The sequence below is a fragment of the Streptomyces venezuelae genome, from assembly GCF_008642335.1.
Lineage (GTDB): Bacteria > Actinomycetota > Actinomycetes > Streptomycetales > Streptomycetaceae > Streptomyces > Streptomyces venezuelae_F.
The window spans coordinates 7,907,281-8,020,953 of sequence record NZ_CP029191.1; the positions used below are offsets into that span (position 1 = coordinate 7,907,281).

The window sequence follows — 113,673 nt, forward strand, 5'->3', positions numbered from 1 at the left end:
GATCCGTACCGTCCTTGCCGCGCTCGGCGTCGCGGGCGCCCTGACGGCCGCGCCCGCCGCGAGCGCCACGGCCTCCGCCGCTCCCGCGCCCCCGGCGGCCACCGCCGGCGCGGCGCACGAGCCGTGCACCGGCACGTTCCACGACGACGCCCGCCTCGGCCCCGCCTGGCTGCCCAAGAAGTGGGAGCGCCCCGTCGGCCCGCTCCTGAAGAACTGGAAGCGGACCGGCAAGCTGTCGCCGAAGGCCTTCCTGAAGAAGTACTGGGAGGGTCCTGCGGACACCGGCAGCTGGAAGTACCCGCCCAACGACGGCTTCGACACCGTCAACGGCCGGGTCGACAAGCACCGTGAGCTCCTGGAGGAGGGTGAGGAGCTGGACCGCTTCGGCTCGGAGTTCGGCGGGTACCTCGCGCCCGCGGGCGACCCGTACGCGAAGCGCGCCCTGCCCCCGCAGAACCTCAACACCCGTGACGCCGCCGTCGCCTGCGACTACCGCGTCTACGAGGTGAGCAAGCCGTTCCACGTGTGGCAGGGCAGCATCGCCCCCTGGTTCGAGCAGCCCGGCCGGGGCCAGCAGATCAAGCTGGACCCGGCCTTCCTGGACCCGGGCGAGGGGCAGCGGCTCAACGTGAAGTGGCTGCTGGACCACGGGTACCTCGAGCCCGCGAACGACTAGCGGCGACGGGGGCACGGCTCGTGGATGTCCGTGAGGCCGAGGCGGCTCTGCGCGCCGCCGGGGTCGCCGACGGCTACTACTGGATCGACGGCGTCCACGAGCCGTCCCCCACGCCCCCCGACTTCGTCTACCTGCGCAGGGTCGGGAGCGGGGAGAGGAAAGGCGGGGAGTGGGAGGTGGGGACGTACGAGAGGGGCGCGCACCAGCCTCTGGCCCGGTACGGGGACGAGGCGCCGGCCTGCGCGGATCTGCTGCGCCGGCTGACCTGACCCCGGCACCGGGTGTGCCCTCAGCCCTCCGGGCGGATCAAGCCCCGCTCGTACGCCTTGACCAGCCGCTGCGGCACCATGTGCGCCACGCCGTCGACGGTCACGGGCACGAGCTGCGCCGTGGCCGCCTTCCACTGGGCGCGGCGGTGCCGGGTGTTGCTGCGGGACATCTTCCTTTTGGGTACGGCCACGGGGTTCTCCAGCTGGGGTTGTCAGGTGCCTTGTGCGAACTCCCGCACGCTATATGAAAATGGATCCCATTAGCAATTGAGGGGGTCGTCGTTCAGGTCGCGGGCTTCGCCGCCGCCACCATCGGGCTTGGAGGTGCGGTGAACCCTGCGACTCTCACCCTCAGGTTTAGCGTGAGGGTTGGCCTCGGCCTCAGGTCGAGCCGGAGATCCCGTGCGACGAAGTCGTCCGCGATGCGCCGGTGCATGGCGACCGCGCCCTGCGGCCCCGCGCCCGTGTTCTCTAGCCCGAGCGGCCGACTGGCGAGGCGGGCTCCGGGGGCGTCATGGAAGAGTTTCGGGCATGACTGAAGGCTTCCTGTACATGGCGAATCCCCGGATCACGGTCCTCGGGGTCCAGCCCGGCCACCCCCCGTTCCGGATCGTGGAGATCGACGGTGAGGTGGTGGGCAAGGCGAAGACCGTCACGGACGTCCTCGACGCCGCCGCCATGGCGGGCATCACCGTGCACGACCTCGACGACCCGGACGCCGTGCGCTGGGTGGGCGGCGACAAGTTCACCTGGAAGCCCGACAAGGAGCCGACGACCCGGCCGTGACGGAGGCCTCCCCGGGGACCGCCTCGGGGACCGCCGTGCGACCGGGTCTCAGGGGCGGCCCGTCGCCGGCACCTCCTCCCCGGAGGGCACGGGCCCCGGTGGCGTACCGTCCCCGAAGGGGCGGCCGCCCAGCTCCTCCCGGTGATGCGGCGTCAGCCACCCCGCGAGGTCGGGACCGAGCGGCACGATGCCGGTCGGGTTGATGCCGGTGTGCACTTGGTAGTAGTGCCGCTTGATGTGGTCGAAGTCGATCGTGTCGCCGAAGCCGGGGGTCTGGAAGAGATCCCGCGCGTACGCCCAGAGGACCCGGTCCTCGGACAGCTTCCGTACGTTGCACTTGAAGTGACCGTGGTAGACGGCGTCGAACCGCACCAGCGTGCAGAAGAAGCGGATGTCGGCCTCGGTGATCGTGTCCCCGACGAGGTAGCGGCGGCCCGCCAGGCGTTCCGATGCCAGGTCGAGGCGGTGGAAGACGTCATGGCACGCGGACTCGTACGTCTCCTGGTCCGGGGCGAATCCGGAGCGGTACACCCCGTTGTTGACGTCGCGGTAGATGCCGTCCATCACCGTGTCGATCTCGTCGCGCAGCGGCTCCGGATACAGGTCCGGCGCGCCTTCGCGGTGGAGCGCCGTCCACTCCGTGGCGAAGTCCAGCGTGATCTGCTGGAAGTCGTTCGTGACCAGCTTGCCGCTCGGCACGTCGACGATCGCGGGCACGCTGACCCCACCCGGATAGCCGGTCTCCCGCGCTTCGTACGCCTCGCTCAGATAGCGGATGCCCAGCACCGGGTCGCGGCCGTCCGGGTCCAGCGTGAAGCGCCAGCTCCGGTCGTCCTGGATCGGATCGGTGACGGCCAGGGAGACGGCGCCCTCCAGGCCCAGGAGCCGCCGCGCGATGAGGGAACGGCCCGCCCAGGGGCAGGCCCTGCTCACCACGAGTCGGTACCGCCCGGCCTCCACGGGCCAGCCGTCCCTGCCGTCCGCCGTGACGCGGTCCGCGAAGTGGCTCTTGGAGCGCTTGAACTCCTTGTGCCCGTACGAGGCGTTGCCCTGGTCCCCGCTCATGACTGGCTGCCCTCGCGCGCGCAGGAGTGGGACAACCGCGACCGTCCCTCGGGCGGCGGGCCCGGATCGGCGGAGCGCGGGGGAGGCGGCGCGAGGTCGTAGATCCGGTCGATGAGCGCCGCTTCGTTGCCCGCCAGGCCCGCGCGGCGCAGCGCCTCGTCGGCCTCCGCGATGGGCCCCGCGAGCAGCGTCGCCGCGGCCACGGGAGAGACCGACGCGGAGTCGGAGAGCGCGGCGCGCGCCGTGTGCAGCAGGCGCAAGCAGGCCTGGGCGGCGAGCAGTTCCTCGGACGTCGTGCCGGTCATGTCGAGCGACTCCTCTGCGCTGGATGGCATGGTGACATCGGGGGATGCCACCTCCACTCTTGCGCACGGGTCTGACAATGGCGCTCTACGCGGCCCGGGCGCGGCGCGACAGACGCAGCGTCAGGCCGTCCGGCATCAGGGTGAGACGCTCGGCGATGCGCAGCCGGTAGCCCGGGTCCGCGTGCAGGTCGTAGCGGCGCAGCAGCAGTCCGAGCACCAAGGTCGCCTCGTGCAGCGCGAACTGACGTCCGATACAGGCGCGGGCGCCGGTGCCGAACGGCTTGAAGACGTGGGCGGGACGCGCGCGTACGGCCGAAGGAGCGAACCGGTCGGGGTCGAACTCCTCGGGGTGCTCGCCCCACGCGGCCGGGTCGCGGTGCAGCATCGTCGCGAGGACCAGCGCCCACGCGCCGCGCCGCATCGGATGTTCGCCCCCGAGGACGGTGTCCGTGCGGGCCTCGCGGGCGAATCCCGGGGCGGTGGGCCAGAGCCGGAGCGACTCGTCGAGCACCCGGCGCAGATAACGCAACTTCGCCACCTGCTCGTACGCGGGCTCCTCCTCCGCGCCCCAGACCTCGTCGACCTCGGCCCGCGCTCGGGCGAGTACGTCCGGGGAGCGCGACAAGTAGTGCAGCGCGAACGACAGCGCGCCGGACGTCGTCTCGTGCCCGGCGACCAGGAAGGTGATGACCTGACGGCGGATGTTCTCCGGAGTCAGCCGCTCCCCGGTCTCCGGGTGAGCCACTTGCAGCATGCGGTCCAGCAGGTCACCACTGCCGCCCGCCTCCGCACCGCCCTCCGCGCGGCGGGCCGCGATCACCGCGTCGACCGTGCGGTTGAGGTACGCCATGTCCGCGTCGTTGCGCCGGTCGGCGCCGCGCAGCACGAGCGGGGTCAGCAACGGCGGCACGACGTTGCGCCGCTGGGCGAAGGAGAGCGTGCCGACCATCGCCGACACGAACGGATGCGGCGCGGACCGTTCGAAGGAGCCGAAGTCGTGCCCGAAACCGGTACGGGCGATGGTCTCCAGCGTCAGCTTCGTCATGTCGCCCGGCACGTCCACCGCCCGGCCCGCCGCCTCCCGCTCGTCCCAGCGCGCCGTCAGCTGCCGTGCGACGTCCAGCATCAGCGGGTGGTAGCCCGCCATCGCGTCGCGGCTGAAACCGGGGGCGAGGATGTCGTGCGCCAGCTGCCAATTGGGCTCGTGGTTGTACGCCGTGAAGAGCCCGTCGCCCGCGACCGGCCGCAGATTGGCCACACCCAGGCCCACGTGCTTGGCGAACCGTGCCTCGTCGGCCATGTCCGCGGCGAGCTCGGCGCCCCACACGAAGACGAACTCCTTGCCGAACGCCTTGCGCCGGAAGATGGGACCGAGCTGCCGCGCCAGCTTCATCGAGTCCTGCAGCGGCGTGCGGACGTTGGCCCCCAGGATGTCGCCGACCAGCGGGATCCTGCGCGGCGGATGAGGTATCCGGTGCAGCTCGGGCCAGCCGAGCTCGGCGCTGCGGAAACCCTTCGGGGGAGGGGCCGGGGCACGCTGCCCGTCAGGTCCGTTCGCCGCCGCGGACCGCGTCGTCTGCGCCATGTGCCCATCTCCCTTGTCCGACGGGCCCGTTGGGCCTGTTGTACGTGGATTCAACAGGAGATCCCAGTCTGCTGCCCCTATTGAATTCGCGTCAAGTAAGGTGCCTGCATGGCCGCGAATCCCCAGGAGCGCACGCGCCGCAGACTGAGTACCGAGGAGCGGCGTGAGCAGCTGCTCTCGGTCGGGGCGCGGCTCTTCGCGCAGAAGCCGTACGACGACGTGTGGATCGAGCGGGTCGCGGAGATCGCCGGTGTCTCGCGGGGGCTCCTGTACCACTACTTCCCGACGAAGCGGGACTTCTTCGCGGCCGTGGTGCACCGGGAGAGCGAGCGCATGCTGCGCCTGACGGCGGCGGAGCCGGGGCTGCCGGTGCACGAACAGATCAGCACCGGGCTCGACGCGTTCCTCGGCTACGTGGAGAGCCACGCGCAGGGCTTCCGCGCCTTCCACCGGGCCGAGGCGGCGGGCGACCCGCTGGTCCGGGAGGTCTACCGCAACGGGCTCGCCGCGCAGGAGCGGCAGATCCTCGCGGCCCTCGCCGCGGACCCGGCGGCCTCGGACATCACGCAGGACCTGCCCGCGCTGCGCCTCGCGGTGCGCGGGTGGCTCGCGTTCATGGTGGCGGTCTGCCTGGAGTGGCTGGAGGAGGCCGACCTGACGCGCGAGCAGGTCAGGGACCTGTGCGCCAAGGCGTTGCTGGGCGCGATCACCCGCTGAGGATCACGCGCCGAGGCGGAGGGACTCACGCAGCCGGGCGGGGGTCGTGAAGTGATGGCCGCGCACCCCGACGGCCTCGGCCGCGCGGATGTTCTCCTCGCGGTCGTCCACGAAGAGGACGCGTCCGGGCTCGGCACCGAGCGCGTCCAGGCACCAGCGGTAGGCGCCCGGTTCGGGCTTGGCGTGGCCTATGCGGCAGGAGAAGGCACACACCTGGAAGTGCTTGAGCCAGGAATGGCGCTCTTCGTAGTGGGCGGCCAGTTCCTCGGGGATGTTCGAGAGCAGCGCCACGGGCCGCCCCGCGGCCGCCAGCTCCTCGACGAGGGCGACCATCGTGTCGTCGACGGCACTCCAACTCGCGAGATCGGCCTCGACGAGCCGGGCGACACGGGTGTCGTCGAACGTGGTGCCGAGAGAGTCGGCCACCTGCCGCCAGTACGCGACGCCGTTCACGTCCCCGCGGTCGTACGGCTGACGCAGCCCCCAGTAGGCGTCCCAGAACGCCGGCTCGGGCCCGCCCGCGAGGGCCGCCAGACGCTCCTTGCCGGACTCGGACTGGTGGCGCGCGATGACGCCGAACATGTCGAAGAGCACGACGCCGGGGAGGGCTTCCGGGGTGCGGTGGGGGTAGTTCATGGGGGTCATACCCTTCTTACGGTCACGCCCGCCGCGGCGAGCAGGTCGGTCTCCGCGTCCGGTGCCGCGTCGTCCGTGACGACGGCGTGCAGGGCGTCCGCGGCGGCGACGAAGGCCAGCGCGGTACGGGAGAGCTTCGCGGCGTCGGCAACGGCGATGACGCGGCGGGCGGAGTCGATCGCGGCACGCTTCACGGCGGCATCGTCCAGGTCGTAGGCGGTCAGGCCGTCCGCCGCGGTCAGTCCGCAGCAGCCGATCACCGCGGTGTCGAAACGCAGCGCGGCCAGGGACGCGGTGGTCAGCGGCCCGGTCAGGGCCAGCTCGCCGGGGCGCGGCCGCCCGCCCGGCACGAGCAGCGTCACCTGCGGCGCGGCCGACAGGGCGTTCACCGCGTGCAGGGACAGCGGCATCACCGTCACGCGGCGGTGCTCCAGGGCGCGGGCGACCTCCAGGCAGGTCGTGCCGCTGTCGACGACGACGGACTCCCCGTCCGCGACAAGACCGGCCACCGCGGCGGCGATGCGCCGCTTGGCCGCCAACCCCTCCTGCTCCCGCAGGGCGAACGGTGGTTCCTCGCCGCGCAGCAGCAGGCTCCGCGCGCCCCCGCGATAGCGCTCCAGGACGCCCTGTTCCGCCAGGGCCTCCAGGTCACGGCGGATGGTCATCTCGGAGGCGCCGGTCAGCTCGGCGAGCTCCGCGACACCGAGCCGTCCCGCCTCGCGTACGGCATCGGTGATCTGCCTCAGTCGTTCGGTACTGGCCACGCACACATCAAACAATAAATCTGTTCGTAAATCAATCTTCCGAACATCAATCCTGTTCGTTATGTTCGAAGTCATGGAGAGAACACTGCGAGCCGGCCGACTGGCCACCTTCGCCTACTTCGCGCTGAACGGTTTCCTCATGGGCATGTGGATCGTCCACATCCCCGCCGTCGAGGACCGGGCCGGGATCAGTCACGCCGTGCTCGGGTGGCTCCTGCTGCTGCTCGGCGCGGGAGCCTTCGTGGGCATGCAGATCGTCGGCCCGCTGACCGACCGGCTCGGCGCCCGCACCGTCGTGCCCGTCAGCGCCGCCCTGTGCGCCGCGGCCGTGGTGCTGCCGGGGCTCGCCACGAACGTATGGACGCTGGGGGCCGCGCTGCTGGCCCTCGGCCTCGGCAACGGCTGCCTGGACGTCAGCATGAACGCCCACGCCGTGCAGGTCGAGCGCGGCTACCGACGCCCCGTCATGTCCGCCTTCCACGCCACGTTCTCCATCGGCGGTGTCCTCGCCGCGCTGGTCGGCGCCCGCACGCTCAGCTGGGGCTGGAGCCCCGCGGCGACGCTCGGCGCGGTGGCCGTGCTCGGGGTCGTGGCGGCGGCGGTGTCCGCTCCCGCGCTGCTGCGACCCGAACCCGGATCCGTACCGTCGCCCGAGTCCCCGACTCCGTCACGGCGCGGAACCCCGCGCCGGATCTGGGCCCTCGCCGCCCTCGCCCTGATGCTCATGCTCTGCGAGGGCGTCGCGAACGACTGGAGCGTCCTGCACCTGCGCGACGTGCTCGACGCGCCCGCCGCGACCGCCGCCCTCGCCTACGGCGCCTTCGCCACGGCCATGACCGTCGGCCGCCTGCTCGCCGACCGGGTGGCCGCGCGGTACGGCCCGGTGGCCGTCCTCCGGTACGGCGCGGCCGTGGCCGCTGCGGGCCTGACCATGGCGGCACTGTCCCCCTGGACCCCGCTCGCCCTGATCGGCTGGACCGTGTTCGGCGCGGGCCTTTCCGGGTGCATCCCCCAGCTGTTCAGCGCCGCGGGCCACACGGACCCCGATGCGGCGGGGGTCAACGTCTCCCGTGTCGCGGGCCTCGGTTACCTCGGCATGCTCGCCGGGCCCGCGGTCATCGGCCCGCTGACCCACTTCATGCCGCTCAACCTGACGTTCTTCCTGCCGGCGGCGTTCTGCGCGGTCGCGGCCTGCGCGGCGGGCATCCTGCGGGAGACCCCTCAGATGGCGGGGAAGCCCGCCCGGAAGTGCTCCAGCAGCGTCTGACGCGACGCGGCGGTGGCGAGCCGGTCCGCCACCCAGAGGCAGCAGTCGTCGGCGAGCTCGTCCAGCCAGTCGTACGCCGGGTCGAACGGCCCGGAATCCGCTGCCGAGTAGGGGAGTTCGAACTCCGGGGCGCCGCCGGAGCCGGTGACGGTGAAGTGCCGCGTCCTGTCCGGCGACGACGTCTGCCGGACCGAGACCGACGCGCAGTCCCACCGCCGCGCCCCTGCCGAGGAACGTACGAGCGGGGACGAACCGGGCGTTACGGCGACAGGGAGAGGGCACGCGCAGGTGTCACGGGAGGTGTCAGAGGCCCGTGCGAAGATCACGTGCATGCATTCCGAAGCCATACGCGCCAAGCGAGACACACGCGCCGAGCCGCACATGAGGGGCTGCTGACGTGGCGACCCTCGCGCGCTCCTCGCTCCTCATGGCCTTCGGGACCGTCGTCTCCCGCGCCACCGGCCTGATCCGGCAGGTCCTCCAGGGTGCCGCCCTCGGCACCGGCCTCCTCGCCGGCACGTACAACACCGCCAACACCGTCCCCACCAGCCTCTACACCCTGCTCATCGGCGGCGCCCTGAACGCCGTGCTGGTGCCCCAGCTGGTGCGTGCCCGCGCGACCGACCCCGACGGCGGCACGGCGTTCGAGCAGCGCCTGATCACCCTCGTCGTCTGCGTGCTCGGCGCGGGCACGGCCCTCGCGGTGTGGGCCGCCCCGCAGATCGTGAGCCTCTACATGCGGGACACCGCCGAGAACCACGAGGCGTTCGAGCTCACCGTCGTCTTCGCCCGGTTCCTGCTGCCCCAGATCTTCTTCTACGGGCTCTTCGCGATCCTCGGACAGGTCCTGAACGCCCGCGAAAAGTTCGGCGCGATGATGTGGACCCCCGTCCTCAACAACGTCGTGCTCGTCACCATGTTCGGCGCCTACCTGGGCCTGATGACCGTCCCGGACGACGTCGGGGACATCACCGCCGAACAGGTCGGACTCCTCGGCATCGGCACCACTCTTGGCATAGCCCTGCAGGCCCTCGCGCTCGTGCCGTTCGTGCGCGCCGCGGGCCTGCGCTTCAGGCCGCGCTTCGACTGGCGCGGCACCGGCCTCGGCAAGAGCGCACGCGCCGCCCGCTGGACGCTGCTCCTCGTCCTCGCCAACCAGGTCGCCCTGACCGTCGTCACGAACTACGCCAACGCCGCCGACCGCACCCTGCCGAAGGACGGCGTCGGCTACACCGCGTACTCCTACGCGCAGACCATCTGGCTCCTGCCGCAGTCCATCGTCACCGTCTCCCTGGTGACCGCGCTGCTGCCCCGGATGAGCAAGGCCGCCGCCGAGGGCAGGACCGCCGACCTGCGTGGCGAACTCTCCCGCGCCCTGCGCGTCACCGGCACGGTGATCGTGCCCGCCGGGTTCTTCTTCCTCGCCTTCGGCCCGCAGACCGCGCAACTGCTCTTCGCGCACGGCGCGTCCGACGCCGCGGCCACCGAGCCCCTCGGCCACATGCTCCAGGCGTTCGGCCTCGGCCTCATCCCGTTCTCGGCGCAGTACCTGCTGCTCCGCGGTTTCTACGCCTACGAGGACACCCGCACCCCGTTCTGGATGGCGGTCTGGGTGGCGGGCGTGAACATCGGCCTCGCCACCGCCTGCCATCTGCTGCTGCCCGCGCGCTGGGCGGTCACCGGGATGGCCGCCGCGTACACGCTGTCGTACGCCGTGGGGCTGCTGCTCACCGCGCGGCTGATGCGGCGCCGCCTCGGCGGCTACCTGGACGGCCGCCGCCTCGCCCGTACGTACGGCAAGCTGATCCTCGCGTCCGCCCTGGCCGGGTCCCTCGGCTGGGCCGCCGCCCGCGCCGGAACCGAGATCACCTCGTCCGGTACGGCCGCGACGGCCCTGGCGCTGACGGCGGGCGCCCTGACGATGGCGGTGGGCTTCCTCCTCCTCGCGCGCCTGCTGCGCATAGCGGAGGTACGGATGCTGCCCGGCCTGCGCCGCTGACCCAGGTTCTGGGCTCAGGCGGCCCGTGCCGCGCGGTGGCGGTGGGTCCGGACCAGGTCCGCGTAGCGGCGGCCGCTGCCCTTGACCGTGCGGCGCTGCGTCGCGTAGTCGACGTGGACCAGGCCGAAGCGCTTGTCGTAGCCGTACGCCCACTCGAAGTTGTCCAGGAGCGACCACGCGTAGTACCCGGCAAGCGGGGCGCCCCTGCGGGCCGCGCGGGCGCAGGCCGCCAAGTGCTCGCCCAGATAGCGGGCGCGCTCCACGTCGTCGATCGTGCCGTCCGCGCGGACGACGTCGGGGTACGCCGAGCCGTTCTCGGTGACGTAAAGACGCCGCGCCCCGTACTCCTCCGTCAGCCGCATCAGCAGACTCTCGATGCCGTTCGCGTCGATCTCCCAGTCCATGCCGGTGTGCGGCACCTCCGGCCGGTACAGCTGGCGTGCGAACGGCGCGGGGCCCCCGGGGTCGTCGGCGACGACGGCGGGGAAGTAGTAGTTGAGGCCCAGCCAGTCCAGCGGCTGCGCGATGGTCGCGAGGTCGCCCGCACGCTCCGGCAGGTCGACGCCGTACACCTCCCGCATGTCGGCGGGGAAGCCGAGCCCGTGCAGCGGGTCGAGCCACCAGCGGTTGGTGTGCCCGTCGACCCGCCGCGCCGCGGCGATGTCCTCCGGCCGGTCGGACGCGGCCTCCACCGGCGAGAGGTTGTTGACGATGCCGACCTCCGCGCGGGGCGCCGCCGCACGGATCGCCTGCGCGGCGAGACCGTGCCCGAGCAGCAGGTGGTACGAGGCGCGCACGGCGGCCGTCAGATCGGTGAGGCCAGGCGCCATGCGCCCCTCCAGGTGACCGATCCAGGCGGAGCACAACGGCTCGTTGAGCGTCGCCCAGAGCGGCACCCGATCGCCGAGCCGCTCGGCCGCCACCGAGGCGTACGCCGCGAAGTGCTCGGCGGTGGCACGCTCGGGCCAGCCGCCGCGGTCCTGCAGCGCCTGCGGCAGGTCCCAGTGGTAGAGGGTCGCGTTGGGGGTGATGCCCGCTTCCAGGAGGGCGTCGACAAGGCGGTCGTAGAAGTCGAGGCCGGCCGCGTTGACCGGCCCGTCGCCGCGGGGCACGATGCGCGGCCAGGCGAGCGAGAAACGGTAGGAGTCGACGCCGAGCTCCCGCATCAGCGCGATGTCCTCGGGCCAGCGGTGGTAGTGGTCGCAGGCCACGTCGCCGGTGTCGCCCCCGTCGGTCTTTCCCGGGGTGTGGGCGAACGTGTCCCAGATCGAGGGCGCGCGGCCGTCCTCGTCGACGGCCCCCTCGATCTGGTACGCCGATGTGGCCACGCCCCACGCGAAGTCCCGGGGGAGAGCGGAGAGGTCGGGGGAGGGGGCGGTCGGGGAGGAGGGGTCGGTCACGGAGTTCCTTTCAGGAAGGGGCGGGAGGGTCACTTGACGGCTCCGGCGGTCAGTCCGGCGACGAGATAGCGCTGCAGGAGCAGGAAGCCGGCGACGACGGGGATGCTCACGACGAGGGAGGCGGCCATGACCTGGTTCCAGTACACGTCGTTCTGCGTGGCGTACCCCTGGAGGCCCACGGCGAGGGTGCGCGTGGTGTCGTTGGTCATGACCGACGCGAAGAGCACTTCACCCCACGCGGTCATGAACGCGTACACGGCGACGGCGACGATGCCGGGGATCGCGGCGGGCACCACGACTCTGAACAGCGCCCGCAGCGGCCCGCAGCCGTCGACCAGCGCCGCCTCGTCCAGCTCGCGCGGCACCGAGTCGAAGTACCCGATCAGCATCCAGATGGAGAACGGCAGCGAGAACGTGAGGTAGGTCAGGATGAGCCCGGCGCGCGAGCCGAACAGCGCGATGCCCGTGGCGTTGCCGACGTTGACGTAGATGAGGAAGAGCGGCAGCAGGAACAGGATGCCCGGGAACATCTGCGTCGACAGGACGGTCACGGTGAACACCCGCTTGCCGCGGAAGCGGTATCGGCTGACCGCGTACGCGGCGAACACCGCGATGACCACCGAGCACACCGTCGCCGCGCCCGCCACGACCAGCGAGTTCATGAAGTAGTCGGCCAGCGGCACCGTCTTCCAGATGTCGAAGTACGGCCGCACGGTGAACCCGCTCGGCAGCCAGCGGAACGAGCCGGACACGTCCTGCAGCGGCTTGAGGGAACTGCTCACCATCACGTACACGGGAAGCAGCACGAAACCGGCGAGGAGCGTCAGGAAGATCCGTCGCGACCACAGGAACGAACGCGGCGCGGCCATCGGTGAGCGGCCCGCCCCCGGCGAACGGCTAGACATCGGCGGACTTCCTTCCCCGCGAGGTCACCAGGAGATAGCCGGCCGTCACCAGGAGCAGGAAGAGCAGCAGCAGGACCGACATGGCGGATCCTGTGCCGAAGTTCCAGGTGACGAACGACGACTGGTAGATGTGGATGGAGATGAGATCGGCGGCCTCGGGCGCCGACTTGCCGAACAGCACGTACGGCGTGTTGAAGTCGTTGAACGTCCACAGGAAGAGCACCAGGACGAGGACTTGATTGACGGGCCGCAGCGACGGCAGCGTGATGCGCCGCACCTGCTGCCACATCCCCGCCCCGTCGATCGCGGCGGCCTCGTACTGCTCCTTGGGGATGTTCTGCAGCCCCGCCATGACGATGAGGAAGGCGAACGGCCAGCCCTTCCACACCGACACGGTCAGCAGCGCGACGAAGCTGTTGTCGCCGATGAGCCAGAACGGACGGCTGTCGGTGAGCCCCAGCTGGTCGTGGAGCACGTGGTTGATGAGACCGGTGTCGCGCTGGAACATGAACGACCAGGTGATGACGGCCGCGTACACCGGCAGCGCGTACGGAATGAGGAAGACGGCCCGCAGCAGACCGCGGCCGCGGAAGTGCTCCTGCATGAAGACCGCGGCGGCCGTGCCGATCAGCCAGCACAGGCCCACGGACAGCACGGTGAACGCGACGGTCACGAAGAACGAGTGCAGCAGCGCCTCGCCGACCGGGGCGTCGAAGTCCACCGACAGCTCGTAGTTGTCCAGGCCCGTCCAGGGCGCGGCGCCCCAGTCGCGGATGAAGAACTGCGTGAGCTCCTTGAAGCTCATCACGATGCCGACGCCCATCGGTATGAGGTGGACGACGAGTTCGAGGAGCAGGGCGGGGAGCAGCAGGAGGTAGGGGAGCGAGACGCGGCGCAGGCGGGCGGGCAGGCGCAGCCGCGCGGGGCGCTTGCCGTCGGGTGGCGCGGCCCGCTCCTTGGAGGGGGGCGGCGGTGTGGTGAGGGTGGTCACGGGTCGGCTCTCGGCTCTCGTCGGCTCTCAGCTCTTCGGCATCTGCTGCTGTGCCTTGGACAGCTCGGACTTCACGGACTCCGTGGTGACCGGCCTGCCCGCCGCCGCGTCGGCGAACAGCTTCTTGATGGCCGTGCCCACGGAGGTCTCGAACTGCGACTCGTTGGGCACCTGCGGCAGCGGCGCGGCGCTCTTACGGAGCGTGTCGCGCAGCACGGCGGTGTCGGCCCGGTCGAAGGCGGCGTCCTTCTGCGCGGCGGTGACGGGCGGGATCGACCCGTACGCCTTGTTGAGGTGGGCCTGTTCGGCGTCGCTCGTCATGAACTTCACGAACTTGCGGGCGCCGTCGAGGTTGTCGGTGTTCTTGAAGACGGCGAGGTTGATGCCCGCGACCATCGAGTTGACCTGCCGCTCCGCGCCGGGCTTCCCGGACACCACGGGCACGGGGGCCACGCCCCAGTCGTCGGGCTTCATGCCCTGCGCCTCGAACGTGGTCGCCGCGGCCTGCCACAGCACCATCGCCGTCTTGCCCTGCGCGAAGTCCCGCAGCGACTGGTTCTGCGCGTACTCGGCGTTGCCCGGCGCGATGATCTTGTCCTTGGCCATGAAGTCGACGTACTGCTTCACGGCGGACACCGCGCCGTCCGAGGTGAAGGTCGGCCTGCCCTGCGCGTCGAAGAAGTCCGCGCCGTGCTGCTTGCCGAGGGCGAAGGCCTGGTGGATGTTGTTCACCAGGTTCGAACCCTCGGCCCCCAGGGCCCACTTGCCGTCCTTGGAAAGCTTCTTGCCGACGGTCACGAGGTCGTCCCAGGTGGCCGGCGGCTTGCTGATGCCCGCCTCCTTGAACATCGCCTTGTTGTAGTAGAGGGCGTACGACAGCGAGTACAGCGGAACCGCCGCCGGGTCCTTGCCCTCGGTGCCCGTCGAGCCGAGCGCCGCGTCGACGAACCGGTCCTTCCCGCCGATCGCCTTGAAGTTCTTCGCGTCCCAGGGCAGCAGCGCGCCGGTGGCCTGGAGCGAGGACGACCAGGTGTTGCCGATGTTGAGGACGTCGGGGCCCTGTCCCGAGGTGGTCGCCGCGAGGATCCGGTTGAGCAGGTCGGACCAGGGGATGACCTCCAGCTTGACCTCGATCCCCGTCTGCTGCTCGAACTTCTTCAGCTCGGGCGTGAGGATCTTCTTGTCCGCCGCGATGTTCGGCCCCTGATTGGAGGCCCAGTACGTGAGCGTCTTGGGCGAGGCGTTGCTGCCCTCGCCGCCGGTGCTCGTGCCGCCGCCGCAGGCCGTGAGGGTGGCGCCGGAGAGAGCGGTCACGGTGGCGAGTGCTGCCAAGGCTCGGAGTCTGCGCATGGCGGAACCGTCCCTTTCGTGGTGGATGAACGGGGATGGACGGGAGGCGCCGAGTTCGACGCCTGAATGGTTTCACGGCTTAATTTAGGACGTGAGTTAAAACCTGAGAGAAAGTCGCGTCAAGGGGTCGCGCACGGGTATGTTGCGGATCGGAGAGGAGCCACATGGCCGAGCGGAGCAGTCGAACGGTGCGCGACCTGCGGGTGGGCAACCGGGCGTCGGTGTTGCAACGGTTGTATTTCGGCGGGCCGATGAGCCGGCAGGCGCTCGGTCCCGCGACCGGACTCAGTTCGGGTTCCGTGAGCAACGTCGTCGCCGAACTCACCGCGGACGGCCTCCTGGAGGAGGCGGGCAGCGTCGAGTCCGACGGCGGCCGCCCGCGCACGCTGCTGCGCGTCGCCCCGTCGAGCGGCCGCCTCATCGGCGTCGACGTGGGGGAGACGCGGGTCCGCGTGGAGGCGTTCGACCTGGCCCTGACGGAACTGGCCCGCACGGAGCGCCCGTTGACGGACTCGGGACACGACGTGGAGACGGTCGTCCGACACATCGCGGAGGGCGTGGCGGAGGTGGCGGCGCGGGCGGGCATCGCGTGCGGGGCGGAGGGTCTGGCCGGGGCTGAGGTGCCGCACGGGGGCTTGATCGGGGTGGGGGTGGGGGTGCCGGGCATCGTGGATGGTGGCAGTGACAGTGATGGGGCTGGGGGTGCGGGTGGTCTGGGCGGTGCGGGTGGTGTGAGCGGCGGGGGCGGTGGGCGTGGCCGGGGCGGTGTGGGTGGCCGCGGTGGTGCCGGTGGCTTGGGTGGCGCGGGTGACCGGGCCGGCGCAGGGGGCGCTGGTGGCCCGGGTGGTGGCACGGGGCCGGGTGGCACGGTGGTGCACGGGCAGACCATCGGCTGGGACGCGGTCCCGCTGGAACGCATGCTGCGCGACGCCATCCAACTCCCGCCGGACACGGCCTACTTCGTGGACAACGGGGCCCGCGCCCTCGGCCAGGCCGAGATGTGGTTCGGCGGCGGCCGGGGCGCACGCGACGCGGCGATCGTGCTGATCGGCTCCGGGGTGGGCGCGTGCGTGGTCACCGGCGGCGTCATCCACGGCGGGGCGCGCGGCGGGCCCGCCGAGTGGGGTCACTTGACGGTGAACGTCCGCGGACGCCGGTGCCGGTGCGGGGCTCGGGGCTGCCTGGAGGCGTACGCGGGGGCCGAAGCATTGCTCGCGCGCTGGCAGGAGGCAGGCGGTGTGCTGCCGCCCGGTGCGGACGAGGAGACGGGGGTGAGCGCGCTGTTGGCGGCGGCGTATCCGGCGGAGGGCGGTGTGCCCGATCCGGTCGCACTGGCGGTGCTGGACGAGACCGCCGAGTACCTCGGCGCGGGCATCTCGGACCTCGTCAATCTCTTCGGCCCCGAACGCGTCCTCGTCGGCGGCTGGGCCGGCCTCCAGCTCGGCCCGCGCCTCCTGCCGGCCATCCGCCGGTACACCGAGTCGTACGCGCTTCGTCACCCGGCGGCCCGTGCCACGGTCGACCTCGGCCAACTCGGCCCCGACGCGGTCACGGTGGGCGCGGCGACGCTGCCCCTCGCCGACTTCTTCGCCCGGGGCGGCCGCCGTGCGACCCCGTCACGCACGGAGGCGGCCACGCGGGGAGCGCCGGACTGGCAGGCGGTGTTGGAGGGGCGGGGGGCGCGGTGAGGAGGGCGGCGGTTGTGGGTCGGGGACGGCTTCGGTTCTCAGAGCGTGCCGGGCGCGGGTGGGTCGGTACGGCGCGTCGAGGCGCCGTCGGATTCGCCTTACTGGCTGCCTGTGACCGGTGGGCCTGACTCGATGTCATCGATCAGCTGATGGATGAGCGCGGCGCCGGGCGGCCCCGTCATGGCGGCCACGGTTCGCTCGGACGCCGCACCGCCCTCGCTCGGGGCGCCCCCGCCAGAACCCGTCGGCCCGCACGGCGCGGCCGCTCCCGCCACCCCCACCGCCCCGGCCAGCGCCTTGTGCGCCTTGCGCCACGCGCGGCTGCGCCGGCCACGTAAATGGTCGACGAAAGCCTGCGCGTACAGCGTCATCGACCGGGTCCACACGTCGTGACGCGCCTGCGGCCCCGCCGAGGCACGCCGGACGCTGCGCCACGCCTCCGCGGGCCTGACCCCGGCCTGCGCCACGGCCAGCAGCGCCCAACTGACGGCGACCGGCGGCCCGTGCTCGGCGTGCACGGGAATCGTGTCGGCCGCGACCCGCAGATGGGCGATGGCCCGCTCGGTCCGCCCGTCCGCGAGGGCCAGCGCGCCCAGCACGTGCGAGACCCGCCCCACGGTGGCGTCGTCCCCGGCGAACATGGCCACGCGCCATGCCTGGCCGAGCAGTTCGGCCGCCTCCGCGGCGGGGGATCCGGCGCACACGGCGAGCCAGCCCGCCAGCCACAACGCCTGCCCGCACACCCGTGTGTCGGACCGGACGAGCGGCAGCAGACGGCGCAGGAGCGCGCGGCCCTCCTCGGCGTGACCGCACACCGCCCACCAGAACCACAGGTCCACGGCGACCGCCAGCGTCGTGGACGCGGGGTCCGTGGCGCTCGGCTCCCTGGCCAGCGCCGCGCGCAGGTCGGCCTCCTCGTCGCGGACCAGCGCGGCGGCCTGCTCGTGCAGTCCGCTGCTCCACAAGTGGTGGGCGGTGGAGGCGACATGGCTGTACCAGTACAGGTGCCGGCTGACCGCCGCGGCCGTCTCCCCGGCGGACTGCAGCCGCTCGGCGCCGAAACCGCGGACGGCGGCGGACATCCGGTAGCGCGGAGCGAGGACGCCGCCGGGGTCGCGGACCGGTTCGAGGACGGAGGCGAGCACGAGGCGAGCCAGCGACGCCGGTACGTCCTGCGCGTCGAGACCGCCGCCCGCGCACACGTACGCGGCCGCGTCCTCGTCGAAGCTCCCGGCGAACACGCTGAGCCGGGCCCACACGGTCCGTTCCGCCGAGCCGCACAGCGCGTACCCCGCTCCTACGGCGGCGCGCAACGACCTGTGCCTGCGCAGCGGCGCGTCCGCCACGCCGAGCCAGCCCTGCGCTCGCTCCAGCATCCCGGCGAGCTGGGGCAGCGAGTACCGCGCTGCCTGCGCCGCCGCCAGCTCGATGGCCAGCGGTATCCCTTCGAGCCGCCGACAGATGTCGTCCACGATCCGCAACTCCTCCACGCCCTCGCCGCTCACGGGGTGGTCGCGGGGAGGCGCGTCGTGCCCCGCCCGGCGTCTGGCGTCCCGCACCCGCGCCAGAAAGAGCGCGGCGGCGGGCCCGGCGGTGACCGCGCGGTCAGTGCGCCCCGTCGCCCCGGAACGTTCCGAGTGCTCGGTACGTCCCATACCAGCGGCTCGGTCAAGGTGCGCAGCACGGTCGGCGTTCTCGGCACCCTCAGCATGCCCGGCGTCCCCCAAGCCCACGGGACCCGCTCCGCCCGCCCCACCCCCCAGCGGCCCGAGCCGCAGTACCGCCTCCTCGCCCAGGCCCAGCGGATGACGCCCTGCGGCCAGGACCCGCACCTCCGGGGCCCCGTCGAGGAGCGCCCGTACGACACGCACGCACTCACCTCGTACCGGATCGAAGTCGTCCAGCAACACGAGCATCCGCCGCGACCGCAACCGATCAATGAGAGCCGCAACCCCGACGGCCCCAGCCCCGGGCCCGGACCCAGCCCCCGCCCGACCCACCCCCACCCCCTCCCTCCCCCCGTCCAACGCGTCCAAGACCGTCTCCGCGACCGACCGGCGTCGCGCCGGGACGCCGTCCCACCACCGCACCCGCACCACACCGTCCGGCATCGCGCTCCCGACCGCGATCGCCGCGTGCTCGGCGAGGAGGCTCTTGCCGATGCCCGCGCCGCCCACCACGGTCACGAGCCGGCCCTGAGCGAGCATCCTGCGGAGCACGCCCAGCTCCTCGGCCCGTCCGACCAGCACGCCGACGCCGTCCCCATGACCGCCGCCCCGCGCCCGCCCCCGCGCCCACCCCTGCCCGCGCCCTTGCGCTCGCTCTCGCCCTCGCACGCCAGACCCCTGCTCCCGCTCGCGTCGTCTCCAGCACCGCACGTCCCTGTGCAGAATCGTCTCTGCACCGCACGCGGCTGATCGACTAACTCCCCTCCGGCGCCCCGGGTAGTGACGTGCGGCCCGAATCATGCGGGACGGCGACTCCTCGCATCCGTGTTCGGTGACACCTGCACGTCAGTCAGGTGGATCAGTCCTCGCTGCGTCCTGTCCGACGTGACCGACGCAGCTCCCACCCCCAGATCCACGTCCCCCGACAAGCCGGAGCGACTGCCCGCGAAGGAGACGTGGCGCGCCCTGTACCGCCACTTCCGCCCCCACCGGGGCGCCGTCGCGCTCGGCGCCTTCCTGACACTCATCGGCTCGGCCACCGGACTCGCGCAGCCCCTCGCGGCCAAGTCGCTCGTGGACCGGCTCGGCGGCGACGACTCCATCGCAGGGATCCTGATCCTCCTCACCGCGCTGGTGGTCCTCGGCACGGCGATCGAGTCCGTCGGAGCGTACGTACTGGAGCGCACCGCCGAGTCCGTGGTCCTCGCGGCCCGACGCACGCTCATCGGGCGGCTGCTGCGGCTGCGCCTCGGCGAGGTGGAGCGGACCCAGCCGGGCGACCTGATGTCACGCGTCACCTCGGACACGACGTTGCTGCGGGCCGTGACGACCCAGTCCGTGGTGTCCGCGGCCTCCGGAGGCCTCACCTTCGTCGCGACGATCGTGCTGATGGGGCTGATGGACCCGGTCCTGCTCGGCGTCACACTCGGCGTGATCGTGCTGATCGGCGGCGCGGTCTCCCTCGTCATGCCGAGGATCGCGCGGGCGACACAGCGCGCGCAGGAGGCCGTGGGGACGATCTCCACGGCACTGGAGCGGGCGTTCGGCGCCTTCCGTACGCTGAAGGCCTCCGGCGCCGAGCAGCGCGAATCCGCCGCGGTGGAGGCGGCCGCGCAGGAGGCGTGGCGGCACGGCGTGCGGTCGGCGAAGTGGCAGTCCGTGGCGTGGAGTTCGGTCGGCCTCGCCGTGCAGGTGTCGTTCCTCGCGGTGCTCGGGATCGGCGGCGCGCGGGTCGCGTCGGGCGCGATCTCCGTCTCCACGCTGGTGGCGTTCCTGCTCTTCCTCTTCTATCTCATCGACCCGGTGTCGCGCCTGGTCGAGGCGGCATCGCAGTACCAGGTGGGGTCGGCGGCGATCGCCCGTATCGTCCAGGCGGAACGACTGGAGACGGAACCGACGGAGACGGAGCGGACGGAGAGCGGGGCGAGGGAAGGGGCCCGGGGGGCCGCGCCGACGCCGCCCGCCGTCGCCGCGTCCGTCGCCTTCGACGACGTGACCTTCCGCTACCGCGACGACCTCCCGTACGTCCATCACGGCGTGACCTTCGACGTGCCGGGCCCGGGCATGACCGCGTTCGTCGGGCCTTCGGGCGCGGGCAAGACGACCGTGTTCGGTCTGATCGAGCGGTTCTACGAGGTGACGGGCGGCCGGGTCCTGGTCGACGGCAAGGACGTACGCGAGTGGCCGCTCGCCGAACTGCGGGCCACGATCGGGTACGTGGAGCAGGACGCGCCCGTGCTCGCGGGCACCCTGCGCGAGAACCTCCTCTTCGCGGCGCCGCACGCCACGGACTCCGAGATACGGGAGGTCCTGGTGCGCGCCCGACTCGACGCGGTCGTCGAGCGGCTGCCCGAGGGGCTGGACACGGTCGTCGGTCACCGGGGCTCCAAGCTGTCGGGCGGTGAGCGCCAGCGGGTGGCGATCGCGCGGGCGCTGCTGCGGAAGCCGCGCCTGCTGCTGCTCGACGAGGCGACCTCGCAGCTGGACGCGGTCAACGAACTGGCGCTGCGGGACGTGGTGGCGGAGGTCTCCCGTGAGGTCACGGTCCTGGTGGTGGCCCACCGCCTGTCGACGGTGACGCTGGCGGACCGGATCGTGGTGATGGACGCGGGAAGGGTACGCGCGGTGGGCACGCACGCCGAACTCGTGACGGCGGACCCGCTGTACGGGGAACTGGCGGCGACACAGTTCCTGGCGACGTCGCCAGGCCCGAAGCCCCCGGAGGCTCCGTCGACGACAGAGAATCCGTCGACGAAAGCGAGTCCGTCACCGACAGCGAGCCCGGCGCCGCCGGGTGGCGCGGCGCTGCCGGACAGTTCACCGACTTCACCAGCCGCACCGACTTCACCGGCCTCACCGACCTCGGCCAACTCCGCATGACCGACGACGCGGCGCCCTCCCCGCAGCCGAAGTCGCCACCTCCGCCCTCATCTCCACCCGCACTCCAGGCCCCCACCCCCTCGCCCGTCCTCACGAGCCCCTGGTTCGTGCCCAGTACGCTGCGGTCCGTGGTCTACCGTGACGCCATGACGAGTCCGAGCCTTCACGCGGTCCTCGACCGCTACGCCGACCGAATCACCGACCAGACCGCCCAGTTGACCTCTACCATCGCGGGTGCCGACGCCACCGCGCCCGTGCCCGGCTGTCCCGGCTGGACCCTCGCCCACCTCCTGCGCCACGTGGGCGGCGCGCACCGTTGGGCCGAGACGGTGGTCCGGACCCGCGCCACCGGACCCGTACCGGACGAGCAGGTCAACCTCGTCACACCCGAAGCGGACGACGACGTCCCGGCGCTCTCCGCCTGGCTCGTCGAAGGGGCCGCGCAGTTCGCGGACACGTTGCGCGAGGCGGGGCCCGAGGTGCGGGTGTGGACCGTCGCGCCGGGCGGCACGCCCCTCTTCTGGGCGCGCCGCATGACGTATGAGACGGTCGTCCACCGTTTCGACGCGACCGCCGCGGTCGGCGGAACGTACACCCTCGCCGCGGACGTCGCCCTCGACGGCCTCGAAGAGTGGCTGGAGTTCAGCACGCTGCCCCAGGCCTACGCATCGGAGGCCGAGATGCAGGCGCTGCTGGGTCCCGGCCGCACGGTGCACTTCCACGCGACCGATGCCCCCGAAGGGGAGGGGGAGTGGCTGATCGACCTCACCGGGGCCCCGATCACCGTCTCGCACGGACACAAGAAGTCGACCGCGGCCGTACGCGGCCCGCTCACCGACCTCCTGCTCCTCCTCTACCTGCGCCGCACCCCGACCCCCGCCGACGGCATCGAAGTCCTGGGCGACGAGACCCTGTTCAGTGACTGGGTGCGGGGCGCGGGAGCCTGGCTGCGGAGGTGAGGCACAGCGGTGGGCTCAGGCCGCGTACGGGCGCACCGTCTTGGCGTCGCGCAACGTGCGGCCCCACCACGTGAGCTGGTCCAGCATCGTCTTGGCCGCGGTCTCCGGGCCGGCCGGATCGAGCGGTTCGCCGGACGCGTCGAAGCAGCTCCGCGCGCCGTGGAAGCTCACCGTGTCGCGCACCGTCACCGCGTGGAGTTCCGCGTAGACCTGCCGCAGGTGTTCGACGGCGCGCAGGCCGCCCGACAGGCCGCCGTAGCTGACGAAGCCCACCGGCTTGGCGCGCCACTCCGCGTAGTGCCAGTCGATCGCGGTCTTCAGCGACGCGGGGTAGCTGTGGTTGTACTCGGGTGTGATGACGACGTACGCGTCCGCCGCGTCGATGCGCGCCGCGACGCCGGCGACCTCCGGTCCTGGCCGCCCGGACAGCCCGTCCGGGAGCCGCGCCTCGGCCAGGTCGATCACGTCGACGTCCAGATCCCGGCGGTGCGCGGTCTGGCGCAGGAACCAGGCCGCGACGGTCGGTGCGAAGCGGCCCTCCCGCGTGCTCGCGACGATGACGGCCAGCTTGAGGGGGCCTTCGGCCTCGAGAAGACCGTCCCTCACGGTTCCATGCGTGTCGTGCGTGTTCATGATGTGCCTCCCCGGCTCGGTGCGCGTTCGCGCCTGACACCGACGAAACTACGAACCCGCGCCCCGCCCCCACATCTGTCGTACGACGGGGATCGGTACCTGCGCGAGCCCTAGGCCCACCGGCGGAGCGAGACGCCCGACCCGTGTACGCCGGGGTGCGCCCGGGCAGGTAGCAGCGGGACGGCCACGGCACGGCAGGCCGCGGCACGGGACGGCAGGAGGAGTCGGAGATCATGGCGCAACACACGGGCGGCGACTGGGAGTTCACCGACGACAGGGACCACCTGGTGAGGACCGCACGCCGCCCGTCCCGGCTCGTCGTCTATATGCCGACCGGCGCGGCCCTGCACGACCACGGCATACGGCCCGTCGGCATCTTCGGCTCCGCGCACGACGACCCGGCCCTGCCCGACCCCGCCAAGACGGGCAGCCTCCCCCTCGCGGACCTCCCCTACTTCGGCGCGGGCCCCGCACTCGACCTCGACGCCCTCCTCGCCGCGCGGCCCGACCTGGTCGTGGCGCTCACCTACGGCGGCGGGCAGGTCTACGGCATCGACCCGGAGGCCGCCAAACACCTGGAGGAGCAGATCCCGCTCGTCGTCCTCGACGTCGGAGGCGGCCGCAGCCTCACCGGCATCAGGGACCGCCTCACCGCCCTCGGGCGCAGCCTGGGCGCCGCCCCGGACCCGGCGGCGGACGCCGAACTCGCCGCCGCGGAACGGCGGTTGACCGCCGCCGCCGCGGGTCCCGTACGTGCGCGCGTCCTCGCCCTCTCCCCGGCGGGCCCCGACTCCGTCCACCTCGCGCGGCCGTACGCCTGGCCCGACCTCGCCGCCCTCGCCGGGTTCGGCGTCGGCCTCGTGGACCCCGCGCCGGGGCAGGGCGCGAACTGGTCGACGACGACCTGGGCGGAGGCGGCCGCACTCGAACCCGACCTCGTCCTCACCGACGTACGGGGCAACGCGGCGGCCCTCGGCGACGCCCTCGGTCCGCACATTCCCACGCTCTCCTGGAACCCTGAACTGCCCCCGAGCGCCCGGGAACACGCCCGCTTCCACACCGCCGTCGCCGACGCCCTGGAAGCCGTTCGGCCCTGAGAGTCTGTGTCATGACCCCGACGGATTCGTCGTTCCGCGTACCGTTGATCCATGACACGACTGCTGCACATCACCGAGCGCGCCTTGTGGGACGCCGCGAGGGAAGCCGGGACGTACGAGATGTCGACCCGCGGCAAGACACTGGGCGACGTGGGCTTCATCCACTGCTCGCTGCCCGAACAGCTGCCGGGGGTCGCCGCGTTCCTCTACGGGGGATACGACGGGCCCGACGAGCTGGTGGTCCTCGACATCGACAGCGCACGTGTCACCGCGCCGGTGCGGTTCGAGGCGGCGCGTCCGGGCGCGGAGGAATTCCCGCACATCTACGGGCCGTTGCCCGTGGACGCGGTGGTCGAGGTGTCCCCGTGGGGGGCGTCGTGACCACCGTTCAGGCGGCCGTCGCGGGGGCGCCCGGCGAGATCGTGCTGATGTCGGACCCGCGGGTCGCCGCCGTTCCCGTGCGGGAGTGCGGGGAGCCGCTCGTCGACGTACGGACGGCGAAGGGCGGGGGGACCGGCCGCGGGCTGCTCGTCGACTTTCGGGAACAGGCAGGGTCCGACACCTCGTTCGCGCTGCTGCGCGAGGGCGTCCTGCGACGGCTCCTGCACGCCGAGGAGCTGCTCCCGCCGGGACTGCGGCTGCTGTTCGTCGAGGGCTACCGGCCGCCGGCTCTGCAGCGCCACTACTTCGAGGAGTACGTGGAACAACTGCGCGCCCTCCACCCCGACCGGCCCGCCGCCGAGATACACGCCGCCGCCAGCCGCTACGTCTCCCCGCCCGACATCGCCCCGCACAGCGCGGGCGCCGCCGTCGACCTGACGCTCGCCGACGCCGAAGGACGCGAGCTCGACCTCGGCACCCGCATGAACGCCGACCCGGAGGAGAGCGCGGGCGCCTGCTACACCCACGCGCCGAACATCGGCGCCGAGGCACGCGCCCACCGTGCCGTCCTCGGCGCCGCCCTGACCGGCGCGGGCCTCGTCAACTACCCCACGGAGTGGTGGCACTGGTCGTACGGCGATCGCTACTGGGCACTGGCCTCGGGCGCCCCGTCCGCGCTGTACGGTCCGCGCGACGCGGACTCCTCGGCGCCCGTGAGCTAGCGGCGCGGCCCGTCCGGGACGGGGGGCGGACCGGCATCAGCTCTCCTCGGAGCGGCGCGCACGCAGCGTCCGCACTTTGTGGCGGTTGCCGCAGTGCTCCATCGAGCACCAGCGGCGACGGCCGGGGCGCGAGGTGTCGACGTAGACCAGGGCGCAGTCCCCGGCCGAGCAGGTGCGGATGCGGTGTGCGAACGGTCCTGTCAGCAGGTCCACCGCGTCGCGCGCCACGGTGGCGAGCAGCCGGGTGCCGTCCGCGGGCCCGGCCCAGGCGCGCTCGCCGTCCGGACCGACGGCGGGGACCAGCGGCGGGTGGGCCGCCGCCGCGTTGACGGCGGCGATGTCGGCCGGGTCCGCGGGCTCGTCGTGGGCCCGCGCGGTCGTCACGCGGAACAGCGCGTCGCGCAGTCGCCGCGCGTCCGCCACCTCGGCATCGGAGACGTCGAGAAGCGGGGTCGGTGTCAGGCGTGACCGCTCCGCCCAGTCGGCCAGGTCGGCGGGCCCGTGCAGCACCTCGTACCGCCGGTACTCACCCGGACCACCGGTGGGCAGGAGTTCCAGGCAGAGCGCGCCCGGGTCGAACCGGTAGGTGGACCCGCTGTAAGAGCGCAGCACTAGGCCGGGGGAGCCGGGGGACTGTTCCATGTAACCAATATAAGGAGTTACGTGGTTCGCGTGCGGCGCGCCCTAGACTCTCGGCATGCCCGACACCTCGCTGGCACAGCTCAGCGCCGGAAAGTACCTGCTGGTCAGCACCTACCGGAAAGACGGCACCCTGGTGCCGACCCCCGTCTGGGTCGTCGAGGACGGCGACGCCCTCGGCATCTGGACGCCCGGTGAGTCCTGGAAGGTGAAGCGGATCCGCGGGCGCGCGGACGTCATGGTCGGCCCGTGCGACCGGCGGGGCAGACCGACCGGCGAGCAGGTGCCCGCCACCGCCGAGATCTGCCCGCCCGACGTCACCGCCCGCTACCGCACCCTCATCCTGCACAAGTACGGGGTGCCCGGCTTCCTCACGCTCTTCGGCAGCCGGATCCGCCGAGGGCTCAAGGGCACGGTCGGAGTGCGCATCACGCTGACACCCTGACGGCGGGGGTCAGCTCCGCGCGGAACGCGATCACCATGTCGCGGGCGTGCCGCAGCCCCATCCGGTCGAAGTCCGCCTCCAGGACCGCCAGTTCGGCGAGCGTCGCCTCCCGGGCGCGCCCGAGCCGCGCCCGGCACTTGACCAGGCCGAGCCGGGACAGCGCGGTGCCGCGCGGTTCCCGCATCGCGGTGAACTCGTCGAGGGCGACGGCGTACGTCTCCCGCGCCGCCTCGTGGCGTCCGGCGCGGTACAGGACGTTGCCGCGCATCTTGTGGTTGTAGGCGAGCGCGCTCGCCAGGTCCATGGCCCGGCACACGCCCTCCGCCTCGGAGAGCAGCTCCAGGGCGCGGTCCGTATCGCCCCGCAGGGACAGTACGTCGGCCACGCCCCGCAGCGACCAGGCACGCCCCCGCGCGTCGTCCGCGTCGGTCGCGATCCGCACCGACTCCTCGAACAGTTCCAGGGCCTTCGCGTGCTCGCCGCGGTTGCGGTGCATCTGCGCTATCCCGGTCATCGCCCACACCATGTGCCGCGCCTCGCCGTGCGCCCGCCCCTGTTCGAGCAGCTCTTCGTGGAGCGCGGCGACGGCCGCGTAGTCCCCCTGGATGCGCCCCGTCTCGGCGAGACCCGCGAGCGCGTAGCCGTGCGCGAGCCGGTCACCGCCGCCCGAGGCCAGCTCCACGGAGTGGGTGAGCAGCCGCCGCGCGAGCCGCAGCGCCCCGCACTGCCGCGCGAGGGTGCCACCGCTCCACAGCGCCCACGCCATGGCCCCCGCGTCCCCCGCCGCGCGGGCGCTGCGGTAGCTCTGCCGCCAGGCGGCGCCCGCGTCGTCGACCCGGCCGAGCCGTCTGCTCGCCTCCGCCAGGGCCAGTGCCGCCTGCGCCCGCTCGGCCGAGCCGCCCGCCCGGGACAGCGCACGGCCCGCCGACGCGCGCACGTCCTCGTACGAGGAGTTCACGCTCAGCTCCGAGCCCAGCTCGCCCTGGTACTCCGGGGCGAATGCCTTGACGTACATGGATGCGCAGCCTTTCGATCGTCCGGCACAACGGCATGATCAAAAAGCTACGAGCCGGGCCCTGGGCGGCGAATCCCTCCCGGTAGGGGTCCTCGCGTACGACTCGAGTGCTACGCGCGGGCGTCCTGATCAGCCTCGGGACGTACGGGCATCGCCGTCTGAAGAGCCGAGATGCACGCGCCGATGGCCTGCTGGAGGTCTTCGAGGCGCTTCACCATGTCGTCCTCGTAGATGTCGTCGATGTCATCGACGTCGTCGAACGTCAGCTCCTCGAACACCTTCGTGGCCTTCTGCAGGCTGCTGTAGAACTTCGCCCGCCGCTCCTGCACCCGCAGCTCCGGGTCGCTCTGGACGGTCTGCGCCACCAGGTCACGCACGGTGTCGTACGCCTCGCGCGCCCACTCCCCGGACTCCTCGCCCTCGTCCAGCTCGTCGATGAGGGACAGGTGGCGCTCGGCCTCCTCGCGCAGCTCCGCCGGGGCGTCGATCATCTGCCCGGCCGGCGTCTTGACCTGGCCCTTCTCCACGATCTGCCGGACGTAGTCGACGCGGTCACCGGCCTTGGACTCGGCCGCCACGGCCTTCTTGAGGTCGTCGGTGCGGACGATGTCGCGGACCAGCTCGGTGCGGAGCGCCGGGTCCTCGTCCAAGCGGTCCATCAGAGCCTTGCGGGCCGCCTCGGCCGTGCCGGGGTCGGCCAGGATCGCGGCACGCAGCGCGGTCGGGTTCTCCGCGACCTCCAGGGCCTTGGTGGGGCGGATGCCCTCGGCCTCGGCAGCCTGCGTGATCGCCTCGCCGCGCTGGGTGAGGGCGCTGGAGCGGGCGGTGTAGTACGACAACCAGACGTCGGCGTCCGGGAGTTCCACGTCCATGCCGGGGGAGAGCGCCTCGAAGTGCGGCACCATCCCGTCGTCGGCGGCCTTGTCCCACGCCTTGTAGTACCGCATGACGCGGTCGGCCGAGCACCCCGCGAGCTCCGCGAACTCCTTCGCGGAGACCTTCGGCGTCTCGCCCGCGCTCTGCCCGCCGGGCCGCACGCTGCGGGCGACCTTGAGACCGAAGGCCCAGCCGCCGGTGCGCGCGTAGACCCCGAAGTCACGGGCGTCCTCGGCGATCAGCGCGGCCGAGTCGGCGGTGGCGTCGGCGGAAGCGGCGTCTTCGTGGGACGCGGCGTCTTCCTGGGACGGGACGATGGCTACGGTCACAGAGGTGCTCCTGGATGTCACAGTCGTACGAAGGTTGACGCGATACTTTATCGCTCCTATTGAGATGTTTTGCGCGCGAGTTGGCGTGCCGCCGGGCCGTCCGGGAGCGGCTCGCTGTTCGCTCCTCGCCGAACGGCCCCCGCGGCCCGTCGTGCCGGGGCGACCCCTCGCATAGGCTGCCTGGATGAGCATTCTGGATGACGCCCGCCCGGGCATGAACCCCGAGATCCGGCCGCAGGACGATCTCTTCGGCCACGTCAACGGCGTCTGGCTGGACACCGCGAAGATTCCCGACGACCGCTCCAGCTGGGGCCCCTTCGTGGAGCTGGCCGACACCGCGGAGCAACAGGTCAAGACGATCATCCAGGAGCTGGCCGACGAGGTCGCGGCCGGCCACGGCGAGATCTCCGAGGACGCCCGGAAGATCGCCGCGCTGTACGCCTCCTTCATGGACGAGGAGACCATCGCCGCCCGCGGCCTCGCCCCGGCCAAGCCCTTGATCGACGAGGCCCTTGCCGTGTCGGACACCCGGGAGCTCGCGGCCTTCATCGGCCGCTTCGAGCGGATCGGCGGCTCCGGTCTCTTCGGCGCGTACGTCGACACGGACGACCGCGACTCCGACCGCTACCTCTTCAACATCCTCCAGGGCGGACTCGGCCTCCCCGACGAGTCGTACTACCGCGAGGACAAGTTCGCCGAGATCCGCGAGAAGTACGTCGCGTACCTCACCGAGCTCCTCACCCTCGGCAAGCACGCCGACCCGGCCGCGGCCGCGCGGACCGTCCTCGAACTGGAGACGAGGCTCGCCGCGGGCCACTGGGAGCGCGCCGAGACCCGCGACGTCCTCAAGACGTACAACCTCACCACCGTCGACGAGCTCACCGCGCTGGCGCCGGAGTTCGACTGGCGCGGCTACGCCGCCGCGCTCGGCGGCTCGGACGCCACCATCGCGGAGACCTGCGTCCGCCAGCCGTCCTACCTCACCCACCTCTCCGGGCTCCTCGCCGAGGTGCCGATCGAGCAGTGGCGTGACTGGCTGCTCACCCGCGTGCTGCGCGCCTGCTCGCCGTACCTCACGGACGAGTTCGTGCGGAACAACTTCGAGTTCTACGGCCGCACCCTCAACGGCACCCCGGAGATGCGGGCCCGCTGGAAGCGCGCCGTCGCGTTCGTGGAGGGCTCCATCGGCGAGGCCGTCGGCAAGCAGTACGTCGCGCGGCACTTCCCGCCGGCCTCCAAGGCCAAGATGGACGACCTCGTCGCCAACCTCCTGGAGGCCTACCGCCAGTCGATCGCCCGCCTGGACTGGATGACCGACGAGACGAAGGAGCGCGCGTACGAGAAGCTCGCGACCTTCCGTCCCAAGATCGGCTACCCCGACACCTTCCGCGACTACTCCGCGCTCCAGGTCTCGCCCGACGACCTGCTCGGCAACGCGCAGGCCGCGGCCGCGTTCGAGTCCGACCGGGAGCTCGCCAAGATCGGTTCGCCGGTCGACCGCGACGAGTGGTTCATGCTGCCGCAGACGGTCAACGCGTACTACAACCCGGGCACCAACGAGATCTGCTTCCCCGCGGGCATCCTGCAGAAGCCGTTCTTCTCGCCCGACGCCGACCCGGCGGAGAACTACGGCGGCATCGGCGCGGTCATCGGCCACGAGATCGGCCACGGCTTCGACGACCAGGGCGCGCAGTACGACGGCGCGGGCAACCTCAACGACTGGTGGACCGCCGACGACAAGACGGCGTTCGAGGCGAAGTCGAAGGCGCTCGTCAAGCAGTACGACGCCTTCTCGCCCCGCAATCTCCCCGGCGAGTTCGTCAACGGCTCGCTCACCGTCGGCGAGAACATCGGCGACCTCGGCGGCCTGACCATCGGGCACACCGCCTACCTGATCTCCCTCGACGGGGCGCCGGTGCCCGAGAGCGACGGCATGACCGGCTCGCAGCGGCTCTTCAAGAACTGGGCGTACTGCTGGCGGACCAAGCGCCGCAAGGAGCAGGAGCAGCAGTACCTCACGATCGACCCGCACTCGCCGCCGGAGTTCCGCGCCAACATCGTCCGCAACCTCGACGAGTTCCACGAGGCGTTCGGCACGGTCGAGGGCGACGGACTGTGGCTGGACCCGTCGGAGCGCGTCCGGATCTGGTGAAACCGGGACCGAAGTCCCTCAGCCGATGAACGGCCCGGCCGCCGCCACGAACGCGGCCGGGTCGTCCAGCCACGGGAAGTGCGCGGCGCCGGGCTGCACCACCAGCTCGGCGCCCGGGAACAGCTTCGCGAGCTCGGCCATCGCGGGCGGCGGCGAGTTCAGGTCGGCCTCCCCGGCGAGCATGAGCACCGGGCACTCCAGCCGGGCGAGCGCGGCCCGCGTGCCCTCCGGGTCGTAGGCGCCCTCGGCACCGAACGCCGCGGCCGCCTCGTCGTTGCGCTGCCCGTCCTCGGCGGCCCGATGGGCCTGCGCCGCCTCGTCCCAGCGGCCGTAGGCGAACGGCGCGATCGCCTCGAAGGCCTCGGCCGTCGCCCGGCCGCCCACGATCTCCTCCAGCGCGGCGAACGCCGCCGGGAACCACGGCTCGTCCCGGCGCAGCAGCGCCGTCGCGCGCCGCACGGAGCCGTCGACCGCGATTCCGACGGCCAGCACGCTCGGCGTGATCAGCGCGAGCCTGCCGACGCGCTCCGGGTGCCGGGCCGCGTAGAGCACGGCGAGATTCGTGCCCCCGGAGTGCGCGAGCAGATCCAGCGCCTCCATACCGAGGTGCACGCGCAACGCCTCCACGTCGGCCACGAGACGGTCGCAGCGGTACGAGGAGCGGTCCTCCGGCACGGCGGAGCGGCCCGTGCCGCGCAGATCCAGCAGGAGCAGCGGCCGCCGCGCGGCAAGACCTCCGAGGTCCCCGAGGTACGCGGAATCCTGCATGGGTCCGCCCGGCAGACAGACCACGGGGGTGCCCCCTCCGTCCCCGACGACGCGGTAGGCGAGCTCGGTTCCGTCGGGTGCGGCAAAGGTCGGCATGGCCGTGACCATGTCAGCAGCGCAGGCCCGGAGCAAATCGATTACCGGGTCTTTCGCGCCACTCGAGGCAGGGCCTAAGTCCCCGAGGTCTGTGCGGAAGGTCCCGGTACGCGGCCTTCCGTTTGCGGAACCACAGCCGGGACCGCAGATACCGGGTGAAAAGAGAGCGTTGTGCAAAGGGACATCGATATGGACAGAGGCCGCGAGCGGCAGGCCCGGGGCGAGGCGTCGGAGCCGGTCGTGAACGGCCGGGACAGGACGGGCCGACGCGTGTGGATCGGCGACGGTTCGACGCGCAGGGCCGGCGGTACCCGCCTGATCCCGACCGGCGCCCGCAAGCCGGCGCTGTCCGGCGGAAGCCTGCCGCCGACCTTGGGGAAGGCCCGCGGCGCACCCTGTTGGCTGAGCCTCGCCTCGCGGGACATCCGGGCCGCCGAGGAGTTCTACAGCCGGGTGCTCGGCTGGTGCCACGTGCCGCTGCTCGGCTCGCCGCGCCGCCCGCGCTCCCTCGCCCTGCAGGCCGGCAAGCCGGTCGGCACCCTCAGTGAGACCGCGTCCGACCTGGGCATCTACGCGGGCTGGATGCCGTACTTCGCCGTCGAGGACGTCGACGTCACGGTGGCGCGGCTCCATGAGCGCGGCGCCACCGTCGCGGTCGGCCCGCTGGCGACCGGCGCCGGGCGTGTCGTGGTGGCCGCGGGTCCCGACGACGCCGTGTTCGGACTGCGCGAACAGGCCCCCGACGAGCGATGGACGGTGGGCGAGGGGCCCGTCGCCCGGCTCGAACTGCTCACGCGGGACATCTTCGCCGCCGCGCTCTTCTACGGCGGCGCGCTCAACTGGGCGGACTCCTCCTGTGACTGCTGCGAGGTGGAGTACGTCGACGGGCAGATCCTGGTCCGCGACGGGCTGCGCACCGTCGCGGCGCTGCGGGACGGCACACCGCCGGGCCTCGAGGGCCGCCACCGCTGGCACGCCTGCTTCCGCGTGGCCGACGTCGACTCGGCCGCGGCCGCCGCCGTGGGCTGGGGCGGCCGGGTGATCACCCCGCCCCAGGGGCCGCCGCACCGGCGCGAGGCCGTCCTCGCGGACCGCGAAGGCATCCCCTTCACGGTGGTGGCGAGCTGAGTCCGCGCACCGGGACGCCGGGCAGCCGAGTCATGGAAGTCGAAAACGTGGAGAACCAGACGATGTTTCTTCGGCAGAAGGGTGTCGCAGATGCCATCGACGACGCCGTCGAGCCGATACGGCGGACGCGGGACGAGATCGTGGGGCTGCCCCGCGTCGTGGAAGCCGACCAGGTCGCACCGAAGGACGCCCGCGAGCTGTCGAAGCTCTTCTTCGACCGGCTCAAGACCCTGGAGGAGGGATCGTCCGACTACCTGTACGCGCGCAACACCCTGATCGAGATGAACCTCTCCCTGGTCCACTACGTGGCCGGCCGGTTCCGCAACCGCGGCAACGGTCAGCTGGAGGACATCGTCCAGGTCGGGACGGTCGGGCTGATCAAGGCGATCGACCGGTTCGACACGAGCCGCGGCTTCGAGTTCGTGTCGTTCGCCGTCCCCTGCATCCTCGGCGAGATCAAGCGCCACTTCCGTGACACCAGCTGGGCCGTCCACGTGCCCCGCAGGCTCAAGGAGCTCCGCACCGAACTGGTCAAATCCCGTGAGCAGCTGTTCGCCGCACTCGGCCGCGAGCCGACCGTCCGTGAACTCGCGGAGGATTTGTCCGTGACCGAGGAGCAGGTCCTCGAGGTGATCGTGGCCGCCAACGGCTACGCCGCCGGCTCCCTCGACTCCCAGCACGGCGGGAGCGAGGACGGCACCACCCACAAGAACAACCGCTCGCTCGCCGACGTCATGGGGGAGCCGGACCCGGCCATGGAGGTCATCGAGAACATCCACGCCCTGGCCCCGCTCCTCGCGGAACTCGACGAACGGGAACGCCGCATCATCGAGATGCGCTTCGGCCAGGAGATGACGCAGGCGGAGATCGGCAGCGTCATGGGCATCTCGCAGATGCATGTGTCACGCCTGCTGGCGAAGACCCTGGCCCGGCTGCGGACGGGGATGCTCGCGCACGAGTAGGGCGGACGGCGCGTGCCGGGTGCGCCCGTCCCACAGGTGCGCCCGGCAGGTCCCCCGCCGACGGCAGCGGTTCACGGACAAGTCGTTCATGGGCAAGTCGTTCATGGGCAAGTCACCGAAAGGTAACTGGTCTGGCCTCGTTACCTCATCAAGGGCGCCTAGCGTCACGGGAGTTCACGCCGGGCAGCACGCACCCCAGGCCCGGCCATAGGCAAGGACCCGGACCCCGTGAGACGTATCCCTTTCGTGATCGCCGTCGCGTCCCTGACGCTGCTGCTCCCGACTGCTGCCCACGCCACCGCCCCGCCCTCCCCGCCCGCCCCGCCGTCCTTCGGCACGGCCGGCGGCCGCTACGAACGGCCCGTCAGCCTGGCCCTGCGAGCCGAGCGCGGCGCCACGATCCGCTACACCCTGGACGGCACGACGCCCACCCGCGCGGACCGCGTCCTCGTGCCGGGGCGGGCGCTGCGCCTCACCAAGGACACCAACGTCACCGCCGTCGCGTTCCGCGGTGGCCGGTCGAGCGTCCCGGTGTCGGCCGGCTATCTCGTCCGGGGGAAGGAGAAGCCCGTCGCACGTCTCGTCGTCATGTCCGACGTGCACATCGGGAGCCATGAGAAGAGCGACAAAAAATACGAGAGCTTCTTCGACACGATCGGGTCGGTCTTCCCCGAGCCGGACGCGATCCTCTCCAACGGCGACATGATCAACGACAACGGCGACGGCCGCGGCGGCGACCACCGCATCGTCTCCGAGATCTTCCGCGCCAACCTGGAGCGGAAGGGCATGGACGGCACGCAGGTGCTGCTCTCCCACGGCAACCACGACGCGAGCCTCGCCGACATGCGCGCCCACTACCCGCGCGCCTGGTTCCCCGACTCGGGCGGCGGCTACTACGAGTCGACCGTGCGCGGCCTGCACCTGTTCACCGTGAACACGGAGACGTACGACTCGGACCGCGCGCAGCGCGCCTGGCTCAAGAAGCGGCTCGCCGAGATCGCCGCGGACCCGGCGAACGTCCGCACCCCGGTCCTCGTGCAGGGCCACCGGCCCGCCCCCGGCACCGCGATGGACGGCCAGCAGGCCTCGAACCCCCGGCTCACCGAGGATCTCGCCGCCCACCCGCAGGTCATCTACTTCTCCGGCCACTCGCACCTGAACATCAACGACGAACGCTCCGTCCACCAGCGCGACTTCACCGCCGTCAACGACGGCTCGATGTCGTACGTCGAGATGGACCACGGCTACCAGGCGATCACGGAGAAGGGCCTCGCGGACCGCTTCGAGGCGCCGACCGCGCAGGCCCTCTTCGTGGAGGTGTACCGCGACCGCACGGAGATCGCCCGCGTCAACATGGCCGCCGACAAGCACGACATCTACACCGGCGGCAAGTGGTCGGCCGACTGGCAGCCCCCGTACGCCAGCGCCGGCACCCTCGCAGGGCCGGCCTGGACCGTACGCCTCAAGGGCAGCAGCCCGCAGCAGATCAAGGACGCCTTCACCTACACCGACGCCCGACGCAACACGACCGCGCCGAAGTTCACGGGCCGCCGCCCGCTCGCCCTCGTCGACGGCGGCCGGACCCTGCGCGTCCGGCAGGCCCGCGACGACCAGATGGTGCACCACTACCGCGTCGACATCGAGAACACGGCGACCGGCACGAAGCTGCTCTCGTCGAAGGTCCTCTCCGAGTACTACTTCATGCCGCGCCCCAACTCCCTGGACATCCCCCTGCCCGCCACGGAAAAGGGTGCGCGGTATGCGGCACGGGTGCGGGCGGTCGACGCGCACGGCAACGCGTCACGGGAGACGACGCTCCGGTTCAGAGGCTGAGAGCCTGTGTCATAACCCCGGCCGGGTGGTCGCCGTCTGGCACGCACTCCCCCCAAGGCCTTAAAGGCCAGGGGGGACCCCCATGCCGCGTTGCCGAACCGCCCAGGTAGCTCCTCCCCCAGGCCTGAAGGGCCCGGGGGGACCCCCACCCAGGACGCTCCGGCGCCTTGCGATCGCACGCACCAGACGACGCCCACTGATCCGACCGGGGTTATGGCACAGGCTCTGAGTCCGGCGCCGCGAGGGGAACCCCGAGGGGGCGGGCGAGGCCGACGATGCCTTCGTCGAGCCGCTGCAGGTGCCGCAGCACGCGGAACGCCACCGAACCGGTCCGCAGCACCTCGTGGCGGCCGCTGTCGAGCATCGAGGCGATGCTCGACCCGGACTCGATGACGCCGTCGGGCTCCTCGTCGCGCACCTGAGCGGCGATCAGGTCGATGTTGTGCGTGATGCGGCGCCCGGCGAGCGCGAGGCGCGCGTCGGCCGCGACGCTCTTGCTGGAGGGCACCAGCTCGGCCGTCGCCGCCAGCGAACGGGCGTGATAGGCGCAGGTCTCCAGGAGCGCGACGATGTAGCGGGCCGTCTGCCTGCGGGCCCGCAGCGGAGCGATCGGGTGGGTCAGCGGCTTCGTGGACCTGCGCAGGTCGTCCAGCGCGGTGTCCAGGTCCCGCGCCAGGTCCACGAGGTCGACGGCGGGCCCGCCACTGAGCTGCGACACGGCCGCCGACACGACGTCCCGCAGCCGCGCGAGGACATTGCCGAGCTCCTCGTCGGTGCGGTGCGACGTCCGCACCGGAAGGACCAGGACCGCCGCGATGATGCCGCAGGCCGCGCCGAGCGCCGTCTCCTCGATCCGCAGCACGAGGACGTCGAGGCTGTAGGTGTTGAGCAGGGTGTAGAGCAGGCCCAGCATCGCCGTGACGAAGAACGACATCATCGCGTAGGAGAGCGGCGCGGTGAAGAACATGCCGAAGACGCAGAGCACCACAAGGGCGAACGCCGCCCACGTGTGGTTGCCGACGGCGCCGGCCAGCGCCACCCCGGCCACCACACCGAGCACCGTGCCGACCAGGCGCCGGTAGCCCTTGACCATGATCTCGCCCGTGGACGCCGTGTTGAGGAAGACGACCCAGCACGTCAGCACCGCCCAGTACCACCGCTGCGTGGACAGGAACTCGCCGCCGACGATGGCGAGCGCGGACCCGACGGCGACCTGCACGGCCGCCCGGGTGGTGGGCCGCCGCAGCCCGGTCTGCTCCTCCTCCGCCTCCGCGGCCTCACCGGATATCGAGATCTCCTCGGCCTCGAACTCCTCGCGCGACCGCATGACTTCCGGGCTGTCGTACTCCTCGTCCGACGCCCCGTCGGTCGCAAGCCGAAGACCCAGGATGGCGCGCGCCGCCTCACCGACCGCACGGAAACAGTCCTGGATCGCCGGGGAACCCTGCGGCAGGCCCTGCTCCTCGCGGTAGCCGAGCAGCCTGTTGCGCACGTACGGCAGTGCCGTACCGCGGTCGTCGGGCACCAGCCGCACCACGAGCAGGTGCAGGGCGCGCAGGTCCCTGCGCAGGGCGGTGCCCGCGTCGGGCCCGATGCGGCCGCGCCGCGTGCGGGGGACGGGGGCGCTCGGCAGGTGCAGGGTGAGCGTCTCCACGCGCTCCGCGCTGCGGGCGTTGAGGAGCAGCACGCCGAGACGCTCCGCGGCGATCTCCGCGTCGGCCACCCTGCGTTGCAGCAGCGCGGCCGCCGCCGCGTCGCGCGAGCCCTCCTCAAGGCGGCCCTGGATCATCAGCGCGGCCTCGTGCAGCCGTGCGGTGCTGCGCCGCAGGTCGTCCAGGACCTTCTCCGGGCCCTCGCCGGAGTCGGCGTCCGCGTCGAGGAGTTCGATCTGGTGGGCGATGAGCTGGGCGAGCCGCGCCCGGAACGCCTCGCGCAGCCGCGCCAGGGTGCGCTCCGGGGTCTCCGGCACCACGGCGAACCGCACCACCGCGCTGCACGCGAAGGCGATGGTCAGCGTCAGGTAGAGCGTGGGCAGCGCCGACGTCGACGCGTTGACGAAGAGCGAGACGAAGTAGACCTGGAAGCCGATGAGCCCGAGCGCGGTGCCGCGGTCGCCGAATCTGCGGCAGTAGACGGCCCCGAAGATCAGGACGATGAAGAACAGGTCCCCGGTCACCACGCGGGAGTTGAGCAGCGCCCCCAGCGATATGGCCGCGAGCGCGACCGGCAGTCCGAGCGCCAGGGTGATGGCCTGGCCCCGCACCTCCTTCTCCTGGATCGCGAACGTGGCGACCATCGCCGTCATCGCGCCCGCGACGAGGTGCGTCACCGACGTGCCGAGCGGCGCAAGCACGGCGAGCGCGAGGAGGATCGCCCCGACCGTCCGCAGTCCCGCCATGAGCCGCAGGAGCCCGGGGTCGGATGCCGAGTAGCGGTCCCAGATGCCCTTCGCCGTCCGTCGTACCACTGCCATCGTGTCGCCCGTACTCCCCGTCGCTCGCTCGGTGCCTCCCGGTGATCCCCAGCATCGCACGATGTCGTTTCGGGAGGTCAAGGGCGGTGGGGCGGGCTGGCGAAGGGTGTGCGCCGACAGTCGAGTAGGGTTTCGCTCCCACACTTGAGGAGGCACCGTGGCGCCGATGGACCGCATGTCGCACAGGACCCGGGCATGACGGCGCGCGTGGCGGTGGGCGACACCGTCGAGGACTTTACGCTGCCGGACGAGACCGGCACCGAGCGGCGGCTCTCGGAACTCCTCCAGGACGGCCCGGTGGTGCTGTTCTTCTACCCGGCCGCCCTCACCCCCGGCTGTACGGCGGAGGCCTGTCACTTCCGTGACCTCGCCGCCGAATTCGGTGCCGCGGGGGCGCGGCCCGTGGGCATCAGCGGCGACCAGGTCGACCGGCAGCGCGAGTTCACGGAACGTCACACCTTGGGCTTCCCCCTGCTCGCGGACCCCGAGGGCGTGGTGCGCGGCCGGTTCGGCGTGACCCGCGGCTTCTCACTGGCGCCCACCAAACGGGTCACGTTCGTCATCGGCAAGGACCGCACGGTCGCCGAGGTGGTCCGCAGCGAGTTCCGGATGAGCGCCCACGCAGACCGTGCACTGGCGGCGGTGCGGCGCCTGGCGGCCGGCTGACCACTGATCGCGCAGGTGAGCCGCGTCTCACCTGGCCTGCGCCGCTTGTCTATGCAACGAGTTGCATAGAAGGATTCGGGCATGGCGCTCGAGCACGCGATCCTCGTCTCCCTGCTGGAGAAGCCGGGCTCCGGATACGAACTCGCCCGGCGGTTCGACCGGTCCATCGGCTACTTCTGGGCAGCCACCCACCAGCAGATCTACCGCGTCCTCAAACGCATGGAGGGCGACGGCTGGATCGACGTCCGCGAGGTGGTCCAGCAGGACCGGCCGGACAAGAAGGAGTACTCCGTCGCCCCGGACGGCCGTGCCGCGCTCTCCCAGTGGCTGCACGAGCCGATCGAGCCCGAGAGCGTCCGGCACGAGCTCGCCGTGAAGATCCGCGGCGCGGCGTTCGACGATCCGGTCGCGCTGATCCATGAGGTGGAGCGGCACCGCCAGGCCCACGCCGACCGCCTCGCGCACTACCTCGCGGGCGAGCGGCGCGACTTCACGGGGCCCGACGCACCGGCCCGCGCGGCCCTCGACGCCGGACAAGAGCTCCAGCACGTCGTGCTGCGCGGCGGCATCGCGTACGAACGGATGACGCTGGCCTGGCTCGACGACGTGCTCGCCACCCTCCACCGCCTCAACCCCGAGCGCTGAGCGCGCTCCACGTACCTCCTGGAAAGGCGAACCGCCATGGCCGACCCGCTGCTGTTCAACCCGAACACCTACGACCCGACCCACTTCGACCCCGAGACCCGCAGGCTGCTGCGCGCGACCGTCGACTGGTTCGAGGCGCGCGGCAAGCGCAAGTTGATCGAGGACTACCGCACCCGCGCCTGGCTCGCCGATTTCCTGGAGTTCTCCGCCAAGGAAGGGCTGTTCGCGACCTTCCTCACCCCGGCGTCCGCGGCGGGGGAGGAGCAGGGCGACAAGCGCTGGGACACCGCCCGCATCGCCGCCCTCAACGAGATCTTCGGCTTCTACGGCCTCGACTACTGGTACGCCTGGCAGGTCACGATCCTCGGCCTCGGCCCGGTCTGGCAGAGCGACAACGCCGCTGCCCGCACCCGCGCCGCCGAACTCCTCGACCAGGGAGAAGTGTTCGCCTTCGGCCTCTCCGAGAAGAGCCACGGCGCCGACATCTACTCCACCGACATGCTCCTGGAGCCGGACGGCGACGGCGGCTTCCGTGCCACCGGCTCCAAGTACTACATCGGCAACGGCAACGCCGCAGGGCTCGTCTCCGTCTTCGGCCGCCGCACCGACGTCGAGGGCCCGGACGGCTACGTCTTCTTCGCCGCCGACAGCCGCCACGACGCGTACCACCTGGTCAAGAACGTCGTCGACTCGTCGAAGTACGTGAGCGAGTTCCGCCTGGAGAACTACCCGGTCGGCCCCGACGACGTGCTGCACACCGGCCGCGCCGCCTTCGACGCCGCCCTCAACACCGTCAACGTCGGCAAGTTCAACCTCTGCACCGCCTCGATCGGCATCTGCGAGCACGCGATGTACGAGGCGGTCACCCACGCCCACAACCGCATCCTCTACGGGCGCCCCGTCACCGCCTTCCCGCACGTGCGCCGCGAGCTGACCGACGCCTACGTCCGCCTCGTCGGGATGAAGCTCTTCAGCGACCGCGCCGTCGACTACTTCCGCTCGGCCGGCCCCGACGACCGCCGCTACCTCCTCTTCAACCCCATGACGAAGATGAAGGTGACCACGGAGGGCGAGAAGGTCATCGACCTCATGTGGGACGTCATCGCGGCCAAGGGCTTCGAGAAGGACAACTACTTCGCGCAGGCGGCCGTCGAGATCCGCGGCCTGCCCAAGCTGGAGGGCACGGTCCACGTCAACCTCGCGCTGATCCTCAAGTTCATGGGCAACCACCTCCTGAACCCCGCCGAGTACGCGCCCGTGCCGACCCGTCTCGACGCGGCCGACGACGACTTCCTCTTCCGGCAGGGCCCGGCCCGCGGCCTCGGCGCGATCCGCTTCCACGACTGGCGCACCGCCTTCGACGCGTACGCCGAGCTGCCCAACGTCGCCCGCTTCCGCGAGCAGGCCGACGCCCTCCGCACGTTCGTCACCACCGCCGCCCCCGACGAGCGGCAGAGCCGCGACCTCGACCTGCTCCTCGCCGTCGGCCAGCTCTTCGCGCTGGTCGTGCACGGCCAGCTGATCCTGGAGCAGGCGCGCCTGACCGGCCTGGACGAGGACGTGCTCGACGAGCTCTTCGCCGTCCTCGTACGCGACTTCTCCGCGCACGCCGTCGAGCTGCACGGCAAGGACTCCGCCACCGAGGACCAGCAGACGTGGGCGCTCGGCGCGGTCCGCCGTCCGGTCGTCGACGACGCCCGTTCGGCGCGTGTCTGGGAGCGCGTCGAGGCGCTGGCGGGGACGTACGAGATGGCGCCGTAGCGGGCGGCGGTCACGGGGTGAGGCCGCGCATGCCCTTGTAGGGGACGGGCCGGCCGGTCAGCGCGTCGAGCACGACGCGGTCGCCGACCGGCCGTTCCAGTTCCACGGTCACCCGCTGCATCTGCGCCTGACTGGTGCAGAGACTGCCGTCGTCGTTCCGGTTCCTGACGGAGGGGAGCAGCACGACGCTCCCGTCGGTTTCGAGCGGCTTCACGATCGCTCCGTCGTCGCAGGCGCCGTGGAGGGCGATCACGGTCACCGCCCGTCCGTCCGGGGCTGTCCCCACGAGCCGGTCGAGCGGGAGGCCGGGGAGCTCGCGCGCCCAGCCGATCGGCGGGCGGGGGGACTTCGACGGGAGGACCGCGGCCTGCTTCAGGGGCGCGGTGTACCCGTCCAGGGTGTACAGCCAGGCCGGGACCGTCGCCGGTCCGCGGCTGGTGGCCACGCGCATCTCACCCCGCGCCACCCCGGTGACCGTGAGGTGTGGCTCTCCCGCACGCGCGGCCCGGTGGACCGCGAGGGTTCTGTACGACTCGTCCGCCCCCACGAGCGGCCGCGCGAGCACCGGCTCGCCGGGCCACCTCACCCAGCCGCCCCTGGGCCCGGGATCCGGCAACTTGCCCCGCAGGACGAAGCGCCCGTCCTCGAAGGCCCGCTCGTCGGCCCGACCGTGCAACCCGCCCCGCGGCGGCTGGACCGTCTCCCCGGCGGGGTGATACCCGGTGCGCCAGGCGGTGGCCGCCGCGGAACCGTCCCAGGCCTTCGCGACCGTCCGGGCACGGTCCGCGAGGGCGGCGCCGTCCACACCGTCGCCGAGAGCCTCCTCGCTGCCGCACCCGGGGGCTGTCACCAGGACCGCGCCGGACACGGCGACCGCGGCGAGTACGCGGAACGGACGGGCGAGCATGTGACCTCCTGAGGGGAGCCCTGACGTGGCCGTTCCTGTGACGCGGCGGGCACGGGAAACGTTCACCGTGTCGGAGGGATGTCGGTGAGGTGTCGGTGACCACTGACACCGTGGACCTCACCGTTCCGCGCCACCGAGGGAGCCCACCGCCATGTCGCCCACGTCCTCCAGCACGCCCCCGCCCCCGCCCTGGAACGTCCAGAGCCTGCCGCGCGCCGACGGCAGCGTCTTCCTGATCACCGGCGGCAACGCCGGCATCGGGTACTTCGTCGCGGAGCAGCTGGCGTCGACCGGTGCGACCGTCGTGCTCGGCAGCCGCAGCCCGGCCAAGGCCGGGGCCGCACTGGAGTCGATCCGCGCGCGGGTCCCCGGCGCACGGGTCCGAGCCGTACGCCTCGACCTCGCCGACCTCGCGTCGCTGCCGTCGGCCGTGGAGTCCCTGTCGGTGGACCGCCTCGACGCGGTGGTGCACAACGCGGGCGTCGCGCTCGACGATCCGCCGCGCCAGGAGACCGGCGACGGCCACGAGCTCATGTTCGGCACGAATCACCTCGGGCACTTCGCGTTGACCCGGTGGCTGATGCCGCTCCTGTCGGCGGCACCTGCGGCCCGCGTCGTGACCATGGGGAGCTTCGCGGCGAAGTCCGAGCGGCTCGACCTCGACGACCTGCAGTCCCACAAGGACTACCGCGCCAAGCGCACGTACGGCCGCTCCAAGCTGGCCCAGATGTACTTCGGCATCGAGCTCGACCGCCGGCTGCGCGTCACCGGCAGCCCTGTCACGAGCGTGGTCGCCCACCCCGGCGGCGCCCTCGACTCCCTCACCCCGTCACGGCCGCCGGTCCACACGCGCACGACCGGTGCGCGGCTCGGCGCGGCCCCCGCGGCCCTCCTCGTCCAGGGCAAGGACGCCGGGGCGTGGCCCGCGGTCCGCGCCGTGCTCGACCCGGCCGTGCGGGGCGGCGAGTTGTGGGGCCCGCGCGTCTTCGGCCTGCGCGGGGAGCCGCGACGCGAAGCGGTGTGGGATCACCTCACCGATCCCTCATCGGCGGCGCGGCTGTGGGACGCGAGCTGCGAACTGACCCGCGTCTCCTGGGAATGGCCGAGGTAACGGGCAGGTCGAACGGTCAGGTCAGAGGAAGCTGACGTTCTGGGCGAGGGAGAGCCGGCTCGAATAGTTGATCGTGTTCGTGGCCGACCGCATGTACGCGCGCCACGCGTCGGAGCCCGACTCACGGCCGCCGCCCGTCTCCTTCTCGCCCCCGAACGCGCCGCCGATCTCCGCCCCGGACGTCCCGATGTTCACGTTGGCGATGCCGCAGTCGGAGCCCTCGGCGGACAGGAAACGCTCCGCCTCCTGCTGGTCGCACGTGAAGATGCTCGACGAGAGGCCCTGGGGCACGTCGTTGTGGAGGGCGATGGCCTCGTCGAAGGTGTCGTACGTCATGACGTAGAGAAGCGGCGCGAACGTCTCCTCGCGGACCACGTCCGTCTGCCGCCCGACGCGCACCACCGCCGGTTCCACGTACGCGGCGTGCGGCGCCGACGGCGCCGCGCAACGGGCACCTCCCGCCAGCACCTCGCCGCCCTCGCCCCGCACCCGGTCCAGCGCGCTCCGCATCTCCGCGAGCGCCCGTGCGGAGATCAGCGGGCCGACCAGTGTCGCCCGGTCGAAGGGGTCGCCGATGGGCAGCTTCCGGTAGGCGGAGGTGAGGCGGCCCACGAGCGTCTCCGCGATGTCGTGGTGCACGATGAGGCGCCGCAGCGTCGTGCAGCGCTGCCCCGCGGTGCCGACCGCCGCGAACACGATGCCCTGCACGGCGAGGTCCAGGTCGGCGGAGGGGGCGACGACCGCCGCGTTGTTGCCGCCGAGTTCGAGCAGGGAGCGGCCGAAGCGGGCGGCGACGCGCGGGCCGACCTCGCGGCCCATGCGGGTCGACCCGGTGGCGCTGACCAGCGCGACCCGCGGATCGTCCACGAGCCGCTCACCGACGGCCCGGTCGCCGAGCAGGAGCCGGTGCACGTCACGGGGTGCGCCCACGTCGGCGGCGGCTCGGGCCAGGAGCCGGTCGCAGGCCAGGGAGATCAGCGGGGTCAGTTCGGAGGGCTTCCACACCACGGTGTCGCCGCAGGCCAGGGCGACGGCGGTGTTCCACGACCACACCGCGGCCGGGAAGTTGAACGCGGAGATGACGCCGACGACACCGAGCGGATGCCAGGTCTCCGCCAGGCGGTGCCCCGGACGCTCGGAGGCGATGGTGCGCCCGTAGAGCTGCCGGGACAGGCCGACGGCGAAGTCGCAGATGTCGATCATCTCCTGCACCTCGCCGAGCGCCTCGGAGCGGATCTTGCCCGCCTCGATGGTGATCAGGTCCGCGAGGTCGTCCTTGTGGTCGCGCAGCAGGTCACCGAGGCGCCGGACCAGGTCGCCGCGGCGCGGGGCCGGAGTGGTCCGCCAGTCGAGGAAGGCGGCACGGGCCGCCGCGAGCGCCTCCTCGGTCCCCGCGGGACCGGTCGCGGCCAGGCCGAAGAGGTCCTCGCCGGTGATGGGGGTACGGGCCCGCAGACCGTTGCCCTCGGGGACGGTGACGCCGACGCGGTCGAGCGCGGTACGGGCGCGGGCGCGCAGCTCGTCGGTGGCGGGCAGGGCGATGCCGGTCATGACGCTCCCTGGGGACGTGGTGCGCGGGTGGGACGCAGTGCGCGGGGGAGGAGGGCGAGGGAGCGGTCCCGCTGCCGCTCGTACAGCGCGAAGGGGTCGAGGACCTCGCGGCCCATGGCCTCGGAGAGCGTGTCGACGCCGTACGCACTGCCCTCCTCCCTGTCACTGTTCCTGGAACCCGTGTCGCTGAGGTTGGACTGGAAGATGCCGGCGGCCGACCGGGGCAGGAAGTCCTCGTACACGATCGGTTCGGCCCGCAGCCAGCCTCCGTCCAGGAGCCCGCCGAGGTCGGCGGGCGGGCGCCCGCCGACCTCGGGCCGGTCGGGGACGGCGTGGTACGTGAAGAACCCGAGGCCCCGCGCGGCGAGTTCGTGTTCGGTGGCAGGCAGGTGCTCGGCCCACACGGCGCGGGCCACGGCGTTCCGCTCGGCGGTCGGGCGGGACGCGGCCCGTTCGTCGACGAGGCCGAGCAGCCGGTCGTAGAGGACGCGGCCCTCGCGGGTCAGGGCGATGCCCCGCGCCTCGACCTCGCCGAACCGCACCCGCAGATGGCCGCGCCGCACGCTGCCGTCCGCCGCCCGCATCGCGCGCGGCTCGGCGAGCGCGCGGAACGAGGTCTGGCGCAGCAGCACGTCAGGCCCCGCCCAGCAGGGCGGCCCCTGAATGGTGTCGATCATCTCGATGCCGCGTTCGGTCATGCGCCGGTAGAGCTCGTCGATGTCCAGGACGCGCGGGGTGAGGTGGTTGATGTGGGTGCTGCGGACGCCGCCGATGTCCGCGGCGACGGCGGAGACGCGCTCCAACGACGCGTACCACTCCTCGTCGATGGGCTCGGCCGACAACTCGAAGGCACCAACGGCGAGTTCGAGGAACCGCTCGGCGTCCGCCTCGGACAGTTCCCGCTCCGCCTCCGCCCGGTCGGCCAGCGCGAGCAGCTCCGGCGGGAACAGCTCGCGGCCCGCGAGGAACGTGTCGAGGCGGGAACGCAGGCCGTCGTCGAAGAAGCGGGCGTCGGCCACGGTGAGCAGGGACGTGAAGACCCGGAACGGGTTGCGGGCCAGCTCCTCCTCGGCCACCGGCCGGAACGCCGTCGACACGATGGGGAGGGCACTGGCCGGGGTGTCGCGCAGGTCGTAGAAGCCGACCGGGTGCATGCCCAGAGCGCCGAACACGCGGGCGACCTGGTGCAGTTCCCGCGGAGTGCCGACGCGGATGGCGCCGTGCCGTTCGGCGGTGACGCGGCCGATGGAGCCGAGGCGCTCGGCTTCGGTGCCGCGTTTGCGCAGCACGTCCTCGTTGACCTCACGGGAGACGTCCACCAGCTTCGTGTACGCGGGGACCTCACGCCCGTACATCCGCGAGAGCCGTTCGGCGAACCCGGCGCGCAGCCGCCACTGCTTGATCATCGACATGTCGTCCTTTCGCCGTCCTCGCCGCTTTCGGGGTTCCTCGGCCTCACACCACGTGGGCTTCCGGGCGGCCCCTCGCGGACCCCGTGCGGAAGCGGTGCACGCCGAGCGGCTCGACGTCGACGCACGGCCGCCGCCCCAGGTACAGGTCGCGGACGATCTCGCCCACCGCGGGGGCCTGGAGGAAGCCGTGGCCGGAGAAGCCGGTGGCGTAGAGGAAGTTGCCGGGTGCGTCGGAGCGGCCGATCAGCGCGTTGTGGTCGGGCGTGACCTCGTACAGGCCCGCCCAGCCACCCGCCGTCTCCATCTCCGCGAGAGCGGGCGCCCGTTGCCGCACCGCGGCACGGAACAGCTCCAGCCAGCCGGGCGTCCACGTGGTGTCGAAGCCCTCCGGCTGGCCGGGGTCGGCGAGACCCCACAGCAACCCGTCGTCACTGTTGTGGAAGTACGCCGACGACGCGAAGTCGATCGTGAACGGGATGCGCGGCGCGGCGGGCACCAGCGGCACCGTGAAGGCGAGCTGGCGGCGGAGCGGCCGGACCGGCAGCTCGACGCCCGCCATGGCGCCGATCCGCGCCGACCACGCCCCGGCGGCACAGACGACCGCCGAGCAGGAGACCGGCCCGCGGTCGGTGTGGACGACCGTGACGCGGTCACCGGTCACGTCCATGCCGGTGACCGCGGTGCCGGTGGCGAACACGGCGCCGGCCCGCGCCGCGGCACGCGCGTACCCGCGCACGACGAGCGCGGGGCGTGCGTGCCCGTCCTCGGGCGAGTACGCGGCCGCCGTCAGACCGTCGGTGATCAGATAGGGGCAGAGCGCTCGCGCCTCCGAAGGACCGAGCAGGCGGCTGGGCACGCCGAGGGCGTTCTGGGTCCGCACCCCGGCCTCGAAGTCGGCCACCTGGGCCTGGTCGGTGAGCAGGAAGAGGTAGCCGACGGTGTCGAGGCCGACGTCCGCGCCGGGCCGGTGCGGAAAGTCCCGGAAGGCGCGCAGACTGCGCAGGCCGAGCTCGATGTTGAGCGGATCGGAGAACTGCGCCCGCACCCCGCCGATCGGCTTCCCCGAGCTCCCGCCGCCGAGTTCGCCGCGCTCGACGACGAGGATGTCGCGTACGCCCGCCTCGGCGAGGTGGAACGCGATGCTCGTACCCATCACCCCGCCCCCGATGATCACGACGTCGGTGGTGGAGGGGACGGCGCGGCGGACGGACGCGGAGGCGGACACGGACGCGGGCGGTGAGGAGGCCAAGAGGCCGCTCCTTTCCAGGCTGCGGCCTGGACTGTCGCTCAACAGCACTGGACAGCACACTGCTCGCCCATGGTGCAGCACGCCGCGCGACGGCGTCCATGAGGCGTATCCGCGCCGCCCCCGCCCGGATCACGACGCCCCCTCAGTCCGCCAGCGCGCGCCGCAGCACCTCCCCGAGCCGGGCGATCTGCCGCTGGGACACGTCGGCGGACAGGATGGCCTGTGAGCCGTGGAAGGTGCCCGGCCACTGGTGCAGCTCGACCGACACCCCGGCCTGCAACAGCCGCACCGCGTAGGCGATGTCCTCGTCCCGGTTCGGATCGAACTCCGCCGTGGCGACGTACGCGGGCGGCAGGCCCGACAGGTCGGTGGCCCGGGACGGGGCCGCGTACTGCGTGGCGGGCCGGGACCCGAGGTAGTGCCGCCACGAAGCGGCCACGTTGGCGCGGGTGGCCCACGGCGTATCGGTGAAGTTCCGTGCGGACCACGTCTCCATGCGGTCGTCGAGGGACGCCTCGTTGAGCAGCTGGAAACAGATCGGCGGCCCGTCGTGGTCGCGGGCCCACAACGCCACCGCCGCCGCGAGGTTGCCGCCGGAACTGTGGCCGCCGACGGCGATCCGCGCCGGGTCGACACCGAGTTCGGCGGCGTGCTCCGCCGTCCACTCCAGGGCGGCGTACGCGTCCTCCAGGGCGGCCGGAAACCGGTGCTCCGGGGCCAGCCGGTATCCCACCGAGACCACCACGGCCCCCGCCGCGGCCGCGACCCGTCCGGCCCACGGATGCTCGGTGTCCAGACTGCCCATGATCCGCGCACCCCCGTGCATCCACACGACGGCGCCCCGCGCCCCCTGCGGCCGGTAGATCCGCACCGGCACCTCCGGATCGGCGGGCACCCTGCGGTCCTCGATCTCCATGCCCGTCGTGTCCGGCCCCGGCTTCGACGCGGCGTACGCGGAGTACCGCTCGCGCGCGGCGGCCGGGTCGTCGAGGTCCTGGCGCGGAAGCAGCGGGACGAACGCTTCGAGTTCGGGATCCATGGCGGCGATCCTCACAGCAGCGGCCCGTGCTGTCACCCGCCGACTGTCGGGCACCCGTGCCCGATCACGCGCCGATCGGCGCTCCCCGCGCCGACGCCGACGGACCTATCCTCCTCTGCATGGAAGCACTGGCCGTCCGGCTGTCGGGACTCGATCCGCACGTCGAGGGCGCGATCCGCGTCGTCACGTTCTACGACACGCTGATGCGCCGCCGCGTCGACCTCGCCGCGCTCGCCAGGGCCTCGGCGGGCCTGGCCGAGTGCGTGGTCGGGGTGCGGCTCGGCGGCACCGGGCGCGCGATCCGCCTCTCGCCCGAGGGAATGGACGCGTCCGGCCCGCAGGCGCCGGCCTCCAGCACCGCGCCCGTCACCCTCGACGACGAGGAGATCGGCACGGTGTGGCTGGAGCGCCCCGGGCCGCCGAACCCGCTGGACGAGGTGCTCCTGGACCGGCTCGCCATCGCCGCCGCGGCGGCCGTCGAGCGGTACGGCCCGGCCCGCACCACCATGGCCGACCCCGCCCTGGTCGAACTCGCCATCAGCGCGGACAGCGAGGAGGCCGCACGGGCGCGTGCCCTGCGGCTCCTCGGCTTCGCCGCCGACCTGCCGGTCCGCGTCGTCGCCGTACGCGCGCGGCTGCCGCTCGACCGGATCGGCGGCCTGATCTGCCCGGCCCGCCCGGTGAAGGCGGCGCCGCTCGCCGGCGTGGGCGTGCTTTTGGCCACCACCGTCGACCGGAGCGCGTTCCCTGCGGGCGTACGCGCGGGGATCGGTGCCGCGGGAAGCCCCGACCGGTCGTGGCGTGAGGCGCGTACGGCCCTGCGCTTCGCCACCGCCGGCCGCCCGGTCGTGCCGTACGACGAACTCGGGGCGCTGGCCCTGCTCGCGCAGGTTCCGCAGGACGCCGTACGGGACAACCCCGACGTCGCCGCCGTCGCGGCCCTCGCCGACGATCCGGAAGGACTGGAGACCCTGGACGCCTACTGCTCCACCGGCTCTCTGCGCCGGGCCGCGGACCTCCTTCACCTGCACCACAGCAGCGTCGCCCGGCGGATCGAACACCTCGGGAAGGGCATGGACATCGACCTGACCGGGCCCTCCGGGCTGATCAGGGCGAGGCTCGCGCTCACCGCGTGGCGGCTGCTCGACGACTGAACGACCCGTCGGCCGCCGTGGACGGCGCTCCCGCCCTCGGCCCGGAGGCACCGCCTCCGCGCCGCCCCTCCACCCGCCGCCACACCGCGAACCCGGCCATGGCGACCAGCAGATACACCGGTACGAGGAGTTCCACGTCCGGGGACGACAGATGCACGGACCAGCCCGCGTCGCGCTCGTCCCCCTCGAACACGACCCGGTTGACGGTCAGGAAGGCCAGATGCGCCCCGATGCCCGCGCACAGCGGGGCGCGCCGCACCGCGGTGCGGGCCGTCACGAGCATCAGGCCGAAGAAGGTCAGCAGGATCAGGTAGTCGACCGGGTCCTGCCCGCCCGGCGCGAGACCGACGGGCCCGGCGTCACCACCGACCAGGGGTGCGACCCCGGCCTCCACCACGGTCGACAGGCCGGGCACCACCAGGAACACGGCCGTCGTGCCGAGCGCGGACACGAATCCGCCGAACCGGCCGCGCAGCGCGGTCCACGTCTGCCCGCGCAGCGTCGTCTCCTCGGGCAGCGCCTCCAGGAGCAGGGCGACCACACCGTTCGTCACCAGGAACCCGGCCAGCTCGGGCACGTCAGGGCGCGACCAGCTCAGCAGCCCGGCGGCCGTCGCCGCCCCCAGCACGAGCGCCGCGGCGCCGACCGTGACCCCGGCGCCGACGCACAGGGCCCGCAGATTCCCGCCCGGGCCACCGAAGCCGATGTCCCGCAGGGACCCGCCGCGGCGGCGTAGCGCGAGCACGACGAGCGGCACCGCCACCGCGCTGACCAGCACGGCGGGAACGATCCGCGCCGCGAAACCGGTGAGGCCGAGCCCGTCGGCGAGCACCGGCCCCACCGCCGTGCCCGCGCCGAGCGCCACGCCCATGATGAGGCCGCCGCCGAGTGCCCGTCCCAGAACCACTGTCACCACTCCTCGATGCCGGTCGCCGCCGCTCGTCATCGCTCGCGGCGAGGGGTACTCACCATCGTGGGCGCCAAAACGATCACGGGAGTCCTGACGGTGGAGGAGATCGCCGTACATCTTTCGATGCAGATGTAGAGGCAGCCGCAGGTCACACCGGGGAATGGCCGGTCACATCGGGGGAGTGGCGGGCGCGGGGCCCAGCGTGGTGGTGCCCGGCGCGGCCCGGTGGCCGAGGCCCGTGCGGTACGCGTCCATCGCGGCCTCCACACGTCCCGTGCGCCGCAGCAGATCGCCCAGGAGTCGGCAGAGGTCGGCCAGATCGCCCACCGCGCTGGAGCGTTCGAGCAGCGACAGCGCGGCGCAGTAGTGCTCCTCGGCACGCTCGGCGTCGCCCCGCTCCTCGGCGATGAGCCCGAGCAGCCGGTGCGCGCCGCCCGCGTGCACGGCGCCGCGGCCGGCCCCTAGCGGCCCGGCGCCGCCCTCGTCCTCGTCGCCCGCGGTGAGCAGCGGCCGCAGCAGCGCCTCGGCCTCGTCGGTCTTGCCGCGCCGCCGCAGCACGTCCGCGAGTTCGACCTCGACCTGCTCGGTGAAGAGCGCGGCGCGCTTGGAGGCGAGGATGTCGCGGGCCGTGCGCAGCTCGCTCTCGGCGTGTTCCAGGTCGCCGTCCTGGGCGTGGACGTAGCCGCGCATCCAGTGGCAGTGGGCGAGTTCGGTACGGATGTGCAGCTGGCGGTAGAGCTCCTGGGCCTTGGCGAGCGACGCGTCCGCCTCGGCGATGCGCCCCTCCGCGATGAGCGTGCGGGCCACCCCGCGGTGCATCCCCGCCACGAGCGCGGGGTCGCCGACGCGCGGGGCGAGCGCGAGGGCCAGCTCGGCGGCGTGGGCGGCCCGCGCGTGCGCGCCCATGTCCATGTAGGGCGCGATGGACGCCGTGTAGAGGAGCAGCAGGGCCTCGGGGTCGTGGAGCCCGGCCGCGTCGAGTTCGTCGAGGGTGCTCTCCAGGAGGTAGCAGGCGTACCGCAGTTCACCGCTGAGGAGGTGGGCGGTGGCGCGGCCCCGTACGGCGGGGACGCGGCGCGGCAGCGGCTGGTCGGCAAGGAGCCGTTCGGCGGCGGCGAACCGGTCGCGGGCGCCGGTGAGTTCGCCCGACTCCAGGAGGCAGTCGCCGAGGCCGAGGAGCGCGTCGGCCTGCTCCTCGGCGAGGCTGTGCGTGACGGCTTCCTCGTGGACGGCGCGGAAGAGCTCGGCCGCGTCCTCGGGCGCGCCGGTGGCCAGCGCGCGGCGGGCGTCGGTGAGGCGTAGGCGCAACTCGGCGGCGAGGTGGGCGGGTCGGCCGGTGGCCAGCTCTTCGTAGCTGACGCCGAGGCGCTCGGCGAGGTGGCGCAGCGCGGCCTCGGAGGGGCGCACCTTGCCGGACTCCAGTGTGGAGACGTACGCGGCGGTATAGGCGGGCTCGGCCAACTGGCGTTGTGTGAGGCCGCGTTCGCCGCGCAGGCGCAGGACGCGCCGCCCGATCTCGGCCGGGTCGTCGGGCGGCAGGCCCTCGGAACTCCTGTGCGTCACGTGAACTCACCCTTCCCACCCGCAAATTGCAGCTCACCCATTGCCTCGGACCCCGGGAGCCTCTACGTTGAGCCGCGCCTTAACTCTGTTTAACCCGCCATTTATATCGCGGACTTGGGAAGGACACCCATGCCCCCCACGCATCGAATATTCATCCGTGCCAGACGCACGCCCCTGCGTGTGGCGCTCGCCACGGGCATCGCCCTCGCCGCGGCGGTCACGGCCACCGGGCCCGTCGGCACGGCAGCAGCCGCGAACCCGGCCCCGGAGCCGGCCGCCGCCGCACAGCCCCAGCGCGTCGAGTACTTCACCGGACCCGGCGCCCACCCGCGCCACACCGACGTCCCCGCCTCCCCGGCGCTCTCGTCGGCCGAACGCAAGAAGATCAAGGGCGACGGCGACGTCGTCCCGATCGTGTCGGCGGGACCGACCGGCACCAAGCTCGACGTCGTCTTCATCGGCGACGGCTACACCGCCTCCCAGCAGGAGGACTTCCACGCCGACGTGCGCGCCAAGTGGGCCAAGGTCTCGGCCGTCGAGCCGTACGCGTCGTACAAGAGCCTCTTCAACGTCTGGGCGGTCGACGCGGTCTCCCGCCAGTCCGGCGTCTCCAACGACCCGACGAACGGCACCGTGAAGGACACCGCGCTCGGCTCGGCCTTCTTCTGCGACGGCATCGAGCGGCTGCTGTGCGTGGACACCAACAAGGTCGAGACATACGCGAAGAAGGCCGCCGACCCCGACCTCGTCATCGTCCTCGCCAACTCCACCAAGTACGGCGGCGCGGGCTACAACGACATCACCTCGCCGTCCGGCTACGACGGCATCGCCACCGCCTCCTCGGACAACGCCCAGTCCGACCAGGTCGTCGTCCACGAGACCGGCCACTCGCTGGGCAAGCTGGCGGACGAGTACTGGTACGAGGAGTACGGCACGTACACCGGCGCCGAGCCCTGGGAGAGCAACACCAGCAAGCTGACGGCCGCGCAGCTCACCGCCCAGAAGAAGAAGTGGTACCGCTGGATCGGCCGGACCTCACCGGACGGCGGCACCGTGGGCGCGTACGAGGGCGGCGGCTACTACCCGCGCGGCCTCTACCGCCCCACCAAGGACTCGATCATGCGCACGCTCGGCCGCGAGTTCAACCTCCCCGGCCGCGAGGCCATGATCGCGGGCTTCCACCGCCACGCGTCGGTCGTCACCGCACAGACGCCCACGGACCGCGCGGTACGCCGTGACGACAAGGTCCGCGTGCACGTCGCGGACGGCATCCGGGTGCGCTGGAGCGTCGACGGCCGCGAGGTCCGCCGCGCCCGGGGCGACCTCGTGGTGACGTCCCGCTCCCTCGGCGTCCCGGCCGACGGCCGCACCCACGAGCTGACGGTCCGCGCCACAGACCCGACGGACGCGGTCCGCGCCCCGGACCTGAAGTCCCTGCTGACGGACTCGCTCACCTGGCGGGTCGGCCGCTGACCCGCACGGGCCCGGACACGGGGTGGCGCGGCAGCGCCACCTCACATTCGGGCCCTCAGCACGTCGATCTCACACCCCGGCGCCCTCGGGTCGAAGCCGTGCTCCACCAGCCAGCGAATGGCCAGCAGGCTCCGCAGGGACCACCAGGCGCGGATCACGTCGACGTCGACGTCCGCGCCGTAGCCGGCGAGCACGTCGTCGAGACGGTCCTCGTGGCCCAGCGTCAGGGTGGCCAGGTCGAAGTGGGCGTCGCCGGGGGCCGCCTCCGACCAGTCGATGATGCCCGTGACCTGGTCCCCGTCGACGAAGACGTGGGCGATCTGCAGGTCGCCGTGTGTGAAGACCGGCGTCCACGGCCGCAGGGCGGCCTCGGCGATCCCGCGGTTGCGGGTGACGAGGTCGGCGGGCAGGACGTCGTTCGCCACGAGCCACGCGCACTCGGCGTCGAGCTCCGCGGCCAGCTCCGCCGGGCCGCGGCTGGTCCGGGGCGGCAGCGGCGCGTCGTGCAGCTTGCGGACGGCGGCGCCCGCCGCGGCCCATGCCGCGGGCGACGCGGTCGACGGTTCGCCGAGGCGGCCGAGCGCCGTCCCCGGGACCGCGGCGATCGCGAGCACGGACGGCTTGTGCCACAGGACCTCGGGGGTCGGGACCGGCACCAGTGACATCACCTCGGCCTCGGCTTCGAGACGCCCCGGATCCGCGTCCACCTTCAGGAACATGTCGCCGACCCGCAGGGTGGTGCGCTCGGAATGTGCGACGACTACCTCGACATCGTTCATGGCGGCCAGTATTCAGGCCGTACCACGCGGTGCGGGGCCCGGTCTCCTCCGCCTTCGAGGGGCCGAGGACGGATAACCATCACATACTGCTGTGAAACGTTTCCAAACGGTGGGTTGTCCTCGTCGGGGGCGGGGAGCTGTCGTGCCGGTGCGTCGGACTAGGAGCGGACCATGGGTCGCGAACTGCGGCAGACCGTGTTCACGGACGAGGATCACCAGCTCTTCCGTACGAGGCTGAAACAGTCCCTCGGCGTCCTCCACGACACGGTGGCCCGGCCCTCCTTCGGCCTCGCGCAGCCGATGCTCGGCGCCGAGCTGGAGATGTTCCTGGCCGACCCGGACGACGGCCTCCCCGTCGCACGCAACGAGGAGGTCCGCCTCGCCGCGGCCGACCCGCGGCTCGTCCTCGAGGTCAACCGGTACAACCTGGAGGCGAACCTCACCCCCGTCCCCCTGCGCGGCGCACCCTTCACCGCCCTGCACCAGGAGACACGCGACCTGCTCGGCGCGGTCGCGAAGGCCGCCCTGCCGCACGGCGCGGTGCCGTACTGCTCCGGCACCCTGCCGACCCTGCGTCCCGGTGACCTCACCCGCCACAACGTCTCCGCGAAGCGCCGCTACGGACTCCTCGACGACGCCCTCGGCCGCACCCCGCGCGACCTGAGTGTCCACGTCCACGGAGAGCCGAGCTGCCGCATGCGCTCCGACTCCGTGTGCGCGCAGGGCGCCGCCAGCTCCTGGCAGATCCACCTGACGGTCCCCGCGGCGGATTTCGCCCGCTTCTACAACGCGGCGCAGCTCGTCATCGCCCCCGTGCTCGCGGTCTGCGCCAACTCTCCCGTGCTGCTCGGCCGTCTGCTGTGGGACGAGAGCCGCATTCCGTGGTACGAGCAGGCGTTCGGCACGCCCCGCTCACCCGCGACCGACTCGTTCGAACGTACGGGCTTCGGCGACGGATGGGTGCGCGACGGGGTCGGCGAGCTCATGGAGGCCGCCTGCAGGCACCGCCCGCTCATGCCGATGTGCGCCGACACACCGCCCACGGAGGACACGGACCACGGGGGACCCGCCGAGCTGGAGGAGCTGCGGCTGCACGTGGGCACCGTCTGGTGGTGGAACCGTCCCGTGTACGACCCCGTCGGCGACGGGCATCTGCGGATCGAGATGCGCGCGCTGCCCTCCGGCCCCACCCCCGCCGACATGGCCGCCAACACCGCCCTGCTGACCGGGCTCGTCCTCGACCACGCGACCGGTCACGAGCCGGTGGCTCCCGCGCTGCCCTTCGCACAGGCCCGCGCCAACTTCTACGCCGCCGCCCGCCAGGGACTGGACGCCACCCTGTGGTGGCCGCGGACGAGTGGTGCGCCGGTGCGACGGAACGCGCACGAACTGGTCCGGTCCCTCCTGGGGCGTGCGGCCCGCGGTCTGGCCGGGGCCGGCGTGACGGACGCCGAGGTCCAGCGGTGGCTGGGTGTCATGGAGGCCCGCGTCGCCTCTGGCTGTTCTCCCGCGCGCTGGCACCGGAAGGCCCGCCGAGCGGGCGCCTGCGACCGGGACATCTTCCGCCACTCCCTGGAACTGGCGTCGGAGGACGTCCCGGTGCACGCGTGGCCGGTGCCGGGGTGGCGAGGCCGGGGACCGTGGGCGTGATGGGGGAGACGTAGTGCATGACCTGCGGATCGACGAAGAGCAGCACCTCGCCCGGAGCCATGGTGTGCTCCAGCAGGATGTCCCCGTCCGCCTCTTTGCCCCGGAGCGGCGAGATGCTTCCGCTGACGTTTTCGGAGGCGATGGTGGCACCCCGGCCGGTACGGTCCCGACGGCAGGTGGGGGGCCACATCCGGAGAGGTGATCAGGGCGGCGGCGTAGGCGCGGGCCGCCCCGGACAGCGGGGGACTTCCCAAACGCGGCGGGCCTTACTCGACGAGCAGATGAGCAGCGCCCCCGAGCGCCGGAACCGTGCCGCCCGCCGTGCGTGCCGCCCCCGCCACGCTCGACTCGCGCACCACCAGCTCGGGTGCCAGTCGTATCGCCTGGCGTGGGCTGTCCGCCTCGCCCCCCGCGAGACGGCGGCCGAGCAGGCGTGCCGCCTCCGCCGCCAACTCGGCGACCGGCTGGCGGACCGTCGTGATGCCCGGCGCCGAGAGCGCCGCCATCGGGATGTCGTCGAAGCCGGTCACGGCGACCTCGCCGGGTACGTCGGCGCCCAGCTGCTGCAGGCGCTGCAGCGCGCCGATGGCGATCAGGTCGTTGGCGCAGACGAGGGCGTCGGGCCGGGCGGGCCACACCTCGTCGACCGCGGCCCTGCCCCACTCCACGGAGAAGTCGCCGAGGGCCACCCGGTCCGGCGCCCCGGGATCGAGGGCCGCCGCACCCGCCGCATAGGCGGCCCGGCGCTCCGCGGCGGCCGACGCCGTGCCCGTCGCGCCGAGGAAGCAGACGCGGCGGCGGCCCGTCGCGGCCAGATGGTCGAGGACCAGCGCCATGCCCGCGGTGTTGTCCACCGCGACGGAGTCGGCGACGGCGGGTCCGCAGCCCCGGTCCATCAGGACGAGCGGCACCCGGGCCGCCGCCGCGGCCACCGCGTCCCTGCTGCGCTCCTCGTGCGCCGGGATCACCAGGAGCGCGTCGACCTGCCGGCCGAGCAGGTCGGCGATGTACTCCGCCTCCGCCGCCGGGTCGTCGTCGCAGTCGGCGAGGAGCACGGCACGGCCCCCGGCGTGCAGGGCGTGCGTCAACTCCCGTACCAGCGTCGGGTAGAAGGGGTTCGTGATCTGCGGCAGGACGAGCCCGACCGTGCCCGTGGAGCGACTGCGCAGGGCGCGCGCCGCGTGGTTCGGCCGGTAGCCGAGCGCCTCGGCGGCCTCGCGGACCCGGCGCGCGGTCTCGGCGCCCACGGGGCGCGTGCCCGCCAGGACCCGGGAGACCGTGGCGACGGAGCAGCCGGAGGCCCGGGCCACGTCTCTCAGCGTTACGTCGGCCACGCCGCGCCCACCCTTCGATGCGTTTCGGCAAACGTTATCAGCGGCCCACCACCGTCACCAGGCCCGATATCCCGGGCGTATCCTCCCTGTTGGCCCCATTCTGCAGGTGTCGGCGCGCTCCGGACCCGTGTCCGTTCCGGGCGAGTTTGCCAGGGTGTGTCGTTGACCATTGACATAATTCGCGCCGGTGCACACAGTCTTGGGAGAACGTTTTCCCGAGCGTCGCCGCACGCGCATCACACGCGCAGCGCCCGCTCAGCCGAACAAAGAGGTTCCGCGATGCCCCGAAAGATCATCCTGGACTGCGACCCCGGACACGACGACGCGATCGCCATGCTCCTGGCGCACGGAAACCCGGATGTCGACCTGGTAGCCGTCACCACCGTGGTGGGCAACCAGACCCTGGAGAAGGTCACCCGCAACGCCCTTTCGGTGGCCCGCATCGCGAACATCACCGGCGTCCCCTTCGCCGCGGGCTGCCCCCGCCCCCTCGTGCGCGACGTGGAGACCGCCCCCGACATCCACGGCGAGAGCGGCATCGACGGCCCGGTCATGCCCGAGCCGACGCTGGCCCTCGACGAGCGCCACGCCGTCGACCTCATCATCGACACGGTCATGGCCCACGAGCCCGGCGAGATCACCCTCGTCCCGACCGCCGGCCTCACCAACATCGCCCTGGCCGCCCGCAAGGAGCCCCGCATCGTCGAGCGCGTCCGCGAGGTCGTTCTCATGGGCGGCGGCTACCACACGGGCAACTGGAGCCCCGTCGCCGAGTTCAACATCAAGATCGACCCCGAGGCCGCGCACATCGTCTTCAACGAGAGCTGGCCCGTCACCATGGTCGGCCTCGACCTGACCCACCAGGCCCTCGCCACCCCCGAGGTCATCGAGCGCATCGGCAAGGTCGGCACCAAGCCCGCCCTCTTCGTCAACGAGCTCCTCGACTTCTTCGGCGCCATGTACCTGGAGGCCCAGGGCTTCGACGCCCCGCCCGTCCACGACCCGTGCGCCGTCGCCTACGTCATCGACCCGAGTGTCATGACCGTGCGTAAGGCTCCCGTCGACATCGAGCTCACCGGAACCCTCACCCTCGGCATGACCGTGACGGACTTCCGCGCCCCCGCCCCGGACGACTGCACCACCCAGGTCGCCGTCGACCTGGACCACACGCGCTTCTGGGACCTGATCGTCGACGCCCTCGAGCGGATCGGTGACGTCAGCGCATGAACGCCCTCACCGAACCCGCCGCCGCCCCGGGCGGCGCCCGCGGCTCCCGTCCCGTGCGCATCGGCGTCCTGGTCACCGCGCTCCTCGCGGCCTGCTTCGCCTTCCAGCTCAACGCGAGCATGCTCAGCCCCGCCCTGAAGAACATCGAGGACTCCCTCGGCGCGACCTCCGCCGAGGTGGGCCTCACCCAGACCGCGTTCTTCACGTCGGCCGCGCTCTTCTCGCTCTTCCTGCCACGCCTCGGCGACCTCGTCGGACGGCGCAAGGTGCTCGCGGGCATGCTCGCGCTCATGGTCGTCGGTTGCGTCGTCGCCGCCCTCGCCGAGAGCGTGCCGATGCTCTTCGCGGGCCGCGTCATCCAGGGCGTCTCGGGACCCACCGTGCCGCTCTGCCTCATCATGCTGCGCAACGAGGTCCACGAGCCGAAGAAGTACGGCACGCTCCTCGGCGTCATCACCGCCGTCAATGGCGGCATCGCGGGCGTCGACTCCCTGGCGGGCGGCTACCTCGCCGACCACCACGGCTTCCAGTCCGTCTTCTGGGCCATGGCCGGCGTCGCCGCGATCGCCACGCTCCTCGTCGCCACGCTCACCCCCGAGTCGAAGGCCGCCGCGTCCGCCGACAACGCCGACAGCCGCATGGACTGGCCCGGAGTCACCGCCCTGGTCGTGTCGGTCGGCGCGGCCCTGATCGCCCTCAACGAGGCGGGCAAGCTCGGCGACGCGAACTGGCCGCTGGTGGTGGGCCTCCTCGTCGTCGCCGCCCTCGCCTTCGCCCTGTTCTGGCGCATCGAGGACCGCAGCAGCCACCCCCTGGTCGCCACCCGCCATCTGCGGCAGCGCTCCACCTGGGCCCTGCTGCTGACCACCGTCCTCACCATGACCGGCGTGTTCGCCGTGATGAACGGCATGATCCCCGCCTTCGCGCAGGACGCGCAGGCCGGGTTCGGCATGAGCGCCGAGCAGTCCGCCTGGTGGACCCTGACGCCGTACGCCCTCGCGGGCCTCGCCATGGGCCCCCTCGCCGGACGCCTCGCGGCCACGTACGGCTACGGGCGCATCCTGCGCCTCGGGCTCATCGGCTCCGCCGTGACGGTCGCCCTGATGCTGTTCACGCTGCACGCCGACTCGCGGCTGCTGCTGCTCGCCGCGTCGATCCTGATCGGCGTCACCTACGCGGGCGTGGGCAACATCGTCCTCAACGGGCTCGGCATCGTGCTCTCCCCGAAGGAGAACCCGGGCTTCCTGCCCGGCCTGAACGCGGGCGCCTTCAACCTCGGCGCGGGCCTCAGCTTCGCCGTCCTGTACGCCGTGCAGACCGCCGCGGAACCGGCCGACAAGACGTCACCCGCCGGCTACACGGCAGGCATGATCGCCGGTGTCGCCCTCATCGCGGCGGCCTTCGCGACGTCCTTCCTCATCCCCAAGCCGGTGGCGGCGGAAGCCACGGAGTGAGCGGGCGGCCGGGCTTCATTCGCAGGGGCTTCATTGGTATGGACATGCTCAACTCGTCGCACTAGCCTCGGACTTGGTCTAGACCGCGTCGGACGTGTGACCCAACCGCATCCTCTCGGACCTCGGGAGCACATCATGCGCAAGAAGCTCACCTCGTTACTCCTGGGCCTCGGCCTCGCGGGATCGGCCATGCTGGCCACCAGCGGCAGCGCCCAGGCCCACGGCTACACCGATTCGCCCGTCAGCCGCCAGCAGCTGTGCGGCAACGGCACCGTCCGCAACTGCGGGCAGATCCAGTGGGAGCCGCCGAGCGTGGAGGGCCCCAAGGGGTTCCCCGCGCGTGGGCCCGCCGACGGCCACATCTGCTCGGGCGGCATCGGGCGCTTCTCCGAACTGGACGACCCGCGAGGCGGCAAGTGGCCCACCACCAAACTGACGGCGGGCCAGAACCACACCTTCGTCTGGCGCATCACCGCCCGCCACGCCACGACCGACTTCCGCTACTACATCACCAAGGACGGCTGGGACCCGAACAAGCCGCTGACCAGGGCCGATCTGGACCCGCAGCCGTTCCTCTCGGTGCCCTTCGGCGGCCGTCAGCCCGGCTCCACGGTCACCCACAGCGGCCTCCTGCCCCAGAAGTCCGGCCAGCACATCATCCTCGGCGTGTGGACCATCGCGGACACCGGCAACGCCTTCTACGCCTGCTCCGACGTCCGCTTCTGACGTTCGCGGACAGGCTCTCGAGCTCAGCGGCGCACGCGCGGCAGTCCGGTGACGGCCATGACCAGTGAGTACAGCGAGCTGGTCGCCGTGATGAAGAGCCGGTTGTTCTTCGGGCCGCCGAACGTGATGTTGGAGACCGGCTCCGGCACCCTCAGTCGCCCGATGAGGGTGCCGTCGGGGTCGTAGCAGTGCACCCCTCCCTCGATGGCGGCCGCCCACAAGCGGCCGCCGTCGTCGAAGCGGATGTTGTCGAACCGGCTGACGTCGTCCTTCGCCTCGGCGAACACCTTCCCGTCGGAGAGCGTGCCGTTCTCGCGCACGTCGAAGACCCGGATGCAGCCGCCGCGCGTGTCGGACACGTACAACTGCCGCTCGTCGGGCGAGAAGACGAGCCCGTTCGGCGCTCCGAAACCGTCCGCGACCAGGCGCACCTCACCCGTCGACGGGTCGATCCGGTACACGTTGAGGCCGTCGATCTCGGGCTCGGCGCGGTGTCCCTCGTAGTCGCTGGTGATCCCGAAGTCCGGGTCCGAGAACCACACCGATCCATCCGAGCGGACGACCGCGTCGTTGGGGCTGTTCAGCCGCTTCCCCTCGTACCGCTCGGCGAGCACCGTGATCCGGCCGTCCGGTTCCGTGCGCGTGACCCGCCGGTTGCCCTGCTCGCAGCTGATGAGGCGGCCCTCCCGGTCGAGGGTGTTGCCGTTGACGTGCCCGGCGGGGGAGCGGAAGACGGAGACCGCGCCCGTCGACTCGTCCCACCGCAGCAGCCGGTCGTTCGGGATGTCGCTCCAGACGAGCTGGCGCCAGGCGGGGAGGTAGAGCGGTCCCTCGGCCCACCGGCAGCCCCCGTACAGCTGCTCCAGCCGGTCGTCGCCGTTCGCGCACCGTCCGGTGCGGAATCGCTCGTCCAGGATCTCGTACAGGGAAGTGCTGTCATTGCCGGACATGGATACCCCTTCACGGACCGAAGCCGAATGATGTTCGGTTGATCGCGACTATGCCAGAACGCTGTATGGTTGCGCCATGGTGACCGTGGATGACATCGACCGTCGGCTGATCGCCCTCCTCCAGGAGGACGCGACGATCTCGTACGCCGCGCTCGGCAAGGGAGCCGGTCTCTCCGCGGGCGCCGCCCACGAACGGGTGCGCAAGCTCCGCGAGCGCGGAGTCATCCGGCGCACGACCGTCGAGGTGGACCCGGCGGCGCTCGACCGCGGAGTGCTGGCCTTCGTGATGGTCGACTCGACGGCGTGGATGGGGGAGTCCGCCGACGCGTTCGCGGCCATCGCCGAGATACAGGAGGCCCACGTCATCGCGGGCAGCGCGTCGGTTCTGGTGAAGGTCCGCACGTCGACGACCGAACAACTCCAGGACGTGCTGCGTCGCCTCTACGCGATCGACGGCGTCAGCGGTACGCAGGCCACGGTCTCCCTCGAGACGTTCTTCGAACGCCCCGTCTCTCCGCTCACCGGCTGAGCGGGTTGCCAGAAAGGTGGCCCGTGCGGGATCGTTGCCGCAAGACAACATTTTCCCTATGAGTTGGTGAGGTGAGGGACTCGCCCAGCGGGTCCTCCATATTTGGTCTCCCCCCACATGCAGACCGCCGCACGCACGGGGCCGGACTTCCCGTGGAGCGGAGCCCCCTACCCGGTCCTGGTCGTCGACGCGGCCGGGTTCCTCGAGCAGTGCAACGCCGCCGCACAGGTACTCCTGCCCGCCGCCCGCCCCGGGGCGCGCCTCGACGCCGTGGTCCCGCCCTGGCTGGCCGCCGCCCACGCAGCGACACACCTGCCCGGACCACGCGTCGTACAGGAATCGGACGCCCCACTCTCCGGAGCGATCGAAGGGCGCCGTTTCGAAGCACACCCGAGTGTGCGGGACGACGGCACCATCGCCTGGTGGCTCGTGGACCAGACGGACCATCAGCTCGCCCGAGAAGCACTCCAGATGGAGAGAGAGCGGACCGCCTTCCTGGCGAAGGCGTCCAGCACCCTGCTCTCCTCCCTCAACCTCGGGCGCTGCATGGACGTCACCGCCCAGATGGCCGCCGAGAACCTCGCCGACGCGGCGCTCGCCATCGCACCGGCACGCGGCCACCGCCTGCCCGTGGTCACCTGCCTGCGCGGCGGCACCCCCACCACGTCGGAACAGACGGTCGACCCCGACGAGGTCCCCGGCCTCGGCGAGGCCCTGCGCGGCTTCCCTCCCGTCCCCTCCCGCTGGATCGACCCGTCGGCGGCACCGGAGTGGATGATCCCCGAAGGCTTCGGCCCCATCGGAGCCATAGTGATCACCCCGCTGCCCGGCCACGGCGTCCCGGCCGGTGCGCTCGTCCTGCTGCGCAAGGAGGGCAGCGTCGGCTTCACCGAGAAGGAAGAGGTCTTCGCCCGCCTCTTCGCCGCACGGTCCGGCGCCGCCATGTCGGCCGCCCGGCTCTACGCCGAACAGACCGCCATCACCGAAGTGCTGATGCGGGAGCTGCTGCCCCCGACCCTGCAGCACATCAGCGGAGTGGACTTCGCGGGGCGCTACCGTCCCTCCGCCGACCACGAGCGGATCGGCGGGGACTTCTACGACGTACACCCCGCCGCCGTCGAGGGCGAGCCCTCACTCGTGACGCTGGGCGACGTCTGCGGAAAGGGCCTGGAGGCGGCCGTCCTCACCGGCAAGATCCGCAACACCCTGCACGCGTTGCTGCCGATGGCCGACGACCACCAGCGGATGCTCACCCTGCTCAACACCGCGTTGCTCAACTCCCACCACACCCGCTTCGCGACACTCGTCCTCGCCTCCGCCGTCCGCAGGGACGACGAAGTGCACCTGCGGCTGACCAGCGCCGGCCATCCGCCCCCGCTGATCGTCCGCGCCGACGGCACGGTCGAGGAAGCCGACACCCGCGGCACCCTGGTCGGGGCCATGCCGAACGTCCCCGCCCGCACCACCGCGGTCACCCTCGCCCCGGGCGAGACCTGCCTCCTGTACACCGACGGGATCACCGAGGCCCAGGGCGGCCCCATGGGCGACGCGCAGTTCGGCGAAGCACGCCTCAGGCGCGCCCTGGCCGGCTGCGCCGGGATGCCGTCGGAGGGCATCGTGGAACATGTCCAGATGCTCGCCTCCCAGTGGCTCGGCAACCGACGCCACGACGACATGGCCGTCGTCGCCATCTCGGCGCCCCGCACGCACCATCTGAGTGCGGTGAACGGCCGCACTCGGGGCAGGTACACGGCATGAGCACCAGCACCCCGTCCCGCCCCCGGACCGCCGCACCGCCCTCGGCGCTCGCCGACCAACTGTGGGAAGCCGTGTCGGTCGGCGACGAGTACACAGCCACCGAAGTCCTCCTGGGCGCCCTGGACGACGGCGCCGACCCCGAGTCCGTTCTCGTCGACGTGATCGCCGCCGTGCAGAGCAGAGTCGGCGAGGAATGGGCCGCGAACCGCCTCAGCATCGCCCAGGAACACGCCGCCACCTCCATCAACGAACGCGCCGTGGCCGCCGTGGCCCTGCACCCCGCCGCCCGAAGAACCCCCGACCGGGGCCGCATCACGGTGGCGTGCGTCGACGGCGAATGGCACGCCCTGCCCGCCCGGCTCCTCGCCGAGGTGCTCAAACTGCGCGGCTGGCGCGTCGACTACCTGGGCGCACAGGTTCCCGTCCCGCACCTCATCTCCCACCTGCACACCACGCAGGCCGACGCGGTCGCGCTGTCCGGCTCGATCGCCACCAGGCTCCCCACCGCGCACGCGGCGATCACCGCATGCCAGGCCGTCGGCGTCCCCGTCCTGGTCGGCGGCGCCGCGTTCGGACCGGGCGGCCGCTACGCACGCCTGCTCGGAGCCGACGCGTGGGCACCCGACGCCCCGGCCGCCGCCGACCGCCTCGCCGAGGGCCACCTGCCGCGCCCGCAGGCCGACCACCAGCAGCTGGACGACCTCCCGCACCTGGCCGACCAGGAATACACGATGGTCACCCGCAGCGGCGACGCACTGGTGCGCACCGTCTTCCGCGCCCTGGAGGACGCGTTCCCCGCCATGCGCGGCTACGACGAAGCGCAGCGCGAACGCACGGCGGAGGACCTCGCGCACATCGTCGAGTTCCTCGCCACCGCCCTCTATCTCGGGGACGAGGACCTCTTCGGCTGGTTCATCTCCTGGACCGCCCGGATCCTGGAGGCCCGAGGAGTGCCCGTGCGCTCCCTCCCCCCGGCGCTCGACCTCTTCCTGCACGAGCTGAAAGACTTCCCCCGGGCGTCCCGCATCCTGCGACGCGGACTCGAAGCCCTCACCACCGATCACCCCACCGTGCCTGGAACGCCCGTATGACCACACTGCCCCCCGCACTCCGCCTGGCCACCGCGGGCACCGCGGACACCGTCCACATAGAGATCACCGGCGATCTCGACTACGACAACGCCGAGTACCTCCTGGCCGAGGTCACCGAACAGCTCGGCGCCCGGCCCGGCCTCCGGGACCTGCACCTGCACTGCGCGGGCGTCGCCAACGTCGACTCCATGGGCCTGTCGATCCTGCTGATGATCGGCCGCCGCACGGCGGAGACCGGCACACGTCTGCACCTGGACGACCGGCCCCCGAACCTGGAGCGTCTCCTCGACCTCACCGGCACGCTCGAATACTTCACGGGAGCGGCAGCCCCCGACGCGGACCCCGCCCCCGACGGCGCCCTCTGAGGGACCGGCTCAGATACTGCCCCCGCCGTCGACGGACAGCACGCTCCCCGTGACGAAATCGGCGTCGGGGCCTGCCAGGAAGGCGACCGCGGCCGCTATGTCCTCGGGCGTGCCGATCCGGCCCAGCGGCCGGTCGGCGGCCTCGGCGAGGAAGTCCGCGTCCGACTGACCCAGTTGACGTGCCTCGCGGGCCAGCATCGGCGTGCGCGTGTCGCCCGGGGCGACGCAGTTGACCCGGATGCCCGCGGGGCTGTGGTCCAGTGCCATCGCCTGCGTCAGCATCACCACACCGGCCTTCGCCGTGCAGTACGCGGCCGCCTTCTCCCCGGCGCGCAGCCCCCACCCCGAGGCCACGGTGACGATGCTGCCGCGCCCCGCCCGCTCCATCAGCGGCAGCACCGCACGGCATACGAGGAACACCGAGTCCACGTTGTCCGCGAACGACCCGTGCCAGTCCGCCAGGGACAGGTCCCGCACCGTCCCGCGCCGGATGCTCCCCGCCACACAGCACACGTCGGTGATGTCGCCGAGCCGGCCCACGACCTCCTTCACGAGGGCCGGCACCTCCTCCTCGTCGGAGACGTCGCACAGGAACGCCTCGGCGTGCCCGCCGCCGGCGCGGATGTCCCGGGCCACGGTCTCCGCGGCGTCGTCCCGGTCGACGACCGCGACGGCCGCGCCCTCGTCGGCGAGCCGACGCGCCACGGCGCCGCCGATGCCGCCGCCCCCTCCGGTGACCAGCGCCACCCGGGTGCCGGACCGCCCCGCCCTCATCGTCCGCCTCCGCCGAGCGTTCCGTCGAACAACTGGGTGAGCAGGGCCTTCTGGGTGTGCAGGCGGTTCTCCGCCTGCTGGAAGATCCGTGACCGTGGTCCGTCCTTGACGTCGGCGTCGACCTCCTCGCCCCGGTTGGTGGGCATGCAGTCGAGGAACACCGCGTCGTCGCCCGCCAGCCGCATCAGCGGTTCGGTGATCCGCCACCGGTCCGCGAGCCGCGTCCGCGCCTGGATCTCCTCCTGGCCGACGAGGGTGGGGGACTTCCAGCTGAGGGTGTACACGGCGGCGCACCCGCGGACGGCGTCCTCCAGGTCCTCGGTGAGGTCGACGCTCGCGCCGGTACGTGCGGCGATGTCCCGGGCGGCGCGGGTCACGCGCTCCTCGGGGGCGAAGCCGGGGGGGTGGGCGACGGTGACGCGGTGGCCGAGGAGGGCCGCGGCCATCATGGAGGAGTGCAGGACGCCGGGGGTCTTCTGCCGCGGGGAGTAGGACCACGCGTACACGATCCGTCGGGACGGAACCTCCGCGCCGTACAGTTCGCGCAACGTCATGAGGTCGGCGAGGACCTGACAGGGGTGCTCCTCGTCGTCCAGCGCGTTGATGACGGGGATCGTGGCCCGCTCGGCCATCGCGCGCAGCCTGCGGTGCCCGGCGCCGTAGTCGTTCATGTCGTACCAGCGCACCACGAGGGCGTCGAGGTAGCGGTTGAGTACGCCGATGGTGTCCTCGATCGACTCCCGGTTGGCGAGCCGCAGCTCCTCCACGCCGTACGGATGGCTGACGGCGCCGAGTTGGGTGGCGGCGACCTGGAAGGAGACCCGGGTCCTGGTGGACGGCACGTTGAAGAGCAGACCTATGCAGCGGCCCGCCAGGTGGGCGTGTGAGTCGTCGCCGCGTTTCATCGCGTCGGCGAGGTCGAGCAGGGAGCACATTTCCTTGGCCGAGAGGTCCTGTATCCGCAGGATGTGTCGCACGGTCACGTGAGTACTCCTGTGTCGGTGGACGGGGGGACGCGCTTGCGCAGCCGGCGCTCGGCGATGACGGAGAGGAGCAGCATCGCCAGCGCGATGACGACGCTGACGCCGAAGAACGGCAGCATCGCGACGGTCGTCGCGATGAGCAGCAGGTTCAGCCGGGCGGCGCCGCCCCGGGGGAGGAGGCGGGCGGCGGCGAGGAAGGCCATGAGGAAGACGAGCAGATAGGTGGCCGACGACGCCTTGATCAGCGTCGTCTCGCTGGAGTCGGTGGCCAGGAGCAGCAGCACCGACACGGCGTACCCGGGCAGGAGCGCGAGGACGGCGCGCGCCGGGACCCTGCCCCGCCGGGAGAGCAGGCTGAGCCGGGCCGGCAGGATGCCGTCCCGGGCGAGGGCGAAGACGACGCGGGAGGTGCCCAGGCACCAGGCGTTGGTGGTGAGCAGCAGCAGGACGCCCGCGACGAGATACCCGGTGCTCTCGAGTCCGGAGCCCGTGGCCACCTGCAGGAGCCGTACGAACGCCGTCAGGTCGGACTGGCCCGCGGATGCCTCGGGCAGGGCCACGGAGACGGTGAACGCCATGGCGAAATACAGGAGTCCCACGCAACTGACGGCGTAGAGAATTCCTTTGGGAAAGGTGCGTTCGGGATCCCGCACCTCCTCGGCGACCGGGGCCGCGTTCTCCCAGCCGATGAATCCGAAGAAGCAGATGAGCACCGTGCTGCCGAGGGAACCCCAGCCGTGCGGGGCGAACGGGGTGAGGCGTTCGTAGTCCCCTTGGGGCAGGGCAAGGCAGATGACGACGGCGAGCAGCAGCACCACGGAACCCAGCACCACCATCTGGGCGCGGGTACTCACCCTGATTCCCCACAGGTTGAGCGCGACGCAGCACACGATGACGGCGGCGCCCGCGAGGAGCGACGCCCGGTTGGAGGCCGCGGGGTCGACCGCCGCGAGCAGATAGCGGCCGGCCGCGAGCCCGAGGACGGGATTGCCCGCGAGCAGCGTGAGGAGCAGGAAGACGGCGGCGATCCTGCCCGCACGGGCACCGAACGCCGCTTCCACGAACCGCGCGACGCCCTTGCTCGTGGGATGCCCCACCGACAGCTTCGCGAAGACGAGCGCGAAAGGGTAGCTGTAGAGGATCAGCACCCCCCACGCGACGAGGGACAGCGGTCCTGCCTCCGCCCACGCGAGGGCGGGGATCAGCAGGACGCCCGCGCCCATCACGGACGTGACGTAGTGCGCGACGAGCCCTGAGGTGCCCAACTGACGGACCAGTCGAGGGGGCCCGGGCGTCGCCGCCGTGGCCCCCTCCACCGGTGTCATACGGTCTGCTCCGCCTGATCTGTGTGGTCCATCCGCTCAGTCTGGTCCTCGCGGGAGCCGTTCCAGAGCCCGTCCATGGTCTCGTGGCTGATCGGCTTGTGCAGGTCGGCGCGGGACGCGTACCCCATGTTGATGATGAGGCGCCGCCCGCCGGTGAGCGGGTAGACGCGGTGCAGGGTGGTGTCGGTCCGCATCAAGTAGAGGTCGCCCGGCCGCAGTTCGAAGGAGTGGATGGGCTGCGAGATGAACTGGCGGTGCAGCTGCGGATCCTGCTTGTTCCAGTACGTGCGCGGCACGCACTGCACGAACCCGCCGTGCTCGGCGGGCGGACAGGCGACCACCCATACGAGCGCGAAGCTGTAGTCGTCCCAGTGCCACCCGTGCGTGTCACCGGACTGCTCCAGCTCGGTGATCACGTACCGCTCCGGCTCGTAGGGGCAGGTGAGCACCGGCTCACCGGCCACCCTCGCCAGGGCGTCGAGCAGTTCGGTGGACGCGTACACCCGCGGGATCACGGTCCCGTGTTCGCTGATTTCCTGATGACGCACATTGCGCATCAGCCGTGGCGTGCCACCGGTTTCCTTGAAGCTCATTCCGCGCCGCACGCCGTGTTCGGCGACGAGCTCCTCTATTTCGTCCGCGACCGCCGACTTGACACGGTCGGGCACCAAGAAGGGTAATTTCGTGAATCCGTTCTGGAGAAAGGCGCGGCGCGCGCCTTCCAGCTGATGCTCCTCGACATTGGTGACGAGGTGTTCCGAGAGGGACTGAACGAGGCCCCCGATCCGCTCGCCCGGTCGCATGACCAGCTCCCCACGTGGTCGGCAGGAGGTTTTTCGAAGACCGTACCCGCTCGACCTGTGGACCTGAGAAAAAGCGATGCGTTCAAGCCAGAGTGCATGATTTGCATTGCGGCTTTCCGCATACATTCACGACGGCGACCGCATTTTGACGCGGCGATTCCTTTTGTCACCCTGCCGGGGCGACCCGAACCGAAAGGCCGTAATCCAGTTCGGCCCCGTCGACGAGGACCGCTTCGACGGCCCGGGTCTCCGGGTCGATGTCGGCCTCCATGCCGTCGCCCACGTACCGCGGATAGCCGGAGGCGCCGGTCTTGCCGGTGGCCACCACGAGCGCCGAACGCAGCGCCCCGGCGGTGCCGCCCTCCGCCGTTCCGTCGCCCTCGGTGAACTCGGGCACCAGCAGCAGCTCGTAACTCTGCGGATCAGTGTTCATGCCAGTGACGCTAGACAGGACTCGTCGGCGCCGCACGTTCTGTTCGCCCCATGTCACTGGTCGAGCGCCGTGGCGGCCGCGGCCACCACCGCGTCGGCCATCGCGGCCAGCGCGGGGGAGTCCAGCTTCCACTGCTGCCAGAACAGCGGTACGTCCATCACCCGCTCGGGATCGAGCAGGACCAGCGTGCCCGCGCTCAGCAGCGGCTCGGCCTGCGCCTGCGGCACCACGCCCCAGCCGAGGCCCGCCTCGATGGCCTCGACGAAACCGCGCGACGAGGGGACGTAGTGCCGCAGCCGGCTCGCGCCGCGCCCGCCCGTCACCTTGCGCGCGAAGTCGTCCTGCAGACAGTCGCGGCGGTCGAAGAAGACGACGGGAGCGTCCGCGAGGACGTCCCCGAGCGGTACGCGCGGCCAGTCGCCGAGCCGCCGCGCCACGAACTCGGGCGAGGCCACCGGCAGATACCGCATCCGGCCGAGCCGCCGCACCGTACAGCCCGCCACCGCGTCCGGCGACGACGTGACCGCCGCCATCACCGAGCCCTCGCGCAGCAGCGACGTGGTGTGGTCCTCGTCCTCGCGGCGCAGCTCGAGACAGATCCGCAGCTCGTCCGGGATGCGGGCGAGCGCGGACAGGAACCAGGTGGCGAGCGAGTCGGCGTTCACCGCGACCGGCAGCACGGCGGCCTCACCTGTGTCGCTGATGCCGAGCTCGGCACGCGCGTCGCGCTCCAGACGGGCCAGCTGCCGCGCGAACCGCACCACGACCTGACCCGACTCGGTGGGCCGCACCGGCTTCGTCCGCATCAGCAGGACCCGGCCCGTCCGGCGCTCCAGCGCCTTCACGCGCTGACTGACCGCCGGGGGTGTGACGTGCAACGCGGCCGCCGCGGCGTCGAAGGTGCCCTCGTCGACGACGGCGAGCAGCGTCCGTACGTGTTCCAGCGGCAGCTCGGACAGCAATGGCTTCACAGTTGCTTAAGCTACATCAGAATCTTTATCTGTACTTATGCCATCGAAGATCCTTAACGTCGAAGCCATGGGAACAGCACTGACCGCCGCCGCTGCCGGATTCGGCACCGGACTCTCGCTCATCGTCGCCATCGGCTCACAGAACGCCTTCGTCCTGCGCCAGGGCATCCGACGGCAGTCGGTGCTCAGCGTCGTCGCCATCTGCGCGCTCTCCGACATGGTGCTCATCGCGGCGGGCGTGGCCGGAGTCGGCACGGTGGTCACGGCCTGGCCCCCCGCGCTGACCCTCGTCGGCCTCATAGGCGGAGGCTTCCTCCTCTCGTACGCGGTGCTCGCCGCACGCCGCGCCCTGCGCCCCACCGCCATGACGGCGACGGGCGCGACGGCCGGGTCACGGCGCGGCGCCCTGCTCGCCTGCCTGGCCATGACCTGGCTCAACCCGCACGTCTACCTCGACACCGTCCTCCTCCTCGGCTCCGTCGCCGCCGGTCACGACGCGCTGCGCTGGGCCTTCGGGGCGGGCGCGATGCTCGGCAGCGTCTGCTGGTTCGCCGCGCTCGGCTACGGCGCGCGGCTGCTCAGCGGCTTCTTCGCGCGACCCGCCTCCTGGCGCGCACTGGACTTCCTGATCGCGGCGACGATGACGGTCATGGGCCTGACGCTGATCATCGGCGCGCTCTGAGCCTCCGTCGACGCACCATTACTCGGCGCCCCACAGCTCGGTGCGGTGCGCCCCGACGAGTGCGTCGATCCGGGCCAGGGCATCGGCGGCCGGCATCGGGTCGACACGCCGCCCGTCGCGCAGCCGCAGCGCGACCGAACCGTCCGCGTCCTCCCTGGCGCCGACGACGGCCTGGTAGGGCACGAGACGGGCGGCACGGACGCGCGCGCCCAGACTGCCGAGTTCGGGCCCGGCGAGCTCGGCCCGCAGACCGAGCTCCCCACACCTCCGCAGCAGACCCTCCGCGCCCGGCAGCTGGGCGTCAGACACCGGCAGGACGACCAGCTGGACGGGCGCGAGCCAGGCGGGGAACGCCCCACCGTGCTCTTCGACGAGGTGCGCGACCGCTCGCTCCACGCTGCCGATGATGCTGCGGTGGACCATCACGGGGCGGTGCCTGGCGCCGTCCGCGCCGATGTAGCGCAGATCGAACCGCTCGGGCTGATGGAAATCGACCTGGACGGTGGAGAGGGTGGACTCGCGGCCGGCCGCGTCCACGACCTGCACGTCGATCTTCGGGCCGTAGAACGCGGCCTCGCCCTCGACGGCCTCATGGGGCAGCCCGGAGGCGTCCAGCACCTCGGTGAGCAGCGCGGTGGACCGCCGCCACTTCTCGGGATCGGCCACATACTTGCCGCCGGAACCCGGCAGGGAGAGCCGGAAACGGGCGGCCCGGATGCCGAGCGCCTCGTACGCCCGCCGGATCATCTCCAACGCGGCCCGCGCCTCGTCGGCGACCTGGTCCAGGGTGCAGAAGACGTGCGCGTCGTTGAGGTGGATGGCGCGGACGCGGTTCAACCCGCCCAGTACCCCGGAGAGTTCGGCGCGGTACATGCCGCCGGTCTCGGCCATGCGCAGGGGCAGCTCGCGGTAGCTGCGGGAGCGGGAGCGGTACATCACCGCATGGTGCGGGCACAGGCTCGGCCGCAGCACGACCTGCTCGCCGCCCAGCTCCATGGGCGGGAACATGTCGTCGCTGTAGTGCGACCAGTGCCCCGAGATCTCGTACAACTCCCGCTTGCCGAGCACGGGCGAGTACACGTGCCGGTAACCCGCCCGCCGCTCGGCGTCACGGATGTACTCCTCCAGGGCGTGCCGTACGGCGGCCCCGTCCGGCAGCCAGTACGGCAGTCCCGCGCCGATCAGCGGATCGGTCCCGAACAGGCCGAGTTCACGGCCGAGCCTGCGGTGGTCGTGGGCGGGGACGGGGTGACAGGTCGCCTTGTTCATGGGGTCGGGTCTCCTCGCGGACGTGAGGCGAGTGACCACAAGCCGGAGCCCCGGGGCACTCGCCCCGGGGCTTCGGACTGAGACATCGGTCAGCGCGCCGGGACACTCTCCGGCGTCGTCGTCATCGCAGCGCGCTTGTTCATGTCGGGGACCGTAACAGGCGAGATCCCGTCATGGCACGGATTTTTTCCCGCACCCTGGCCTCACCGGTCCCGGTGGCCCCTCGCGTGTGAAGGTGGTCACAAGCAGCCGTCTCATGATCGGGGTCGGGTCCCATCGGCGTACCGAGTTCGCGTAAGGTCGCGGATCGGCCGCCCACGGCGGACCAGTCCGACACCGTCACCGAACAAGGAGCCGCAGGTCATGCCGGCCAATGACGCCACCCAGGCGCCGATCTACCACACGCTCGTCCAGGAACACGGCGACGTCGTCGCCACGGCCCGCAAGGCCGCGGAGGAGACCCAGCAGACGGCCGAGGACCTGCTGGACTTCAGCACGCCCGCCCGTGCCGGTACGCCCGCGTCCTGAGGCGCGGGCCCTCGGCACGGGCGCGCCGGGGGCGCGGCACGGACGCGTGGGGGCGGGGACGGGCACTCGGGGGCCCGCCCGCTGCCGGACGCTCCGGCCGCCGTTCGCGTCGGCGCCGCCCGATCGGACAAGATGGCGCGATGGACTACGAGTTCTGGAAAGAGATCCACGAACGCGGCGGCATCCCCGCGGTCAAGACCGCGCTGGAGGAGCTTCCCGCCGACCTCCCGCCGCAGGACGCGGACGCCGCGACCGAGCTGGCCCTGAAGGTCATCGAGGACGACATCGCCCGCATCAACGCACGAGCGGACCGCGCGGAAGAACGCGCCCGCGCGCTCGCCGAGCAGGCCCGAAAAGTGAACGAACAGCTCACCGAGCACGCTGCCGGCGCTGAGCAGGAGACGCCGCCCGGGAGACTCGCGAACTGAGACGCATGCAGGGCCCTGTTCCGTCGCGCGGCTGTGCGCGCCGTCCCTCACGTACGGGCCATCAGCCGCACCATCGCCGTGTCGTACCGTGCCTGCAGGCCCGTGTCCGCCGATACGCGCAGCAGCGCACCGAGTGCGCGGACCGCGCCGTCGTCGTAGCCGGATGATTCAGCCTCGCGGGCCGCGCTCTCCAGCCGGCGGATGCCCTCGGCCTCGTCGCCCATGCCGAGCAGCGCCTCACCGATGACGATGCGCAACAGCACCCGGGCCGCCGCCGACGCCTCCGAAGGGGCGTCGAGGTCGAGTGCGGCGACCGCCGTTTCGAAGGCCGGCTGCCACTCCCGTGCGTCGAGGCGGTGCCGGGCGAGGTGGTACAGCGCGAGGCGTTCCGTGTTGCGGTCGCCGACGCTGTGCGCGAGCTCCGCGGCCAGCGCGCAGCCCTCGGCGGCCTCCTCGGGGCTGCCGAGCTCGGACTGCGCCAGCGACAGATTGATCAGCGCCGTCGCCTCGCCCCGCCGGTCGCCCGCCCGCGCGGCGAGCACGGGCGCCGCCTCCAGATGTGCCAGCGCCTCGGACGTACGGCCCTCCTCCGTCAGGACCCACCCGAGCAGCGCACGCACCCGCGACTCGGCCCGCGCGTCCCCGTCGCCCTGCGCCGCCTCAAGTGCCGTACGCAGCAGGGGAGTCCAGTCGTCCCGCACCCGCCACACGATCTGCGGCCACAGCGCGAGGACGAGCCGCCACGTCCTGCCGTGCAGCCCCGCGGCATGCGCGGCGGCGGCCGCCAGCGCCAGGTCGTCGCGCTCGGCCTCGTACCAGGCCATCGCCTGCTCACGGTCGGCGAACTCCCTCGTGGCCTGCGGCGGACGGAAGTCCGTGGGCAGCGTGAAGCACGACTCGTCGCCCGGCTCGGCCGCGTCGGCGGCGGCGAGCGCCGTCGCCACGCTGTGGTCGAGGCCGCGCACCAGCGCGTCGGGCCCGGCCTCCAGACCGCGCGCGTACAGCCGTACGAGATCGTGCAGCGTCCAGCGGTCCGGCGCGGTCCGGATCACGAGGTGCGCCGCGGTGAGCTTGTCCAGCGCGGCGGCCGCCGTGTCCGGGTCCGTCCCCGCGAGGGCCGCGGCCGCGTAACGGTCGACGTGCGTGCCCGGATGCTGCCCGAGGTGCGCGAAGTGGTGCGCGGCGTCGTCCGGCAGCCGCCGCACCGTCAGCCGCAACGCGGCGCGGACCCCCGTGTCCTCCACGTCCAGGAGGCTCAACCGGCGCGACTCGTCGGACAGTTCGGCGCTCATCGAGCTCAACGGCCAGTCCGGCTGGTCCGCGAGCCTGGCGGCCGCGACCCGCAGCGCGAGCGGCAGCCCGCCGCACAGCTCCGCGAGGCGCCGCGCGGCCACCTCTTCGGCGAGCACCCGCTCCTGGCCGAGCACCGCGGCGAGCAGCGCCGTGCTGTCCTCCGGTTCGAGTACGTCCAGCGGGACGGGCCTGGCCGCGTCGGAGGCGATGAGCCCGCGCAGCCGGTACCGGCTCGTCACCACGGTGACACACTCCGCGCCGCCCGGCAGCAACTCCCTGACCTGCTCGGACGCCCGCGCGTTGTCGAGCACGACGAGGAGCCTGCGGTCGGCGCACAACGAACGGAACAGCGCGGAGGCGCCGCCCGCCGACTCCGGTATGCGGCGCGGCGCGACGCCCAGCGCGAGCAGGAACTCCCGCAGCACTTCGAGCAGGGCCGGCTCACCCGTGTCGCTGAAGCCGCGCAGGTCGGCGTAGAGCAGCCCGCCGGGGAACTGTTCGCGGTTGCGGTGCGCCCAGTGCGCCACGAGCGCCGTCTTGCCGACGCCCGCGGGCCCGGTGACCAGACAGACGGGCGCTTCACCGGCGGCGGCCCGGGACAGGGCGGTGAGCTCGTCGGTACGCCCGTGGAAGCCGCGGGGCATGCGGGGGAGGAGGTCGACCGTGGGGGTCGGTGACGGTGCCGGTGGGGCGGGAGGTGCGGGGGACGTGACGGCCGTCGGCGGCAGGGTCGCAGCTGAGGATGATGCTGAGGTGGAGATCGAGGTCGAGGTCGAGGCCGGCGCTGAGGTCGAGGCCGAGGGTGCGACTGTGACGGACGGCGAGGCCGAGGCGGGAGCCGACGTCGACCGGGGAGCCGGGGCGGCGGGCGAGGCTGCCCGTCGCGCCGCACCACCCGCCTCGTCCTCCCCGCGCAGCACATCCGTGTACGCGTCGGCCAGCTCCCTGCCGGGGTCGACCCCCAGCTCGTCGGCGAGCAGCCGCCGCGTGCGGTGGAACCAGTCGAGGGCCTCCGAGCGGCGCCCCGCCCGCTGCAGCTCCCGCACGAGCGCCGCGGCCAGCGACTCGCGCAGCGGGTGAACGCTCGCCTCGGCCCGCAGGACCGCGGCGGCACGCGCGTGCTCCCCCATCCACGAATAGGCCGTCGCCAGTGATTCCACGGAGGCGAGCCGGAGCTCCTCCAGCGCCTGCGCGGCGGCCTGCAGCGGCTGACTCGGGTACGCGCCGGTCAGCGCGGGCCCCTGCCAGAGAGACAGCGCCTCCTGGTACATCGCCACCGCGTCGGCGGGCGCCCGCTGATCGCGGGCCAGCGTCACCAGTTCCTCGAAGCGGTGGGCGTCGAGCAGGGACTCCGGCATCCGAAGCACGTACGCCGTGCCCTGGGTGAGCAGTTCGACGCCGAACATGTCGGCGTCCGCGCTGTTGAGCAGGACCCGCAGCCGCGACACATGGCCCTGGATGACACCGCGTGCCCGCGCGGGCGGCTCGTGGTCCCACAGCGCGGCCGTGAGCTGGTCGACCGGCACCGGGTGGTTCGGTCTGAGCAGCAGCGCGGCGAGCAGGCTGCGCCGTTTTGCGGGGCCGAGGGGCAGCACGCCGACCTCAGTGGCGACGGAAACCGCTCCGAGCAGCCGAAACTCCACTGATGAAACTCCTCTTGCGGGCACCTTGATGGCACCTTGCGGGCAAAGATCCGGATGAGCGAAAAGAGTACGTTCTGGGTGCGACCCCCGAGCGACGGGGGAGCGCGATACGACCAGGGAGAGAGGGCGAACGGGCATGGGGGTTGCCTGGGAGTGGGACGAGACTCTCTTCGAGGGCGCGGCGGCCCACTACGCGCGGGGGCGTCTTCCGTACGCACCGGAGCTGTTCCACGAGGTCGTGGGTGTGGACCCGGACAGCGGGATGATCGCCGAGGCGGAGCGGGCGACCGCCGGGCGGGGCCCTGGCGCACGTCTCGGACCTGGAACCGGAGGCGGCGGACGAGACGGGAGACGAAGCCGGGGACGAGGCCGGGGACGAGGCCGGGAGGACCGGCGGAGACCTGCCGCATCCGGCACCGCCCCGGGCGGCCGTCGACGACCTCATCAGGACGTACCTGGGACCGGTGCGCCGAGCGGGCCGCGGCACCTCGTCGTCCCGGGCGGGCAGGCGTCCGCCTCGGCCGGTTTTCCGAACGCGGCCCGAGCACCGAAGTGTTCGTCCGGCGAAATCCGGCGGACGACGCGTGCTGAACGTGCCCTGCCTGTCTGTCTGCCTGCTGACGTGCTGACCTCGTCGCATGCGTAATCCGCGTGCCATGTGCGAATAACGCGCACGCTTGGATAGGCTGCGGCCATGGGGATGTCTTCCGGCGAGCGACTGCGGGCGGCCGTGGCCGCGCTGATGCGGCTCACCGGCGACACGCAGGCGAGCCTCGCCGCCGTGCTCGGCGTCGACCAGACGCAGGTGTCGCGCCGTCAGTCCGGCACCGCCGCCTGGAGCCTGGACGACTGCGACGCGATCGCCGCGCACTACGGCATCGACGTACTCGACCTCCTTGCCGGTCCCACGCGCGCGTGCGACGCACTCCCCGCCGACCACCGCCGTACCGTGCCGAGTCGCCGCGCCGCGGCGGATGAGCCGAAGGGGGCCACGCGGTGAGCGACTTCGACGCGATCGACGCGCTCCTCGCCGCGTCCGGGCCCGAGGCGGAGCTGCCCCCCGCCGAGGAGCGCCGAGCCCTGCGCGACGCCCTCAACCTGTCCCAGGCGCAGGTGGCACGCGCCATCGGCGTCAGTCCGACCACGGTCGGCGGCTGGGAGTCGGGACGGGAGCCGGCGGGGGCGGTACGCGAGAAGTACGCGTACTTCTTGGAGTCGGCCCGCACGAGGCTCACCCCGCAGCCGCAGCCGCAGCCGCAGCCGCAGCCGCAGCCCGAACCTGAAACGCCCATCGAGCCCGAGCCCGAGCCCGAGCCGAAGGCTGCCCCCGGCCCCGATCCCGAGCCCGCACCCGTGACCGAGCCATGCGTGCTGTGCGGGCAGCCCGCGACCGACCGGATCGAAGGCTTCACGCAGCACTTGGACCCCGCCGAGTGCGGCGTCACGGCCGCGAGCCCGGCACCCGTGGCCACACCGACGCCACCCCCCGCGCCCACACCCGCCCCAGCACCCACCCCCGTAAAACTCGCCCCCAAAGGCCGTCGCGCCACGACCGCCCCGGCCGGAGCCTCGAACACGCCCGACGCCATCGGCCGCGCCGTGCAGGACGCGCTCGCCGCGCACGAGGGCGACGTGGAAGCCGCCACCGCGGCCCTCGTGAAGCGGGCCATCCCCGATGCGATGGCCCTGCTGGACGAGACCCGCAAGGGCGGCCGCTACGACATCGTGGCGCACCCCTGGATCCCCGACATCCTCCGCAAGCAGACCTCGCGCGGCCCGGACCAGATCTGGGAGGCCCGCCCCAAGTGGACCCGCCCGGAACTCCCCCCGGGCGCACACGAGGTGACGGCTCTCGACATCAACGGCGCCTATCTTTCCGCGCTCAAGACGCACCTGCCGATCGGCCAGCTGGAGCACTCCACCGGTTTCGGCCACGACCGGCGCCGCGCCGGCGTCCACCTCGTCACCCCGCCCGCCTGGGAACACGAAGGCGTACTGCCGAACCCGATCGGCAACCGCGACGAGCCGGGCCCGCTCTGGATCACCGAGCCCACGCTGCGACTGCTCCTGCGCCTGTCGTCGCCGAAGTACGGACTGTGCGACCCGCCGACGATCCACGAGTCGTACACCTCGGGCGCGACCGAAGGCCTCCTGGAGAAGTTCCGCATCGCCCTCAAGGACGCCCGCGACCGGGCGATCGGCGAGGACGACGAGGTGACGCTGGAGTACGTGAAGGCGATGTACTCCAAGTTCGTCGCCACGATGGGGGAGTCGAACTACAACCGCGAGTTGTACCGCCCGGACTGGATGCACCTGATCCGTTCGCAGGCGTTCTCCAACCTCTGGATGAAGGCCTACAAGGCGTACGACGAGGGCCTCACCGTCGTACGCGCGATGGGCACCGACGAGCTCCACGTGATCGGCGACTGGCAGAGCATCTTCCCCGAAGGACGCTCGGTCGCCGAGGTGAAGGTCAAGGACCGGTACACCGTCGGCCACGACTGACGTCCTTCAGCCACCTGCCGCCGCACGGAGCGGAAGCTCAACCCGCGGCCCCCTCGCGAGGGTCTTGTGTCTGGGGGGACAGAACCCCCGTCGGACACCTGTGAGGAGAGTGGCATGGCGTTACGCAAGCGCACGAAGACCGGCGTGGTGGGCGTCGTCGCGGCAGCGGTCGCGGCGACCGCGTTCGTGGCCCCGGCCCGAGCCGAGTCGGACCGGGCCCCGGCGGAGCAGTACGAGCGGACCTCCGCGGACAAGCACCACCGGGCCACCCAGCGCGCCATGGAAGCGGCCGTGCGCGCCGGCACCCCCGGTATCGCGGCACAGGCACGCGACGCGCGCGGCGTGTGGTCGTCGGCGGCCGGCGTCGGTGACCTCGAATCGGGTGCGCCGCGCGGCAAGCACGACCGGTTCCGCGTCGGCAGCATCACCAAGTCGTTCGTGGCGACCGTGCTGCTCCAGATGGAGGCGGAGGGCAAGCTCGACCTCGACGACACCGTCGACCGCCACCTCCCCGGTCTGGTGCGGGGCAACGGGAACGACGGCCGCAGAATCACCGTGAGACAGCTCCTCAACCACACCAGCGGGCTGTTCGACTACCTCGCCGACGAGGAGTACAGCAAGACGTATCTGGAGGGCGACGGCTACCTCACGCACCGGTACGACACCCTGCCGCCCGAGAAGCACGTGGCCGTGGCGCTCTCCCACAAGCCGTTGTTCAGGCCAGGTGCCAAGCACTCGTACTCCAACACCAACTACATCCTGGCCGGGCTGATCATCGAGAAGACCGGAGGCCGGACGTACGAGGCGGAGGTCCGCGACCGGATCATCAAACCCCTGAAACTCAAGACCACCACCAACCCCGGCAACGGAATCCACCTGCCCGCGCCCAGCAGCCGCGGCTACGCGAAACTCTTCCCGTCCGACCCCGACCGGATCGACGACATCACCGAGATGAACGGCTCGCAGGGCTGGGCCGACGGCGACATCGTCTCCACCACCGGCGATCTCAACCGCTTCTACAACGCGCTGCTGCGAGGCAGACTCCTGCCGCCGAAGCAGCTCAAGGAGATGAAGACCACCGTCGCCGTGCCCGACGCACCGGACATGGGCTACGGCCTCGGCCTCTCACGCATCAAGACCAGCTGCGGCACCACGCTCTGGGGCCACAGCGGCGGCATGGTCGGCTGGCTCTCCATGGCCTACAGCACGGAGGACGGCCGGCACCAACTGTCGTACAGCTACAACGCGGACTGGGACGGCCAGTCCATGGGCGCGATCCTCGACGCGGAGTACTGCGAGTGACGCGGCGCCGACCGCGCCGCCTCGGTGCGCTCGCGGTCGGCGCTCTTGACACATGCGTACGCTTTCGCGACCTTTGAGCCTCGCAGGGCGGGGGAGCGGTCAGCTCGCGGAAGGGCGGTCGGCCTGAGATGGACATCACGATCCACCGGCTCGACGGGCTGAGCGCCCCGCTGCGCGCGGCCTGGCACCGGGCGATGGACGAGTCGCCCCAGTTCGCCAACCCCTTCCTGGCACCGGAGTTCGCGATGGGTGTCGCCCGGCACCGGGACGGGACCCACGTGGCGGTGTTGCGCGAGAAGGGGGACGCCGTCGGTTTCCTGCCCTTCGAGCGCAACGCCTTCGGCGTGGGCCGGGCCATCGGGCTCGGCCTCTCCGACTGCCAGGCCCTCGTGCACCGGCCCGGAGTCACCTGGAACAGCCACCAGCTGCTGCGTGCCTGCGGGCTCTCCGTCTTCGAGTTCGACCACCTCGTCGAGGAGCAGAAACCGTTCGGCGCGTACGTCACCGGCACCTTCGCCTCCCCGGTGCTCGACCTGAAGGTCGGCGAGGAGGAGAACTACGCCGAGTGGCTGCGCGGCGCCTACCCGGGCCTTGCCAAGACGACGCTGAAGAAGGAGCGCCGCCTCGGCCGCGACGTGGGGGAGGTGCGGTTCGTCCACGACGAGCGCGACCCCGAGCTCCTGCGCACCCTCATGCGCTGGAAGTCCGCCCAGTACCGCAGGACGGGCCGCATGGACCGCTTCGCGCGGCCCTGGATAGTCGACCTGGTGCACGACCTCTTCCAGGTCCGCGAGGACCACTTCAGCGGCATGCTCTCCGTGGTGTACGCGGGTGACCGGCCGGTGGCCGCACACTTCGGGCCGACGTCGCGCACCGTGGCCGCCGCCTGGTTCACCGCGTACGACCCCGGGCTCGGCTACTACTCGCCGGGCCTCATCATGCACCTGCGGATGGCGGAGGCGGCGGGCCGTGACGGCGTACGGATCATGGACATGGGCCGGGGCGACAAGGAGTACAAGGACTGGCTCAAGACGCGTGAACTGCGCGTCGGCGAAGGGTTCGCGACCCGCCCGCACCCGGTGTCGGCGGCGCACCGGCTGTGGCGCAGACCGGTGCGGGGCCTGCGCAACACGGTCCTCGCCCACCCCCGGCTCAGGGAGCCGGCCGACCGGCTCCTGAAGACCGTCGGCACGCTGCGCACCTCGCGACGGAAGAGGTGAGAATGCCGTACGGAACGGGGCTCGCCACGACGATGGCGAGGCGGCTCGGACGCCCCTGCGTCTACACACCCTCGGCGCGGCTCGCGCTCTATCTGGCGCTGCGGCACTGGTGCAGACCCGGCGCGCGCGTCCTGATGTCGCCGGTCAACGACGACGTGATCCTCTTCGTGGTCCTCGCGGCGGGACTGCGCCCGGTGCAGGCCCCGGTCTCCGTCTGGGACGGCAACATCGACCCGGCCGCCGTGCCGGAGCGGACCTGGCGGAACGTGGACGCCGTCCTCACCACGAACCTGTACGGAATCCCCGACCGTGTCGACGAACTCCGCCGCCGCTGCGACCAGTTGGGCATACCGCTCTTCGAGGATGCCGCCCACGCGATCGGGACGCGGGTGGCCGGGCAGCCGATCGGGACGTTCGGGACGGCGGCGGCGTTCAGCCTCTCCAAACACGTGGCGGCGATGGCGGGCGGCTTCCTCGCCGTCGAGGACGAGAGGACCTGCCGCGACCTGGCACGGCTGCGCGACGAACTCCTGCTGCCGCGCAGCCTCCGCGCGGACCTGGCCACCACCCTGCGCCCCCTGGCCCGTTCGGCCGTGCGGGGTCTGCACCTCGTGCACCCCGTCTGGCGCACCCTGCAGCGCCTGGGGATGCTGGAGCGCGACACGTTCCGGATGGACCTCCAGGCGCCCCGGCTCACGCGCTGTGCGTCCGAGGAGCCGAGCCTCGCCGCGTACGACCCGTGGGTCCGCGTCGACCTGCACGGCTACCGTTCCCGCCACGGAGCGCTGGTCCGCGGCCAGTTGAAGCTGCGCACCGCACGGCTCGACGCCGACCTCGCCCGGCGCAGGGCGGGCTCGTCCCTCCTGTCGGGCACCGACTGGGCGACCCGGGCGCTCCGGGCCCGGCCCGGGGACGGCGGCCCGCCCCCGCTCTTCCGCGTACCGCTCCTGGTCCAGGACCGCGACCAGCTGGTGGACCGGCTGGTACGGCACGGCGTGGTCGCCGGCTACATCTACGATCCGCCGCTCGACGACTACGCGGGCGCCGAGTTCGTGGAGCCGTCCCCCGACCCGTCGGCCGCCCGCTGGTTCGCCGCGCACACGCTGCCGGCCGACCCGCTCCTGGCCCGGAAGATCACCAAGGCGCTGACGAAGGAACGGGCGGCACCGGCGCATCCGCCCCTGGGGTCCCGCGATGATCTGGCGCTTCCCGTGGGACCTACCGGCGGGTAAGGTCATGGGCCGAGGAACGGAGCATTCCCCATGGCCCGCACGTTCACCGTGTCCCGCAGCATCCTGGTCCATGCAGCCCCTTCGGAGGTGTACGCGCAGGTCAGCAGGGTTGCCCAAATGGGCCGCTGGAGCCCGGAGAACCTCGGCGCGACCGTGCCGGGTCCGGACGAACCGGCCGCGACGGGCCTGGTCTTCGTCGGACACAACAAGCGCGGAGCGTTCCGCTGGACCACCCGCTGCACGGTGACCGCCGCGGACCCGGGCAGCCGCTTCGCCTTCCGCGTCCACGCGATCGGCCTGAAGCGCCCCCGGCTGAGCGCCCCCATCGCCACGTGGGAGTACCGCTTCGAGGAAGTGGAACCGTCGGCGGGGACCGGCGCGAAGGACGCGGAGGCGGTGACCCGCGTGACCGAGACCTGGACGGACGACCGCCGCTCGTGGCCGGACGCCGTCGCCAACACCTTCGACCGCATCGCGACGCGAGGCCAGACCTTCGCGGTGTTCCAGACGGGCAACATCGACCGGACCCTGCGCAACCTGAAGAGGGAACTGGAGGCGGGGGGAGTCCCCGCCGGCGACAGCCCCTGACCTGGGGCCGACCTCCGCGTGCGCCGGGACGGTGTCGCGCGTCCGACGGGTGGGGCGGCCTCACCTGGCGGGAGGGGCGCGCCAGGGAGCGTGCGGCCCCACCCGTCGGGGCGGCTCCCGGTGGCGGGCAGGTGGCCGGGTTCTCCCGCGTCGGCTGCCCTGCCGGTTGGTGAGCACACCGGGACCTGTGGTGGTGATGGGGGCCTGTGGTGCCGGGGGCGGAAAGCCGTCATCGGCCGGGACCAGAAAGACCGGTCTGTCTCGTGCGTCTCTGCCTCGACCATGGCAGCGGGCCGCGCCCGTGTCCAGGACTATTCTGGACGGTGATGGACAGTCGACCGCCGTCCGGTACGGATCAGTTGGCGCCTCGTGAGCGGATACTGAGAACCGCGTACGAGCTCTTCTCGCGACGCGGCATCCGCGATGTCGGCATCGAGGAAGTCATCGCGCGTTCGGGAGTCGCCAAGGCGACCCTCTACCGGCACTTTCCCTCGAAGGACCAGCTCGTCCTTGCGTTCCTGGCCCGCAGGGAGCGGCAGTGGACCCTGGGGCGGGTCGTCGCGGGCGCCCGGAACCGCGGCAGAACCCCGGAGGGCAGGCTGCTGGCCATCTTCGACGTCTTCGACGAGTGGTTCCACGGAGACGACTTCGACGCCTGTACGTTCATCAACGTACTGCTGGAAATGGGCTGGAAGCATCCGCTGGGGCGGGCGAGCATCGAGTACCTGGAGAACATCCGGTCCCTCGTGCGCGGCATGGCCGAAGAGGCGGGGCTGCGCGACTCCGACGGGTTCGCCCGGTCCTGGCACATCCTGATGAAGGGGTCGATCATCTCGGCGGCGGAGGGCGACCGCGACGCGGCCCTGAGGGCCAAGGAGATGGCACGCATGCTGATCGCCCGCCACCGCTGACGGTCGGCTGCCGTTCCGCGGAGCTCGGTCCCGTGGTCGCTCAGCCGCGGGGCCAAGGACGGCCGTCGAGCCGTTCGATGTCGCGGTTGAGGCGGGCGAGGCAGTCCGCGAGCTGTGCCGCCTCCTCGGGGGACCAGTCGGCCAGGACCTTGCCGAGGCCCGTGACGTTCTCGGTCCTGTCGTCGTCCAGGCGGCGCTCGCCCTCCGCGGTGATGGCGAACTTGCGGGCGATGCCGCCGTCGGGGTTGGGGATGCGTTCGACGACGCCGGCGCGCAGCATCGCGGCGGTCTGCCGGTTCAGCGTGGAGGTGTCGAGGCCGAACGCGTCCCTCAACTGGCCGATGGACATGGGGCCTTCGACGCGGATCCGGCTGAGGAGAATGTAGGCGCTGCGGTCGAGCCGCCCGCCGCCCCTCGACGTGAGCAGACTCATGTGGCGGCCGAGGAGCATCGTTTCGAACTCGATCTGGTCCAGCGGCTTGTCCATGCGCCCAGATATATCACGGATTGTATGCATGCTGCACATGGCGTGCATGGCACACATGGTATGCATCATGCATATCTCGTGTACGGTGCACATCGTCCCCGTGGTGTCGCGCCACGGCATCAGATGGCAACTACAGGGAGTACCCCGTGGACAGTGCACAACCAGCGGCCCGGCCGGGCGCGGTGATCGGCATCCTCGCCTTCGCGGGCATCGTGGCCGCGATCACGCAGACCTTGGTCGTCCCGCTGATCGCGGAACTCCCCGACCTGCTCGACACCTCCGCCTCCAACGCCTCGTGGGTCATCACCGCGACCCTGCTCGCCGCCGCCGTGGCGACCCCCGTCGCGGGCCGCCTCGGCGACATGTTCGGCAAGCGCCGCATGCTGCTCGCCTCCCTCATACCGCTGGTCGCGGGCTCCGTCGTATGCGCCCTGTCCTCGTCCGTCGTGCCGATGATCGCCGGTCGCGGGCTGCAGGGCATGGGCATGGGCGTCGTACCGCTCGGCATCAGCCTGCTGCGCGATGTCGTGCCCGCGGAGCGCCTCGGCTCGGCCATCGCCATCATGAGCGCGTCCATGGGCGTGGGCGGCGCGCTCGGCCTCCCGCTCGCCGCCGCGATCGCCGAGAACGCCAGCTGGCGCGTACTGTTCTGGGTCGTCGCGGGCCTGGCCCTCGCCGTCGGCGCCCTGATCCTGGTCCTCGCGCCGGCCGAACGGCAGAACACCGCCCGCGGCGGATTCGACGGGCTGGGCGCCGTCGGCCTCGGAGCCGGACTCGTCTGCCTGCTGCTCGGCGTCTCCAAGGGCGCCGACTGGGGCTGGGGGAGCGCCACCACGCTCGGCCTCTTCGCCGGCGCCGTCGTCACCCTGCTCGCGTGGGCCTGGTGGGAACTGCGCCTGACCGACCCGCTGGTCGACCTGCGGGTGACCGCCCGCCCCCAGGTCCTGCTGACGAACGCGGCCTCGGTCCTGGTCGGATTCTCCATGTACGCCCAGTCGCTGGTCGTACCGCAGCTGCTCCAGCTCCCCGAAGCCACCGGCTACGGCCTGGGGCAGTCGATGGTCGCCATGGGTCTGTGGATGGCCCCGGCCGGACTCATGATGATGGCCATGTCGCCGCTGGGCGCCAAGCTCTCCGCCGTCCGCGGCCCCAAGGTCACCCTGTCCGTGGGCAGTCTCGTCATCGCCGCGGGCTACGGTCTCGGGCTGCCCCTGATCAGTTCCGGTTCCACCTGGAGCCTGCTGATCGTGACCATCGTCTGCAACACGGGCGTCGGCTTCGCCTACGGCGCGATGCCCGCCCTCATCATGGGCGCCGTACCCCCGTCGGAGACCGCGTCGGCCAACAGCTTCAACACCCTGATGCGCTCGATCGGCAGCTCCGTCTCCGCGGCCGTCATCGGTGTCGTACTCGCCCAGCTCACCACGGACTTCGGGGGCTACGCCCTGCCCTCCGAGAACGGCTTCCGCGTCGCCATGGCGATCGGCTGCGGCGTGGCCCTGACGGCCGCCGCCGTCGCCGCGCTCATCCCCGTACGCCCCACGGCCGACCGCATCGAACCCGCCACGGTCCCCGCGCCCGCCACCGCCTCCGGGGCGCCGGAGCCGAAGGCCTGAAGCGGCACGCCGGAGCGGCGGGCGCGGCGGCCCGTCCGCTCCGGCGGCGCGGGGGCTTTCGGCCAGAGGGCGCGAAGCGTGGTGGTGCGCGCTCGGACGCGGGGGTAGGCCTTCGATCATGTTATTGAACGGACCCTCCACTTCCGTCTCCGCATCCGCATCCGCCTCCGCCGCCGGCGGGCGCGCCCCGGCCGTCGCGATGCTCCGCCTCCTCGCCGGATTCCAGGTCTCCCAGGCCCTGTACGTCATCGCCCGCGCGGGCGTGGCCGACCAGCTGGCCGCAGGGCCGCGGCCGGTCGCCGAAGCGGCCGCGGCCGCCGGTGTCCGCACCGACCTGCTGCGCCGGCTGATCCGCACCCTCGCCGCCGAGCAGGTCTTCGTGTTCGACGCGGACCAGGACACCGTCGGCCTCGGCCCGCTCGGGCACACGCTGTGCAGCGGCACCGACGACTCCCTGCGCGACGTGGCCCTCATGTGGATGGACACCCACTACGCACCCTTCGCCCGCCTCTGGTCCACGCTGCACGACGGAGTGCCCGCCGCCGAACGGGAGTGGGGCAAGCCGCTCTTCGACTGGATCGCGGAGGAACCGGACCGGGTCGACGGCTTCAACGCCGCCATGGGCAACTTGCTCGCCCTCCGGCAGGACGCCCTGGACAGCCTGGACCTGAGGAAGGTCCACCACCTGGTCGACATCGGCGGCGCCGACGGCACGGCGCTCGCCGCGCTCGCCCGGCGGCACGAGTGGCTCTGGGGCACCGTCTTCGACCTGCCGCACGTCGTGGCGGGCGCCGAGCCCGTGCTGCGCGCGGCCGGCGTGGCCGACCGGGTCGGCACCTGGGGCGGCGACTTCTTCGAGAGCGTGCCGCCCGGCGCGGACGCCTACCTGGCCTGCTTCATCCTCCACGACTGGAACGACGACCAGTGCGCCCGCATTCTGGACCGCGTACGCCGGGCCGCGGGATCCAGGGCCCGTCTCTTCCTCGTGGAGACCGTCCTCGACGAGGGCGCCGCCCCCGAGGTCGCGACGCTGCTCGACCTCACGATGATGGGCATGCTGAACGGCCGCGAACGCAGCCGCGCGGACTGGCGGTCCCTGCTGTCGGGCGCGGGGTTCCGCCTCGACCGTGTCGTGGAGACGAACGGCCCGATGTGCGTGATCGAGGCGACGAGCCTGTAGCGGCACCGTTCCGGTGCCGTCCGCGCGTACGGCCCTAGGATGGGGCCATGCCGGAGCGCACGGAAACCTCACCTGCACACCATGGGCACCAACGGAGTCCGGGCAGGGAGCAGTTGGAGACCGCCACGACCGTCTTCGCGCTGCTCGCCGACCCCACCCGGCTGCACCTGCTGTGGCTGCTGGCCGGGGGAGAGGCGGACGTGACCGAGCTGGCCTCCGAGAGCGAGGCGGCGCGGCCCGCCGTCAGCCAGCACCTGGCCAAGCTGCGGCTCGCGGGGCTGGTCCAGGCCCGCAAGGACGGGCGCCGGATGGTGTACTCGCTGCGCGACGGCCATCTGCGACGGCTGGTCACCGAGGCGCTCAGCCACGCCGACCACCAGGTCACCGGAGCGCCCTGGCACGCGTGATGTCTTTCCCGCCGACGTGTGCGCATCTGCGCACACGTCGTCTACCGTGAAGGTGTCCGGGCCGTCGACCCAGGGGGCACCGTCATGCGCTCAGTGCTGCGGAACCGCACCTATCGCCGCCTGTTCACCGCCCAAGTCGTCGCCCTCACGGGCACGGGACTCGCCACCGTGGCCCTGAGCCTCCTGGCGTACGACCTCGCCGGAGCGGACGCCTCCGCCGTCCTCGGCACCGCACTGGCGATCAAAATGGTGGCCTACGTGGGCCTCGCCCCGTTGATCGGCGCCTTCGCCGACCGTGTGCCCCGCCGCGCCCTGCTGGTGTCGATGGACGGGATCCGCGCCGGCACCGCGCTCGTCCTGCCGTTCGTGAACCAGGTCTGGCAGGTGTACGTCCTCATCCTCCTGCTCCAGGCCGCGTCGGCCGCCTTCACCCCCACCTTCCAGGCGACCATCCCCGACGTCCTGCCCGCCGAGCGCGACTACCTGCGCGCCCTGTCGCTCTCCCGGCTCGCGTACGAACTCGAGAGCCTGCTCAGCCCGGTCCTGGCCGCCGCCCTGCTCGCAACGGTCACGTACAGCTGGCTGTTCGCCGGTACGGCCCTCGGCTTCCTCGCGTCGGCGGCCCTGGTCGTGTCGGTCGCACTGCCCGCGCCGCGCCCGGTCGAGCGCGCCGGCGGCGTCCCTGCACGGGCGACGTTCGGCGTTCGGCTCCACTGGGCCACGCCCCGGCTGCGCGCCCTGCTCGCGCTGGACCTCGTCGCCGCGGCCGCGGGAGCCATGGTCATCGTCAACACGGTGGTGCTCGTCAGGGAGCACCTGCGGCTCGGAGCGGGCCACGTGTCGCTGGCCCTCGGCGCGTTCGGGGCCGGTTCGATGGTGGCGGCCCTGCTCATGCCGCGCGCACTGGAACGCTTCGGGGACCGCCGCGTCATGCTGCCCGCCGGGTTCCTCCTGGGCGCCGTCCTGACCTCGCTCACCCTCGGCCTCGCGCACGGCAGTCGGTCCTGGGGCGGGCTGCTGGCCGCGTGGGCGCTCCTCGGCGCGGGCTCGTCCATGGCCCTGACCCCGGCGGGCGGGTTGATCCGCCGCTCGGCCGCGCCCGCGGATCTGCCGGCCGCGTTCGCCGCCCAGTTCGCGCTCAGCCATGGCTGCTGGCTGCTCACGTACCCGCTCGCGGGGTGGCTGGCCGCCGTCGCGGGGATGACCGCGGCGGCGGCGACGCTCACCGGCCTGGCGCTCGTCGCGGCGACCGCCGCCGCGCTGCTCTGGCCGACCCACGACCCGACCCGGCTGACTCACCACCACACCGCCCTGCCCGCCGACGACCCGCACCTCGCCGACGCGCACGCGGGCCCCCACGGCTGGCGGCACGCGCACGACTACGTCATCGACGTCCGCCACCCGAAGTGGCCGACCCCGACCCACGCCGGTCCGTACTAGCGCCTGTGTCGGAAGTCCCGTCTGCCGGGCGTCACCGGGCCCGCCCTCCGGGCGGACGACGGGACTTCCGACACAGGCCCTAGCGCCCCACCTCGGACAGTCCCTCGCCGTCCGCGAGCCGTGCCCGTACGGTCACGCGGGCGTCCTCGGGAGCCCGGACGGCCAGGGTGCGGCCGCGCCGTTCCGTGTCGACGTCCCCGGTGACCGTGATCCGGGTGACGTCGCGGCTTCCGGCGGCGAGGAGATACCGGTGGCCTGAGCCGGCCGCCGTCCACCGCGTACTCGCCACGACATGCTGTCCGAAACGGCTGCAGGCGGCCGTCGAACGGGCCCGCCCCACGACCTTCGCCGGGGCCGTCGCGGACTCGGCGGACGTACGGAACTGGAGCAGGACGCTTCCCGGCCCGCGCCAGGTCGAGGCGCGCGTGCACGACCACACGGCCCGGCCGCCGCCCTCCGGCAGCTTCTGATCGGCGAAGTCCCACTGGTTGACGGCCCGCACGCCGCTCCCGCGCAGTTCGGAGAGGCGGCAGGCGCCGCGCGCCCAGCTCTGCAGCGCCGTGCCGCTGGTGGCCTCGCGCGGCTGGCGGGCCGGCGCGCCGGTGCCGGGCAGCGGCGTGTAGCTGAGGTGGGCGGGGGCGAGGTCGCCGAGGTCGGTGACGAGGAAGGCGTGCTTCTCCACGATGCGGGCGGACGAACGCAGTTGGAGCACGGGCAGGCTGTCGCAGGGGGCCGCGGCCGATGGTGCGTCGACGGCCGCGGTGAGGCCCTGGCCGGTCACGTCGAGAGGCCGACCGGGGGAGTTGGGGCGCAGCAGGTCGCGCGTTCGGGCCTCCGCGATCCACGGAGCGGTGAGGTAACGGATCTTGCCGTCCTTGCGGCTGACGGCGAGCGCCGCCGCCGTGGTCACGTCGGAGTCGTCGGCGCGCGAGAAGTCGAGGGACGCGGGCTCGGTCGGGGACGCCGGTTCCACGTAGCGCACGACACGCCTGCCGTCGTGGAACAGGACGACCGCCTCGCCGCCCACGACGTCGGCGTACAGCAACTGGGTCGACCTGGGCGGGGGTTCGGTGGTCGTCGCTCGGGCGGCGCCGACGCGGGTGCCGGGTGGCGGGTCGGTCCAGGCGGCGAGGGCGCGGGTGAGCAGCTCGCGGTCGTCGGCGCGGGAGCCGCGGGCGGGCCAGGCGCTGAAGTCCACCCGGGAGGTGTCGGCCCACACACCGGGAGGAGTGCGGAGCAGCGCGTCGGCACTGATCGCGGGGCGCCCACCGGTCTGCCGTGCCGGCTTGTCGCCCGGGACCGGGACGGGCCCGATCGTCAGGAGCGCCGCGCAACTGATCGCGGTGATGCCCGCCGCGCACCAGACGAGCCGGAAGCGGCGTCGGCGGCGGAGCAGGTCGGTGGGGCGGGTCTGCACCGAACAGGCGTCGAACTCCTGCGAGCGCAGCAGCTTGCCCGCCGCCTCGCCGACGGTCTCCTCGACGCGGCGTGCGGCGCGCAGCGCGGCCTCCGGGTCGGGCACGTCGGCGGCGGTGAGCAGGTCCACGACCTCAGGGTGGGGCAGGCGGTCCAGCCTGCACAGCACGAACGCGGCGCGGGCGGGCGCGGGAAGCTCGGAGAGGACCTGCGCGAGTGCGATCTCCTCCGTGCCGCCCGCGCGCGGGAACAGCCGCAGCCCCCACACGACGGGGAGCGCCGGACGCAGTTGGCGGGGCGGCGGCAGCCGGTCCGGCCACCCGCGGGGCCGCCGCTCGTGGGCCAGCGCGGCGCACAGCACGCGCGCGGTCATGTATGCCGTCCCCGTCCTGGCGGGCTCGGCCTCCCGCGGCCCGCCCCCGTCCGCACTCCCGGTACGCGGCAACGGAACCCGTGCCGTCGCATGCCGCACCCGAAAGCCCGGCAGGGCGCGCTGTACCAGAGAATGCGCGGCAAGAACACGCCGGTGCCGGCTGAGTCTGCCGGGCAGGGTGAGGTACGCGAGGCGTACGAGCCGGGTGTACTGGTCGACGATGACGGCCTCGGCATGGTCGAGGGCCACGGGCTCGAACGCCTTGGCCCGGCGCCGCTGCGATGTGCTCATCGATCGAGTGACCTTCCGAAGGCTGACGGTGTTACGTCCTGACCTCCGTCAAACGAGTGAATCGTGCGATGGTCACAGCCGGCCCTTGAGCAGGGAAGACATGCGCTGTTGCCGTTCGGTGACACCGGGGACACAGCTGTGACGTGGTGGAGGGCAACGGCTTCGGGGGGTCGCGGGTCGTATGGAGCGTGGGATCAAGGGAGCGGTTTCTGATGACGCGCACGGGGTCCCGGACCAGCAGTACGCCGAACCACATCCGATGGGGGAACACGATGGAGATGAACAAGCGCGTGAACAAGGGACTGCTCGCCGTGGGAGCCGCGCTGGCCGCCGCCGGCGTCGCCGCGAGCACCGTGCCGGCCGCCGCGGCCGGCACCCCCCGCTTCCTGTCGCCGAGCGAACTGCCGCCGCACGCCTCGTCCTCCTGGACGGCCGGGCCGGTCACGGCGGGTCAGCCCGACCCGCTGCCGATGTGCGTCGGCGAGGCCCTGCCGTCGATCTCGGTGCACCGCAGCTACCACACCGACCTCGACACGACCGCTCTCCAGGTGACCGTCGTCGAGCGCAGCGAGCAGCGCGCCAAGGACTTCGCCGCCCTGCTGAGGAAGAACCTCGACGGGTGCGCGGAGTCGGTGATGAAGCAGTACCCGGACGTCACCGCGGAGCAGAAGTACTACGGAAAGGTGGACGTCGAAGAAGGCGCCCACGTCTACGGCGTCCACACCACCGCCACGTGGGGCGCCTCCGACATCAACATGTTCTCGGTGGGCCGCGACGGCAACACGGTGACGCTCGTGAGGTGGGGGCAGATGGGCGACTTCGCGAACGCTCAGGCGGCCGACTTCAAGAAGACGACCGCCACCGCCGTGAACAAGCTCTACTGATCCGACCTCGGCTTTCCCGCCGCGGGGTGGGAGAATCGGCCGACCGGGGAGAAGCCGGGGGCCGGAGTGGCGCCCGGCACCCCGTGGTGGGGAGGAACGACGGTGGTGGAGTGGCGGTACATCGCCAAGGGCGCAAGAGCCGTCCCTGAACCCATGGCGACGCCGTTCGTCTGGACGACGGCCTGTTCGGGCTCCCTCGTGCTGGTCATCGCGTTCGACCTGCTCGGCGCGCTCGACCGCACGGGCCTCGCGCTCGCGGCGCTCTCCGTACTGGCAGCACTCGTCGGCACGCTCGGCCGGTTCGTCGCGGCGCCCGGCACCGCCCTGCTCTGCTGGGCCCTGCTGAACGTCTTCGCCGCCCACCCCACCGGGGAACTCTCCTGGGCAGGGCACCGGGACCCCGGCTGGGTGGCGTGCCTGCTGGCCGCCGCCCTCGTCGGAACGGCGGTGGCCCGGGTGCGGTACGCCCGGGCCGCGTACCGCCGCATCACCCCGTTCGACGGCGCCGCCTGACCACGCGTACATCCCTCTCGTACACCCCTCTCGTACGTCCTCGTCCGCCACCGGACCGGGTCTCGCGCACCCGTCTTTGCATGACCATGCGCGATGATGCATACTCTTCCTATGTCTAAGGTCCTCACCTCCCTCCCCGCCGGCGAGCGCGTCGGCATCGCCTTCTCGGGCGGTCTCGACACCTCCGTCGCGGTCGCGTGGATGCGCGACAAGGGCGCCGTCCCCTGCACCTACACCGCCGACATCGGGCAGTACGACGAGCCCGACATCGCCTCGGTGCCCGGCCGCGCCAAGACCTACGGCGCGGAGATCGCACGCCTGGTCGACTGCCGTGCCGCGCTGGTGGAAGAGGGCCTTGCCGCGCTGACCTGCGGCGCGTTCCACATCCGCTCCGGCGGTCGCGCGTACTTCAACACCACGCCGCTCGGCCGCGCCGTCACCGGCACCCTCCTGGTCCGCGCGATGCTCGAGGACGACGTCCAGATCTGGGGCGACGGCTCGACCTTCAAGGGCAACGACATCGAGCGGTTCTACCGGTACGGCCTGCTGGCCAACCCGCAGCTGCGGATCTACAAGCCCTGGCTGGACGCCGACTTCGTCACCGAGCTCGGCGGCCGCAAGGAGATGTCGGAGTGGCTGCTCGCCCACGAGCTGCCCTACCGCGACAGCACGGAGAAGGCGTACTCCACCGACGCCAACATCTGGGGCGCCACCCACGAGGCCAAGACGCTGGAGCACCTGGACACCGGCGTGGAGACCGTGGAGCCCATCATGGGCGTGCGGTTCTGGGACCCCGAGGTCGAGATCGCCGCCGAGGACGTGACGATCGGCTTCGACCAGGGCCGCCCGGTCACCATCAACGGCAAGGAGTTCGCCTCCGCCGTCGACCTGGTGATGGAGGCCAACGCCATCGGCGGCCGCCACGGCATGGGCATGTCCGACCAGATCGAGAACCGGATCATCGAGGCCAAGAGCCGCGGCATCTACGAGGCGCCCGGCATGGCCCTGCTGCACGCCGCGTACGAGCGCCTGGTCAACGCGATCCACAACGAGGACACCCTCGCCCAGTACCACAACGAGGGACGGCGCCTCGGACGGCTCATGTACGAGGGCCGCTGGCTGGACCCGCAGGCCCTCATGGTGCGCGAGTCACTGCAGCGCTGGGTGGGCGCGGCCGTCACCGGCGAAGTGACGCTGCGGCTGCGGCGCGGCGAGGACTACTCGATCCTCGACACCACGGGCCCCGCGTTCAGCTACCACCCGGACAAGCTGTCCATGGAGCGCACCGAGGACTCCGCGTTCGGCCCGGTCGACCGCATCGGCCAGCTCACCATGCGCAACCTCGACATCGCCGACTCGCGCGCCAAGCTGGAGCAGTACGCGGGCCTCGGCCTGATCGGCACCGCCAACCCGTCCATCGGGGCGGCCCAGGCGGCCGCCACCGGGCTGATCGGCAGCATGCCGGAGATGCCGGAAGGCGGCGCCGAGGCCATCGCGTCGCGCGGCCAGGTCTCCACCGAGGACGCGGCCCTCGACCGCGCCGCGATGGAGTTCGGCACGGACTGATCCGCGGGCGACCAGGGCGGCAGCCGCTGACGGCACATGAGGCCGGCGCGACACCGGAAGGTGTCGCGCCGGCCTCATCCGTTTCGGGAACGCTTCTGATTCGTTGATGTCTTTGTGGGTACCCGGGGGCAGTCGGCGTACGGCACCTGTCCCGAGGGACGCCCGATCCACGTGGTGAAGCCCACGACCAGTGAGGTTTTACGCGACTGTAGAAGTGTGGCTAGGGTGCCGGAGATGTTCTGCGACGGCGCATCACCCGCATTTAGAGCAAGACGCGATTTCGCAGGCCCAGGTTCACCGTGGGAGGCATCTTGAGTGAGACCGCACGGCCGACGGGCCGTCACGCGTTGGCGCTGCCTCCCCAACGGCCCGCGCTGCCCACGCCCGCCCTCGGAAGCCGGGCCGCGGACGCGGCGAAGCCGACCCAGCAGCGGGACTCGTTCTTCGACAACGCCAAGTACCTGGCGATCGTCCTCGTCGCCATGGGGCACGCGTGGGAACCGCTGCGCGGCGACAGCAGGGCAGCCGCCGCGCTGTACATCACCGTCTACACGTTCCACATGCCGGCGTTCATCGTCATCTCCGGCTACTTCTCCCGCAGCTTCGACGCGAGCCCGAAACGCATCGTCCGCCTGGTCACGGGCGTCGCCGTGCCCTACGTGATCTTCGAGGTCGCGTACACCTTCTTCAAGAGATGGGCGGGTGGCGACCCCGACTACCCCATCAGCCTGCTCGACCCCTGGTACCTGACCTGGTTCCTGGCCGCGCTGTTCATCTGGCGCCTCACGACCCCCCTCTGGAAGCTCGTGCGCTGGCCGCTGCCGATCGCGCTCGCCATCGCCGTCCTCGCGTCCGTGTCCCCCGACATCGGCGACGACCTCGACCTGCAGCGCGTCCTGCAGTTCCTGCCGTTCTTCGTCCTCGGCCTCGTCCTGAAGCCCGCCCACTTCCAGATGGTGCGGCGCCACGAGGCACGCATCCTGGCCCTGCCGGTCTTCGCCATGGCCCTCGCCTTCGCGTACTGGGCGGCCCCGCGCATGAACGCGGCGTGGTTCTACCGCCGCGACAGCGCACAGGAACTGGCCGCGCCCGGCTGGTCCGGCGCCGTCATGACCATCGGGCTCTTCGGCTGCTCGCTGGTCCTCGTCGCCTGCTTCTTCGCATGGGTGCCGGGGCGGAAGCTGTGGTTCACGGCCCTGGGCGCCGGCACGCTGTACGGCTACCTGCTGCACGGCTTCCTCGCCAAGGGATCCCGCTTCTGGGACTGGTACGACGCCGACTGGGTCCACCGCCCGCTCGGCGAGATCACCGTGACCCTCCTCGCCGGAACGGTGATCACCCTTCTGTGCACGCCGCCGGTACAGCGCATGTTCCGGTTCGCCATGGAGCCCAAGATGACCTGGGCCTTCAGACAGGACGCGACCGCCCTCGCCAGAGGGAAGGGACTGGCGCAGGTGCAGGGCCAGGAACAGCAAGAACAGAAACAGCAAGAACAGAAACAGAAGGCACCGGCCGAGTGAACCCCCCGGCCCGGCCTCCCGCGGTCCACTACGAGAGCGTCCTAGAGACGCTGCCCGCGGGACGCCGGGCCGTCGTCGTCCTCGACCACGACGACCGGCAGGTCGGCAGCCTCGAATTCCAGGTCTGCCACCCCTGCCGGCTCGGCCACATCTGCGGCGTCGCCGTCGCCGACCACTGGCAGGGCCAGGGCATCGGACGGCACGCCGTGCACCTCGCCCTCGCCGTCGGCGCCGGATACGCCTGGTCCACCTCACGCCAGTCGTCCGCCGGGCGCCGCTTCTTCACCGCCATGGAGGACGAGACGGGGACCGCCTTCCCGTCCGGCGGCACGCGGTGCCCGCACATGGACCCCCGCACCGGGTGGCACGCCGCGCTGCGGCGGCGGAAAGTGATCAGGGAACCCGAGGACGACCAGGACCGTTGTCCTGAAACACCCTGAACGAGGAGCACCGCATTGTCCGCCCCACCGACGGACCCCCCACCGCTCTCCCCGGCGACGCGCCGATGAGCGCCGCCCTCGGCCTGCTGGCCGTCTTCGTCCTCACCGCCGGCACCGGATACTTCGTGGCGCAGGAATTCGCGTACGTCTCCGCGGACCGCCTCGCCCTGGCCCGCGAGGCCGCCGCGGGCGACAAGCGGGCGGCCCGCGCCCTGAAGGTGCTCGAACGGCTCTCCTTCATGCTGTCCGGCGCGCAGCTCGGCATCACCGTGACCGGCCTGGTCGTCGGCTTCATCGCGGAACCCGCCGTGTCCGCCCTGCTCAGGCCCGCACTGACCGGCATCGGCATCCCCGAAGGTGCCGTCGGCGGCATCTCCGTCGTCCTCGCCTTCGTCCTGGCCACCGTCGTCCAGATGGTCCTGGGCGAACTGGCCCCCAAGAACCTCGCGCTCGCCGTGCCCGAGCGCCTCGCCAAGTCCCTGGCGGCCTCCACCCTCGCCTATCTGAAGGTGGTCGGACCTGTCGTGCGCATCTTCGACAGCGCCGCCAACAGGCTGCTGCGCCGCGTCGGGATCGAACCCGTCGAGGAACTGCACCACGGCGCGACGCTGGAGGAGCTCGGCCATCTCATCGGCGAGTCCCACGAACAGGGAGAGCTCCCCAAGGACACCGCGACGCTCCTCGACCACGCGCTGGAATTCTCCGACCGCACCCTCGACGAGGTCATGGTGCCGCGCGCCGACGCCGTCTTCGTCCGCAAGGAGGCGAGCGCGGCCGACGCCATCGAGCTGATCGCCGCGCACGGCCACTCGAACTACCCCGTCCTCGGCGACCACCCCGACGACATCGGCGGCGTCCTCGGCGTCCGCGAGCTGACACGGCTCACCGCGGGAAGCCTGTCCGGCACGACCGCAGGCGCGGTCGCCCGACGGCCGCTGCTCCTGCCGGACACCCTCGAACTGCCCGACGCCGTCGAGCAGATGCGGCAGCGCGACGACGAGTTCGCCGTCGTCCTGGACGAACACGGAGGCGTGGCGGGCATCGTCACGTACGAGGACATCGCCGAGGAGCTCGTCGGCGACATCGCCGACGAGAGCGACACCGTCGTCGAACTGGCCGTCCCCGACGGCCGGGGCTGGCTGGTGGACGCCGGGCGCCGCCTCGACGAGGTCGCCGAGGCCACCGGGATCGAACTGCCCGAGGAGGACGACTACGACACCGTCTCCGGGTTCGTCGTCGACCGGCTCGGCCGCTTTCCGTCCGTGGGCGACAGACTCATCGTGCAGCTGCCCGACGGGGACGCGGTCGTGATCGACGTACGCACGCTGGAGCGGCACGTCGCGGAGCAGGTTCGCATGGAGCGGCTCCCCGAGGCCCGCCCCGATGTCCCCCTCGCCGACAGAGAACGGACGGACGACGAGGAGCCGCGCGCATGAGCTTCCCGATGGTGCTCTTCCTGACCGTCCTGCTGCTGATCGGCAGCGGCTTCTTCGTGGCCGCCGAGTTCGCGCTCGTCGCCGCCAGACGACACCGCATGGAGAAGGCCGCGTCCGACGGACGGCGCGGAGCCAAGGCGGCCCTCGCCGGCATGCGCGAACTGTCCCTGATGCTGGCCGGCGCGCAACTCGGCATCACCGTCTGCACCCTGGGCCTCGGTTCGATCTCCAAGCCCGCGATCTCGCACGCACTCGATCCGCTGCTGCACCGCTGGGGCCTGCCGAGCGGCGTCAGCTACGGAGTCTCCTTCGCCTTCGCGATGATCGTCGTCGTCTTCCTGCACATGGTCGTCGGCGAAATGGCGCCCAAGTCGTGGGCCATCGCCCACCCGGAGCGCTCGGCCATGCTCCTCTCACCGGCCTTCCGTGCGGTCGTCAAGGTCGTCCGCCCCCTCATCGGACTGCTCAACAAGGTCAGCAACGCCCTGGTGCGGCTGTGCCGCGTCACCCCGCGCGACGAGCTCGCCCCCGTCCACGACCGCGAGCAGCTCACCCACCTCGTCACGGAGTCCGCGCGCCTCGGCCTCATCAGTGAGCACGACTCGGAACTGATCACCAACTCCCTCACCGAGCCGGACTCACCGGTCGGCGACCTCCAGACACCCGCCGCCCAGATCACCTCGGTCCCGGCCGCGGCAGGCGTCGACGACATCCTCGCCACGGCCGCCGCACACGACCGCAGCCGCCTCCTCGTGTTCGAAGGCCCCCTGGTCCTCGGCTCGGTGCACGCCCGCGACGCCCTGATCGCCCGCGCGCGTGACCGCACCGAGGTCACCGCGCGCGAACTGGCACGTCCCGTACCGGAACTGGCCGCGAAGGACACCCTCGGCCACGCCATCGAACAGCTGCGCAGACACCGCGCCTCCCTCGCCGTCGTCAGCGACGACACGGGCCGCCTGACCGGCATGGTCACGCTCGACGACCTGCTGGCCCGCCTGATGCACGCCGCACCACCGCCGATCGGAACACGGCAGTAATGCGCGTAGCACCGTTCACTTCCGATCATTGTGCGCGGTGACGGCCCCGAGCGGCGGACACGTCTCTATCGTGGCTCACCGTGCCGCAGAAGGTGTTCCCTGGCGGTCCATTCGAAGACCTGGGGGTGAACGATGGCCGCTGCTGACGGCGCGGCATCTGTCGGCACGATGCCGGTGCAGCAACTCCGGGCGGGAGATCACGCGTTCGTCAGCTACGCGGACGACGACGCGGGCCGCGACGTCGTCACCACGTTCACGTGGACGGGACTCGCCCGGCACGAGAAGGTCATGGTCTTCTCCGCACCGCAGACGGACGAGAGCGAGGTGTGGAACAGCCTGGACGCGCCGGGCCCCCTCCTGGGGGCCGCCCGCGAGCGGGGCCAGCTGGTCGTCAGCAGCATGCGCGCACTCATCCACCCCGCCCCGCACTTCACGCCCGAGCGCCAGTGGCAGCGCATCGAGGAGGAGACCGGCCGCGCACTGCGAGAGGGCTACCGCGGGCTGCGCACGTATATCGACATGCACTGGGTGGCGGACCTCGACGCCGACATCGCGGTGATGATGCACCGCGAATCGCACGCCCAGCACCTGTTCACCGACCGCCCGTACACCGAGATCTGCGCCTACGACAGCCGTTCCTTCGCCCCCGACGTCCTGACGGCCATGCACCGGGCCCACCCGTGCCGACTGCTCTCCCGCCTCGGAGAACTCCACGTGGAACAGGCGCCGGGCACCGTGCGCCTGGCGGGCGAGGCGGACGTCGCCACCCGCGAACAGTTCCTCTCCGCCGTACGCGAAGGGCTCCTGCGCACGGCGGACGAACGGCGGCTGACGCTGGACATGTCCCAGCTCATCTTCCTCAGCGCCGCCTGTGCCGTGGACCTGCTGCGGCTGGCCGCGTCGGCCGAGGACCACGGGATCCGGGCCCTGTGCCATCCGTCGGGCGCCCGCATGCTGCGCATGGCGGGCGCGGAGAACATGCCCAACCTGCTGCTCAGCGAGGTGACCCGCCGATGACGTCGCTCGGCCCCGCCGAACCGCCGGCCGCCCCCCTGCTGGAATGCCCCTTCACCCAGGACGATCTGCCGCGTCTGCGCATGCTCGTCGACCAGTACGCCGACCGCGAGGGACTGCCCGAACCGCAGCGGGGCGACTTCATCGTGGCCGTCGACGCGGTGGCCACGAACGCCATCACCCACGCGGGCGGCGGCGGCACGCTGACACTGCGGCGCGTCGACGGCCACCTGGAATGTCACATCCGTGACTCGGGACCGGGCTTCACCGCGGACGCCATCCCGCCGCTCGCCCCGGGCGTCGGTGTCCCCGGCGAGGGACGCGGACGCGGCCTGTGGCTCGCCCGCCACGTCACCGAGTATCTGAAGGTCTCGACGGGCAGCATCGGAGCCGTCGTCACCCTCGCCATGCGCCTGCCGCACTGAGACCGTCAGCCCGCGCTCGTGACGTCCGCCGTCGTCAGCACCTCCACGGTCAGGGCGCTCTCGACCTGCCTGACGGTATGGAACGTCACGAGATCCTCAGGACCTCCCTGACGCCGCGGCCCGCCGCCGACCAACATGCCGACCAGCCGGGCCCCGTACACCATGTGCCCGTCGACCACCCTGTCGACCGGCACGAACACGGGAGCCCCCGAGTCGCCGCCGGCCACGATGTTCACCCCCTCCTTCCCCGCGAGCACCAGACCGCGCGTGCACACGATGGGCGGCTCTTCGCTGCACGACTCACCACTGGTCAGGTTGTACACCTCGATGTCGCAGACCAGCTTGGTCACCTTCCCGCTGACACACACCCGCTGCCCACGCACGGGAGCGTCAGCCTTCTCCAGTACGCGGCGGGCGACGGGGGAGCCCGGCGGACCGCCGTCCGTCCAGATGGTCGTCGCGTACACCTGCGGCTTGAGGCGGGTACCGCTGATCATCGCGGCGTCCACCGTCTCCGTCTCGTACGACTCGAGGAACGTGCCGAACCTGAACTCGCCCGACGTCGCGTCCGTCCCGGTCGGCGCGCAGTGCCCGGCGCTTGCCATGCCGAGCCTGTCGCTGACCACCTTGCGCACGGCGAACCCCGACGAACAGGCGAACGTCCGTCCCCCGTACGTCACGCGGTACTCGGCGCCGCCGCGGTGCGGCTGCGGGTCGTTGAACCTGCTCGCCGGGGCGCCGGACGCGGGCGAGGACCACGTCAGGACCAGCAAGAGGGCCACCAGGCAGTAGGCGAAAGGTCGTCCTGACACCCGAACCTCCTAGAGCTCGAAGTCGATCCGCCCGAGCACGCCGACACTCAGGCCGAAGTAGTCGGCGTGCACCGGCCGCCGGGCCGCGGGCACGGCCGTGCCGTTCACCGTGAGCGTGTCCGTGGCGGTGTCCGCGTCGGTGCGGTACAGCTCGTACTCCTGCACGAGCAGCCGGTACGAGGTCAGCAGCTGCACATCCGGCACGGCGATGCCCCCGTCCCACACGATTGAGCCCCCGTCGGCCCGGCACGTCAGCTCCGCCGGAGCACCCGTCTGCTTCCAGTCCATCTCGTCCGTCTGGAGGGTCGCCCGGCTCTGCAGGGTCACCACGACCCGGCGGCTCGCGGCCGCGGCGACGACTCCGGTGCCGCTCAGCTCGCCGAGTTCGTTGTACGTCGCCGGTCCCGCGAGCCGCACGGTGAGCCGGTCGCCGTCCCTGCGGCCGGTGACCGAGCGGTCCGGCACGAGCTGCGCGAACTCCGCGCGCTCCACCTTCGACAGATGCAGCGGATCGACCGAGTACGGCTGATAGCGGGCAAGGGCGAGCCGCACGTACGGGAAGTACGACTTCGCGGTGGTGGCCGCGTCGCCGAAGTCCACGTCGATGTCGACGTACCAGAGCCGCCGCTCCGCATGGAACTCCGGAGCGAACGCCACCGCGTCCACGGCCACCGGCGCCGCGTCGGGGGACTCGGCGAGCCGCAGCCCCCGCAGACTCTTCGCCGCGTTCGGGAAGTGTGCGGCGGCCGGGTTCGGCAGGACCGTGGAGTCGGCCCACACGGGGTCCACGCCCCAGCGGGTGACGAAGGCGTCCGGCAGGGCCGCGCCCGCCGGATCGAGCAGGACGGCCAGCATCTCGTCGTCCCCGGAGGAGAACCACGGCCGGTTCAGATAGGCGCGCAGGCCCGCGGGGCGGCGGCGTCGGGTGACGGACCGGCGCTGCTCGTCGACGGTCCGCTGCCAGCGGAAGGTCGGCACCACATAGGCCACCGAGGGCGGCTCGGGACGGCGCGAGCTGGGCACGGGCAGGGGAGCGGCGGCCGGGCCGACCCGGGTGACGTTCGCCCGGTCCTGCGTGATGCTGGGGTGGAAGTACTCGCGGAACCGGGTGACGGCGGTCGGCGTGTAGCGGACGTTGCGGTGCCTGGTGTCGCCGAACTCATGGGTGCGGTCGACCTGTTGCTCGTCGGCGGTGTAGGCGAGGGTGATGTCCTCCAGGTGCGTGTGGCCGTCGATCCGGACCGGCTCGGGTCGGGTGACGTCGTCCAGCCACTCGCTCCAGTGCGCGTCCACCTCGACGTGACCGCTGCTCTCGGCGTGGCTCGTCAGCGTCCCCGTCAGCCGCGCCGCGGTCTGCTCGGCCGCGCGGTGCGGGACCAGTTCACCGAGCCCGGGGCGGAGCACGGGCTTCTCCACCGCGTGGACCAGCGTCAGCTCGACCCAGGGGGTCAGCATCCAGTTCTCGCCGTCGGCGCTCGCCCGGGTGACGAAGGCCTTGTCTGCGGCGGGCAGGTCCGTCCAGAACGTGGAGCCGGTCAGCAGGCTCCACTGCCTCAGCAGCGGCAGCTTGGCCGTGTCGACATAGCAACTCAGCCGGACCGTGGCGATCTCACCCTTGGTGAGGAACACCTCGAGGACCCGTTCGCGCACGCCGTCGCGCCAGTGCGGTTCCCCGTCGCCCTCCCGCACCCGCAGCTTGAACGGCTTGGCCTGCGGCCACGGGCCGGGGAACGGGATCTTGCGGTTCTCCGTGTCCCCGGGCAGACCGCGCAGCAGAACGCCCTCGGCCAGGACGTCCGGAAGGTACGGCAGGATCAGCTGGTCGGCGCTGTGCACCACGAACTCGCCCTGCCGCAGGCAGGCGCCGCGGCGGGGGAGGGGCAGCCGGGTGAGCGGCAACGGGTCGTGCACGTCGTGCTTGGCGATGTGGATGTCGCCCTCGCGCAGCAGATCGTGCTCCAGGTGCGGCCACTCCGGGTCCCGCACCTTCGTGTCCAGGAAGGACCCGGCCTCGCGGGACGCGACGGCGACGTACTCCTCACGGACCTCGGCGGAGGTGTCGGGGCCGAACACCGCGTCGAACACGCCGTGCTCCTCGGCCATCTGCAGGGCCGTCTTCGGCGGCGCCACGTGCCGCTCCGCGACCGGCTTGTACCGCCGGTCCAGATCGTCGACCTCCGAGCGCGCCTCGTGGTCGGGGACGTCGGAACGGCGCAGGGCGTACTCGTCGGTGGAGATCGCGCGGCCGTCGTCGGTGACGGTGCTGCGGATGACGAGGCGCTCGGTGGACTCGCCCTCGTTGAACGGCAGGAGCGGCATCACCACGGGCTGGGGGACCGGCTCCCAGCGGCCGTACGTGATCGCGTCGGAGTGGACGGCGTCCGGGGTGCTCGTCGTGTGGTCGGGGCCGTTGCCCGCCAGGTCGACGGCCCTGGCGCGCATCCGGTAGGTGCGGCCGAACCGCAGCGCGGGCAGCGAGCCCGGCTCGGGGGCGAACTTGGTGTCGAGCGGCACGTCCGGCGACACGGGCGGCGCCGGGGCTTCCGGCTTGTCGTCCAGGCCGATGGTCCGGCCCGGGCGCGGCGCCGCGAGACTCCAGCCGTGCCAGCCGAACACCGCCTGGTGCCCGTACAGCTGCCGGTCGTCGGCCGCGTCGACGGTGACCGCGCTGGCCCGCACGAGCCCCTCGTCGGGACGCACCCCCTGGATCTCGACGGGCTGCTGTCCCGGACGACGCACCGTGTAGCGTCCCCGGCGCCGCAGCAGCGAACGCCACTGTGCGACCCGGCCGGTGGCGGGATCGACGACCCCGATGTCGACGCGGTACCCCCGCAGCAGGTCCACGGCCGTCAGGACGGTCTCCGCCGCGTCGACCTGCCGGCCCACGTCGGCGCCGATGAGCCCGGCGAGGTGCCGGTCGCGGTCGGTGTGCAGCAGGGTGATGCCGGCGCCGCGGGCCGCCGGGGTGCCGGTGCCCGCCACCTGCTGGGCCACCGACCGCGCGCCCCCCGGCACACGACCGCCGTTCCAGAGGGTGTCGATCGTGCGGGCGTAGTCGACGTGCTTGAGAGCCGCTCCGTCCACGTCGAGCTCGGTGAGATGCCACAGCTCGGGGTCGCCGAGATCCAGCATGCGGTCCTTGATCACTTTGCTGTCCCCGACGGCCGCATCGAAGACGCTGCCCCGTGCGTAACGGAAGCGCGTCCACGGGCACTTGCCCGGAGCGTTGAGCACACCGGCATCCGGCAGCGCGTCGTCGAAGTGCACCCGCACCTGAGCCCCGTCCGCCACCCCCGCCGGCATCGCGAAGCTCAGATCGAGGACCAGACCGAACCGCCGCTGCAGCTCCGGATAGTCGCCCAGCAGCCCGCACGCCTCATGGAAGTCGATCCGGTGCGTCGGCTCCTCCGCGACCCCGGGCGGGGACGGCGCCTTGCCCCGGTCGTAGAACCTGGCGGCCTCGGCCAGCGGCAGCATCCGTTTGTCGTCGGAGTACGCCCCGCTCGTCCGGTCCATGAAGCGGGGCGTACGACCGTCGTCGGCCGCCGCACGGCCACCCCGCGGATGCAGCACCTCCTCCACAGCCGCGTACCCGACCTTCGGATCGCGCCCCAGTTCGAGCACCCGGTCCGGAATCAGGTCGGCCACCCGGAACAGCGCGGGAAGCTCCCAGCCACGGTGGTCCGTCGGCGGCTCCTCGCACAACGCCCTTTCCTCCCGGGCCCACGCGGTACGCAGCCTGCTCTGCGTCGTGTACACCGCGATCGACTCGTAGAGCCCGGTCACCTCGTCGTGCACCAGCTTGCCCGGGAAGGAGCGCAGTGTGCGCCGCTCGTCCGCCGCGAACGCGCTGGGCGGCGGCTCTGGAGGCCGTACGAAAGTGGAGTCGTCGAACAGGGTCCGCCACAGGGCGGGATCGGCGGCCGGATAGCGGCCCGTCGGCCGCAGCGCGGTCACGCGCGTGCCCGCCGGACTGTTGAACTCCAGCCACAGCGAGGGAAGAAGGGCAGCAAGCCGCTCCGGCCACTTCGCGAAGTACGGGGACTGACCGAGCGCGCCGATGCCGGTGAGGCTGGGGCTGACGAGCACGGACACGCGTACCGTGTCCGCGTCGGCGACCCCGTCGGGAAGCACGGTCCAACGGATGCTGTCCATGGTCAGTCCACCTCCGCGAACGCGGTGCGGTAGTCGTGGACCGGGTCGATCAGGGCGCCGGTCACCGGGTCGGGGTACGGGGACATCAGATCGACGAAGGTGGGCGGACTGATGGCGGGGCAGGGCGGGTCCCCGGCCGAGACGGCGAACGCGGCGGCTCCGGTGCCGCTGCCCGCGAACTTCTTCTCACAGCTGATCGTCACCGACGTCTCGAAGAAGCCGATCTCGATGCTGATCGTCAGGGTGGCCTTGCCGACCGCGTACCCGTCCTTGTATCCCAGCTCCATGTACAGCTCGATGGAGGCGGAGACGATGCCGAGGACGTCGACCTCGCCGCGCGCCCGCAGATAGCCGACGAGCGTGACGCTGTTCTTCGCCAGATCGAGCCGGAAGTAGATCCCGGCCATCACCGACAGGCTGCCGCTCGCCACGCCGAAGTTCATCGACACGGCGGCCCCGAACTCCAGGGCCGCGTCCAGTACGGCGATCTCCTTGGGGTTCAGGACGATCCCGAAGTAGCCCCCGCCGCCCAGCATCGACACCGTGAGGCGGAACGGCGCCTCACGGCGGCAGAACGCGAACCCGGCCTGGAGCGGCGTGTCGCCGATGAACGGGACGGACAGCACCGCGTTGAGGGAGAGGTTCTCCAGGCTGAAGACGCCGACGGCCGCGTTCGGCAGCTGCATGGAGTAGTTGGCGTGGATCCCCGAGCCGTCGACGGTGATGGCGGGCGGGTCGCTGAAGCCGTCGAGCGGAATGATGTTGCGCAGGGTCTGGACGAAGTCGAGGTTCCCTACGAAGTCGACGCCTCCGAACTTCACCTCGACGTCGGGTTTCTGCCCGGCCCGCATGCTGAAGCGGATCTCGTCGAAGTGCAGCACGACCGCGTCGAACCCGGGGACCATGCGCAGGTCGAACTTGCCGAGGGTGCAGGTGACATCGGCGGCCTGCGGCACGTCCGGCCGCAGCGAGCCGCGCAGGTCGGTGACGAGCGTCAGCTTCCCCGTCGGCCAGAACACGGCGTCCTCGGCCCTGGTCGGCGTCTCCTGGCCCGGCGTCCACGCCTTGATGTCGGGCTGCCACTGCAGCCGGGAGTTGACCACGTCGGGCAGCTTGGCGCCGAGCGCGGCCAGCTCGATCGCCTTCTTCAGCGCGAGGGCCTGGCCGACGGCGCTGTCCCAGGTGGCGGCCTGGTCGGCGATCCGGCCGAGCAGCTGCCGTACGCCGGTGTCGACCCCCGCGGGCAGGGAGACGCGCAGCGCGGCGAGGGCGTCGGCGAACGCGTTGAAGGCGTTCTCGACCTCCTCGATGGTGGTGGGGTCCGGTGCCTGCTCCAGCTGGCCGACGATGTAGTCCACGAGGGTCCGCGCGAAGATCGCCGCGGCGTCGGTCACGCGAAGGACCGCGTCCACGGTCTCGGGGAACTGTTCCTCGACGGACGTGAGCAGATCGCGCAGTCCGCGCAGGTCGCCGAGGAAACCGGTGACCGCGTCGACCGTCGCCGTGAAGAAGTTCGGCGCCTTGAGGTTGTCGAGGCCGATCTCGCTCAGGATCTCGGTGAGCGGGAACATCCCGAACAGCTTGGCCCCGGCAAGCTCCCCGAAGTAGTCGAGGGGGTTGAACCGGCCCTGGGCGAGCTTGGCCCATTTGTCGACGGGCACGGCCCCCGCGGCGGCGCCGGCCGCCGTCCCCTGTGTCGCGGCGACGGGGCCGGTGAGCCGGGAGAGCCCGGCGACGGGGAAGTTGGGCTGGGCAAGGGCGCCGGAGGTCTGCCCCGAACCGCGGAACGTCAGGTCCACGGGCGAGACGAGCTCGACGAAGACCTGCCCCTTGTTCGCCTCGGTGAAGGCGTCCCGTACATAAGGCTCGGGATAGAACACCGACTGCGGCTGGTCGGCGCCGAATCCGCCGAACTGGCCGAGCGCGGGGATCACGGCCCGGGCCCAGCGCACGGTCGGCACGAACCGTGGGTGATCGGTGGGGTCGAGGTTCAGGATGGCCTCGGTGGTCGCGGCGCCCCAGACCAGCTGCCCGGTGGAGAGCGTCGTGTCGCCGGGCTTGCGGCTCGGCGCGTACGCGATGGACTGGCCGCGCACGTCCGCGACGGCACGCCGGACCGCGGGATCGTTCAGGTCCGGAGGCCCTGGGGACGGCTCGGGGACGAGGCTCCGATAGTGCTGGACGATCGCCTGTACATCGGCCTTGTTCTCGTGGACGAGCTTGCCGACGAACGCCATCGGAGTACGGAACTCCAGGAGCCGCCCCTCCAGGTCGACCATGCTCACCTGGAACTGGAAGGGATCCTCGGTGGCGGTGACGGGGAAGAAGGCGAGCTTCTCGTCGGGGTCGCCGCCGACCGCGGAGAGCCCGGGGATGGTCTGCGGCTTCTCCAGATCAGGGGTGACCAGGGTGAGCAGCCGGACGCTGCTGAACGGGAAGAGCCGGTGCAGTCGCCGCTGGTCGTCGATGTCCTCCGGCGTTCCGTAGCCGCGCACCGGTTCGCGCACCATGATGAAGAACCGCTGGTTGAGATAGGCGGCCCGGTCCGGGCGCGTGTGGTCGAACTTGCGCTCGGTGACCTTGACGAGGTCCGCCAGATGTCCGAACGGCCACAGGCGGCCGCGGTACATGACGCGTACGTAGTGGTCACGTCCCAGCGCGGCCCGGTGCCGCCACTGCGTGACGTCGAACCCCTCCGGGGGCCGGTCCCAGCGGCCGAACGAGTCGAGCCAGCCGCCCATGGCGGACAGGACGAGATGGTCGACGTCGAGCGGTGCGGGCGTGAATCCGCCCGGCAGGTTCCGGTTGGAGCTCAGGTGCACGACCGAGGACCGGTCCTTGCGGTCGAGCGCCATCGTGAACTCGTTGCCCCCGGCGGGCAGGGCGTGCGGGTCGGCCGGGTCGAACCCGGGGTCGCGCGTCCACACCGCACGGGCGTGACCGGCCGGCATCCGGGTGTGCCAGAGCTCGACGCGACCGTCCGGATCGGGGAGCGAGGTCGCATGCGTCCAGGTCGCGGTCTGGGGCGGGGAGAGCAGCAGCCGATAGGGGAGCTCGATGCCGGTACGGGGGTTGGCGGCGTCGGACAGGGGGTTCTCGGGGCCGGGGCCGGAGAGGCCGCGCGGGGCGTGCGGGGCGGGCGGGGCTGCCGCGGTGAGAAGCCCCGAGGCGAGGGGACCGGCCGGGCCGTGCCGCGCGGCCAGTTCCGCTGTCGTCCGGGCCAGCCGCAAGGCCTGGAACACATCGACGGGCCGTGCCGCCACCGTGTGCGCCAGACGCGCGGCGGAGGCGGGCTCCCGTGCGGCGTCCACGACATGGAGCGGCAGGGTCCGCATGGCGGTGAGCAGACCCGCTTCGGTGTACTCGACGACGACATCGGCCGCCACCGAGAACACGAGCAGGCTGCGGCCGCCGATGCGCGAGGCGACGGGCGGCGGCTTGTGCGGCTCGCTTCCCGTGCGCGCGGTTTCCGGCAGCCCGGGGCTGACTTCGAAGAAGGCCTGCTCGGCGACGTGCTGAGGGCCGAACGTGACCACGAGGAAGGCGGGTTGCGCGGGCTCCTTGCGCACCAGCCGCCGCGGTCCGAGGAGGGGGCGTTCCAGTCGCAGACCGAGGAACGCGAAGTGGAGATCGAGCAGGTCGGTCGCCCGTAGCAGCCGGTACGGCTCGGGCGGTGGGGGCGCGGCCATGTGACGCTCCTGTCGGACGAGTCAGGAAACGCGTACGAGTCGAACATCCCGTACGGGTGTGGCCGTGCGGGCGTGGCGCCGATCCTCGGAGGAATACCAGGCTCCCGAACCCGCGTGGCACCCTGCACGGAGCCCACACGTCCACCACCCGAACGAGTGAATTGGGTGACTGGTGGGTCCTACGGAAGCGACGCATGAGGAAACGGAATACGCACCGGGGCGGGCGAGTTGATGACAGTTGCCACCGCCACCACCGTTACCGCCGCCGCCACCATCCCGGACGACTCAAGAAGGAGACCCCTATGCCCCTGAGCGTCGAAGAGCGCGAACTGTTCCTGGCCGAGCCGCACATCGGAGCGCTGGCCGTGGCGGCGGAGGCCGGGCGGGCGCCGCTCACCCTGCCGATCTGGTACCAGTACGCCCCGGGCGGCGAGCTCTGGGTGATGACGGGCCGCCACTCGAAGAAGGGAAAGCTGATCGCCGAGGCGGGACGTTTCTCGCTGATGGTCGACCGCCTGGAGCCGACCATCCGCTACGTCTCCGTGGAGGGCCCGGTGGTCCGCACCGAGGAAGCCACCATCGAGCAGCTGCGCGAGATCTCGGCGCGCTATCTCGCGCCCGAGAAGGTCGAGCGGTACGTGGAGTTCGCCTCCAAGGACCACGGCGAGCAGGCCGTCTACTACCTGCGTCCCGAGCACTGGTACTCGTCGGACCTCGGAACCGTCTGAGTCCGAGTGTGAGTCCGAGGCGGTCAGGGCTTGCGGGCGAGCCCGCCGTGTTCACCGATCGGCTCCGTGGCGGGCGCACCGGCCTCCGGGCGCCAGAAGGGCACCGAGACGACGCCCGGCTCCAGGAGTTCGAGTCCGTCGAAGAACGCCGCGATCTTGTCGACGGGCCGCAGGAAGTACGGGACGGCGCCGGTCTCGTTGTAGGCGTCCTGGGCCTGTTCGTAGGCGGCGTCGATGCCGCGTGAGCCGTCGTTGATCGAGAGGTAGCTGCCGGACGGCAGCCCGTCCACGAGCCGGGCGACGATCGCGCGCGCCTGGTCGTAGTCGGCGATGTGCCCGAGGATGTTGCTGAGGATCAGGGCGGTGGGGCGGGTGAGGTCCAGCGTCTCCGCGGCGGCCGCCAGGATGCGGTCGGGGTCGGAGAGCTCCGCGTCGACGTAGGCGGTCGCGCCCTCGGGGGTGGAGGTGAGCAGGGCGCGCGCGTGGGTGAGGACCATCGGGTCGTGGTCCACGTACACGATCCTGGCCTCCGGGGCGAGCCGCTGGGCGACCTCGTGGGTGTTGTCCACCGTCGGCAGTCCGGTCCCGATGTCCAGGAACTGCCGGATGCCCGCCTCGGTGACCAGGTGCGTGATGTTGCGGCGCAGGAAGGCACGGCTGCTGCGGGCCACGGTGACGATGCCGGGGAAGACGGCGCTGTACGCGTCACCGGCCGCCTCGTCGACGGGGTAGTTGTCCTTCCCTCCCAGCCAGTAGTTCCAGATCCGGGCCGAGTGCGGCACCGAGGTGTCGATCTTCTGGTGCGCCGCCGGACCGGGCGTCGTGGCGTGGTCGGTCATGGGTACCGTCCGTCTTTCAACCGTGGCGTGGACTGTTCAACGCACAACTTACGCTGCAAAGGCGCTGTTTGACACACAAGTTCACGGCATCTGTGTACGCCGACGGGGCGGGAGCGGTCCGCCGAGCTCCGCTGGGATCCGGCGGGGTCCGCCGCCCGACCGGCATCCTCGCTCAACTGGTCATATAGGCACCGCCGTTGACGTGCAGCACCTGACCGGTGATGTGGCGTGCGCCGGGGGAGGCGAGGAAAGCGACTGTTTCCGCGATGTCCGCGGGTGAACCGGCGCGACCCGTGACGGTCGCCGCCACGAGCTGCTCACGCCGCTCGTCGGGGAGCCGGTCCCGGAAGAACTCGGTGTCCGCGATGTAGCCGGGCGCGACGACGTTCGCGGTGATGCCGCGAGGCCCGAGCGTGCGGGCGAGGTCCAGGTTCCAGGTGGCGAGCCCGGCCTTGGAGGCACCGTAGGAACCGGCGCCGGACCCTCGGGACGCGGCGATCGACCCGATGTGGACGACCGTGCCCCCGTCCGCGAGCCGCCCGTCCAGGGCCCGGGTGGTCAGCGCGGCGCTGACGAGGTTCGCGTCGAGGTTGGCGCGGAAGGCCTGCGCGTACGCGGTGAGGTCGGCGGCCTCGCGCTCCTGGCCGCGGGCCGTGTCACTGCCGGGTTCGCTGTCGAAGTCGGTGTTGCCGCCGGCGTTGTTGACGAGGACGTCGACCTGTTCGGGGAGTGCGGCGAGGAGGGCGGTGATCGCTTCGGGCCGGGTGTGGTCGCACACCACGCCGGTGGCGCCGGTCTCCGCCGCCAGCCGGTCGAGGGGCTCGCGGCGGCGCCCGGTGACGAACACGGAGTCGCCCCGCTCGGCGAAGAGGGTGGCGACGGCGCGGCCGATGCCGGTGCCGCCGCCGGTGATCAGGACGGTGCGTGCCATAAGGTGAACTCCAACATCCGTTGAGGCCTAAATTTAGAGCTAAACGTAAACGTACCATTGGTGGGACGGATGCCCGGAGGGACCGGGCCGAGATCGGGATTGAGCTTGAGAGGTGGGCGTGGACGCGGACATGGGCGTGGGCGTGGAGAACGCGACGGGCGGCGGGGCGGCGGATTCCGGGGCCGGGAGCGAGGCCGGGAGAGGCGCCGGGGGAGACGCCTCGGGAGCGGAAGGTGGGCGCGGTGACGGTGACCGGGAGGCGGCCGGGACCGCCGCGTACACCGCGCGGGACATCGCGACCGCCTGGGAGCGCGAGCGCCCCGGCACCCCTGCCACGTCGATCGGCATCGTCACGCCGATCTGGCAGCTGGCCAAGCTCTTCGGCGACGACCGGAGGCGGGTCCTCGCCCGCGCCGGCGTGGACACGGCGACGCTGGACCTGCTGAGCGTGTTGCGCCGCAGCGGTGCGCCGTACACCCTGACGACCCGCGAACTGGGCCGGCTCTCCATGGTGACGGCGGGCGCCGTCTCGCAGCGTGTGGCCCGCGCCGAACGCGAAGGCCTGGTCACCCGCCGCCCGGGCGAGGGCAGGCCGCGTACGGTCGAGGTCACCCTGACCGAAGCGGGCCACGCACTCGTGGAGGCGACGGTGGACCAAGTGCTCGGCAGGGAGGCCGACTTGATCAGCGGCCTCACCGCCGAGCAGCAGGCCCGGCTCACCGAGCTCCTCGGCGTCCTGCTGGCGGACGTACAGCGGAGTCTCGGGGACGAGCGGATCACGCAGGTGGGCCAGTTCTGAGACGCGACGGCACGGCTGCCTCCCCGCTTGCACGGGGAGAAGATCTCGATGATGGGGGTGCCCCGAACCCGCCCTCACTGCCCGGATCCGCACGTGATGATGTGCTGTGCATGGTGCACTGTCACCTGTACGCGGTGCTGAGCTGATCTGTCATCGGGGAGTCGAACCCCCGCGTTGCTCTTCACGCGCCAGGAGTGGGCCGGAAACCGCCGGCCCTCGGTGTGTGCACGCTTCCGGAACAGCTACCTGCTCCCCATCATCCTGCCGTCATCCCGCTGCATCATCCCGCTGTTATTGGCCGGACCGACTCAGTCCAGCAGGTCGACCTCCCAGTTCGCGCGCTGGATCCGCACGTCGATCTCGCGGATGTCGCGGGCGAGCGCGTCCGCCTGGCCGCGCGGCTCCGCGACGGGAAGGGCGGAGAGCATCACCAGCTCGGACCGCAGCTGCCGTCCGCAGCCCCGTTCGCCCGTGCCCGCCGCGGCGTCCGCGGCCGCCGTGACCACGGAGTGGCGCAGCCGCAGCACGTCCCGCCGCGCGAGCGCGTCGGTCAGCGTGCCGTGCTCACCGAGGTCCGTGGCGGCGTTGGTGCGGTTGATCCGCCGGATCAGCGACTCCAGGTCGTCGAGCACCTCGCCGGCATCGGCCGGCAACTGGGCCGCGTCCTCGGGAGGCGTCTCGCCCTCCTGGTGGCGCGCGCTGCTGACGACGCGCGATCGCAGCTGTTCGACGCGACGTGTCGCTTCGGCGCGCTCTGCCAGCGCCTCCCGTACGCACGGGATTTACGTGCCCCGGACACGTCCCCGCTTCCGCTACTTCTTGTGTTCCCGGAAGCGGCCGAACGCCTTGGTGAAGGCGCTCAGGGGCGAGCCCGCGCCCCCGTCCGTCTTGCCCTGGCCCGGCGCGGCCGTCGTGGCGGCCGTACCGTCCCCGCCCGTCACCTCGGCCAACGCGGCCTGCGCGGCCTCGGCCGCCTCCCGGTACAGGTCACGCGAGGTCGTCATGGCGTCGAGGGCCTCGGCGTACTTGGTCACCATGTCCTGGGCGTGCGTCAGTTCCTCGTCCGGGGTGAGCAGGTGCCAGCCGTGGCGCAGCCGCGCGAGGGCCTGCTCGGCCTCGGCGGGCAGAGGGCGGGGGAGTGCGGCGAACTCCTTGACCCTGTCGAGGAGTTCGGTCGGCTCCGACCCGTCGAGGAAGACGGTGCGCACCGTGAACCGCTCCGCGTCGTACTCCGGGTGCGGCGGTGCCGTGGGAAGGACGACGGCACCCCCGCGCGGCATCCGCACGCCCAGTTCCCGCTTCATCGCGAAGTCGGCGATCTGCGCCTGCTCCGGCGTGCCCCGGTGCTCGACGACCTGGTGGCGCAGGCTCGGCGGCAGGAACGTCGAGACCGGCTGCTGCCCCTTCGCGTCCGGCGTCATCGCCTCGTGCACGACGACGTGGATGTACCAGCTCCGGCGAGTGCATTCCCGCAGCAGGTGGCGCAGCTCGTCGTCGTCCTTGGGCAGGTGATTCGTGGTCCGCAGACGCAGGTCGGACGGTACGTCGTGGTCCCACGGGACCAGGTCGCTGTCGGGCCAGAACATGGTGGCGGGCGAGGGCCAGTGCGCGTCCCACACCTGCTCCGCCTCGGCGGCGAGGACCCAGGTGACGCCGGCGTCGCCGTCCTTGCGCCGGGCGTCGGAGTCGTACGTGGTCAGCTGGGCGCGCACCGTGACGTCGTCGGTCACGTGCCAGCGGGCCTCGAAGAGCCTGCGGGCCGAGGGCCCGGGGTCGGCGGACTCGTCCCGCGGATGCAGGACGGTGGAGCGGGCCGCCTCCGCGGGGTCGAGATCCAGGAAGTCGTCGAGCACCCCGGCCGCCTTGAGGGCGATCAGGTTGCGCCGGACATCCTGCTCGGGCTCGGGCCCGAGGTGGCGCCCGCGCCCCAGCCACGCGGTGTCGGGGACGGTGGTCGAGGAGCTGCTGTTCTTGGCCATGGATTCGTTCTGTAGGTGATCGGAGCCCGACCAGTATGGTCCGT

At 72.0% G+C, this 113,673-nt stretch carries 101 protein-coding genes and 1 pseudogene (1 of these 102 only partly in view); 56 read left to right on the forward strand and 46 right to left on the reverse strand.

Going from position 1 to position 113,673, the window contains the following annotated elements; genetic code table 11:
* Both DEJ49_RS35230 and DEJ49_RS35235 read left to right on the forward strand, forming a co-directional pair.
* Positions 1–676 carry the 3' portion of a TNT domain-containing protein gene (locus DEJ49_RS35230; protein ID WP_150188700.1) on the forward strand. Its footprint begins 8 nt before the window's first position, so only the last 676 of its 684 coding nucleotides appear in the window; the start codon falls outside the window, past its left edge; the stop codon is at positions 674–676.
* A 20-nt stretch (positions 677–696) separates the two neighbouring features.
* Positions 697–945 (forward strand): hypothetical protein, encoded by a 249-nt coding sequence (locus DEJ49_RS35235; RefSeq protein ID WP_150187861.1) that lies wholly within the window; start codon positions 697–699, stop codon positions 943–945.
* A gap of 20 nt (positions 946–965) precedes the next feature.
* Here the strand turns inward: DEJ49_RS35235 and rpmF are convergent, their stop codons facing one another.
* A complete protein-coding gene (gene rpmF, locus DEJ49_RS35240) occupies positions 966–1,136 on the reverse strand; it encodes a 50S ribosomal protein L32 (protein ID WP_150187862.1) in 171 nt (56 codons plus the stop codon).
* Positions 1,137–1,476: 340 nt separating this feature from the next.
* Between rpmF and DEJ49_RS35245 the strand changes: the two genes are divergently transcribed.
* Positions 1,477–1,731, forward strand: a complete 255-nt coding sequence (locus DEJ49_RS35245; protein ID WP_150187863.1) for a hypothetical protein — start codon at positions 1,477–1,479, stop codon at positions 1,729–1,731.
* A gap of 48 nt (positions 1,732–1,779) precedes the next feature.
* Here the strand turns inward: DEJ49_RS35245 and DEJ49_RS35250 are convergent, their stop codons facing one another.
* The 3 genes from DEJ49_RS35250 to DEJ49_RS35260 are packed head-to-tail and all read right to left on the reverse strand — an operon-like array spanning position 1,780 to position 4,686.
* A complete protein-coding gene (locus DEJ49_RS35250) occupies positions 1,780–2,796 on the reverse strand; it encodes a glutathione S-transferase family protein (protein WP_150187864.1) in 1,017 nt (338 codons plus the stop codon).
* Positions 2,793–3,131 (reverse strand): hypothetical protein, encoded by a 339-nt coding sequence (locus DEJ49_RS36640; protein WP_409236343.1) that lies wholly within the window; start codon positions 3,129–3,131, stop codon positions 2,793–2,795. The genes DEJ49_RS35250 and DEJ49_RS36640 overlap by 4 nt, the downstream gene beginning before the upstream one ends.
* Before the next feature lie 55 nt (positions 3,132–3,186).
* On the reverse strand, positions 3,187–4,686 hold the full coding sequence (locus DEJ49_RS35260) for a cytochrome P450 (protein ID WP_150187865.1): 1,500 nt from the start codon (positions 4,684–4,686) through the stop codon (positions 3,187–3,189).
* A gap of 108 nt (positions 4,687–4,794) precedes the next feature.
* On the opposite strand from DEJ49_RS35260, the gene DEJ49_RS35265 reads away from it, so the two are divergent.
* Positions 4,795–5,403 carry a TetR/AcrR family transcriptional regulator gene (locus DEJ49_RS35265; protein WP_150187866.1) on the forward strand — a complete coding sequence of 203 codons (609 nt, stop codon included), beginning with the start codon at positions 4,795–4,797 and terminating at the stop codon, positions 5,401–5,403.
* A 3-nt stretch (positions 5,404–5,406) separates the two neighbouring features.
* Here the strand turns inward: DEJ49_RS35265 and DEJ49_RS35270 are convergent, their stop codons facing one another.
* Entirely contained in the window at positions 5,407–6,039 is a 633-nt protein-coding gene (locus tag DEJ49_RS35270; RefSeq protein WP_150187867.1) for an HAD family hydrolase, read from the reverse strand.
* Positions 6,040–6,044: 5 nt separating this feature from the next.
* Positions 6,045–6,803: a DeoR/GlpR family DNA-binding transcription regulator gene (locus DEJ49_RS35275; RefSeq protein WP_150187868.1), complete on the reverse strand. Its 759-nt coding sequence runs from the start codon at positions 6,801–6,803 to the stop codon at positions 6,045–6,047.
* A 73-nt stretch (positions 6,804–6,876) separates the two neighbouring features.
* On the opposite strand from DEJ49_RS35275, the gene DEJ49_RS35280 reads away from it, so the two are divergent.
* Positions 6,877–8,070, forward strand: a complete 1,194-nt coding sequence (locus tag DEJ49_RS35280; protein ID WP_150187869.1) for an MFS transporter — start codon at positions 6,877–6,879, stop codon at positions 8,068–8,070.
* Here the strand turns inward: DEJ49_RS35280 and DEJ49_RS35285 are convergent.
* On the reverse strand, positions 8,025–8,417 hold the full coding sequence (locus DEJ49_RS35285) for a hypothetical protein (protein ID WP_150187870.1): 393 nt from the start codon (positions 8,415–8,417) through the stop codon (positions 8,025–8,027). The genes DEJ49_RS35280 and DEJ49_RS35285 overlap by 46 nt on opposite strands.
* A 50-nt stretch (positions 8,418–8,467) precedes the next feature.
* Between DEJ49_RS35285 and murJ the strand changes: the two genes are divergently transcribed.
* Entirely contained in the window at positions 8,468–10,069 is a 1,602-nt protein-coding gene (gene murJ, locus DEJ49_RS35290) for a murein biosynthesis integral membrane protein MurJ (protein WP_223833135.1), read from the forward strand.
* A gap of 14 nt (positions 10,070–10,083) precedes the next feature.
* Here murJ and DEJ49_RS35295 read toward each other — a convergent pair whose 3' ends face one another.
* The 4 genes from DEJ49_RS35295 to DEJ49_RS35310 are packed head-to-tail and all read right to left on the reverse strand — an operon-like array spanning position 10,084 to position 14,715.
* Entirely contained in the window at positions 10,084–11,469 is a 1,386-nt protein-coding gene (locus tag DEJ49_RS35295) for a GH1 family beta-glucosidase (RefSeq protein WP_150187871.1), read from the reverse strand.
* 29 nt (positions 11,470–11,498) lie between these two features.
* Entirely contained in the window at positions 11,499–12,338 is an 840-nt protein-coding gene (locus tag DEJ49_RS35300; RefSeq protein ID WP_150188702.1) for a carbohydrate ABC transporter permease, read from the reverse strand.
* A gap of 28 nt (positions 12,339–12,366) precedes the next feature.
* Complete coding sequence (locus tag DEJ49_RS35305) at positions 12,367–13,365, reverse strand: carbohydrate ABC transporter permease (protein ID WP_150187872.1); 999 nt, start codon at positions 13,363–13,365, stop codon at positions 12,367–12,369.
* 27 nt (positions 13,366–13,392) lie between these two features.
* On the reverse strand, positions 13,393–14,715 hold the full coding sequence (locus DEJ49_RS35310) for an ABC transporter substrate-binding protein (protein ID WP_150187873.1): 1,323 nt from the start codon (positions 14,713–14,715) through the stop codon (positions 13,393–13,395).
* Between the two features lie 164 nt (positions 14,716–14,879).
* Here DEJ49_RS35310 and DEJ49_RS35315 point away from each other — a divergent pair, with 164 nt between their 5' ends.
* Complete coding sequence (locus DEJ49_RS35315; RefSeq protein WP_223833136.1) at positions 14,880–16,403, forward strand: ROK family protein; 1,524 nt, start codon at positions 14,880–14,882, stop codon at positions 16,401–16,403.
* Positions 16,404–16,501: 98 nt separating this feature from the next.
* Here DEJ49_RS35315 and DEJ49_RS35320 read toward each other — a convergent pair whose 3' ends face one another.
* On the reverse strand, positions 16,502–18,652 hold the full coding sequence (locus DEJ49_RS35320) for an ATP-binding protein (protein WP_150187874.1): 2,151 nt from the start codon (positions 18,650–18,652) through the stop codon (positions 16,502–16,504).
* Between the two features lie 303 nt (positions 18,653–18,955).
* Here DEJ49_RS35320 and DEJ49_RS35325 point away from each other — a divergent pair, with 303 nt between their 5' ends.
* Together DEJ49_RS35325 and DEJ49_RS35330 are read left to right on the forward strand one after the other, a co-directional pair.
* Complete coding sequence (locus DEJ49_RS35325; protein WP_150187875.1) at positions 18,956–20,950, forward strand: ABC transporter ATP-binding protein; 1,995 nt, start codon at positions 18,956–18,958, stop codon at positions 20,948–20,950.
* 146 nt (positions 20,951–21,096) lie between these two features.
* Positions 21,097–21,909 (forward strand): maleylpyruvate isomerase family mycothiol-dependent enzyme, encoded by an 813-nt coding sequence (locus tag DEJ49_RS35330; protein WP_150187876.1) that lies wholly within the window; start codon positions 21,097–21,099, stop codon positions 21,907–21,909.
* A 15-nt stretch (positions 21,910–21,924) separates the two neighbouring features.
* Here DEJ49_RS35330 and DEJ49_RS35335 read toward each other — a convergent pair whose 3' ends face one another.
* Complete coding sequence (locus tag DEJ49_RS35335; RefSeq protein WP_150187877.1) at positions 21,925–22,542, reverse strand: NADPH-dependent FMN reductase; 618 nt, start codon at positions 22,540–22,542, stop codon at positions 21,925–21,927.
* 233 nt (positions 22,543–22,775) lie between these two features.
* On the opposite strand from DEJ49_RS35335, the gene DEJ49_RS35340 reads away from it, so the two are divergent.
* From DEJ49_RS35340 to DEJ49_RS35350, 3 genes are read left to right on the forward strand one after another with little or no spacing between them, the layout of a single operon-like run.
* A complete protein-coding gene (locus DEJ49_RS35340) occupies positions 22,776–23,639 on the forward strand; it encodes an ABC transporter substrate-binding protein (RefSeq protein ID WP_150187878.1) in 864 nt (287 codons plus the stop codon).
* A 51-nt stretch (positions 23,640–23,690) separates the two neighbouring features.
* On the forward strand, positions 23,691–24,020 hold the full coding sequence (locus DEJ49_RS35345) for a DUF952 domain-containing protein (protein WP_150187879.1): 330 nt from the start codon (positions 23,691–23,693) through the stop codon (positions 24,018–24,020).
* 47 nt (positions 24,021–24,067) lie between these two features.
* The gene (locus DEJ49_RS35350) at positions 24,068–24,742 is read left to right on the forward strand and encodes a M15 family metallopeptidase (RefSeq protein WP_150188704.1); all 675 of its coding nucleotides are present in this window, start codon (positions 24,068–24,070) and stop codon (positions 24,740–24,742) included.
* A 36-nt stretch (positions 24,743–24,778) separates the two neighbouring features.
* On the opposite strand, the gene DEJ49_RS35355 is transcribed toward DEJ49_RS35350, so the two are convergent.
* Entirely contained in the window at positions 24,779–25,384 is a 606-nt protein-coding gene (locus tag DEJ49_RS35355; RefSeq protein WP_150187880.1) for a CGNR zinc finger domain-containing protein, read from the reverse strand.
* Between the two features lie 55 nt (positions 25,385–25,439).
* On the opposite strand from DEJ49_RS35355, the gene DEJ49_RS35360 reads away from it, so the two are divergent.
* The gene (locus DEJ49_RS35360) at positions 25,440–25,826 is read left to right on the forward strand and encodes a PPOX class F420-dependent oxidoreductase (RefSeq protein ID WP_150187881.1); all 387 of its coding nucleotides are present in this window, start codon (positions 25,440–25,442) and stop codon (positions 25,824–25,826) included.
* On the opposite strand, the gene DEJ49_RS35365 is transcribed toward DEJ49_RS35360, so the two are convergent.
* Both DEJ49_RS35365 and DEJ49_RS35370 read right to left on the reverse strand, forming a co-directional pair.
* Positions 25,810–26,841, reverse strand: a complete 1,032-nt coding sequence (locus DEJ49_RS35365; protein ID WP_150187882.1) for a tetratricopeptide repeat protein — start codon at positions 26,839–26,841, stop codon at positions 25,810–25,812. The two genes, DEJ49_RS35360 and DEJ49_RS35365, sit on opposite strands and share 17 nt — an antisense overlap.
* Positions 26,842–26,951: 110 nt before the next feature.
* The gene (locus DEJ49_RS35370; protein WP_150188705.1) at positions 26,952–27,959 is read right to left on the reverse strand and encodes a hypothetical protein; all 1,008 of its coding nucleotides are present in this window, start codon (positions 27,957–27,959) and stop codon (positions 26,952–26,954) included.
* 271 nt (positions 27,960–28,230) lie between these two features.
* Here DEJ49_RS35370 and DEJ49_RS35375 point away from each other — a divergent pair, with 271 nt between their 5' ends.
* Complete coding sequence (locus tag DEJ49_RS35375; protein ID WP_150187883.1) at positions 28,231–30,198, forward strand: M13 family metallopeptidase; 1,968 nt, start codon at positions 28,231–28,233, stop codon at positions 30,196–30,198.
* 18 nt (positions 30,199–30,216) lie between these two features.
* Here the strand turns inward: DEJ49_RS35375 and DEJ49_RS35380 are convergent, their stop codons facing one another.
* Complete coding sequence (locus DEJ49_RS35380) at positions 30,217–31,062, reverse strand: alpha/beta fold hydrolase (protein WP_150187884.1); 846 nt, start codon at positions 31,060–31,062, stop codon at positions 30,217–30,219.
* 189 nt (positions 31,063–31,251) lie between these two features.
* Between DEJ49_RS35380 and DEJ49_RS35385 the strand changes: the two genes are divergently transcribed.
* The 3 genes from DEJ49_RS35385 (at position 31,252) to DEJ49_RS35395 (ending at position 34,985) form a co-directional block, all read left to right on the forward strand.
* On the forward strand, positions 31,252–32,190 hold the full coding sequence (locus DEJ49_RS35385) for a VOC family protein (RefSeq protein WP_150187885.1): 939 nt from the start codon (positions 31,252–31,254) through the stop codon (positions 32,188–32,190).
* A 32-nt stretch (positions 32,191–32,222) separates the two neighbouring features.
* Entirely contained in the window at positions 32,223–33,152 is a 930-nt protein-coding gene (locus DEJ49_RS35390) for a SigB/SigF/SigG family RNA polymerase sigma factor (RefSeq protein ID WP_223833137.1), read from the forward strand.
* A gap of 228 nt (positions 33,153–33,380) precedes the next feature.
* The gene (locus tag DEJ49_RS35395; protein WP_223833138.1) at positions 33,381–34,985 is read left to right on the forward strand and encodes a metallophosphoesterase; all 1,605 of its coding nucleotides are present in this window, start codon (positions 33,381–33,383) and stop codon (positions 34,983–34,985) included.
* 211 nt (positions 34,986–35,196) lie between these two features.
* Here the strand turns inward: DEJ49_RS35395 and DEJ49_RS35400 are convergent, their stop codons facing one another.
* A complete protein-coding gene (locus DEJ49_RS35400) occupies positions 35,197–37,458 on the reverse strand; it encodes an FUSC family protein (protein ID WP_223833139.1) in 2,262 nt (753 codons plus the stop codon).
* Between the two features lie 195 nt (positions 37,459–37,653).
* Between DEJ49_RS35400 and DEJ49_RS35405 the strand changes: the two genes are divergently transcribed.
* The 3 genes from DEJ49_RS35405 to DEJ49_RS35415 all read left to right on the forward strand — a co-directional run bounded on the left by DEJ49_RS35405 (position 37,654) and on the right by DEJ49_RS35415 (position 40,530).
* Positions 37,654–38,124, forward strand: coding sequence for a peroxiredoxin (locus tag DEJ49_RS35405; protein WP_150187887.1), 471 nt, complete (start codon positions 37,654–37,656; stop codon positions 38,122–38,124).
* Between the two features lie 81 nt (positions 38,125–38,205).
* Positions 38,206–38,769 (forward strand): PadR family transcriptional regulator, encoded by a 564-nt coding sequence (locus DEJ49_RS35410; RefSeq protein ID WP_150187888.1) that lies wholly within the window; start codon positions 38,206–38,208, stop codon positions 38,767–38,769.
* Positions 38,770–38,805: 36 nt separating this feature from the next.
* Entirely contained in the window at positions 38,806–40,530 is a 1,725-nt protein-coding gene (locus tag DEJ49_RS35415; RefSeq protein WP_150187889.1) for an acyl-CoA dehydrogenase family protein, read from the forward strand.
* Positions 40,531–40,540: 10 nt separating this feature from the next.
* On the opposite strand, the gene DEJ49_RS35420 is transcribed toward DEJ49_RS35415, so the two are convergent.
* Positions 40,541–41,437, reverse strand: coding sequence for a hypothetical protein (locus tag DEJ49_RS35420; RefSeq protein WP_150187890.1), 897 nt, complete (start codon positions 41,435–41,437; stop codon positions 40,541–40,543).
* Between the two features lie 151 nt (positions 41,438–41,588).
* Here DEJ49_RS35420 and DEJ49_RS35425 point away from each other — a divergent pair, with 151 nt between their 5' ends.
* Positions 41,589–42,548 (forward strand): SDR family NAD(P)-dependent oxidoreductase, encoded by a 960-nt coding sequence (locus DEJ49_RS35425; RefSeq protein ID WP_150187891.1) that lies wholly within the window; start codon positions 41,589–41,591, stop codon positions 42,546–42,548.
* 21 nt (positions 42,549–42,569) lie between these two features.
* Here DEJ49_RS35425 and DEJ49_RS35430 read toward each other — a convergent pair whose 3' ends face one another.
* From DEJ49_RS35430 to DEJ49_RS35445, 4 genes are all read right to left on the reverse strand, one after another.
* Positions 42,570–44,099, reverse strand: a complete 1,530-nt coding sequence (locus DEJ49_RS35430) for an aldehyde dehydrogenase family protein (RefSeq protein ID WP_150187892.1) — start codon at positions 44,097–44,099, stop codon at positions 42,570–42,572.
* Positions 44,096–45,505 (reverse strand): 2-oxoadipate dioxygenase/decarboxylase family protein, encoded by a 1,410-nt coding sequence (locus DEJ49_RS35435; RefSeq protein WP_150188708.1) that lies wholly within the window; start codon positions 45,503–45,505, stop codon positions 44,096–44,098. The genes DEJ49_RS35430 and DEJ49_RS35435 overlap by 4 nt, the downstream gene beginning before the upstream one ends.
* Before the next feature lie 49 nt (positions 45,506–45,554).
* Positions 45,555–46,760 (reverse strand): NAD(P)/FAD-dependent oxidoreductase, encoded by a 1,206-nt coding sequence (locus tag DEJ49_RS35440; protein ID WP_150187893.1) that lies wholly within the window; start codon positions 46,758–46,760, stop codon positions 45,555–45,557.
* Between the two features lie 142 nt (positions 46,761–46,902).
* Complete coding sequence (locus DEJ49_RS35445; RefSeq protein ID WP_150187894.1) at positions 46,903–47,799, reverse strand: alpha/beta hydrolase; 897 nt, start codon at positions 47,797–47,799, stop codon at positions 46,903–46,905.
* Positions 47,800–47,918: 119 nt separating this feature from the next.
* On the opposite strand from DEJ49_RS35445, the gene DEJ49_RS35450 reads away from it, so the two are divergent.
* Positions 47,919–48,953 (forward strand): helix-turn-helix domain-containing protein, encoded by a 1,035-nt coding sequence (locus DEJ49_RS35450; RefSeq protein WP_150187895.1) that lies wholly within the window; start codon positions 47,919–47,921, stop codon positions 48,951–48,953.
* Here DEJ49_RS35450 and DEJ49_RS35455 read toward each other — a convergent pair.
* Both DEJ49_RS35455 and DEJ49_RS35460 read right to left on the reverse strand, forming a co-directional pair.
* Positions 48,925–49,866 (reverse strand): hypothetical protein, encoded by a 942-nt coding sequence (locus tag DEJ49_RS35455; protein WP_150187896.1) that lies wholly within the window; start codon positions 49,864–49,866, stop codon positions 48,925–48,927. The two genes, DEJ49_RS35450 and DEJ49_RS35455, sit on opposite strands and share 29 nt — an antisense overlap.
* Before the next feature lie 165 nt (positions 49,867–50,031).
* On the reverse strand, positions 50,032–51,426 hold the full coding sequence (locus DEJ49_RS35460) for a helix-turn-helix domain-containing protein (protein ID WP_150187897.1): 1,395 nt from the start codon (positions 51,424–51,426) through the stop codon (positions 50,032–50,034).
* A 180-nt stretch (positions 51,427–51,606) separates the two neighbouring features.
* Between DEJ49_RS35460 and DEJ49_RS35465 the strand changes: the two genes are divergently transcribed.
* Positions 51,607–52,899, forward strand: coding sequence for a M64 family metallopeptidase (locus DEJ49_RS35465; protein WP_317850479.1), 1,293 nt, complete (start codon positions 51,607–51,609; stop codon positions 52,897–52,899).
* A 41-nt stretch (positions 52,900–52,940) separates the two neighbouring features.
* Here the strand turns inward: DEJ49_RS35465 and DEJ49_RS35470 are convergent, their stop codons facing one another.
* Positions 52,941–53,678 carry a phosphotransferase family protein gene (locus tag DEJ49_RS35470; protein ID WP_150187899.1) on the reverse strand — a complete coding sequence of 246 codons (738 nt, stop codon included), beginning with the start codon at positions 53,676–53,678 and terminating at the stop codon, positions 52,941–52,943.
* Positions 53,679–53,849: 171 nt separating this feature from the next.
* Between DEJ49_RS35470 and DEJ49_RS36645 the strand changes: the two genes are divergently transcribed.
* Positions 53,850–55,328 carry a glutamate--cysteine ligase gene (locus DEJ49_RS36645; RefSeq protein WP_223833140.1) on the forward strand — a complete coding sequence of 493 codons (1,479 nt, stop codon included), beginning with the start codon at positions 53,850–53,852 and terminating at the stop codon, positions 55,326–55,328.
* Between the two features lie 40 nt (positions 55,329–55,368).
* Here the strand turns inward: DEJ49_RS36645 and DEJ49_RS37055 are convergent.
* Together DEJ49_RS37055 and DEJ49_RS35480 are read right to left on the reverse strand one after the other, a co-directional pair.
* Positions 55,369–55,518, reverse strand: a pseudogene (locus DEJ49_RS37055) (hypothetical protein); the annotation flags it as partial.
* A gap of 76 nt (positions 55,519–55,594) precedes the next feature.
* On the reverse strand, positions 55,595–56,662 hold the full coding sequence (locus DEJ49_RS35480; RefSeq protein ID WP_150187901.1) for a LacI family DNA-binding transcriptional regulator: 1,068 nt from the start codon (positions 56,660–56,662) through the stop codon (positions 55,595–55,597).
* 279 nt (positions 56,663–56,941) lie between these two features.
* On the opposite strand from DEJ49_RS35480, the gene DEJ49_RS35485 reads away from it, so the two are divergent.
* The 3 genes from DEJ49_RS35485 (at position 56,942) to DEJ49_RS35495 (ending at position 60,069) form a co-directional block, all read left to right on the forward strand.
* Positions 56,942–57,889: a nucleoside hydrolase gene (locus DEJ49_RS35485; RefSeq protein ID WP_150187902.1), complete on the forward strand. Its 948-nt coding sequence runs from the start codon at positions 56,942–56,944 to the stop codon at positions 57,887–57,889.
* The gene (locus DEJ49_RS35490) at positions 57,886–59,343 is read left to right on the forward strand and encodes an MFS transporter (protein ID WP_150187903.1); all 1,458 of its coding nucleotides are present in this window, start codon (positions 57,886–57,888) and stop codon (positions 59,341–59,343) included. The genes DEJ49_RS35485 and DEJ49_RS35490 overlap by 4 nt, the downstream gene beginning before the upstream one ends.
* A gap of 135 nt (positions 59,344–59,478) precedes the next feature.
* Entirely contained in the window at positions 59,479–60,069 is a 591-nt protein-coding gene (locus DEJ49_RS35495) for a lytic polysaccharide monooxygenase (RefSeq protein ID WP_150187904.1), read from the forward strand.
* Positions 60,070–60,092: 23 nt separating this feature from the next.
* On the opposite strand, the gene DEJ49_RS35500 is transcribed toward DEJ49_RS35495, so the two are convergent.
* Positions 60,093–61,019, reverse strand: a complete 927-nt coding sequence (locus DEJ49_RS35500; RefSeq protein WP_150187905.1) for an SMP-30/gluconolactonase/LRE family protein — start codon at positions 61,017–61,019, stop codon at positions 60,093–60,095.
* Positions 61,020–61,104: 85 nt separating this feature from the next.
* Here DEJ49_RS35500 and DEJ49_RS35505 point away from each other — a divergent pair, with 85 nt between their 5' ends.
* The 4 genes from DEJ49_RS35505 (at position 61,105) to DEJ49_RS35520 (ending at position 64,762) form a co-directional block, all read left to right on the forward strand.
* The gene (locus tag DEJ49_RS35505; RefSeq protein ID WP_150188709.1) at positions 61,105–61,548 is read left to right on the forward strand and encodes an Lrp/AsnC family transcriptional regulator; all 444 of its coding nucleotides are present in this window, start codon (positions 61,105–61,107) and stop codon (positions 61,546–61,548) included.
* Positions 61,549–61,665: 117 nt separating this feature from the next.
* The gene (locus DEJ49_RS35510) at positions 61,666–63,306 is read left to right on the forward strand and encodes a PP2C family protein-serine/threonine phosphatase (RefSeq protein ID WP_190329558.1); all 1,641 of its coding nucleotides are present in this window, start codon (positions 61,666–61,668) and stop codon (positions 63,304–63,306) included.
* On the forward strand, positions 63,303–64,397 hold the full coding sequence (locus DEJ49_RS35515; protein ID WP_150187907.1) for a B12-binding domain-containing protein: 1,095 nt from the start codon (positions 63,303–63,305) through the stop codon (positions 64,395–64,397). The genes DEJ49_RS35510 and DEJ49_RS35515 overlap by 4 nt, the downstream gene beginning before the upstream one ends.
* Positions 64,394–64,762 carry an STAS domain-containing protein gene (locus DEJ49_RS35520; protein WP_150187908.1) on the forward strand — a complete coding sequence of 123 codons (369 nt, stop codon included), beginning with the start codon at positions 64,394–64,396 and terminating at the stop codon, positions 64,760–64,762. Before DEJ49_RS35515 ends, DEJ49_RS35520 begins: the two co-directional genes overlap by 4 nt.
* A gap of 9 nt (positions 64,763–64,771) precedes the next feature.
* On the opposite strand, the gene DEJ49_RS35525 is transcribed toward DEJ49_RS35520, so the two are convergent.
* The 6 genes from DEJ49_RS35525 to DEJ49_RS35550 form a co-directional block, all read right to left on the reverse strand.
* On the reverse strand, positions 64,772–65,536 hold the full coding sequence (locus DEJ49_RS35525) for an SDR family NAD(P)-dependent oxidoreductase (protein WP_150187909.1): 765 nt from the start codon (positions 65,534–65,536) through the stop codon (positions 64,772–64,774).
* On the reverse strand, positions 65,533–66,519 hold the full coding sequence (locus tag DEJ49_RS35530) for an ornithine carbamoyltransferase (RefSeq protein ID WP_150187910.1): 987 nt from the start codon (positions 66,517–66,519) through the stop codon (positions 65,533–65,535). Before DEJ49_RS35530 ends, DEJ49_RS35525 begins: the two co-directional genes overlap by 4 nt.
* Positions 66,516–67,844, reverse strand: a complete 1,329-nt coding sequence (locus tag DEJ49_RS35535) for an APC family permease (RefSeq protein ID WP_150187911.1) — start codon at positions 67,842–67,844, stop codon at positions 66,516–66,518. Before DEJ49_RS35535 ends, DEJ49_RS35530 begins: the two co-directional genes overlap by 4 nt.
* Positions 67,841–68,515 (reverse strand): hypothetical protein, encoded by a 675-nt coding sequence (locus tag DEJ49_RS35540; protein WP_150187912.1) that lies wholly within the window; start codon positions 68,513–68,515, stop codon positions 67,841–67,843. The genes DEJ49_RS35535 and DEJ49_RS35540 overlap by 4 nt, the downstream gene beginning before the upstream one ends.
* 298 nt (positions 68,516–68,813) lie before the next feature.
* Positions 68,814–69,080 carry a hypothetical protein gene (locus DEJ49_RS35545; RefSeq protein WP_150187913.1) on the reverse strand — a complete coding sequence of 89 codons (267 nt, stop codon included), beginning with the start codon at positions 69,078–69,080 and terminating at the stop codon, positions 68,814–68,816.
* A gap of 53 nt (positions 69,081–69,133) precedes the next feature.
* The gene (locus tag DEJ49_RS35550) at positions 69,134–70,042 is read right to left on the reverse strand and encodes a LysR family transcriptional regulator ArgP (RefSeq protein ID WP_150188710.1); all 909 of its coding nucleotides are present in this window, start codon (positions 70,040–70,042) and stop codon (positions 69,134–69,136) included.
* A gap of 76 nt (positions 70,043–70,118) precedes the next feature.
* On the opposite strand from DEJ49_RS35550, the gene DEJ49_RS35555 reads away from it, so the two are divergent.
* Complete coding sequence (locus DEJ49_RS35555) at positions 70,119–70,733, forward strand: LysE/ArgO family amino acid transporter (RefSeq protein ID WP_150187914.1); 615 nt, start codon at positions 70,119–70,121, stop codon at positions 70,731–70,733.
* A gap of 18 nt (positions 70,734–70,751) precedes the next feature.
* Here the strand turns inward: DEJ49_RS35555 and thrS are convergent, their stop codons facing one another.
* Positions 70,752–72,002 (reverse strand): threonine--tRNA ligase, encoded by a 1,251-nt coding sequence (thrS, locus tag DEJ49_RS35560; RefSeq protein WP_150187915.1) that lies wholly within the window; start codon positions 72,000–72,002, stop codon positions 70,752–70,754.
* A gap of 363 nt (positions 72,003–72,365) precedes the next feature.
* Between thrS and DEJ49_RS36215 the strand changes: the two genes are divergently transcribed.
* Positions 72,366–72,530: a hypothetical protein gene (locus DEJ49_RS36215; RefSeq protein ID WP_190329559.1), complete on the forward strand. Its 165-nt coding sequence runs from the start codon at positions 72,366–72,368 to the stop codon at positions 72,528–72,530.
* Positions 72,531–72,670: 140 nt separating this feature from the next.
* Positions 72,671–72,958: a hypothetical protein gene (locus DEJ49_RS35565; protein WP_150187916.1), complete on the forward strand. Its 288-nt coding sequence runs from the start codon at positions 72,671–72,673 to the stop codon at positions 72,956–72,958.
* Between the two features lie 47 nt (positions 72,959–73,005).
* On the opposite strand, the gene DEJ49_RS35570 is transcribed toward DEJ49_RS35565, so the two are convergent.
* Positions 73,006–75,894, reverse strand: coding sequence for a BTAD domain-containing putative transcriptional regulator (locus tag DEJ49_RS35570; protein ID WP_150187917.1), 2,889 nt, complete (start codon positions 75,892–75,894; stop codon positions 73,006–73,008).
* A 694-nt stretch (positions 75,895–76,588) separates the two neighbouring features.
* On the opposite strand from DEJ49_RS35570, the gene DEJ49_RS35580 reads away from it, so the two are divergent.
* From DEJ49_RS35580 to DEJ49_RS35610, 7 genes are all read left to right on the forward strand, one after another.
* Positions 76,589–76,894 (forward strand): helix-turn-helix domain-containing protein, encoded by a 306-nt coding sequence (locus tag DEJ49_RS35580; RefSeq protein WP_150187918.1) that lies wholly within the window; start codon positions 76,589–76,591, stop codon positions 76,892–76,894.
* Positions 76,891–78,399, forward strand: a complete 1,509-nt coding sequence (locus tag DEJ49_RS35585) for a helix-turn-helix domain-containing protein (protein WP_150187919.1) — start codon at positions 76,891–76,893, stop codon at positions 78,397–78,399. Before DEJ49_RS35580 ends, DEJ49_RS35585 begins: the two co-directional genes overlap by 4 nt.
* 114 nt (positions 78,400–78,513) lie before the next feature.
* Positions 78,514–79,701, forward strand: coding sequence for a serine hydrolase domain-containing protein (locus DEJ49_RS35590; protein WP_150187920.1), 1,188 nt, complete (start codon positions 78,514–78,516; stop codon positions 79,699–79,701).
* Positions 79,702–79,829: 128 nt separating this feature from the next.
* Complete coding sequence (locus DEJ49_RS35595; RefSeq protein ID WP_150187921.1) at positions 79,830–80,921, forward strand: GNAT family N-acetyltransferase; 1,092 nt, start codon at positions 79,830–79,832, stop codon at positions 80,919–80,921.
* A gap of 2 nt (positions 80,922–80,923) precedes the next feature.
* Complete coding sequence (locus DEJ49_RS35600) at positions 80,924–82,153, forward strand: DegT/DnrJ/EryC1/StrS family aminotransferase (protein WP_150187922.1); 1,230 nt, start codon at positions 80,924–80,926, stop codon at positions 82,151–82,153.
* Positions 82,154–82,183: 30 nt separating this feature from the next.
* Positions 82,184–82,741 (forward strand): SRPBCC family protein, encoded by a 558-nt coding sequence (locus tag DEJ49_RS35605; RefSeq protein WP_150187923.1) that lies wholly within the window; start codon positions 82,184–82,186, stop codon positions 82,739–82,741.
* A gap of 326 nt (positions 82,742–83,067) precedes the next feature.
* Positions 83,068–83,652 carry a TetR/AcrR family transcriptional regulator gene (locus DEJ49_RS35610; protein ID WP_150187924.1) on the forward strand — a complete coding sequence of 195 codons (585 nt, stop codon included), beginning with the start codon at positions 83,068–83,070 and terminating at the stop codon, positions 83,650–83,652.
* 40 nt (positions 83,653–83,692) lie between these two features.
* On the opposite strand, the gene DEJ49_RS35615 is transcribed toward DEJ49_RS35610, so the two are convergent.
* Entirely contained in the window at positions 83,693–84,139 is a 447-nt protein-coding gene (locus DEJ49_RS35615) for a MarR family winged helix-turn-helix transcriptional regulator (RefSeq protein WP_150187925.1), read from the reverse strand.
* 146 nt (positions 84,140–84,285) lie between these two features.
* Here DEJ49_RS35615 and DEJ49_RS35620 point away from each other — a divergent pair, with 146 nt between their 5' ends.
* The 4 genes from DEJ49_RS35620 (at position 84,286) to DEJ49_RS35635 (ending at position 88,782) form a co-directional block, all read left to right on the forward strand.
* Entirely contained in the window at positions 84,286–85,755 is a 1,470-nt protein-coding gene (locus DEJ49_RS35620) for an MFS transporter (RefSeq protein ID WP_150187926.1), read from the forward strand.
* Positions 85,756–85,873: 118 nt separating this feature from the next.
* On the forward strand, positions 85,874–86,935 hold the full coding sequence (locus DEJ49_RS35625; protein WP_150187927.1) for a methyltransferase: 1,062 nt from the start codon (positions 85,874–85,876) through the stop codon (positions 86,933–86,935).
* Between the two features lie 47 nt (positions 86,936–86,982).
* Positions 86,983–87,342: an ArsR/SmtB family transcription factor gene (locus tag DEJ49_RS35630; protein ID WP_150175309.1), complete on the forward strand. Its 360-nt coding sequence runs from the start codon at positions 86,983–86,985 to the stop codon at positions 87,340–87,342.
* A gap of 84 nt (positions 87,343–87,426) precedes the next feature.
* Entirely contained in the window at positions 87,427–88,782 is a 1,356-nt protein-coding gene (locus tag DEJ49_RS35635) for an MFS transporter (RefSeq protein ID WP_150187928.1), read from the forward strand.
* A gap of 79 nt (positions 88,783–88,861) precedes the next feature.
* Here the strand turns inward: DEJ49_RS35635 and DEJ49_RS35640 are convergent, their stop codons facing one another.
* Positions 88,862–90,862: a hypothetical protein gene (locus DEJ49_RS35640; RefSeq protein WP_150187929.1), complete on the reverse strand. Its 2,001-nt coding sequence runs from the start codon at positions 90,860–90,862 to the stop codon at positions 88,862–88,864.
* Between the two features lie 272 nt (positions 90,863–91,134).
* On the opposite strand from DEJ49_RS35640, the gene DEJ49_RS35645 reads away from it, so the two are divergent.
* The 9 genes from DEJ49_RS35645 (at position 91,135) to DEJ49_RS35685 (ending at position 99,697) form a co-directional block, all read left to right on the forward strand.
* A complete protein-coding gene (locus DEJ49_RS35645) occupies positions 91,135–91,746 on the forward strand; it encodes a hypothetical protein (protein ID WP_150188711.1) in 612 nt (203 codons plus the stop codon).
* A gap of 102 nt (positions 91,747–91,848) precedes the next feature.
* Positions 91,849–92,259, forward strand: coding sequence for a hypothetical protein (locus tag DEJ49_RS35650; protein WP_150187930.1), 411 nt, complete (start codon positions 91,849–91,851; stop codon positions 92,257–92,259).
* Positions 92,260–92,370: 111 nt separating this feature from the next.
* Positions 92,371–93,825: an argininosuccinate synthase gene (gene argG / locus DEJ49_RS35655; RefSeq protein WP_150175314.1), complete on the forward strand. Its 1,455-nt coding sequence runs from the start codon at positions 92,371–92,373 to the stop codon at positions 93,823–93,825.
* Between the two features lie 311 nt (positions 93,826–94,136).
* Complete coding sequence (locus tag DEJ49_RS35660) at positions 94,137–95,345, forward strand: acyltransferase family protein (protein ID WP_150187931.1); 1,209 nt, start codon at positions 94,137–94,139, stop codon at positions 95,343–95,345.
* A complete protein-coding gene (locus DEJ49_RS35665) occupies positions 95,342–95,785 on the forward strand; it encodes a GNAT family N-acetyltransferase (protein ID WP_150187932.1) in 444 nt (147 codons plus the stop codon). The genes DEJ49_RS35660 and DEJ49_RS35665 overlap by 4 nt, the downstream gene beginning before the upstream one ends.
* Positions 95,786–95,850: 65 nt before the next feature.
* A complete protein-coding gene (locus DEJ49_RS35670) occupies positions 95,851–97,221 on the forward strand; it encodes a hemolysin family protein (RefSeq protein ID WP_150187933.1) in 1,371 nt (456 codons plus the stop codon).
* Complete coding sequence (locus DEJ49_RS35675) at positions 97,218–98,258, forward strand: hemolysin family protein (protein ID WP_150187934.1); 1,041 nt, start codon at positions 97,218–97,220, stop codon at positions 98,256–98,258. The genes DEJ49_RS35670 and DEJ49_RS35675 overlap by 4 nt, the downstream gene beginning before the upstream one ends.
* A 132-nt stretch (positions 98,259–98,390) precedes the next feature.
* Complete coding sequence (locus DEJ49_RS35680; RefSeq protein ID WP_223833141.1) at positions 98,391–99,275, forward strand: MEDS domain-containing protein; 885 nt, start codon at positions 98,391–98,393, stop codon at positions 99,273–99,275.
* On the forward strand, positions 99,272–99,697 hold the full coding sequence (locus tag DEJ49_RS35685) for an ATP-binding protein (RefSeq protein ID WP_150187935.1): 426 nt from the start codon (positions 99,272–99,274) through the stop codon (positions 99,695–99,697). Before DEJ49_RS35680 ends, DEJ49_RS35685 begins: the two co-directional genes overlap by 4 nt.
* A 5-nt stretch (positions 99,698–99,702) precedes the next feature.
* Here DEJ49_RS35685 and DEJ49_RS35690 read toward each other — a convergent pair whose 3' ends face one another.
* Genes DEJ49_RS35690 through DEJ49_RS35700 form a run of 3 tightly spaced genes read right to left on the reverse strand, consistent with a single transcriptional unit; the run spans position 99,703 to position 108,353 of the window.
* On the reverse strand, positions 99,703–100,509 hold the full coding sequence (locus DEJ49_RS35690; RefSeq protein ID WP_150187936.1) for a hypothetical protein: 807 nt from the start codon (positions 100,507–100,509) through the stop codon (positions 99,703–99,705).
* A gap of 9 nt (positions 100,510–100,518) precedes the next feature.
* Complete coding sequence (locus tag DEJ49_RS35695) at positions 100,519–104,664, reverse strand: hypothetical protein (RefSeq protein ID WP_150187937.1); 4,146 nt, start codon at positions 104,662–104,664, stop codon at positions 100,519–100,521.
* A gap of 2 nt (positions 104,665–104,666) precedes the next feature.
* Positions 104,667–108,353, reverse strand: coding sequence for a hypothetical protein (locus DEJ49_RS35700; protein WP_150187938.1), 3,687 nt, complete (start codon positions 108,351–108,353; stop codon positions 104,667–104,669).
* A 302-nt stretch (positions 108,354–108,655) separates the two neighbouring features.
* On the opposite strand from DEJ49_RS35700, the gene DEJ49_RS35705 reads away from it, so the two are divergent.
* Positions 108,656–109,081, forward strand: a complete 426-nt coding sequence (locus DEJ49_RS35705; protein WP_150187939.1) for a pyridoxamine 5'-phosphate oxidase family protein — start codon at positions 108,656–108,658, stop codon at positions 109,079–109,081.
* Positions 109,082–109,104: 23 nt separating this feature from the next.
* Here DEJ49_RS35705 and DEJ49_RS35710 read toward each other — a convergent pair whose 3' ends face one another.
* Together DEJ49_RS35710 and DEJ49_RS35715 are read right to left on the reverse strand one after the other, a co-directional pair.
* Positions 109,105–109,920, reverse strand: coding sequence for an SAM-dependent methyltransferase (locus DEJ49_RS35710; protein ID WP_150187940.1), 816 nt, complete (start codon positions 109,918–109,920; stop codon positions 109,105–109,107).
* A 172-nt stretch (positions 109,921–110,092) separates the two neighbouring features.
* The gene (locus tag DEJ49_RS35715) at positions 110,093–110,851 is read right to left on the reverse strand and encodes an SDR family NAD(P)-dependent oxidoreductase (protein WP_150187941.1); all 759 of its coding nucleotides are present in this window, start codon (positions 110,849–110,851) and stop codon (positions 110,093–110,095) included.
* Between the two features lie 118 nt (positions 110,852–110,969).
* On the opposite strand from DEJ49_RS35715, the gene DEJ49_RS35720 reads away from it, so the two are divergent.
* Positions 110,970–111,650 (forward strand): MarR family winged helix-turn-helix transcriptional regulator, encoded by a 681-nt coding sequence (locus tag DEJ49_RS35720; RefSeq protein WP_317850480.1) that lies wholly within the window; start codon positions 110,970–110,972, stop codon positions 111,648–111,650.
* 308 nt (positions 111,651–111,958) lie between these two features.
* Here the strand turns inward: DEJ49_RS35720 and DEJ49_RS35725 are convergent, their stop codons facing one another.
* Both DEJ49_RS35725 and DEJ49_RS35730 read right to left on the reverse strand, forming a co-directional pair.
* Entirely contained in the window at positions 111,959–112,432 is a 474-nt protein-coding gene (locus DEJ49_RS35725) for a DIP1984 family protein (RefSeq protein WP_150187942.1), read from the reverse strand.
* Between the two features lie 30 nt (positions 112,433–112,462).
* Positions 112,463–113,629 carry a hypothetical protein gene (locus DEJ49_RS35730; RefSeq protein ID WP_150187943.1) on the reverse strand — a complete coding sequence of 389 codons (1,167 nt, stop codon included), beginning with the start codon at positions 113,627–113,629 and terminating at the stop codon, positions 112,463–112,465.
* Positions 113,630–113,673: the final 44 nt, after the last annotated feature.

Coding starts and splice junctions, on each gene's coding strand:
- DEJ49_RS35705 (WP_150187939.1), top strand. CDS start 108,656: ATGCCCCTGAGCGTCGAAGAGCGCGAACTGTTCCTGGCCGAGCCGCAC.
- DEJ49_RS35605 (WP_150187923.1), top strand. CDS start 82,184: ATGGCCCGCACGTTCACCGTGTCCCGCAGCATCCTGGTCCATGCAGCC.
- DEJ49_RS35710 (WP_150187940.1), bottom strand. CDS start 109,920: ATGACCGACCACGCCACGACGCCCGGTCCGGCGGCGCACCAGAAGATC.
- DEJ49_RS35545 (WP_150187913.1), bottom strand. CDS start 69,080: ATGAACACTGATCCGCAGAGTTACGAGCTGCTGCTGGTGCCCGAGTTC.
- DEJ49_RS35675 (WP_150187934.1), top strand. CDS start 97,218: ATGAGCTTCCCGATGGTGCTCTTCCTGACCGTCCTGCTGCTGATCGGC.
- DEJ49_RS35515 (WP_150187907.1), top strand. CDS start 63,303: ATGAGCACCAGCACCCCGTCCCGCCCCCGGACCGCCGCACCGCCCTCG.
- DEJ49_RS35435 (WP_150188708.1), bottom strand. CDS start 45,505: ATGATCAAGCAGTGGCGGCTGCGCGCCGGGTTCGCCGAACGGCTCTCG.
- DEJ49_RS35405 (WP_150187887.1), top strand. CDS start 37,654: ATGACGGCGCGCGTGGCGGTGGGCGACACCGTCGAGGACTTTACGCTG.
- DEJ49_RS36215 (WP_190329559.1), top strand. CDS start 72,366: ATGCCGGCCAATGACGCCACCCAGGCGCCGATCTACCACACGCTCGTC.
- DEJ49_RS35340 (WP_150187878.1), top strand. CDS start 22,776: ATGGCGCAACACACGGGCGGCGACTGGGAGTTCACCGACGACAGGGAC.
- DEJ49_RS35400 (WP_223833139.1), bottom strand. CDS start 37,458: ATGGCAGTGGTACGACGGACGGCGAAGGGCATCTGGGACCGCTACTCG.
- DEJ49_RS35495 (WP_150187904.1), top strand. CDS start 59,479: ATGCGCAAGAAGCTCACCTCGTTACTCCTGGGCCTCGGCCTCGCGGGA.
- DEJ49_RS35645 (WP_150188711.1), top strand. CDS start 91,135: ATGGAGATGAACAAGCGCGTGAACAAGGGACTGCTCGCCGTGGGAGCC.
- DEJ49_RS35345 (WP_150187879.1), top strand. CDS start 23,691: ATGACACGACTGCTGCACATCACCGAGCGCGCCTTGTGGGACGCCGCG.
- DEJ49_RS35280 (WP_150187869.1), top strand. CDS start 6,877: ATGGAGAGAACACTGCGAGCCGGCCGACTGGCCACCTTCGCCTACTTC.
- DEJ49_RS35300 (WP_150188702.1), bottom strand. CDS start 12,338: ATGGCCGCGCCGCGTTCGTTCCTGTGGTCGCGACGGATCTTCCTGACG.
- DEJ49_RS35250 (WP_150187864.1), bottom strand. CDS start 2,796: ATGAGCGGGGACCAGGGCAACGCCTCGTACGGGCACAAGGAGTTCAAG.
- DEJ49_RS35680 (WP_223833141.1), top strand. CDS start 98,391: ATGGCCGCTGCTGACGGCGCGGCATCTGTCGGCACGATGCCGGTGCAG.
- DEJ49_RS35270 (WP_150187867.1), bottom strand. CDS start 6,039: ATGAACTACCCCCACCGCACCCCGGAAGCCCTCCCCGGCGTCGTGCTC.
- DEJ49_RS35360 (WP_150187881.1), top strand. CDS start 25,440: ATGCCCGACACCTCGCTGGCACAGCTCAGCGCCGGAAAGTACCTGCTG.
- DEJ49_RS35500 (WP_150187905.1), bottom strand. CDS start 61,019: ATGTCCGGCAATGACAGCACTTCCCTGTACGAGATCCTGGACGAGCGA.
- DEJ49_RS35260 (WP_150187865.1), bottom strand. CDS start 4,686: ATGGCGCAGACGACGCGGTCCGCGGCGGCGAACGGACCTGACGGGCAG.
- DEJ49_RS35535 (WP_150187911.1), bottom strand. CDS start 67,844: ATGACACCGGTGGAGGGGGCCACGGCGGCGACGCCCGGGCCCCCTCGA.
- DEJ49_RS35445 (WP_150187894.1), bottom strand. CDS start 47,799: ATGGATCCCGAACTCGAAGCGTTCGTCCCGCTGCTTCCGCGCCAGGAC.
- DEJ49_RS35415 (WP_150187889.1), top strand. CDS start 38,806: ATGGCCGACCCGCTGCTGTTCAACCCGAACACCTACGACCCGACCCAC.
- DEJ49_RS35595 (WP_150187921.1), top strand. CDS start 79,830: ATGGACATCACGATCCACCGGCTCGACGGGCTGAGCGCCCCGCTGCGC.
- DEJ49_RS35730 (WP_150187943.1), bottom strand. CDS start 113,629: ATGGCCAAGAACAGCAGCTCCTCGACCACCGTCCCCGACACCGCGTGG.
- DEJ49_RS35490 (WP_150187903.1), top strand. CDS start 57,886: ATGAACGCCCTCACCGAACCCGCCGCCGCCCCGGGCGGCGCCCGCGGC.
- DEJ49_RS35555 (WP_150187914.1), top strand. CDS start 70,119: ATGGGAACAGCACTGACCGCCGCCGCTGCCGGATTCGGCACCGGACTC.
- DEJ49_RS35430 (WP_150187892.1), bottom strand. CDS start 44,099: ATGACCGGCATCGCCCTGCCCGCCACCGACGAGCTGCGCGCCCGCGCC.
- DEJ49_RS35355 (WP_150187880.1), bottom strand. CDS start 25,384: ATGGAACAGTCCCCCGGCTCCCCCGGCCTAGTGCTGCGCTCTTACAGC.
- DEJ49_RS35590 (WP_150187920.1), top strand. CDS start 78,514: ATGGCGTTACGCAAGCGCACGAAGACCGGCGTGGTGGGCGTCGTCGCG.
- DEJ49_RS35310 (WP_150187873.1), bottom strand. CDS start 14,715: ATGCGCAGACTCCGAGCCTTGGCAGCACTCGCCACCGTGACCGCTCTC.
- DEJ49_RS35700 (WP_150187938.1), bottom strand. CDS start 108,353: ATGGCCGCGCCCCCACCGCCCGAGCCGTACCGGCTGCTACGGGCGACC.
- DEJ49_RS35510 (WP_190329558.1), top strand. CDS start 61,666: ATGCAGACCGCCGCACGCACGGGGCCGGACTTCCCGTGGAGCGGAGCC.
- DEJ49_RS35670 (WP_150187933.1), top strand. CDS start 95,851: ATGAGCGCCGCCCTCGGCCTGCTGGCCGTCTTCGTCCTCACCGCCGGC.
- DEJ49_RS35285 (WP_150187870.1), bottom strand. CDS start 8,417: ATGGCTTCGGAATGCATGCACGTGATCTTCGCACGGGCCTCTGACACC.
- DEJ49_RS35350 (WP_150188704.1), top strand. CDS start 24,068: ATGTCGGACCCGCGGGTCGCCGCCGTTCCCGTGCGGGAGTGCGGGGAG.
- DEJ49_RS35485 (WP_150187902.1), top strand. CDS start 56,942: ATGCCCCGAAAGATCATCCTGGACTGCGACCCCGGACACGACGACGCG.
- DEJ49_RS35245 (WP_150187863.1), top strand. CDS start 1,477: ATGACTGAAGGCTTCCTGTACATGGCGAATCCCCGGATCACGGTCCTC.
- DEJ49_RS35610 (WP_150187924.1), top strand. CDS start 83,068: ATGGACAGTCGACCGCCGTCCGGTACGGATCAGTTGGCGCCTCGTGAG.
- DEJ49_RS35685 (WP_150187935.1), top strand. CDS start 99,272: ATGACGTCGCTCGGCCCCGCCGAACCGCCGGCCGCCCCCCTGCTGGAA.
- DEJ49_RS35520 (WP_150187908.1), top strand. CDS start 64,394: ATGACCACACTGCCCCCCGCACTCCGCCTGGCCACCGCGGGCACCGCG.
- DEJ49_RS36640 (WP_409236343.1), bottom strand. CDS start 3,131: ATGCCATCCAGCGCAGAGGAGTCGCTCGACATGACCGGCACGACGTCC.
- DEJ49_RS35265 (WP_150187866.1), top strand. CDS start 4,795: ATGGCCGCGAATCCCCAGGAGCGCACGCGCCGCAGACTGAGTACCGAG.
- DEJ49_RS35365 (WP_150187882.1), bottom strand. CDS start 26,841: ATGTACGTCAAGGCATTCGCCCCGGAGTACCAGGGCGAGCTGGGCTCG.
- DEJ49_RS35375 (WP_150187883.1), top strand. CDS start 28,231: ATGAGCATTCTGGATGACGCCCGCCCGGGCATGAACCCCGAGATCCGG.
- DEJ49_RS35425 (WP_150187891.1), top strand. CDS start 41,589: ATGTCGCCCACGTCCTCCAGCACGCCCCCGCCCCCGCCCTGGAACGTC.
- DEJ49_RS35525 (WP_150187909.1), bottom strand. CDS start 65,536: ATGAGGGCGGGGCGGTCCGGCACCCGGGTGGCGCTGGTCACCGGAGGG.
- thrS (WP_150187915.1), bottom strand. CDS start 72,002: ATGAACAAGGCGACCTGTCACCCCGTCCCCGCCCACGACCACCGCAGG.
- DEJ49_RS35630 (WP_150175309.1), top strand. CDS start 86,983: ATGCCGGAGCGCACGGAAACCTCACCTGCACACCATGGGCACCAACGG.
- DEJ49_RS35315 (WP_223833136.1), top strand. CDS start 14,880: ATGGCCGAGCGGAGCAGTCGAACGGTGCGCGACCTGCGGGTGGGCAAC.
- DEJ49_RS35565 (WP_150187916.1), top strand. CDS start 72,671: ATGGACTACGAGTTCTGGAAAGAGATCCACGAACGCGGCGGCATCCCC.
- DEJ49_RS35640 (WP_150187929.1), bottom strand. CDS start 90,862: ATGAGCACATCGCAGCGGCGCCGGGCCAAGGCGTTCGAGCCCGTGGCC.
- argG (WP_150175314.1), top strand. CDS start 92,371: ATGTCTAAGGTCCTCACCTCCCTCCCCGCCGGCGAGCGCGTCGGCATC.
- DEJ49_RS35385 (WP_150187885.1), top strand. CDS start 31,252: ATGGACAGAGGCCGCGAGCGGCAGGCCCGGGGCGAGGCGTCGGAGCCG.
- DEJ49_RS35335 (WP_150187877.1), bottom strand. CDS start 22,542: ATGAACACGCACGACACGCATGGAACCGTGAGGGACGGTCTTCTCGAG.
- DEJ49_RS36645 (WP_223833140.1), top strand. CDS start 53,850: ATGGGTCGCGAACTGCGGCAGACCGTGTTCACGGACGAGGATCACCAG.
- DEJ49_RS35600 (WP_150187922.1), top strand. CDS start 80,924: ATGCCGTACGGAACGGGGCTCGCCACGACGATGGCGAGGCGGCTCGGA.
- DEJ49_RS35470 (WP_150187899.1), bottom strand. CDS start 53,678: ATGAACGATGTCGAGGTAGTCGTCGCACATTCCGAGCGCACCACCCTG.
- DEJ49_RS35625 (WP_150187927.1), top strand. CDS start 85,874: ATGTTATTGAACGGACCCTCCACTTCCGTCTCCGCATCCGCATCCGCC.
- DEJ49_RS35580 (WP_150187918.1), top strand. CDS start 76,589: ATGGGGATGTCTTCCGGCGAGCGACTGCGGGCGGCCGTGGCCGCGCTG.
- DEJ49_RS35715 (WP_150187941.1), bottom strand. CDS start 110,851: ATGGCACGCACCGTCCTGATCACCGGCGGCGGCACCGGCATCGGCCGC.
- DEJ49_RS35330 (WP_150187876.1), top strand. CDS start 21,097: ATGACGAGTCCGAGCCTTCACGCGGTCCTCGACCGCTACGCCGACCGA.
- DEJ49_RS35635 (WP_150187928.1), top strand. CDS start 87,427: ATGCGCTCAGTGCTGCGGAACCGCACCTATCGCCGCCTGTTCACCGCC.
- DEJ49_RS35380 (WP_150187884.1), bottom strand. CDS start 31,062: ATGCCGACCTTTGCCGCACCCGACGGAACCGAGCTCGCCTACCGCGTC.
- DEJ49_RS35615 (WP_150187925.1), bottom strand. CDS start 84,139: ATGGACAAGCCGCTGGACCAGATCGAGTTCGAAACGATGCTCCTCGGC.
- DEJ49_RS35695 (WP_150187937.1), bottom strand. CDS start 104,664: ATGGACAGCATCCGTTGGACCGTGCTTCCCGACGGGGTCGCCGACGCG.
- DEJ49_RS35420 (WP_150187890.1), bottom strand. CDS start 41,437: ATGCTCGCCCGTCCGTTCCGCGTACTCGCCGCGGTCGCCGTGTCCGGC.
- DEJ49_RS35390 (WP_223833137.1), top strand. CDS start 32,223: ATGGAAGTCGAAAACGTGGAGAACCAGACGATGTTTCTTCGGCAGAAG.
- DEJ49_RS35450 (WP_150187895.1), top strand. CDS start 47,919: ATGGAAGCACTGGCCGTCCGGCTGTCGGGACTCGATCCGCACGTCGAG.
- DEJ49_RS35410 (WP_150187888.1), top strand. CDS start 38,206: ATGGCGCTCGAGCACGCGATCCTCGTCTCCCTGCTGGAGAAGCCGGGC.